The organism is Arthrobacter sp. B2I5 (genome assembly GCF_030816735.1).
Taxonomy (GTDB): domain Bacteria; phylum Actinomycetota; class Actinomycetes; order Actinomycetales; family Micrococcaceae; genus Arthrobacter.
The window spans coordinates 1,982,731-2,098,073 of sequence record NZ_JAUSYF010000001.1 but is presented as its reverse complement, the minus strand read 5'-3'; the positions used below and the strand labels follow the sequence as shown (position 1 = coordinate 2,098,073).

At 65.5% G+C, this 115,343-nt stretch carries 104 protein-coding genes, 1 tRNA gene and 3 pseudogenes (2 of these 108 only partly in view); 52 read left to right on the top strand and 56 right to left on the bottom strand.

Going from position 1 to position 115,343, the window contains the following annotated elements; translation table 11 throughout:
* Together QFZ60_RS10025 and QFZ60_RS10020 are read left to right on the top strand one after the other, a co-directional pair.
* Positions 1-747: the 3' portion of an alpha-E domain-containing protein gene (locus QFZ60_RS10025; RefSeq protein WP_142031231.1), read on the top strand. 180 nt of this gene lie to the left of the window's left edge; 747 of the gene's 927 nt are visible here — the last part of the coding sequence; the start codon falls outside the window, past its left edge; the stop codon is at positions 745-747.
* Entirely contained in the window at positions 744-1,595 is an 852-nt protein-coding gene (locus QFZ60_RS10020) for a transglutaminase family protein (RefSeq protein ID WP_142031232.1), read from the top strand. Before QFZ60_RS10025 ends, QFZ60_RS10020 begins: the two co-directional genes overlap by 4 nt.
* Before the next feature lie 50 nt (positions 1,596-1,645).
* On the opposite strand, the gene QFZ60_RS10015 is transcribed toward QFZ60_RS10020, so the two are convergent.
* From QFZ60_RS10015 to glgC, 3 genes are all read right to left on the bottom strand, one after another.
* Positions 1,646-2,113 (bottom strand): pyridoxamine 5'-phosphate oxidase family protein, encoded by a 468-nt coding sequence (locus QFZ60_RS10015; protein ID WP_307090183.1) that lies wholly within the window; start codon positions 2,111-2,113, stop codon positions 1,646-1,648.
* An 18-nt stretch (positions 2,114-2,131) separates the two neighbouring features.
* Positions 2,132-3,583: an SDR family NAD(P)-dependent oxidoreductase gene (locus QFZ60_RS10010; RefSeq protein ID WP_307090181.1), complete on the bottom strand. Its 1,452-nt coding sequence runs from the start codon at positions 3,581-3,583 to the stop codon at positions 2,132-2,134.
* 88 nt (positions 3,584-3,671) lie between these two features.
* Positions 3,672-5,081, bottom strand: a complete 1,410-nt coding sequence (gene glgC, locus QFZ60_RS10005) for a glucose-1-phosphate adenylyltransferase (protein WP_307090179.1) — start codon at positions 5,079-5,081, stop codon at positions 3,672-3,674.
* A gap of 102 nt (positions 5,082-5,183) precedes the next feature.
* Here glgC and glgA point away from each other — a divergent pair, with 102 nt between their 5' ends.
* The gene (glgA, locus tag QFZ60_RS10000; protein ID WP_307090177.1) at positions 5,184-6,389 is read left to right on the top strand and encodes a glycogen synthase; all 1,206 of its coding nucleotides are present in this window, start codon (positions 5,184-5,186) and stop codon (positions 6,387-6,389) included.
* Positions 6,390-6,471: 82 nt separating this feature from the next.
* On the opposite strand, the gene QFZ60_RS09995 is transcribed toward glgA, so the two are convergent.
* Entirely contained in the window at positions 6,472-8,583 is a 2,112-nt protein-coding gene (locus QFZ60_RS09995) for an acyl-CoA dehydrogenase (RefSeq protein WP_307090175.1), read from the bottom strand.
* A gap of 1 nt (position 8,584) precedes the next feature.
* Positions 8,585-9,280 carry a TetR/AcrR family transcriptional regulator gene (locus QFZ60_RS09990; RefSeq protein ID WP_307093281.1) on the bottom strand — a complete coding sequence of 232 codons (696 nt, stop codon included), beginning with the start codon at positions 9,278-9,280 and terminating at the stop codon, positions 8,585-8,587.
* Positions 9,281-9,374: 94 nt separating this feature from the next.
* Here QFZ60_RS09990 and QFZ60_RS09985 point away from each other — a divergent pair, with 94 nt between their 5' ends.
* From QFZ60_RS09985 to QFZ60_RS09975, 3 genes and pseudogenes are all read left to right on the top strand, one after another.
* A complete protein-coding gene (locus tag QFZ60_RS09985) occupies positions 9,375-10,730 on the top strand; it encodes an acetyl-CoA C-acetyltransferase (protein WP_307090173.1) in 1,356 nt (451 codons plus the stop codon).
* Positions 10,731-10,739: 9 nt separating this feature from the next.
* Positions 10,740-12,081, top strand: a pseudogene (locus tag QFZ60_RS09980) (3-oxoacyl-ACP reductase).
* The gene (locus tag QFZ60_RS09975) at positions 12,078-12,989 is read left to right on the top strand and encodes a MaoC/PaaZ C-terminal domain-containing protein (RefSeq protein ID WP_307090171.1); all 912 of its coding nucleotides are present in this window, start codon (positions 12,078-12,080) and stop codon (positions 12,987-12,989) included. Before QFZ60_RS09980 ends, QFZ60_RS09975 begins: the two are co-directional and overlap by 4 nt.
* A 24-nt stretch (positions 12,990-13,013) precedes the next feature.
* On the opposite strand, the gene QFZ60_RS09970 is transcribed toward QFZ60_RS09975, so the two are convergent.
* The 5 genes from QFZ60_RS09970 to QFZ60_RS09950 form a co-directional block, all read right to left on the bottom strand.
* Positions 13,014-14,066 carry an aromatic acid exporter family protein gene (locus QFZ60_RS09970; RefSeq protein ID WP_307090170.1) on the bottom strand — a complete coding sequence of 351 codons (1,053 nt, stop codon included), beginning with the start codon at positions 14,064-14,066 and terminating at the stop codon, positions 13,014-13,016.
* Between the two features lie 93 nt (positions 14,067-14,159).
* Positions 14,160-15,269 (bottom strand): serine hydrolase domain-containing protein, encoded by a 1,110-nt coding sequence (locus QFZ60_RS09965; RefSeq protein ID WP_307090168.1) that lies wholly within the window; start codon positions 15,267-15,269, stop codon positions 14,160-14,162.
* 45 nt (positions 15,270-15,314) lie between these two features.
* Entirely contained in the window at positions 15,315-16,367 is a 1,053-nt protein-coding gene (locus QFZ60_RS09960) for a glutathione S-transferase family protein (protein ID WP_307090165.1), read from the bottom strand.
* A 20-nt stretch (positions 16,368-16,387) separates the two neighbouring features.
* Positions 16,388-17,137, bottom strand: coding sequence for a M50 family metallopeptidase (locus tag QFZ60_RS09955; RefSeq protein WP_307090163.1), 750 nt, complete (start codon positions 17,135-17,137; stop codon positions 16,388-16,390).
* Positions 17,138-17,307: 170 nt separating this feature from the next.
* Positions 17,308-17,610 carry a DUF4193 domain-containing protein gene (locus QFZ60_RS09950; protein ID WP_018761323.1) on the bottom strand — a complete coding sequence of 101 codons (303 nt, stop codon included), beginning with the start codon at positions 17,608-17,610 and terminating at the stop codon, positions 17,308-17,310.
* Positions 17,611-17,815: 205 nt separating this feature from the next.
* Between QFZ60_RS09950 and QFZ60_RS09945 the strand changes: the two genes are divergently transcribed.
* The 3 genes from QFZ60_RS09945 (at position 17,816) to QFZ60_RS09935 (ending at position 20,232) form a co-directional block, all read left to right on the top strand.
* Complete coding sequence (locus tag QFZ60_RS09945) at positions 17,816-18,958, top strand: glycosyltransferase family 9 protein (protein ID WP_307090161.1); 1,143 nt, start codon at positions 17,816-17,818, stop codon at positions 18,956-18,958.
* Positions 18,955-19,926, top strand: coding sequence for a glycosyltransferase family 9 protein (locus QFZ60_RS09940; protein WP_307090159.1), 972 nt, complete (start codon positions 18,955-18,957; stop codon positions 19,924-19,926). The genes QFZ60_RS09945 and QFZ60_RS09940 overlap by 4 nt, the downstream gene beginning before the upstream one ends.
* Before the next feature lie 75 nt (positions 19,927-20,001).
* The gene (locus tag QFZ60_RS09935) at positions 20,002-20,232 is read left to right on the top strand and encodes a hypothetical protein (RefSeq protein ID WP_307090157.1); all 231 of its coding nucleotides are present in this window, start codon (positions 20,002-20,004) and stop codon (positions 20,230-20,232) included.
* Between the two features lie 134 nt (positions 20,233-20,366).
* Here the strand turns inward: QFZ60_RS09935 and QFZ60_RS09930 are convergent, their stop codons facing one another.
* Entirely contained in the window at positions 20,367-21,392 is a 1,026-nt protein-coding gene (locus tag QFZ60_RS09930) for an NADPH:quinone reductase (protein ID WP_307090155.1), read from the bottom strand.
* A gap of 126 nt (positions 21,393-21,518) precedes the next feature.
* Positions 21,519-23,126, bottom strand: coding sequence for a phospholipase D-like domain-containing protein (locus QFZ60_RS09925; RefSeq protein WP_307090153.1), 1,608 nt, complete (start codon positions 23,124-23,126; stop codon positions 21,519-21,521).
* A gap of 269 nt (positions 23,127-23,395) precedes the next feature.
* Between QFZ60_RS09925 and QFZ60_RS09920 the strand changes: the two genes are divergently transcribed.
* A complete protein-coding gene (locus QFZ60_RS09920) occupies positions 23,396-23,857 on the top strand; it encodes a GatB/YqeY domain-containing protein (RefSeq protein ID WP_307090151.1) in 462 nt (153 codons plus the stop codon).
* Between the two features lie 489 nt (positions 23,858-24,346).
* Positions 24,347-25,627 carry an alpha/beta fold hydrolase gene (locus QFZ60_RS09915; RefSeq protein ID WP_307090149.1) on the top strand — a complete coding sequence of 427 codons (1,281 nt, stop codon included), beginning with the start codon at positions 24,347-24,349 and terminating at the stop codon, positions 25,625-25,627.
* Between the two features lie 104 nt (positions 25,628-25,731).
* On the opposite strand, the gene QFZ60_RS09910 is transcribed toward QFZ60_RS09915, so the two are convergent.
* The 4 genes from QFZ60_RS09910 to QFZ60_RS09895 all read right to left on the bottom strand — a co-directional run bounded on the left by QFZ60_RS09910 (position 25,732) and on the right by QFZ60_RS09895 (position 30,670).
* Positions 25,732-26,130, bottom strand: a complete 399-nt coding sequence (locus QFZ60_RS09910; RefSeq protein WP_307090147.1) for a cupin domain-containing protein — start codon at positions 26,128-26,130, stop codon at positions 25,732-25,734.
* Positions 26,131-26,150: 20 nt separating this feature from the next.
* Positions 26,151-26,498, bottom strand: a complete 348-nt coding sequence (locus QFZ60_RS09905) for a cytoplasmic protein (RefSeq protein WP_307090145.1) — start codon at positions 26,496-26,498, stop codon at positions 26,151-26,153.
* 727 nt (positions 26,499-27,225) lie between these two features.
* The gene (locus tag QFZ60_RS09900; RefSeq protein ID WP_307090144.1) at positions 27,226-28,260 is read right to left on the bottom strand and encodes an AAA family ATPase; all 1,035 of its coding nucleotides are present in this window, start codon (positions 28,258-28,260) and stop codon (positions 27,226-27,228) included.
* 70 nt (positions 28,261-28,330) lie between these two features.
* Positions 28,331-30,670: a hypothetical protein gene (locus tag QFZ60_RS09895; RefSeq protein ID WP_307090142.1), complete on the bottom strand. Its 2,340-nt coding sequence runs from the start codon at positions 30,668-30,670 to the stop codon at positions 28,331-28,333.
* Positions 30,671-31,035: 365 nt separating this feature from the next.
* Between QFZ60_RS09895 and QFZ60_RS09890 the strand changes: the two are divergent.
* Positions 31,036-31,762: pseudogene (locus QFZ60_RS09890) on the top strand (PspA/IM30 family protein).
* A gap of 210 nt (positions 31,763-31,972) precedes the next feature.
* Here the strand turns inward: QFZ60_RS09890 and QFZ60_RS09885 are convergent.
* Entirely contained in the window at positions 31,973-32,149 is a 177-nt protein-coding gene (locus QFZ60_RS09885) for a hypothetical protein (RefSeq protein ID WP_307090140.1), read from the bottom strand.
* Positions 32,150-32,376: 227 nt separating this feature from the next.
* Positions 32,377-32,459 (bottom strand) — tRNA-Leu (locus QFZ60_RS09880).
* A gap of 169 nt (positions 32,460-32,628) precedes the next feature.
* Between QFZ60_RS09880 and QFZ60_RS09875 the strand changes: the two genes are divergently transcribed.
* Both QFZ60_RS09875 and QFZ60_RS09870 read left to right on the top strand, forming a co-directional pair.
* A complete protein-coding gene (locus QFZ60_RS09875) occupies positions 32,629-33,933 on the top strand; it encodes a M20/M25/M40 family metallo-hydrolase (RefSeq protein WP_307090138.1) in 1,305 nt (434 codons plus the stop codon).
* 11 nt (positions 33,934-33,944) lie between these two features.
* Positions 33,945-35,105 (top strand): acyl-CoA dehydrogenase family protein, encoded by a 1,161-nt coding sequence (locus tag QFZ60_RS09870; protein ID WP_307090136.1) that lies wholly within the window; start codon positions 33,945-33,947, stop codon positions 35,103-35,105.
* A 47-nt stretch (positions 35,106-35,152) separates the two neighbouring features.
* On the opposite strand, the gene QFZ60_RS09865 is transcribed toward QFZ60_RS09870, so the two are convergent.
* Positions 35,153-35,386 carry a DUF5703 family protein gene (locus QFZ60_RS09865; RefSeq protein ID WP_018771130.1) on the bottom strand — a complete coding sequence of 78 codons (234 nt, stop codon included), beginning with the start codon at positions 35,384-35,386 and terminating at the stop codon, positions 35,153-35,155.
* A 40-nt stretch (positions 35,387-35,426) separates the two neighbouring features.
* On the opposite strand from QFZ60_RS09865, the gene QFZ60_RS09860 reads away from it, so the two are divergent.
* Positions 35,427-35,693, top strand: a complete 267-nt coding sequence (locus QFZ60_RS09860) for a hypothetical protein (RefSeq protein ID WP_018771129.1) — start codon at positions 35,427-35,429, stop codon at positions 35,691-35,693.
* Between the two features lie 22 nt (positions 35,694-35,715).
* Here QFZ60_RS09860 and QFZ60_RS09855 read toward each other — a convergent pair whose 3' ends face one another.
* Entirely contained in the window at positions 35,716-36,648 is a 933-nt protein-coding gene (locus QFZ60_RS09855; protein WP_307090135.1) for an aldo/keto reductase, read from the bottom strand.
* A 51-nt stretch (positions 36,649-36,699) separates the two neighbouring features.
* Here QFZ60_RS09855 and QFZ60_RS09850 point away from each other — a divergent pair, with 51 nt between their 5' ends.
* Complete coding sequence (locus tag QFZ60_RS09850; RefSeq protein WP_307090133.1) at positions 36,700-37,533, top strand: undecaprenyl-diphosphate phosphatase; 834 nt, start codon at positions 36,700-36,702, stop codon at positions 37,531-37,533.
* Positions 37,534-37,548: 15 nt separating this feature from the next.
* On the top strand, positions 37,549-38,826 hold the full coding sequence (gene mshC / locus QFZ60_RS09845; protein ID WP_307090132.1) for a cysteine--1-D-myo-inosityl 2-amino-2-deoxy-alpha-D-glucopyranoside ligase: 1,278 nt from the start codon (positions 37,549-37,551) through the stop codon (positions 38,824-38,826).
* Positions 38,827-38,927: 101 nt separating this feature from the next.
* Here mshC and QFZ60_RS09840 read toward each other — a convergent pair whose 3' ends face one another.
* A complete protein-coding gene (locus QFZ60_RS09840) occupies positions 38,928-39,833 on the bottom strand; it encodes a PAC2 family protein (protein WP_056333897.1) in 906 nt (301 codons plus the stop codon).
* Positions 39,834-40,032: 199 nt separating this feature from the next.
* On the opposite strand from QFZ60_RS09840, the gene QFZ60_RS09835 reads away from it, so the two are divergent.
* From QFZ60_RS09835 to QFZ60_RS09750, 18 genes are all read left to right on the top strand, one after another.
* On the top strand, positions 40,033-40,716 hold the full coding sequence (locus QFZ60_RS09835; protein WP_235008968.1) for an HAD family hydrolase: 684 nt from the start codon (positions 40,033-40,035) through the stop codon (positions 40,714-40,716).
* The gene (locus QFZ60_RS09830; RefSeq protein ID WP_307090127.1) at positions 40,709-41,908 is read left to right on the top strand and encodes a site-2 protease family protein; all 1,200 of its coding nucleotides are present in this window, start codon (positions 40,709-40,711) and stop codon (positions 41,906-41,908) included. The genes QFZ60_RS09835 and QFZ60_RS09830 overlap by 8 nt, the downstream gene beginning before the upstream one ends.
* A 94-nt stretch (positions 41,909-42,002) precedes the next feature.
* A complete protein-coding gene (locus QFZ60_RS09825) occupies positions 42,003-43,067 on the top strand; it encodes a tRNA (adenine-N1)-methyltransferase (RefSeq protein WP_142121845.1) in 1,065 nt (354 codons plus the stop codon).
* Positions 43,068-43,150: 83 nt separating this feature from the next.
* Entirely contained in the window at positions 43,151-44,902 is a 1,752-nt protein-coding gene (gene arc, locus QFZ60_RS09820) for a proteasome ATPase (RefSeq protein WP_307090125.1), read from the top strand.
* Positions 44,899-46,572 carry a depupylase/deamidase Dop gene (gene dop, locus QFZ60_RS09815; RefSeq protein ID WP_307090123.1) on the top strand — a complete coding sequence of 558 codons (1,674 nt, stop codon included), beginning with the start codon at positions 44,899-44,901 and terminating at the stop codon, positions 46,570-46,572. Before arc ends, dop begins: the two co-directional genes overlap by 4 nt.
* A gap of 84 nt (positions 46,573-46,656) precedes the next feature.
* Positions 46,657-46,860 carry a ubiquitin-like protein Pup gene (locus QFZ60_RS09810; protein ID WP_018761343.1) on the top strand — a complete coding sequence of 68 codons (204 nt, stop codon included), beginning with the start codon at positions 46,657-46,659 and terminating at the stop codon, positions 46,858-46,860.
* Between the two features lie 80 nt (positions 46,861-46,940).
* A complete protein-coding gene (gene prcB, locus QFZ60_RS09805) occupies positions 46,941-47,762 on the top strand; it encodes a proteasome subunit beta (protein ID WP_307090120.1) in 822 nt (273 codons plus the stop codon).
* Position 47,763: 1 nt separating this feature from the next.
* Complete coding sequence (gene prcA / locus QFZ60_RS09800) at positions 47,764-48,474, top strand: proteasome subunit alpha (protein ID WP_307090118.1); 711 nt, start codon at positions 47,764-47,766, stop codon at positions 48,472-48,474.
* A gap of 9 nt (positions 48,475-48,483) precedes the next feature.
* On the top strand, positions 48,484-49,848 hold the full coding sequence (gene pafA, locus QFZ60_RS09795; RefSeq protein WP_307090116.1) for a Pup--protein ligase: 1,365 nt from the start codon (positions 48,484-48,486) through the stop codon (positions 49,846-49,848).
* Positions 49,849-49,963: 115 nt separating this feature from the next.
* On the top strand, positions 49,964-50,932 hold the full coding sequence (locus QFZ60_RS09790) for an FKBP-type peptidyl-prolyl cis-trans isomerase (protein ID WP_142121858.1): 969 nt from the start codon (positions 49,964-49,966) through the stop codon (positions 50,930-50,932).
* Positions 50,933-50,994: 62 nt separating this feature from the next.
* Complete coding sequence (locus tag QFZ60_RS09785) at positions 50,995-51,390, top strand: FKBP-type peptidyl-prolyl cis-trans isomerase (protein WP_142121860.1); 396 nt, start codon at positions 50,995-50,997, stop codon at positions 51,388-51,390.
* A gap of 104 nt (positions 51,391-51,494) precedes the next feature.
* A complete protein-coding gene (locus QFZ60_RS09780; RefSeq protein ID WP_307090114.1) occupies positions 51,495-53,480 on the top strand; it encodes a YafY family protein in 1,986 nt (661 codons plus the stop codon).
* A 10-nt stretch (positions 53,481-53,490) separates the two neighbouring features.
* A complete protein-coding gene (locus QFZ60_RS09775) occupies positions 53,491-53,838 on the top strand; it encodes a hypothetical protein (protein WP_307090112.1) in 348 nt (115 codons plus the stop codon).
* Positions 53,839-53,870: 32 nt separating this feature from the next.
* The gene (tatA, locus tag QFZ60_RS09770) at positions 53,871-54,143 is read left to right on the top strand and encodes a Sec-independent protein translocase subunit TatA (RefSeq protein ID WP_056333928.1); all 273 of its coding nucleotides are present in this window, start codon (positions 53,871-53,873) and stop codon (positions 54,141-54,143) included.
* Between the two features lie 48 nt (positions 54,144-54,191).
* Positions 54,192-54,986, top strand: coding sequence for a twin-arginine translocase subunit TatC (tatC, locus tag QFZ60_RS09765; protein WP_307090110.1), 795 nt, complete (start codon positions 54,192-54,194; stop codon positions 54,984-54,986).
* 20 nt (positions 54,987-55,006) lie between these two features.
* Positions 55,007-57,931: an RNA helicase gene (locus QFZ60_RS09760; RefSeq protein ID WP_307090108.1), complete on the top strand. Its 2,925-nt coding sequence runs from the start codon at positions 55,007-55,009 to the stop codon at positions 57,929-57,931.
* A 57-nt stretch (positions 57,932-57,988) separates the two neighbouring features.
* A complete protein-coding gene (locus QFZ60_RS09755; protein ID WP_307090107.1) occupies positions 57,989-59,656 on the top strand; it encodes an amidohydrolase in 1,668 nt (555 codons plus the stop codon).
* Between the two features lie 96 nt (positions 59,657-59,752).
* Positions 59,753-60,496, top strand: coding sequence for a polyprenol monophosphomannose synthase (locus QFZ60_RS09750; protein WP_142121872.1), 744 nt, complete (start codon positions 59,753-59,755; stop codon positions 60,494-60,496).
* Positions 60,497-60,590: 94 nt separating this feature from the next.
* Here QFZ60_RS09750 and QFZ60_RS09745 read toward each other — a convergent pair whose 3' ends face one another.
* The 5 genes from QFZ60_RS09745 to QFZ60_RS09725 form a co-directional block, all read right to left on the bottom strand.
* Positions 60,591-60,938, bottom strand: coding sequence for an RNA polymerase-binding protein RbpA (locus QFZ60_RS09745; RefSeq protein WP_026266052.1), 348 nt, complete (start codon positions 60,936-60,938; stop codon positions 60,591-60,593).
* A gap of 245 nt (positions 60,939-61,183) precedes the next feature.
* Positions 61,184-62,131: an SPFH domain-containing protein gene (locus tag QFZ60_RS09740; protein ID WP_307090105.1), complete on the bottom strand. Its 948-nt coding sequence runs from the start codon at positions 62,129-62,131 to the stop codon at positions 61,184-61,186.
* 22 nt (positions 62,132-62,153) lie between these two features.
* Complete coding sequence (locus QFZ60_RS09735; protein WP_307090103.1) at positions 62,154-62,627, bottom strand: NfeD family protein; 474 nt, start codon at positions 62,625-62,627, stop codon at positions 62,154-62,156.
* A 128-nt stretch (positions 62,628-62,755) separates the two neighbouring features.
* On the bottom strand, positions 62,756-63,637 hold the full coding sequence (locus QFZ60_RS09730) for a putative RNA methyltransferase (RefSeq protein ID WP_307090101.1): 882 nt from the start codon (positions 63,635-63,637) through the stop codon (positions 62,756-62,758).
* A 69-nt stretch (positions 63,638-63,706) separates the two neighbouring features.
* Positions 63,707-64,387 carry a peptide deformylase gene (locus QFZ60_RS09725; protein WP_307090100.1) on the bottom strand — a complete coding sequence of 227 codons (681 nt, stop codon included), beginning with the start codon at positions 64,385-64,387 and terminating at the stop codon, positions 63,707-63,709.
* Positions 64,388-64,440: 53 nt separating this feature from the next.
* Here QFZ60_RS09725 and QFZ60_RS09720 point away from each other — a divergent pair, with 53 nt between their 5' ends.
* Positions 64,441-64,854, top strand: coding sequence for a nuclear transport factor 2 family protein (locus QFZ60_RS09720; protein ID WP_307090098.1), 414 nt, complete (start codon positions 64,441-64,443; stop codon positions 64,852-64,854).
* On the opposite strand, the gene QFZ60_RS09715 is transcribed toward QFZ60_RS09720, so the two are convergent.
* From QFZ60_RS09715 to QFZ60_RS09700, 4 genes are all read right to left on the bottom strand, one after another.
* Positions 64,845-66,041, bottom strand: a complete 1,197-nt coding sequence (locus QFZ60_RS09715) for an NAD(P)/FAD-dependent oxidoreductase (RefSeq protein ID WP_307090097.1) — start codon at positions 66,039-66,041, stop codon at positions 64,845-64,847. The genes QFZ60_RS09720 and QFZ60_RS09715 overlap by 10 nt on opposite strands.
* A 1-nt stretch (position 66,042) precedes the next feature.
* Positions 66,043-66,738 carry a class I SAM-dependent methyltransferase gene (locus tag QFZ60_RS09710; protein WP_307090095.1) on the bottom strand — a complete coding sequence of 232 codons (696 nt, stop codon included), beginning with the start codon at positions 66,736-66,738 and terminating at the stop codon, positions 66,043-66,045.
* Positions 66,739-66,753: 15 nt separating this feature from the next.
* Complete coding sequence (locus QFZ60_RS09705; RefSeq protein WP_307090093.1) at positions 66,754-67,977, bottom strand: type III polyketide synthase; 1,224 nt, start codon at positions 67,975-67,977, stop codon at positions 66,754-66,756.
* A 196-nt stretch (positions 67,978-68,173) separates the two neighbouring features.
* A complete protein-coding gene (locus QFZ60_RS09700; RefSeq protein ID WP_307090091.1) occupies positions 68,174-68,323 on the bottom strand; it encodes a hypothetical protein in 150 nt (49 codons plus the stop codon).
* Between the two features lie 606 nt (positions 68,324-68,929).
* Between QFZ60_RS09700 and QFZ60_RS09695 the strand changes: the two genes are divergently transcribed.
* Both QFZ60_RS09695 and QFZ60_RS09690 read left to right on the top strand, forming a co-directional pair.
* A complete protein-coding gene (locus tag QFZ60_RS09695; protein ID WP_307090089.1) occupies positions 68,930-69,331 on the top strand; it encodes a DUF3054 domain-containing protein in 402 nt (133 codons plus the stop codon).
* A gap of 117 nt (positions 69,332-69,448) precedes the next feature.
* Positions 69,449-69,730, top strand: a complete 282-nt coding sequence (locus QFZ60_RS09690; RefSeq protein WP_307090087.1) for an Lrp/AsnC family transcriptional regulator — start codon at positions 69,449-69,451, stop codon at positions 69,728-69,730.
* Between the two features lie 14 nt (positions 69,731-69,744).
* On the opposite strand, the gene trpD is transcribed toward QFZ60_RS09690, so the two are convergent.
* Entirely contained in the window at positions 69,745-70,800 is a 1,056-nt protein-coding gene (gene trpD, locus QFZ60_RS09685; protein ID WP_307090085.1) for an anthranilate phosphoribosyltransferase, read from the bottom strand.
* Positions 70,801-70,912: 112 nt separating this feature from the next.
* On the opposite strand from trpD, the gene QFZ60_RS09680 reads away from it, so the two are divergent.
* From QFZ60_RS09680 to QFZ60_RS09665, 4 genes are all read left to right on the top strand, one after another.
* Entirely contained in the window at positions 70,913-71,587 is a 675-nt protein-coding gene (locus QFZ60_RS09680; RefSeq protein WP_268815565.1) for a heme-copper oxidase subunit III, read from the top strand.
* 86 nt (positions 71,588-71,673) lie between these two features.
* A complete protein-coding gene (locus tag QFZ60_RS09675) occupies positions 71,674-72,462 on the top strand; it encodes a cytochrome c (RefSeq protein ID WP_142121898.1) in 789 nt (262 codons plus the stop codon).
* Positions 72,463-72,562: 100 nt separating this feature from the next.
* On the top strand, positions 72,563-73,633 hold the full coding sequence (locus QFZ60_RS09670; RefSeq protein WP_142031292.1) for a ubiquinol-cytochrome c reductase iron-sulfur subunit: 1,071 nt from the start codon (positions 72,563-72,565) through the stop codon (positions 73,631-73,633).
* A complete protein-coding gene (locus QFZ60_RS09665) occupies positions 73,611-75,281 on the top strand; it encodes a ubiquinol-cytochrome c reductase cytochrome b subunit (protein ID WP_307090082.1) in 1,671 nt (556 codons plus the stop codon). Before QFZ60_RS09670 ends, QFZ60_RS09665 begins: the two co-directional genes overlap by 23 nt.
* A gap of 139 nt (positions 75,282-75,420) precedes the next feature.
* Here the strand turns inward: QFZ60_RS09665 and QFZ60_RS09660 are convergent, their stop codons facing one another.
* On the bottom strand, positions 75,421-76,191 hold the full coding sequence (locus QFZ60_RS09660; RefSeq protein WP_307090080.1) for a GntR family transcriptional regulator: 771 nt from the start codon (positions 76,189-76,191) through the stop codon (positions 75,421-75,423).
* A 157-nt stretch (positions 76,192-76,348) separates the two neighbouring features.
* Here QFZ60_RS09660 and QFZ60_RS09655 point away from each other — a divergent pair, with 157 nt between their 5' ends.
* Positions 76,349-76,642, top strand: a complete 294-nt coding sequence (locus tag QFZ60_RS09655) for an HPr family phosphocarrier protein (protein ID WP_307090078.1) — start codon at positions 76,349-76,351, stop codon at positions 76,640-76,642.
* A gap of 76 nt (positions 76,643-76,718) precedes the next feature.
* Here QFZ60_RS09655 and QFZ60_RS09650 read toward each other — a convergent pair whose 3' ends face one another.
* The 5 genes from QFZ60_RS09650 to QFZ60_RS09630 all read right to left on the bottom strand — a co-directional run bounded on the left by QFZ60_RS09650 (position 76,719) and on the right by QFZ60_RS09630 (position 81,941).
* Positions 76,719-77,120 carry a cytochrome c oxidase subunit 4 gene (locus QFZ60_RS09650; RefSeq protein WP_142031296.1) on the bottom strand — a complete coding sequence of 134 codons (402 nt, stop codon included), beginning with the start codon at positions 77,118-77,120 and terminating at the stop codon, positions 76,719-76,721.
* Positions 77,117-78,844 carry a cytochrome c oxidase subunit I gene (gene ctaD, locus QFZ60_RS09645; RefSeq protein ID WP_142121909.1) on the bottom strand — a complete coding sequence of 576 codons (1,728 nt, stop codon included), beginning with the start codon at positions 78,842-78,844 and terminating at the stop codon, positions 77,117-77,119. The genes QFZ60_RS09650 and ctaD overlap by 4 nt, the downstream gene beginning before the upstream one ends.
* A gap of 10 nt (positions 78,845-78,854) precedes the next feature.
* Complete coding sequence (coxB, locus tag QFZ60_RS09640; protein WP_142031298.1) at positions 78,855-79,727, bottom strand: cytochrome c oxidase subunit II; 873 nt, start codon at positions 79,725-79,727, stop codon at positions 78,855-78,857.
* A gap of 185 nt (positions 79,728-79,912) precedes the next feature.
* A complete protein-coding gene (locus tag QFZ60_RS09635; RefSeq protein ID WP_056336786.1) occupies positions 79,913-80,302 on the bottom strand; it encodes an iron-sulfur cluster assembly accessory protein in 390 nt (129 codons plus the stop codon).
* A gap of 184 nt (positions 80,303-80,486) precedes the next feature.
* Positions 80,487-81,941 carry a dipeptidase gene (locus tag QFZ60_RS09630; RefSeq protein WP_307090073.1) on the bottom strand — a complete coding sequence of 485 codons (1,455 nt, stop codon included), beginning with the start codon at positions 81,939-81,941 and terminating at the stop codon, positions 80,487-80,489.
* 92 nt (positions 81,942-82,033) lie between these two features.
* Between QFZ60_RS09630 and QFZ60_RS09625 the strand changes: the two genes are divergently transcribed.
* On the top strand, positions 82,034-82,636 hold the full coding sequence (locus QFZ60_RS09625) for a DUF3043 domain-containing protein (protein WP_307090071.1): 603 nt from the start codon (positions 82,034-82,036) through the stop codon (positions 82,634-82,636).
* A 70-nt stretch (positions 82,637-82,706) separates the two neighbouring features.
* Here QFZ60_RS09625 and QFZ60_RS09620 read toward each other — a convergent pair whose 3' ends face one another.
* Entirely contained in the window at positions 82,707-83,777 is a 1,071-nt protein-coding gene (locus tag QFZ60_RS09620; protein ID WP_307090069.1) for a quinone-dependent dihydroorotate dehydrogenase, read from the bottom strand.
* 93 nt (positions 83,778-83,870) lie between these two features.
* Between QFZ60_RS09620 and QFZ60_RS09615 the strand changes: the two genes are divergently transcribed.
* Complete coding sequence (locus tag QFZ60_RS09615) at positions 83,871-84,830, top strand: alpha/beta hydrolase (protein WP_307090067.1); 960 nt, start codon at positions 83,871-83,873, stop codon at positions 84,828-84,830.
* Here the strand turns inward: QFZ60_RS09615 and QFZ60_RS09610 are convergent.
* The 3 genes from QFZ60_RS09610 to leuA all read right to left on the bottom strand — a co-directional run bounded on the left by QFZ60_RS09610 (position 84,821) and on the right by leuA (position 88,251).
* Entirely contained in the window at positions 84,821-85,672 is an 852-nt protein-coding gene (locus tag QFZ60_RS09610) for an isoprenyl transferase (RefSeq protein ID WP_307090065.1), read from the bottom strand. The genes QFZ60_RS09615 and QFZ60_RS09610 overlap by 10 nt on opposite strands.
* Positions 85,673-85,674: 2 nt before the next feature.
* Positions 85,675-86,427, bottom strand: coding sequence for a DNA repair protein RecO (gene recO / locus QFZ60_RS09605; RefSeq protein WP_307090062.1), 753 nt, complete (start codon positions 86,425-86,427; stop codon positions 85,675-85,677).
* Positions 86,428-86,511: 84 nt separating this feature from the next.
* Positions 86,512-88,251: a 2-isopropylmalate synthase gene (gene leuA, locus QFZ60_RS09600; RefSeq protein ID WP_142121925.1), complete on the bottom strand. Its 1,740-nt coding sequence runs from the start codon at positions 88,249-88,251 to the stop codon at positions 86,512-86,514.
* A gap of 254 nt (positions 88,252-88,505) precedes the next feature.
* On the opposite strand from leuA, the gene QFZ60_RS09595 reads away from it, so the two are divergent.
* On the top strand, positions 88,506-90,458 hold the full coding sequence (locus QFZ60_RS09595; RefSeq protein ID WP_307090059.1) for a M13 family metallopeptidase: 1,953 nt from the start codon (positions 88,506-88,508) through the stop codon (positions 90,456-90,458).
* An 81-nt stretch (positions 90,459-90,539) separates the two neighbouring features.
* Here QFZ60_RS09595 and QFZ60_RS09590 read toward each other — a convergent pair whose 3' ends face one another.
* The 5 genes from QFZ60_RS09590 to QFZ60_RS09570 form a co-directional block, all read right to left on the bottom strand.
* Positions 90,540-92,126 carry an LCP family protein gene (locus QFZ60_RS09590; protein WP_307090057.1) on the bottom strand — a complete coding sequence of 529 codons (1,587 nt, stop codon included), beginning with the start codon at positions 92,124-92,126 and terminating at the stop codon, positions 90,540-90,542.
* Between the two features lie 97 nt (positions 92,127-92,223).
* Positions 92,224-93,183, bottom strand: coding sequence for a GTPase Era (gene era / locus QFZ60_RS09585; RefSeq protein WP_142121930.1), 960 nt, complete (start codon positions 93,181-93,183; stop codon positions 92,224-92,226).
* Positions 93,167-94,498: a hemolysin family protein gene (locus tag QFZ60_RS09580; protein WP_142121932.1), complete on the bottom strand. Its 1,332-nt coding sequence runs from the start codon at positions 94,496-94,498 to the stop codon at positions 93,167-93,169. The genes era and QFZ60_RS09580 overlap by 17 nt, the downstream gene beginning before the upstream one ends.
* Positions 94,495-94,968 carry an rRNA maturation RNase YbeY gene (ybeY, locus tag QFZ60_RS09575; RefSeq protein WP_142121934.1) on the bottom strand — a complete coding sequence of 158 codons (474 nt, stop codon included), beginning with the start codon at positions 94,966-94,968 and terminating at the stop codon, positions 94,495-94,497. Before ybeY ends, QFZ60_RS09580 begins: the two co-directional genes overlap by 4 nt.
* Positions 94,965-96,053 carry a PhoH family protein gene (locus QFZ60_RS09570; RefSeq protein WP_307090053.1) on the bottom strand — a complete coding sequence of 363 codons (1,089 nt, stop codon included), beginning with the start codon at positions 96,051-96,053 and terminating at the stop codon, positions 94,965-94,967. The genes ybeY and QFZ60_RS09570 overlap by 4 nt, the downstream gene beginning before the upstream one ends.
* 420 nt (positions 96,054-96,473) lie before the next feature.
* Here QFZ60_RS09570 and QFZ60_RS09565 point away from each other — a divergent pair, with 420 nt between their 5' ends.
* Positions 96,474-97,391, top strand: a complete 918-nt coding sequence (locus QFZ60_RS09565; protein WP_307090052.1) for a GerMN domain-containing protein — start codon at positions 96,474-96,476, stop codon at positions 97,389-97,391.
* On the opposite strand, the gene QFZ60_RS09560 is transcribed toward QFZ60_RS09565, so the two are convergent.
* The 3 genes from QFZ60_RS09560 to hrcA form a co-directional block, all read right to left on the bottom strand.
* Positions 97,378-98,157, bottom strand: coding sequence for a 16S rRNA (uracil(1498)-N(3))-methyltransferase (locus tag QFZ60_RS09560; protein ID WP_307090050.1), 780 nt, complete (start codon positions 98,155-98,157; stop codon positions 97,378-97,380). The genes QFZ60_RS09565 and QFZ60_RS09560 overlap by 14 nt on opposite strands.
* Before the next feature lie 2 nt (positions 98,158-98,159).
* The gene (dnaJ, locus tag QFZ60_RS09555) at positions 98,160-99,287 is read right to left on the bottom strand and encodes a molecular chaperone DnaJ (protein ID WP_056336740.1); all 1,128 of its coding nucleotides are present in this window, start codon (positions 99,285-99,287) and stop codon (positions 98,160-98,162) included.
* A gap of 88 nt (positions 99,288-99,375) precedes the next feature.
* Complete coding sequence (gene hrcA, locus QFZ60_RS09550; protein ID WP_142121943.1) at positions 99,376-100,389, bottom strand: heat-inducible transcriptional repressor HrcA; 1,014 nt, start codon at positions 100,387-100,389, stop codon at positions 99,376-99,378.
* A 173-nt stretch (positions 100,390-100,562) separates the two neighbouring features.
* Between hrcA and QFZ60_RS09545 the strand changes: the two genes are divergently transcribed.
* Together QFZ60_RS09545 and QFZ60_RS09540 are read left to right on the top strand one after the other, a co-directional pair.
* Positions 100,563-101,414 (top strand): DUF3097 family protein, encoded by an 852-nt coding sequence (locus QFZ60_RS09545; RefSeq protein ID WP_307090046.1) that lies wholly within the window; start codon positions 100,563-100,565, stop codon positions 101,412-101,414.
* Positions 101,415-101,566: 152 nt separating this feature from the next.
* Positions 101,567-101,977, top strand: a complete 411-nt coding sequence (locus QFZ60_RS09540) for a DUF4870 domain-containing protein (protein WP_056336732.1) — start codon at positions 101,567-101,569, stop codon at positions 101,975-101,977.
* A gap of 129 nt (positions 101,978-102,106) precedes the next feature.
* Here QFZ60_RS09540 and hemW read toward each other — a convergent pair whose 3' ends face one another.
* Together hemW and lepA are read right to left on the bottom strand one after the other, a co-directional pair.
* Complete coding sequence (hemW, locus tag QFZ60_RS09535) at positions 102,107-103,336, bottom strand: radical SAM family heme chaperone HemW (RefSeq protein ID WP_307090045.1); 1,230 nt, start codon at positions 103,334-103,336, stop codon at positions 102,107-102,109.
* 25 nt (positions 103,337-103,361) lie between these two features.
* Positions 103,362-105,219, bottom strand: a pseudogene (gene lepA, locus QFZ60_RS09530) (translation elongation factor 4).
* Positions 105,220-105,392: 173 nt separating this feature from the next.
* Between lepA and QFZ60_RS09525 the strand changes: the two are divergent.
* On the top strand, positions 105,393-105,941 hold the full coding sequence (locus QFZ60_RS09525; RefSeq protein WP_307090043.1) for a type II toxin-antitoxin system PemK/MazF family toxin: 549 nt from the start codon (positions 105,393-105,395) through the stop codon (positions 105,939-105,941).
* A 169-nt stretch (positions 105,942-106,110) separates the two neighbouring features.
* Positions 106,111-106,371, top strand: coding sequence for a 30S ribosomal protein S20 (gene rpsT, locus QFZ60_RS09520; protein WP_043454339.1), 261 nt, complete (start codon positions 106,111-106,113; stop codon positions 106,369-106,371).
* An 88-nt stretch (positions 106,372-106,459) separates the two neighbouring features.
* Here rpsT and holA read toward each other — a convergent pair whose 3' ends face one another.
* The 5 genes from holA to leuS form a co-directional block, all read right to left on the bottom strand.
* On the bottom strand, positions 106,460-107,476 hold the full coding sequence (gene holA, locus QFZ60_RS09515) for a DNA polymerase III subunit delta (RefSeq protein ID WP_307090040.1): 1,017 nt from the start codon (positions 107,474-107,476) through the stop codon (positions 106,460-106,462).
* Positions 107,410-109,245 carry a ComEC/Rec2 family competence protein gene (locus QFZ60_RS09510; protein WP_307090038.1) on the bottom strand — a complete coding sequence of 612 codons (1,836 nt, stop codon included), beginning with the start codon at positions 109,243-109,245 and terminating at the stop codon, positions 107,410-107,412. Before QFZ60_RS09510 ends, holA begins: the two co-directional genes overlap by 67 nt.
* Before the next feature lie 293 nt (positions 109,246-109,538).
* On the bottom strand, positions 109,539-110,414 hold the full coding sequence (locus QFZ60_RS09505; RefSeq protein ID WP_307090037.1) for a helix-hairpin-helix domain-containing protein: 876 nt from the start codon (positions 110,412-110,414) through the stop codon (positions 109,539-109,541).
* 93 nt (positions 110,415-110,507) lie between these two features.
* A complete protein-coding gene (locus QFZ60_RS09500) occupies positions 110,508-111,509 on the bottom strand; it encodes a DegV family protein (RefSeq protein WP_307090035.1) in 1,002 nt (333 codons plus the stop codon).
* Positions 111,510-111,595: 86 nt separating this feature from the next.
* Positions 111,596-114,121, bottom strand: coding sequence for a leucine--tRNA ligase (gene leuS, locus QFZ60_RS09495; protein ID WP_307090033.1), 2,526 nt, complete (start codon positions 114,119-114,121; stop codon positions 111,596-111,598).
* 288 nt (positions 114,122-114,409) lie between these two features.
* Between leuS and QFZ60_RS09490 the strand changes: the two genes are divergently transcribed.
* Positions 114,410-115,343 carry the 5' portion of an FAD-dependent oxidoreductase gene (locus QFZ60_RS09490; protein WP_307090032.1) on the top strand. 605 nt of this gene lie beyond the right edge of the window, so the window shows 934 of its 1,539 coding nt (coding positions 1-934); it begins with the start codon at positions 114,410-114,412; its stop codon lies off the right edge, out of view.

Sequence of the window (115,343 nt, the reverse complement as noted above, 5' to 3'; positions counted from 1 at the left end):
TTCGGCCTGCCCGAACTGCTCCATGCCCTGGCTTATGACAAGACCAGCGCCACGTCCATCGCCGGCTCACTGGGCGCAGCCCGTGAGAATGCCCGCCGGGCCCGGGAAACCGTGTCTTCGGGCCTCTGGGAGAGCCTGAACACCACCTACTACGGCCTGAGCCAGCACCGCAAGGACGTGGTGGGCACCTACCGCTTCTGCAACTGGACCCTGGAACGCACTGCCATGGTCAGCGGCCTTGCCGACACCACGGTGAGCCACGACGAAAGCTGGCTCTTCCTGGTCCTGGGCCGTTCCCTGGAACGCGCGGACATGACTGCCCGGATGCTCTCCACCCGCGACGTGCTCTCCGCCGGCATGTCCTGGGTGAACATGCTGCGCTGCGCCGGTGCCTACGAGTCCTTCCTGCGCACCCGCCGCGCCGCGTTCGGTGACCAGCACGCCGCCGAATTCCTGCTGCTGGACCGGCTCTTTCCGCGCTCCATCGTCTACGCGCTGCGGGACGCGGACGAGTGCCTGGCAAAGCTGGACCCGTCCGCGCAGCGGGTGGGTTTCATCAACGATGCCCGCCGCATCGTGGGGCAGGCAAGGACCTTCCTTGAGTTCCACCGGACGGACGACCTCATGTCCGAGCTGCCCGAGCACATGGAACGGGTCCAGAAGGCAGTGTCCCAGGCCTCGGACGCCATTTCCCGTAAGTACTTCAATCAGGCGGACGAACTGGCCTGGGTGGGAGAAGTGTCATGACCCGGTTGAGCATCGTCCACAGGACGGCCTACAAGTACAACAAGCGCGTCACCCTGTCCTACAACGAGGCCCGGATGACGCCGCTGACGGATTCGCAGCAGGTGGTGCTGGAGTCCGTGGTGAAGGTGTCCCCGTCCCAGGCGGCGGTGAGCACCTACCGCGACTACTGGGGGACCAGGGTCACGGCCTTTGATATGCAGATGCCGCACGAGAACCTTGAGGTGGTCTCAAACATCACGGTGGAGGTGCACCGGGCCGGGAAGATTCCGGCGGAAGCGGACATCGTGGGCTGGGACGTCCTGGCCGCACCGGAAACGCTGGACACGTTCAGTGACTGGCTGCCGCAGTCCCGGTTGAGCGGGCCGGGTGACGAAGTGCTGGGCATCATCCCGGACGTCGTCGCGGGGAAGAACCCGCACGAAGCTGCCATGGCCGTGTTTGCCTGGATGCGGGGGGAGATGACGTACATGTCCGGCTCCACCGCTGTCACCACCAACGCGGAGGAGGCCTGGGGCCAGCGCCAGGGGGTGTGCCAGGACCTGGCTCACCTGGCCATCGGGGCGCTGCGCAGCTGCGGCATTCCGGCCCGCTACGTCTCCGGCTACCTGCACCCGCGGTCCAGCGCCGGAATCGGCGAGACCGTGGCGGGACAGTCGCATGCCTGGTTGGAATGGTGGGACGGTGACTGGCGCAGCTGGGACCCCACCAACCACAAACCCGCCGGCGACTTCCACGTCACGGTGGCACGCGGAAGGGATTACCGGGACGTGCCCCCGCTCAAGGGCATCCTGTCCGGCGGCGGCGGGTCCGCCCTGAACGTCAGCGTGGAGATCACCCAGCTCGCGTAAGGCGCCAAGTTCCCCGGCCGTAGCGGCCGGGGAACTTGATGCCGCCGGCTTTATTCCGGGGCCGTCCTGGCGGCGCTGCTGATCTGGGTCCACCACGTCATGGGATCGGTGACCTGGAAGCGGCGGCCGGTGACCGAATCCGGGGTGATGCGGACGAAGGCATCCTTCCGCCCCGACTGCCAGGGGAAGAGGTACAGGCGGGAGGTTTCGAGCACATCCTCAGCGCTCTTGACCAGGGCCGCAGTGCCCTTGATTACCACGCTCCAGGCCAGGCCCGATTCTGGGTCCACACCATCCGCCTCCACGGCCACGGGGGCATCACCGGACGCTGCCGACAGCTTGGTTCCCTGGCTGGTCCGGAAGACCAGCGTGCCGCTGTCCACCGTGTAGTTGACCGGGAAGATGTCCGGGCGCCCATCCACCAGCACCGCCAGCCTGCCCACGGACACGGTCCGCAGCAGGGCCCAGCATTCATGGTGTTCGAGGTTTTGGACTTGGGTGGATGACTCGTTGCTCATGCCGTGAGCATACGCCTTTCACCAGGGGCTGGGCTTGTAATCCTTCAGGAAGACGCCGTACTGGTCCTCGCCGTTCTCGCCCATGACGATGGGGTCGTAAACCCGTGCGGCGCCGTCCACCAGGTCAAGGGGCGCGTGGAAGCCTTCCTCCATGAGCCGGACCTTGGTGAAGTGGGGGCGTTCGTCCGTGATCCAGCCGGTATCGACGGCGGTCATCAGGATGCCGTCAGTGTCCAGCATTTCCTGGGCGCTGGTGCGGGTCATCATGTTCAGCGCGGCCTTGGCCATATTCGTGTGCGGATGTCCCGGCCCCTTGTAGGCCCGGGAGAACTGGCCTTCCATAGCGGAGACGTTCACGATGTACTTCCGCCGCGCGGTGGATCGCTTCATGGCTCCGCGCAGCCGGCTGACCAGCAGGAAGGGCGCAGTGACGTTGCAGAGCTGAACCTCGAGCATTTCGAGCGGATCCACTTCGTCCACCACCTGGGTCCAGCTGTTGATCGCGGCAAGATCGGGCACCAGGCCGCCGGCGTCGATCGCGGTCCCGGAGGCGATCCGCTCCAGCGAGGCGGACCCGGTGGACAACGCCAGTGATGTGATGGCGTCGCCGGCCAGGACGGGGTGTTCGGTGACGCTGCCGGCAATCGCCAGCGGGTGCTTGTCATGGGCATGGCCGAAGGTCAGCAGTTCCGGGCCGCCGTTTGCCTGCTCCAGTGCCGCGGGGAGCGGTTCGTCCTCGGCGTCCACCAGCGGCTTGTAGGCGTTGCCGGAGCGGCGCACGGTCTGGGCGGCGTTGTTGATGATGATGTCCAGCGGACCCGCCTCGTTGAGGGAGTCGGTCAGGGCCATGACCTGGGCCGGGTCCCGCAGGTCGATGCCCACGATCCGGAGCCGGTGCAGCCATTCGCCGCTGTCTTCCATGGCGGCGAAGCGGCGGGCTGCGTCCTTGGGGAAGCGGGTGGTGATGGTGGTGTGCGCCCCGTCGCGCAGCAGCCGGAGGGCGATGTACATCCCGATTTTTGCGCGGCCGCCGGTCAGCAGCGCCCGCCGGCCGGTCAGATCGGTCCGGGCGTCTCGCTTGCTGTGGCTGAAGGAAGCGCATTCCGGGCAGAGCTGGTGGTAGAAGGCGTCCACCTGGGTGTAGTGCTGCTTGCAGATGTAGCAGGGGCGGGACCGGATGAGGTGGCCCGCGATCTTGCCGGTGGCGGACGGTGCCAGCTTGTTGCCGCGGGTCTCGTCGTCGATCCGGTCCGGCGCGGCGGTGGCCGTTTGGGCAATGACGGCGCGGTCGGCGTCGGCAATGGAATCCCGCTTGCTGACCCTGCGGTGGCGCTTGACCGCCTTGAACATCTTTCCGGTGGCGCGGCGCACCGAGATGTAGTCCGGGTGCTCCTCGTCGTACGCGTGGATGGTGTTCAGGACCTTGAGGCAGGCCTGGATGTCCTCAGGGGTCAGATCGGGGGAGCTCATTGGGAAAATTTTACAGCGTACGCCGCGGGCCGGGACACCATCGGTGGTGTCCCGGCCCGCAAGCGCTGCAGAGAAGTCGGAGTCCGGGTCAGGAAACCCGGGCGCCGGGCGCCGCCTCCGCGGCTGCGGCCGCGTGAGTGCTGGCCACCTTGTCCGCAGCCTCGCGCATATCGGGGTATTGGTCAGCGGCGGCCTTCACGGCACTGGGGAGCTGGCTCAGGTGCCTGGCAGCGAGCTGGCGTTCCTCATCGCCCGGTTCCGGGACTTCCTGGCCTTTGGACAGGACCGTGATGCCGGACTCGGTGACCTTGAAGCCGCGTGCCCGGTCAAGGTCCGCGTCCAGCCCGATGGCGGCACCGGCAGGGACCTTGACGTTCTTGTCCAGGATGGCGCGGTTGATCACTGCCCCTGCCCCCACCTGCACCTTGTCCATCAGGACCGAGTCGATGACCCGGCCGCTGCTGGCCACGTAGACGTCGTTGGAGAGCACCGAGCCTTCCACGATGCCGCCGGAGATCACCACACCGTTGGCAACGATGGAGTCCAGGGCGGTACCCACGGTGTTGTTCTGGCCCCTGACAAACTTGGCCGGCGGGGAAATGCTCTGCCGGGTGTAGATGGGCCATTCGGAGTTGTAGAGGTTGAACACGGGCAGCGGGGAGATGAGGTCCATGTGGGCGTCGTAGAAGGAGTCGATGGTGCCAACGTCGCGCCAGTAGGTCCGGTCGCGTTCGGTGGAGCCGGGGATGTCGTTGAGCGTGAAGTCGTAGACACCCGCCTCGCCCTGGTTCACGAAGTACGGAATGATGTCCCCGCCCATGTCGTGCTTGGTGTCCAGGCGCTCGGCATCGACATGCAGCGCGGCCACCAGGGCGTCGGCGTCGAACACGTAGTTGCCCATGGAGGCCAGGAACTGGGAAGGATCTGCGGCAAGCCCGGGGGTGCTGGCGGGCTTTTCCACGAAGGCGGCGATCTTCTGGGGGTCGTTCTGGTCCACTTCGATGACGCCGAACTGGTCGGCCATGTGAAGGGGCTGCCGTACGGCCGCGACGGTTGCCTTGGCTCCGCTGTTCACGTGTTGGGCCACCATCTGGGCGAAGTCCATCCGGTACACGTGGTCCGCTCCGACCACCACCACGATGTCCGGGTTGGCGTCGTGGATGAGGTTCAGGGACTGGTAGATGGCGTTGGCGCTGCCCAGGAACCAGCTCTTGCCCACGCGCTGCTGCGCAGGAACGGAAGCAATGTAGTTGCCCAGCTGGGTGGACATCCGCCAGGTCTCGGAGATGTGCCGGTCGAGGCTGTGCGACTTGTACTGGGTGAGCACCACGATCTGGAGGTAGCGGGAATTGACCAGGTTGGACAACGCGAAGTCAATAAGGCGGTAGCTGCCGGCGAAGGGCACGGCGGGCTTGGCCCGGTCTGCCGTCAGTGGCATCAGCCTGTTTCCCTCGCCACCTGCGAGGACAATGGCCAGGACTTTTTTCGTTAACGGCATGATGGTCGCTCCTGTACGCCTTCGTAACTCCCCAAGACAGTCCGGTAGGCCCGGACTCCTTCACACTAGAACAGTTATGCGTGAAGGACTACCTTGGGTCTTGTGCGAATAGACATTGTGACTAAAGAGTTCCCGCCCGAGATCTACGGTGGCGCCGGGGTGCATGTCGCCGAATTGAGCAGGGTGCTTAGCAAGCACGTTGACCTGCAGGTTCGTGCGTTTGGCGCTCCCCGCGACGCCGATTACCATGGCGCGGCGGTGACGTCGTACCAGGTCCCGGAGGACCTCGGCGGGGCGAACGCGGCGGTGCAGACCCTGGGCGTGGACCTGCGCATTGTGCCGGACGTCGAAGGCGCGGACCTGGTCCATTCGCACACCTGGTACGCCAACATGGCGGGGCATCTTGCCTCCCTGCTGCACGGAATTCCGCATGTTCTCAGCGCCCACAGCCTCGAGCCGCTGCGGCCTTGGAAGGCTGAGCAGCTGGGCGGCGGCTACGCCCTCTCTTCCTGGGTGGAAAAGACTGCCTATGAAGCGGCAGCGGCCATCATCGCCGTGTCCGAGGGCATGCGCCAGGACATCCTGCGCAGCTACCCCAACGTGGATCCGGCAAAGGTCCGAGTGGTCCACAACGGCATCGACGTGGAGCTGTGGCAGCGTGATGAAAACGACGACGCCGTCCGTGCCCTGGGCATCGACCCCGCCAAGCCAAGCGTCGTCTTTGTGGGAAGAAACACAAGGCAGAAGGGCGTCCCCTACCTTCTGCGGGCGGCCGCGAAACTTCCGGCCGACGTCCAGTTGGTCCTGTGCCTGGGCGCAGCGGACACCCCGGAACTGGCAGCCGAAACCGCTGCCCTCATCGAGGACCTGCAGAAGCAGCGCACGGGCGTTGTCCTGATCGAACGGATGCTGCCGCGCCACGAGCTGATCCAGGTGCTCAGCCATGCCACGGCCTTCGCCTGCCCCTCCATCTACGAGCCGCTGGGCATCGTCAACCTCGAAGCCATGGCCTGCGGCGCTGCTGTGGTAGCCAGCGCCACGGGCGGCATCCCCGAGGTGGTTGAGCACGGCAGGACCGGACTGCTGGTGGACCTGGAACAGGTCACCGACGGCACCGGCACGCCCCTGGACCCTGAAAAGTTCGTCAAGGAGTTCGCTGCGGCCCTCACGGAGGTGGTGTCCGATCCCGAGCGGGCCCGCGCCATGGGGCAGGCCGGCCGGGAGCGGGCCGAGAAGCACTTCTCCTGGGAGTCGATTACGGAAACCACCCTCGAGGTGTACCGCTCGGTGCTGCCGGCACAGAGCTGACCCACCTGAAGCGTTAACGACGACGGCGCCGCCCACCTTGCAAGGTGGGCGGCGCCGTCGTCGTAGCTGGGGTTGGGGACGCCTACTTCCGGTTCCCGGCCGTCCGCGCCAGCAGGACCTTTTCGTCCACGGGCGACTGTCCGCTGGCCCGCTCGCTCCGGAAGTGTGCGCGGGCTTCGTCCTGGCGCGTCCTCTCGGCGCCCGTGGCGATGGCTGCCCGCACGTGGTCCTCGCCGTAGCCGAAGGCGTCCACCAGGTCCAGGGCATGCGGCCGGATCCGCTCCAGCAGCCGGTTGATGTACCCGCCCACCGTGCGGGCCCGCTGCATGGAGAGCCGGCCGTTCATGAGGTACCAGGACAGGTTCTTTTCGATCAGCGACAGGCCAAAGAGGTCCCGGAGCCAGGTCAGGACCTTCCTGGTCCCGGGATCGTCCACCTGCCGCAGGGCTTTCGTGAACGCCTCCCACTGCAGCAGTTCGGCATGCGCCTGGGCGGCGTCGATGAGTTCGTTCTGGTGCCGGTTGAACAGAGCGGCGCCCTTGTCCTGCGGCAGCCGCTTGCTGCCCTTCAGGGCGGCCCCGGCCTCGGCCACCATGGTCTGCACCCTGTCAGTCAGGAGGGCGCGCTGGCCTTCCTCGTCCCGCAGCGCGATCGCAGCTTTCTGGACGGACCCGGTGTCGGCCACGAACTGGGCCACCTGGCGCAGCCCGGTGCGGTGGACGGCTGCGCCCGCTGCCTGGTTCACCACGTAGCGGGCCAGCACGCCAAAGTCCACGCTGCGGAATTCCTTGGCGTAATCAGCCAGCAGGCGCTTGGCCACCAGCTGGAGCAGCACCGTGTTGTCGCCCTCGAAGGTGGCATACACATCGAGGTCGGCGCGCAGCGACGCGAACCGGTTTTCGATCAGGAAGCCGGCGCCGCCGCAGGCTTCCCGGCATTCCTGCAGGGTGTCCAGGGCGTGCCAGGTGCTCAGGGGCTTCAGTGCCGCGGCCAGGGTTTCTAGGTCCTGGCGGTCCGCGTCCGTGTCGTGGGTGCCGGAGAAGACATCGTCGAACTTCTGCAGCAGCTGCTCGTGCGCAAAGCCGGCCGCGTAAGTGGTGGCAAGCCGGGTGAACAGGCGCCGCTGGTGCCGCTGGTAGTCCAGCAGGACCTCTTCCTCCGTGTGCGAGGAGGCGTTGAACTGGCGGCGTTCCGTGGCGTACTGGATGGCCGCTTTCAGTGCCACCTTGGAAGCTGCGACGGCGGCTCCGTCCAGCGACACCCGGCCCTGGACCAGCGTTCCCAGCATGGTGAAGAAGCGCCGGCCGGGGCTGGCGATGGGCGAGGTGTAGGTTCCGTCGGCGTCGACGTTGCCGTACCGGTTCAGGAGGTGTGTCCGTGGAATGCGGACATTGGTGAAGTGCAGCCGGCCGTTGTCGATGCCGTTCAGGCCGCCCTTGATGCCGTCGTCCTCCCCGCCGATTCCGGGCGGGAATTCCTTGGTGGCCGGGTCCCGCAGGTCGACGTAGAAGGCGTGCACCCCGTGGTTGACGCCGCGGGTGACCAGCTGGGCGAAGACAACAGCGCCCAGGCCGTCGATGGCGGCGTTGCCGATGTAGTCCTTCCAGGCCGCCCGGAACGGGGTGTGGATGATGAACTCTTCGGTGGCGGGGTCATAGGTTGCGGTGGTGGCAATGCTTGCCACGTCCGAGCCATGGCCGGTTTCGGTCATGGCGAAGCAGCCCGGAATTTCCAGGTTCATGATTCCGGGCAGCCACTTGGTGTGGTGTTCTGCGGTGCCCAGGTGCATCACCGCGGATCCAAAGAGACCCCACTGGACGCCCGCCTTGATCTGCAGCGAAGGGTCAGCCACCACCAGTTCCTCGAACCCGGCGATGTTTCCGCCGTGGTCGTCGGCGCCGCCCAGCTCTGCCGGAAAGGCGCGGTGGACAGCTTCATGGTCCACGAGGTATTTCAGCTGGCCGAACACCCGGGTGCGGTGCTCTGTATGCGTCAGTCCCTCGATCTTGTGCAGTTCCGGCCTGGCTGCCAGCTCCCTTGCCTGGCGTCGCACGTCGGCCCATTTGCCCAGGAGCTGCCGCCCCAATGCCTCGACGTCGACGGCGGGGGCAGGGCTGTTGCCCGTGGGTGTGGCTGCGGGGGTTGCCTCGGGGCGAAGTCCCTTGCGGGCAGGGCGGTCCACTACGTCAGTCATGTCACAGTCCTTCTTTGGCGGATAACTTTGTGGTCGATGGTGCGGGAGTGAGTTCCGGGGCTATGCCTACGCATAGCCACGCCGTGATCTGGCGGGCCATGGTCTCCTGGGTTGGCTTGGCGGGGGAGTCCGGGGTGCTGAGCCATTGCTCGCCGGCGTTCCGCACCAGGCCGATTGCCGCCTTGGGCCAGTAGCCGATGACGGTTTCCCCGACGTCGCCCAGGTGCGACCGCATGGGGGTGGCGATCATGTCGGCGATGGCGTCAAAGAAGTGCCCCAGAGGGCCGCCCGGGGCGGCCGGATGTGGCGGGCTGGAAGGGTCCGCAGGGGCATAGCTGGTGACGAACGCATAGACGTTGGGGCTGGTGTCCGCCATTTGCAGATAGGCCGACACCATGGCCAACAGACCTTCCCGGGGAGTGACGGCACTTTGGGCTGCTTCCTGGATTCGGTGCTGCATTTGGCTGAGGACAACTTCGCCCACGGCCTGCTGCAGCCCTGCCTTGTCCCCGAAATACCGGTAGAAGACTGATTTCGAGGTACCGGCAGCCGTTGCAATGTCCTCCATGGAGGCATCACTGCCCAGTGCGTGCACCGCACGGCGGGCCTGCTTAATCAGTTCGCGGCGCCGCTCCTCCCGGTGGCTCTGCCAGCGGGAGGACCGTCCGTCAGGGGCTGCGGAAGTCGGAGGCTCCATGGCCGCGGAGAGAGTTGTGTCCGGGAAGTTCACGATACCCAGCGTATCAGGTACGCTGGGTATCGGTAACCACTTGTGACCAGAGGAGCCATCCATGTCCATAGACGGACAGTCAACCCCCGCACCAGAGGGATCACCCCGGGCCGAGGCCCCCACAACCCGCAGGGCAGTGATCGTCGGAGCGAACCGGATTCCGTTCGCCCGCGCCGGCGGTGCTTACGCAAAATCGTCCAACCAGGACATGCTGACTGCCGCCCTGGACGGCCTGATCGCGCGCTTCGGCCTCCAGGATGAACGGATCGGCCAGGTGGCGGCCGGTGCCGTCCTCAAGCACTCCAGGGATTTCAATCTCACCCGTGAAGCCGTCCTGGGCTCGGCGCTTTCCGCCGAGACCCCTGTCTACGACCTTCAGCAGGCCTGCGCCACAGGCCTCGAAACCGTGGTTGGCCTGTCCAACAAGATCAAGCTCGGGCAGATCGATTCGGCCATTGCCGGCGGAGTGGATTCAGCCTCCGACGCCCCGGTGGTGGTCAGTGAGGGACTGCGCGAGGTGGTCCTGGACCTTCACCGGGCCAAGACACTTCCCCAGCGGCTGCAGGTCCTTGGCCGGCTGCGGCCCAAAGACCTGGCCCCCCTGGCGCCCGGCACGGCCGAGCCACGTACCGGCTTGAGCATGGGCGAGCACCAGGCCCTCACCACAGCGCAATGGAAGATCCCGCGGGAAGCACAGGACGAACTGGCCCTGAACAGCCACCACAACCTTGCGGCCGCCTACGAGTCCGGCTTCTTCGATGACCTCATGACCCCCTACCGCGGACTGACGCGGGACGGCAACCTTCGGGCCGACACGTCCCTTGAGAAGCTCGCGTCCCTGAAGCCGGTGTTTGGCCGGAACCTTGGGGCGGATGCAACCATGACGGCAGGAAACTCAACACCACTCACCGACGGTGCCTCCACCGTGCTGCTGGCATCCGATGAATGGGCAGATGCCCGCGACCTGCCCAAACTGGCGGCAGTGGTGGACGCCGAAGCTGCGGCGGTGGACTTCGTCCACGGCAAGGACGGGCTGCTGATGGCCCCCGTGTTCGCCGTTCCCAGGCTCCTGGCTCGCCAAAACCTTACCTTGGCGGACTTCGACTACTTCGAAATCCACGAAGCATTCGCCGCTACCGTCCTCAGTACCCTGGCCGCATGGGAGGACGAAGACTTCGGCCGTACACGCCTCGGCCTGGACGGTGCTTTTGGCAGCATTGACCGCTCGCGCCTCAACGTCAACGGGTCCTCGCTCGCAGCAGGCCACCCGTTTGCGGCGACCGGTGGCCGCATCGTTGGCACCCTCGCCAAGATGCTCCACGCCAAGGCGGCTTCCACCGGACGTCCTGCCCGCGGCCTGGTGTCCGTCTGCGCAGCCGGCGGCCAGGGCGTCGTCGCGATCCTGGAATCTCTGTAGGGGGACGGAATGGCTGATACATACGCCCAACTGGTCAACAGCGGCCCGGGCCGCAACCTCGCAAGGAAACTCGGCCTGCCACAGCCCGCTGTCCTGCGCCGCTACGAACCCGGCCAGCCCCTGGTCACGGGGCCTGTCATTGTCCTGGGTGACACTGCCGGCGCAGACAAACTTGCCGCTGAGCTGCTGGCATGGGACCTGGACGTCAGGAGGCATGCCGTTCCTGCCGAAAAGCTGGGCGCCATCATCCTGGTCCTCGATGAGCTTACGCACCCGGCGGACCTGGAAAAGCCCGTCCTGGCGGCAGCGGGATCCCTCCGGGACTTGAAGGCCGGCGGCCGGATCATAACCTTGTCCCGGCCCGCGGCGGAAGCGTCTGCGCCCGAAGCTGCAGCAGCACGGCAGGGAGTGGATGGTTTCCTGCGGTCCCTGGCCAAGGAACTGCGGGCGGGAGCAACGGGCAACGGCGTGCTCCTTGCTGATGGCACCGCCTCCACCAGCCCCAGCGCGCTGGGCGCCATCAGATTCTTCCTCTCAGCCCGTTCGGCGTTCGTGGACGGACAGTTCCTGACGGTCTCAACCGAAGACGGCGCGCTGCCCGCGGACGCGGAGCGGCCACTTGCAGGAAAAGTGGCCGTAGTAACCGGCGCAGCCCGCGGCATCGGTGCCCAGATTGCCCGGACGCTGCACCGCGATGGCGCCACGCTGGTCCTGGTGGACATTCCGGCAGCGGGGGACCAACTGGCAGCAGTGGCAAACGAGGTACGGGGCACTGCACTGCAGCTGGACATCACCGGTGCCGGCGCGGGCCGGCGGATCATAGACCACGCCGTGCAGCGGCACGGACCGGCTGGACATCGTGGTGCACAATGCCGGGGTCACACGGGACAAACTGCTGGCCAACATGGACCAGGCACGATGGAACCAGGTCATCAACATCAACATCGCCGCCCAGCTTCGGATCAACGAGGCACTGCTGGCCTCCGAGCACTTCCACACTTCGCCGCGTATCGTTTCTGTTGCCTCCACCAGCGGTATCGCCGGGAACCGGGGGCAAACAAATTATGCAGCGTCCAAGGGGGGAGTCATGGGCATGGTCCGGGCCAGTGCCCCGCTGCTCGCATCCCGCGGCGGCACCATCAATGCCGTGGCCCCCGGATTCATCGAAACCGACATGACCGCCCGGATTCCCTTTGCCGTCCGGGAGGTGGCGCGCCGGCTGAATTCGCTGCAGCAGGGCGGCCTGCCCTCCGATGTCGCCGAGAGCATCGCATTCCTCGCAAGCGATGCTGCAGGCGGAATCAACGGGGAGGTGCTGCGGGTGTGCGGGCAAAACCTGGTGGGGGCATGACCCTTGCACAGCCGGTCATCCTGGCCGAGATGCCGTCGTTGTCCAAGCTCTATGTCAACGCCGCCGCCCAGGCAGCAAGGCGCAGGCTCCTGGGAACCCAGGATTCCGCCGTCCTTCCGGCCGAGACCCATGAGGTCAGGGGAGTGAGGGTGGGGGTCGAAAACCTTACCGCCTACCAGCACCTCATCGGTGAGACGGCCAGTGACGTCCTGCCGGCCGGTTTCATCCACGCCATCGCATTCCCGCTGGCCATGAGCGTCCTGAACCGCGATGACTTCCCACTGCCTCTGCTGGGCATGATCCACCTGCACAACAGCGTTGAGCAACGGTCGCCACTGGTCTTCACGGATGTCCTGGACATGACCGCCCGGGTGGAAAACCTCCAAGGCCACCGTTCCGGGACGCAGGTGGACGTCGTGGCGGAAGTGCGCCGCACGGGTTCGCCGGAAGTCTATTGGCGGGGTGTCTCCACCTACCTCGCCAAGGGGGTATTCCTGCCAGGGATCGACAAACCCGGCGCCGTTCCATCCAGGACCGACTTCCGGCCCCCGGACCCGACGGCGCTGTGGCACCTCGGCGTCGATACGGGGCGTGCCTACGCCGCAGTGTCAGGGGATTTCAATCCGATCCACCTGAGTGTGCTCTCGGCCAAGGCCCTGGGCATGCGGCGGTCGATAGCTCATGGGATGTACCTGGCCTCGCGTGCGCTCGCAGATGTTGGGCCTGCCCGTGGCGACTCATTCACGTGGGACGTGGAGTTCGAGGCTCCCGTCTTCCTGCCCTCCCGGGTTGCCTTGGAAATTGCCACCGACCACAGCGGTTCGGGGTCCTGGAAGCACTCCCGGTTCGTCGCGTGGAGCCCCCGCTCCGGGCGACGCCATTTCAGCGGGACCGTTGCCGCGCTTTAGCCGGCCCGCTTCCCGGCGCCGGACCTAGTCCTGCGGGCGAACGGCCCGCAGGATGCGGTGGAGGCTGAGGAGGACCGATTCGGAGGCCGGGACGGTCCCCTCAGCCGATTCCCTGCCCGCGGCGGTTGCCATGCAGGCTTCCACCGCCTCTTTCGCGGCATCGAACCGCTGTTTCTGGGTCTGTTCGTCAGCCTCGCTGTAAGAGGCCAGGAGCTCTCCGGTTGCCGTGATGGCAGCGGCAAGCGGTTCACTGTCCTGCAGCGGGATTTCGTACGGGACGTCGCTTTCCCAGATCACGTCGGAGAGCACGTCCGTCATGTCCTGGATGTGGAAGGTCACCCGTTCGAGTTCGCGCAGGTCGCGGTAGTCCTTGTCAACGTCCCTGGGGTGCAGCTTCCGCCTTGGGTTCGCGCGGCGGCTGGCGTCGGCCTCCTTGACCAGGTGCCGCACCGAGCTTGCGGCCGAGGCCAGCTCGTCCGACCGCCGCGACCAGTCCTCGTGTTTGGGCGGCCATTCCTCGGTTATTGCCGTCCCCATGTCGGTCAGCTGCCGCCCAAGGGCAATGCGGAGTTCGTTCAGGCTTGAAGCCGCTGCATCAAAGTGAAGTGGCGGGAAGATGAGGAAGTTTACGGCGATGCCCACGGCCACGCCGGCACCCATCTGGACCAGGTATCCGAACGAGAAATCGTCCGCGTTACTGCCGCCTACCAGCAGGACCAGCAGGGCCGCCGTCGGAATCCAATCGCTGCCCGAACCGATACCCGGTAAGCCGCCCAGCAGCACGCCGATCCCCATGAAGAGTGCCACCGTCAACGGGGAGGGCTCGGCAATGCTGACCAGGATGAAGGCGAGGCCGATTCCCATCGCCAGCCCCGCGAGCGCCTGCGCCCCCTGCCGCACCGAACCGGCAACGTTGTGGTACATGGCCACCAGGGCGCCCAGCGGCGCGTAGTACGCGTAATGCGAGGCCGCACCCGGCATGAGGGGCGCAATGGCGAACGCCAGGCCCGCTGCAAGTGCGGCCTTGGCAGCCAACTGCAGCCGCTGCGCCGCAAGGGCAGCGGAAAGCCCGGCCACCGATTGTTTGAGAAGTTGGGTCCCCCGAGCCCACCGTGCATCCGGTCGTGCCTGAGTATTGCCCATCCGGACCACAGTAGGGCCGGAGGCCCGTCAGGACAAACCGGCTGCGGAACGCCGCACTTCCGCTGCCAGGCGGTGCGCCCTTCCCGCCGTGCGGCCTTCCTCCTGGCGGCGCGGGATGTAACCGAAGCCCAGCCCGTAGGCGGGGTCCGCAAAACCGAGCGCCGCGTTGGCGCCCTCGTGGCCGAAAGCCCGGTGGCTGCCAAAATTCCGCGAAGGGTGGGGCTTCATGAAGACGACGGCAAAGGCGTTGTCCAGGCCGGACGAGCGGTCCAGGCCCCACACCTGTTCCCGGGTCATGGCCTCCACCGTCCGGGTTGCCAGGAACGGCTGCCTGCCGTCGACACCTGTGGTCGCGGCGGCGTAGAGCCGGGCCAGTCCCTCCGCTGAGCCCACCCCGCCGGCGGCGGACATTCCGGCGGCCCGGACGCCGGGGATGTTCGGCAGCTCCATGATGGTGCTGACGGGCGCATTGCTGTTGAGGCCTTCGAGGCTGAGCGGGTCAATCCAAACCTGGCCGGGATCTTCTTCATAGAGCACGTCCCGGTATCGGGGCTCCAGGTCCTCGGGGAGCCCCAGGAAAAAGTCCACTTCCTGTGGCTTCCGGATCCTGCGGTCGTACATATCCTGAAGTGACTCGCCTGTAACACGGCGGCACAGCTCCTCCATCAGGATTCCAATCGTCAGGGCGTGGTAGCCGAACTGCCGGCCGGGCTCCCAGGCGGGAGCGGCAGCGGCAAGGCGGGCTGCGGCCGCGGGCGTGGTGAACTCGTCCAGCCTGAATCCACCTTCGACTCCGATAAGCCCCGCCTGGTGCGACAACGCTTCCCTGACCAGCAGCCTGTCCTTCCCTTGGGGCGCGAATTCGGGCCAGTAGTGGGCCACTGCCTTGTCCAGGTCAAGGACGCCATCCTGGACAAGCAGGGCGACGACCATCGCGGCAACACCCTTGGAGCAGGAATAGGCCCCGGTCAGGGTCTCCGCACCCATGTCCGGGCCACCTGTCAGGCGGACCACCGGAACCCCGTGCTGGTAGGCGGCAAGCTGCGCGCTGTAGCGGGGGTCCTCAGCAAGGAACGACTCAAACAGGGCAAGGACGTTTTCGTAGCCGGCGGCCGCGAAGCCAAGAGATGTCTGCATGACCTCCAGTGTAAGAGGAAAGCGGTTTCCTGGTTCGGGATTGGCTTAACGCAGAGCTCCGTGTCCCGGCGCGACTTCCTCGCCCGGGCGCACCGGCCCCGGCGGCGTGCCGTCGCCGAACGGGCGGCCGCCCAGGGACTCCCTGCCATGGTCCTCCAGCCATCCACCGAGGTCCGGGCCGGCAGGAACAATACCAGTGGGATTGATGTCCTCGTGCACGATGTAGTAGTGCTGCTTGATCTGTACAAAATCGATGGTGTCCCCGAAACCCGGCGTCTGGAACAGGTCCCGTGCATAGCCCCACAGGTTGGGCATCTCACTCAGTTTCTGCCGGTTGCACTTGAAGTGGCCGTGGTACACGGGATCGAACCTGGCGAGGGTGGTGAACAGGCGCACATCCGCTTCTGTGATGGTGTCGCCCACCAGGTAGCGTTGCCGCGACAGGCGGTCCTCAAGCCAGTCCAGTGCGGTCCACAAGCGGTCGTATGCCCTGTCATACGCTTCCTGTGAACCGGCAAAACCACAACGGTAGACCCCATTGTTGACCTCGGTAAAGACGCGCTTGTTGACCTGGTCGATTTCGTCCCGAAGATGTTCCGGGTAGAGCTGCGGAGCACCTGCCCGATGGAAATCAGTCCACTCCGTGGAGAAGTCCAGTGTGATCTGCGGGAAGTTATTGGTCACAACTTCACCAGTATGGACATCCACGATGGCAGGCACGGTAATTCCCCGGGGATATCCCGGGAAACGCCTGAAATAAGCCTCTTGAAGGCGCTCTATGCCAAGGACCGGATCAACTCCGCCGGGATCCAGGTCGAACGTCCAGGACCGCGCGTCATGCGTGGGGCCGGGCTGGCCCAGGGAGATCGCTCCTTCCAGCCCCAGGAGCCTGCGGACAATGACCGTCCGGTTTGCCCATGGGCAGGCGCGGGCGGCGATGAGGCGGTAACGCCCCGCCTCCACCGGCCACCCCGGCTCCCCGTTGCTGCCGGGAGAGGCGTCCCTGGTGATCCGGTCCTCAATGTAATTGGTGTCCCGGGTGAACTCGGCACCGCCGGTCACATAGGCTCCACGGGTACTGTGCGTTTCCTGGCTCATGCCACAAGCCTATGCGCCACCTACCGGTTCCAGGCGCCTTCCAGCAGGATTACCGAGACGGGCTGCCAGGCCACCAGCCAGGACCCCGCCACCAGGAGGGTGAACAGGGCAATCCACACCCCGGAGGGAACAGACGTGGCCCGGTACAGCAGGTAGGCGTCGGAGGTTCCAAGACTTCCACGACGCCGGACATGGACCTGCGTGAGTTTGAGCAGGTCGCGGACAGCAGCCACCAGGAGTGCAAGACCGAAGATGACGGCCACGTGGCCCACGACTGACGCCGGCGCAAGGATTGTGAGCACGGCCGCGGCGGCAATGGCGGCGGCAGTGATGAGGAAACCGGCGAGGTTGCGCAGGAAGACGAGCGATGCGGCCAGGACCAGCGCGCTGACGGCCATGGCTGCGGGACCCCACCCGTGGAGCCCCCACCAGACAAAAGCGGCGCCGACCATTGCGGGTACAGGGTATCCCCAGAAGCAGGACCAGGCTGCGGCAACCCGGCTCCTGCTGTAGGAGGTGGTGGTGCCGGAATGGTCCAGCCGGAGGCGGATTCCGGACAGCCGCTGCCCGGACGTCACGGCCGCGAACGCATGGCCCAGTTCATGGGTGGCGGTGGCCAGGAGCCCGAAGTAGCGCCAGGTGCCGCGCGGTATGGAAAGCGCGACGGCGGCAGCCAGGGACAACAGCATTTCCACCCATGTGATGTTGGGTACGTCTGCCCGCGTGAACGCCGCAGTGAAGGCGTTCCACAAGCTGCCTGGGCTGTCCAACGTTGCCTCCTTCGCTGCCGGTCGGCGTCGTAATTGTCTTCTCCAACGCTACGCACCCCAGCTGGGCGCTGGCTTACAGGCGTCGGCTTAAAGCCGAAAGGCACGCCTTGTGCGGCGTGCCTTTCGGCTTTGGTCGGGTCGTTGGGATTACCGCCCCGGGAAGGTACTGATTAGCCTTCGCACTCGGTGCAGTAGCTGTGGCCGTCTTTTTGACGGGCAATCTGCGACCGGTGGCGGACCAGGAAGCAGGAATAGCAGGTGAACTCATCCTCAGCCTGCGGGATGACCTGGACTACGAGCTCCTCAGCGACAAATTCGCCGCCAGGGACGCCGGCGCCGTCCAGTCCGTCAGCCTCATCCAACTCCTGCACAACACTGCGGGCGTCGGGAGCATTTGCTGACTGGAGCTGCTCGAGTGAGTTGTCCTGCGATTCCTTGACGTCGGAACGCAGTTCATCGTAATCGGTTGCCACTTTGGGTGCTTCTCTTTTCTTTGATTGGCTGTCGGGTATGAAACGTACAGCATAGGGCGGGTATTCCCCAACAGGGAGGGTAGATCTGCCGCCTATTGGGTAAAGGTTCAAAAGGAGAAGCCGCAGGTTTTGTATGCGCACTGCGGCTGCATGGGCAGTGGTGGGACCGTGTGCCGGTTCCCCTGCATGACGGAAGGGGCAATGTGTGGAACAACTCACCGCAGAGTTCGGAGGTGCAGGACAAGTCGGTGTGGGCGTCGGTCCTGTGCTGGAGAAGTTCGTCGACGTGTCCAGGATTGTCGTCCTCCGTGGTGGGGGACTGGGCGACCTGATTTTCGCCATCCCGGCGATGGCCGCGTTGAAGGCGGCGTATCCCGGATCCACCATCACACTGCTGGGAACTCCTATCCACAAGGCGCTGCTGGGAGCCCTGAAGAGCCCAGTGGATGAGGTGGTGGTCCTGCCTTTCGCCGAAGGAGTCCGGCCCGGGGAAGAAGATACAGCTGAACTGGACCGCTTTTTTGCTGACATGCGCGGCCGCAGCTTCGACCTCGCTGTTCAGCTGCACGGCGGCGGCCGTTATTCAAATCCCTTCCTGCTGCGGCTGGGCGCCCGCCACACCGTAGGGACCCGGACTGCCGATGCGGCCAGCCTCGAGCGCACCATTCCCTACCTCTATTACCAGCACGAACCACTCAGGGCCTTGGAGGTAGCCGGATTCGCCGGTGCCTTCCCGGTCGATCTCGAAGCACGGCTGGCACCCGCTGCCGGGCTGGCAACCCATAAAGCCGGCGACGGCGTTGGCGACCGTCCTCTCGTGGTAATCCATCCCGGCGCCACTGACCCCCGCCGTCGTTGGCCCGCTGAAAAGTTCGCTGAACTTGCCGCAGCCTGCGCTGCCGATGGCTCGCAGGTGGTCATCATTGGGGACAGCAGCGAGCAGGATCTCGCGGAGGGGATCGCGGCCCGGGCGGGATCGGCGGCTGTTCATTCCGTGGCCGGCGCATTGGATATGGCAGGGCTTGTGGCGCTGCTGGCGGAATCGGACGTGGTGGTTGCCAACGACAGCGGTCCCCGGCACCTCGCCCAGGCGCTCGGTGTGCCGACGGTCGGCGTCTTTTGGGCCGGCAACGTGATCAACGCGGGGGCACTGGGCAGAAGCCTGCACCGCGTGCACGCTTCGTGGGTTACGGCGTGCCCCACGTGCGGCATTGACGTGACCCAGGTGGGCTGGACCGCACCCCGGTGCGTCCATGACGACTCTGTAGTGGCTGGGATCGGTGTGCAGGAGGTCTACGAGGATGTCCTCAGCCTCGCTGCCACGGTTTTCGCAAAGCAGGACGCATGAGCGGCCCGATGACGGCGGGACCAGCGAGCGATCGGCTTCCCGCTGACGGTAAACCGGAGCTCCTGGTCCTGCGGGCCTTGAAGCTGGGCGACCTGCTGGTGGCCGTACCCGCGCTGAAAGGCATCCGGCGGGCGTTTCCCGAACACCGGCTGCGCTACGCAGCGCAGGGGTGGCTGTCGGAAGCCCTGGGGCTGGTGGGCGGATACGAACTGTTCCCCACGCACGGCCTGGACGAGCCATTGGCGATGGAACCGGGACTGGTGGATGTGGCCGTGAACCTGCACGGCAGCGGCCCGGAGAGCCAGGGGCGGATTGAGGCACTGAAGGCCAGGCAGACCGTTGGCCACCGCAGTGCCCACCGGGACGGCCCGCCGTGGAGGCCGGAACTGCACGAGCGCGAACGCTGGGTGAGGCTCCTGGAATGGCATAACATCGAAGCCGACCCGCTGGACGTAGGGCTGAACACGCCCCACGTCCCCAGCCCCGTCCCCGGCGCAACAGTCCTTCACGTCGGGGCTGCCTACGGCAGCAGGCTCTGGCCGGCGGAACGCTTTGCGGCGGTGGCAGCGGCCCTCGCAGAAGCCGGGCATCAGGTGGTGTTCACCGGCGGGACCTCGGAAAGGAATCGCGCCGAGGAAGTGTGCCGGCTCGCAGGACTCCCGGGCACCACCATGCTGGCCGGTGTGCTGGGTCTCGGAGAGTTCGCGGCGACGATCGCCGCTGCACGCCTGGTGGTCTCTGCCGACACCGGCGCCGCACACCTGGCTTCCGCCTACGGGACTCCTTCCGTCGTGCTTTTTGGGCCGGCCCCACCCGAAATTTGGGGGCCGCCCCCGGGGCCCCACGTTGTCCTGACCCGCGCGGAACTGCGGCGCGGGGACACGTTCGCAACCCAGCCGGATCCTGCCCTGCTTGCCGTCCAGGTTCCCGACGTCATGGCTGCCGTCAGGGAGCTGGGACTGCTGTAGACCCTGCGGGTTTGCGCTCCAATAATGCGGGTTTGCAGGGGGTGGCTTTGGGCCCGAGGGCCTAAAATTGGATGCATGAGCACTGAGCTGGTAATTGCTTTGGTGTTGGGTTCGGCGTTCTTATGGGTCACCATAACGCTGACCATCCTCTCTGCCATTGACCGGCCCGAAAGGAAAGCGCGCCGGCAGGAACGGCGCGAACTCCGCATGGAGAATCGGCGAACTGACTACCGTCCGGTTGCCGCAGGTTCCCATCCCCAGGCAGGGACCCGGCATCCGCGCGGCCGCAGGCTGCACCTGCATTGACGACGGCGGGACCCGCCCGGGTGCATCGGCGTGGAGCACCCGGGCGGGAAAGCATGTTCAGCCCGGCGCCCGCCGTCGTCCGCCTTGCGCTCTGTGGGCCTGGCCGCCGGTCAGTTGGCCGGGGCCTGTCCTGTTCAGGGTGCCGCTGCCACGTCGATAAGCACCTTTCCGACCGTTCCCTGCTCCACTGTATCGTGGGCTGAGGCTGTCTCCGCGAGGGCAAAGCGCTTCAGGGGCAGCCCGTGTTCTTCGCCTACCCGGAGCGCGCCTGCGGCGAGGGCCTCGGCAACGCCGGCCACCGCATTCTGTTTCTGCTCGTCCGTGACGGTGTAGGTGAGGATGAATTGATAGCGCACATTCCTGGTCATGCTTTCGCGGATGGGGACCGTGAGCGATTCGCCGGGGTTGGCGGCGTAAATCGAGATGGTCCCGCCGGGCTTGAGCACGTGCAGGTCGGCGTCGATGTTCGCCGGTGCGTTGACGTCCACGATGATGTCCACTCCGCCGGGGGCTGCCTCATGGACGGCCTGGACGACGTCGGCCTGCCGATAGTTGATAACCGTGGCGGCGCCGGCGCGGAGGGCTAGTTCCGCTTTCCGTTCTCCGCTGACGGTTGTGATGACGGCAGCACCGGCCCACCGTGCCAGCTGTATGGCTGCGTGGCCGACGGCGCCTGCACCGCCGGTGACCAGCACGGTCCGGCCTGCCAGGGCGCCGGGGGAAAGCCTGGCCGGTCCATCCTCGCTCGACGTCAGCGCCCGGTGCGCTGTCAGTGCGGGAATCCCGAGCGAAGCGCCGGTGTCAAAGGATTCGGCGTCGGGGAGCGCCACCGCTTTGTGGGCGGGCACCACGACGAATTCCTGTGCGGTTCCATCATTGCTGCCCCAGGCCACATCCCACAGCCATACGCGGTCGCCCACGCCGAATCCTGTCACTCCCGGACCCAGCTGGTCGATGACACCGGCTCCGTCCTGGTTCGGAACCCTGGCGGCATCCAGTTTGCTGCTTCCACTTCCGGCCCGTGACTTCCAGTCGGTGGGGTTAACTCCGGATACCACCAGCCGGACCCGGACCTCACCCGGACCTGCGTCCGTCACAGGCTTGTCCAGGAACTGCAGCACCGATGATGGACCGGTTTCCTCGTACACAATTGCCTTCACGTCTTCTCCCACGTCCGGATGCACTGCTTTACCGCTCAAACCTACCGAATCTCCGCTGCCCGGGGAGCCGGGAAGGGGCAGGGGAAACGCCCAGGCGGAACCGGGCAGGCGGCCGCCAGGCAGTCCCTAGAAGCGGGGCGTGCCGCGGAGCCGGCGGGGCCGGCCGTCAGGGTCCACGAGGAACCGGTAGATGGGATCGGCCCACAGGCGCTGGAGTGGAGGGACGGGTTCAGTGACATGGTGGCGCACCTGCCCTGCCGGGCGGGGCGTACGGCGGCCGCCGCGGTGCCACTGGTCCAGCGCATCCGCCGTGTCCTTCCACAGCTGCAGTGGTGCCCCGTTTCCGTGGAGCCGTGGATCGTCCTGCTCAAGGCCCAGGTGTTCCGCCCAGAGCTCGAGCCTCAGGTCCTTTGCGAGCGGCTGGTGTGGCAGGGAACCGGATTCCGTGGGTGTCATGCTGTCGGCGGAGGTGTCGATTACTGCGCAGGTAAGCTCGCTGTCGGTGGTCCAGGACCGCCGGTTGAAATTGTCTGATCCGCAGGTGAACCAGGTGTCGTCGATGATGCAGATCTTGGCGTGGACGTAGACCGGCACCCCCTGGCTGTTCTCAAGGTCGAATATCCCTACCCTGTCAGGCGCGGCCCGGCGGAGCATGCTGATGGCGCGCAGTTGCCCAAGCCGCTTGGGCGGTCCACTCAGCGGGCCATCGGTGTCCGGGTACCTGGGCACCACAATGATCACGTTCAGCCCGGGGTTGCGTTCCAGGGCGGTTGCGATTCCCCCCGCCACCTCTGTGGACCACAGATATTGATCTTCGACGTAGATGAGCGAACGGGCCTGGGCGAACGCCTTCGCATAAGCACGCGCTATGCTCCGTTCGCCGTGTGGTGCGAAGGGGAACGGCGGGTGCTTTACACCGTAGGTGCGCAGCAGTTGCACGGCGTGCGGACCTGCCGGAGGTGGGGGAGGAGCGGACTCTGGAAGAGGTTTTGGATGCCTGGGCATACGGGCCAGGCGCTGCAGCAGCATCCGGTAGGGGGTCCGCCGGTCCAGCGGGTGGGGATCATTCCACCGCTCGGCGAAAACCGCCAGCACATCTGCAACCACCGGGCCGCGCAGTTCAAGGGCGGCATCGTGCCACGGGGGCCTCTGCCCGTAACGGGAATCCATCTTCACCGCCTGGGGGTCTCCCGGATGGCCGGCGTTGTCGCGGCGGCTGTGCGAAAGGTCCAGTCCACCCACAAACGCCACGTCGAGGGAGGGGTCGTTACGACGGCGGATGACCACCAGTTTTTGGTGATGGGAGCCGAAGAGACGCACACGCTGGTCCAGGAGCGCCTCGCCGCCGGAGTCGTTGATCTGCCGGCTGAGAAGTTCATTGGAGCGGCCGCTGATAGGGGCGGACACCCGTTCACCATGGGATCTCCAAACGAGGCCCCGTACTTCCACGCCAGAACGCGCAAGCCCTGCGAGCAACCCGCCAATGGTCGTGCCACCTGCCTCCAGCTGCTCGTCGGCATCGCCGCGCCAGTCCGTGAACCACACCCGGTCTCCCGCCTGCAGCACCGACAGCTCTTCATGCAGCCTGGAAAAGTAGGCTGCTCCGTGTATCAGGGGACGCACCAGGTTGCCTTCCGACCAGGAGCCGGATTCCGTACCGGCAGCCTGGACATCCGATGCAGCGTTTCCCCGCTCAGCCCGGCTCAGAAACCATTTGCCGACCGTGCTGTCCACTTGGCGCTCCTTCCGGGGCCCGGGGGACAGGCCGCTGCGTTTCCAAACTAGCCTACGGCCGGGCATGAACCTGCCCCTTCTGGTGGACGGCACCAAAAACGTTCAAAGCAGCAACGCCAACCGGGGCGTCGGGAATAGGCTTATGCAGGATCGTCCCACGTGCGGGCACTGTGGCCGCTCCGGCTCCCGCAAAGTGGGGCCGGTGGTATTGGACTGCCGGCCACGGCATCCCTATAGCTCCCATCCCAACGAAAGAATGAGTCAGACCCATGTCACTGAAGGAAAAGCTGAAGGGCGATGTCATCGTCCACATGAAGGCGGGCAACAAGGTTGGCCTGACAACTGTGCGCAACGTCCTGGGCGAAATCGAGACGCGGGAGAAATCCGGCAAGACCCCCGTGGAGCTCGATGACCTGCAGATCACCGCCCTCCTGCAGAAGGAAGCGGCCAAACGCCGTGACACCGCCGCCACCTATTCTTCGGCCGGCCACGACGACCGGGCCCAGGCCGAGATCGCCGAAGCCGAGATCATCGAGGCCTACCTCCCTAAAGCCCTGACCCGGGCGGAAGCTGAACACATCGTTGATGAGGTCATCGCCGGCCTGAAAGCGGAGGGCACGGAACTGACGATGCGCTCCATGGGCGCGGTGATGAAATCCGTTACCCCGAAAATTGGCGGCCGCTTCGACGGCAAGGCCATCAGCGAGATTGTGAAGGCCCGCCTGGCGTGATCCTGAAGACCGGGCCCACACCGGGACATGGGATATGGGCCGGCGGCGATTGGGGGGCGGCATCCGGTCTCAGAGATGCCTTGGCCGCCGGCCCTGTCCCTATGTGTAAGGCCCTGCCCCAGCAGCAGGATCTTGTTCTCAACGGTAAGGCCCGTTCCTAAACGGCAGCCCACGTTCGCCGCAAGTTTCGCTCAAGACCGGGCCCGGCAGCCCTCTTGGATTCGACGTCCCGGGCACGGATCGGAATCCCAACGGAAAGCAGGGTCAAACCCTGGAATCCGGGCCTATAGTCAAAGGGACGGCACGCGCCATTTGTGGGGGGATTGACTGTACTCGCGCCGAGCCGCTTTACAACGAATCGAGCCCACCGTGGCCGCTACCCCCAGAACGCCCCTTCCCGGCCCCCGTCCCCTGCACAGTGGTCGAAAACACCCATCCGGCCAGAGTCCCGTAGCAAGATGGCGCATTGGCTGGGTTGTGGCCGGAACAATGGCAGCAGGACTCTTCATTGCAGTGCTCCTGGCCGCTGCCCCTTTCATCCGGGCGCGTGAGAGCGAAGTCACGGGCGCCGTGCTGTGCGGCTTTGCGGTGGGATGGGGCCTGTTGGCCCTTCTGTCAGTCCGGTTCACTGACCAGCCGCAGCGATGGGCTGTGGCACCTGCACTCTTCATGGGGGTGTCCGGTTTACTGTTGGCGTGGTTCGGCGCCCCCGTGGATGTCGTGTTCAGCTGGGTGTGGCCGCCCGCCCTGCTGGCTTTGGTGATCTGGATGTTTTTCCGTTCACGCCGGCAACTGCATAGCCGGAGCAGGCGATGGGTGCTGTACCCGGTCATCGCGGTGCTGGCGCTTGCCTCGGTAGGTGGCGCCTACCAGACCCTGGGCGCCGCGGCAGACGCGAGAGACTTCCCAATGCCCGGCCAGCTGGTGGACGTCGGCGGCTACAGCCTGCACCTCAACTGCACTGGGACGGGAAGCCCCACCGTGGTGCTCCAGCCCGGAGCCGGTGAGATGTCGTCCAACCATGCCTTGCTTTCAGCTGCAGTCTCCGGCCGGACAAGGGTGTGTGTCTACGATCGGGCCGGCAGGGGCTGGAGCGGGCCCGCCGACACGGTCCAGGACGCCGCACAGATAGCTGCCGACCTCCATAACCTGCTGCACAGCGGCAAGGTTCCGGGACCTTACGTGCTGGCTGGTCATTCCTTTGGCGGTCTCTATGTGCAGACCTTCGCCGCCAACTACCCCGACGAGGTCGCGGGCATGGTGCTTATCGACTCTACGGACCGCGCACCGGCGCCAGTGCCCCGGCCGGTTGCAGCCCGTGGCGGATACGACCTCCTTAGCCGGGTCACGGCCTTCATCTCAATACTGGGCCGGGTTGGTGCGCTGCGTTTGTATGCCCCTTTCGAGGACGTCAACAGCCTCCCGCCACAGCAACGGGACGAAGTCCGCGCCAACATTGCTGACCCAGGCAACATGCGCAGCACTCTTGACGAGTACGTTCAAGCGAACACCTCAATGGAAGAAGCCGCATCACTGCAGGACTTTGCGGGCAAGCCCCTTGTCGTCCTGACAGCGGGCGTCGGCAATGACGCCAGGCACGAGGCTTCGCAGAACGGCCTGGCCTCGCTGTCCACCAACAGCCTTCACAAAACCATCGATTTTGCGTCCCATGAAGCACTCGTCGTCGAACCGGACGCCGCGGCAGTCACCGCCCAGGCAATCCTGGACGTCGTCAGTTCGGTGAGGACTGCTGCGCCCCTGGCTAAGTGATGCGGGGGGCCTTACCAGCGTGAGGGCTACGGCCGGCCACTGTACTGATCACAGTGACCGGCCGAGGTCCCGCATTAGTTGGTAGACCCACCCTGCGCAGCCTGCTACTGCGTCGTCCGCTCGTGGAAGGGCGTGGATTCGTCCGGATCGCTGTCAGTATTTTGGTAATAGCGGACTTCGAACATTTTGGCGCCGGTTGCCGAGACCCAGGGGCCATGCTTCATCCCCGGCGGGCGGGTAGCCCAGTCACCCGTGTTGAAAGTGCGGTTCAAACGCTGGTCGACGAATGAACCTTCGAAGATGAATACCTCTTCCCAAAAGTCATGGACCAGGACACCGTTTGGTGACGTATCCGTTCCCGGCTCAAACTTCAGGATGCGGGTGACACAGCCGGTCCTGTCATCACGCGCCAAGACCGCTTCGGAAAGCCCTTCAATGTGCGGTGTGCAGGGCGTGAACTCCACCGATGACGTCGGAGTGAACTCAAATTCGGGTTTTGCCACTTCGCCTCCAAGTTCGTCGATCAGGAGATGGTTGGTCCCAGTTGTTCCGCCGCGTTACCCGGTGAGGGCGGGGGTTCCTTGAGCTCAATAAAGAATGTGTGGGTATCGCTTGCTCCAATGTTTTCTCCGGAATGCTGCTGTGCCGGAAGCCAACGCGCGACTCCTGCAGGCAGTTCCACCTCGACGGAGTTCCCATTGGACGAGATCCGGCGGCGGAAGGAACTAAGCGTCACCATCACGCTGTCAGGGTGGCTGTGCTCTGTCGTCGAGTGCCCAGGAGAGTCAAGATACTCAAGTACGCGCACGCGTTCGTTTTCAAAAGCGACCCGGTAATTCTCCGGATTCGTCTGGACAGGATCCTTCGCCATGAACGGAATATACGCCTGTGGCAGCCTTCGGAACCAGAGACTTGGGGTCAACGCGTTCCATCGGCGTCTTCAAAGGTGACGCCCTTGGAATCGATGGCTACCGCGCTGGTTGTCGGGCTGCCTTTGTGCCCCGTCGGGAGAAGGCGTTCAGCCGCGGACTCTCCTGATCCTCATCCTGTGTCGCCTGGGGACCTGGGTGGGACTGGTTATGGGGCGGGGGCGCCGCCAGGGCTTGTGGGGCCGATAACTGATGGGGTGAGGAGGCGATGGCGCTGAAGCCACCCGTGAGGACCCTTTCCTCCGGCGCCGCATCTCCAGGAGAACGAGTATGGTCAAGCCGATCCATGCGAAAGCGGCAACGAATATCAAAGCCACCGCCTGAACCGTACTCATGACCCGGCTGCCTGCGCGGAGCCGTGACAGTGCCCACAGAGGCTCCTCCAACGCCCATCAGCGTTGCCCGTGCAGCATGCAACGGGAGCCGTCAGGTGAGGTAATGGAGGGAAAATCCAGGGAGCGTGTTTCGGCAGGATACCCGTCAACGGAAGGTCAGGCGCTGGGCGATGGTCAGCATGGGTGGACATGGCGGTGGCTTTCCGCGACGGTTCGGCTGACTTCATAGCCCAATGAGTCAAGTTTCCGCTCGTGGGGGCGGTGTGGCAATAGCAGGCAGCGTCGGCCATGCCGCAGTCCTGTGGGAACGAAAAGGGTGCGTGGGAAACTGTAGTCAGACGAGCCAGCGCCACCAGCGCGGTTGTTCGGGTTCCGGCGTCGGTTCCGGTTCCGGCTCCTCGCCCAAAGCCAGCGCGGCTTCGACGATGTCGTCCGCGGTGAGTGTCATGACGGCCTCGCGATCGAGCGCATCGAGGCTTTGTTCGTCGTCGAGCGACAGCCGCAGCGCCTGGCGGTTGAGGGCCTGTTCAAACAGTGTACGGGCGAAGCGGGCGTTGCCGGAGTCCTCACCCGCGTGGAGCCCGGTGAAGATGCGGCGGAGCATCTGGTCAGCGCCCGGCTCCAGCCTGTACTCGTGCTGGGCGAGCATCTGGTGGAAGATCGTCTGGAGGGCGTCGACGGAATAGTCGGGGAACGTGATCTCACGGGCGAAGCGGGAGCGCAGGCCGGGGTTCGAGAGCAGGAAGGACTCCATCAGCCGGGGGTACCCGGCTACGATCACCACCAGGCGGTGGCGGTGATCCTCCATCCGCTTGAGCAGGACTTCGATCGCCTCGGGGCCGAAGTCCATCCGGCCGTCCTCCGGTGCCAGCGCATAGGCCTCGTCGATAAACAGGACGCCGTCCAGCGCTCGCCGGATCACCCGGTCTGTTTTGATGGCGGTCGCGCCGACGTATTGCCCCACCAGGCCCGAACGGTCGACCTCAACCAGGTGGCCTTTTTGCAACAGTCCCACGGCGCGGTACATCTCGGCCAGGAGCCGCGCCACGGTGGTCTTGCCCGTGCCAGGGTTTCCCAGGAACACCAGATGCTGTGAAGTGGCCACCTCCGGCAGGCCGTGCGCCTTACGGCGGGCCTGGACCTGGAGCAGTGCGACGAGGCCCCGGACCTGTTCCTTCACGGTTTCCAGCCCCACCAGCGCGTCGAGCTCTGCCTGCACCTCGGACAGCGGCCGTGCCGGCCCGGGCCTCACACCGATGAGATCGCCGACCAGGTCGTCCACACGCTCTGAACCGGGCAGCTTGAGCTGATCGGCCAGATGGCCGATTGTTTCGCGCAGGTCGTCGAGCGGGTGGCGGCTGGGTGCCATGCATCCACTGTAGTACTCGACTCCCGACCGGAGTGGGGTTTGCCCCAGCTTTACCAGCCGCTCCGGACGGTTAGAAGCTGCGGTATTCGATCCGGGCCGGGCCATCGGTGGGAATGATGATCCGCCCGCCCTGGAAGTCCTGGGCGGTGCTGCCGTCGGCCGTGACGTAATTGTCGGTCGTCGGGTAGCTGAGCCTGCCCCACTCGAAGCCGGTCCCGGCCCAGGCGTCGCGGGTCTTGCCGGTCGAGAGCCGAATGCCGGTAGCCGGACTGGAGATCAGTGCCCCTTTCTCGAAGTTGACATATGCGCCGCCGTCCTTCAGCCCGGTCACCTTGTTGGTCCCGGGGAACCCCAGGGCCGGCAGACCGCCGACTGCGTCGAACTTGGAACTGTAGTCCGAGGGCATCGAGTACGCTCCGAGGCGTAGGGACCAGAAGATCGTCCCGCCCTGATAGCTCTGCTTGACGCCGCCGTCGACGGGAATCTCATCGCTGATGGGATAGCCGAGGTAGCCGTTCTCGAAACCTGCCTGTGCCCATGCACCACGGGTGTCGCCGACGGACACATGGGCGCCGCTGGCAGGGGACCAGAGGATGGAGCCGCGCTGGAAGTTCTGGTACAGCCCACCATTCTTGATGGCCATTTGCGGGCTGACGGCTGCCCCAAGGGACCGGCCCATCTCTTCGTGCTTGGCGAAGATGTCCCCGGTAACGGCGTAGGTCCCGACATTCGGCAGGTGATGGATGACACCGCCCTGGTAGTTCTGGGCGGCGCCGCCGGAGATGGCGTACTCGTCCGTGGTCGGATAGCCGAGGGGTCCGTGCTCAAAGCCCTGGCCGGCCCAGACGTTACGGATGGAACCAATGGACAGGACCGGACCCACGCCAGGTGTCAGCAGGATCGCGCCGCCCTGGTAGTTCTGGAACGCGCCGCCGTCTCTGAGGCCGGTGACGACGTCACTGACCGGGTAGCCAAGGCTGCCCCACTCGAAACCGGTAGAGGCCCACTTATCCCGGATTGGACCGGAGCTGATTGCGGCTCCTGATGCCGGCGAGAACAGGATGGCGCCGCCCTGGAAACCCTGCCATGAACCGCCGTCCCTGATGCCCCGGACCTCGTCGGTGGTCGGGTAGCCCAGCGGGCCGTTTTCAGCGCCCTGCGCCCGCCATTTGCCGTTGATGCCGGCGGTAATGGCATGAGTCCCGCTAGTGGGCGAGGCGAAGATGCCGCCACTCTGGTATGCCTGGTAAGAGCCGCCATCCTTCAGGCCAGTAATCACGTCGCTGATGGGGTAGCCAAGTGCACCGTTCTCGAACCCCGTTTCGGCCCACTTATCCCGGATCGGGCCAAAGGCCGAGATGCGGGCACCGCTGGCGGTGGAGTGCATGATGACACCTCCCTGGTAGACCTGGTAGACGCCATCGCCCCTGAGACCACCCACCTCGTCGGTGACCGGGTAGCCCAGCGGTCCGCTTTCGAATCCGAGCGATGCCCACTTGTTCCGGGTGGCGCCCCAGGAGAAGTGCGCGCCGGATCCCGAAGACCAGACAATGGCCCCGCCCTGGTAGTTCTGGAACGTTCCGCCGTCCTTCAGGCCGCCGGTCTCGTTGGAGGAAGGGCTCCCGAGTTGGCCTGCGGGTCCACCGCCCTGCTGGTACTTCTCCGCGATGGCTCCGAAAGGGTTGGAGGAGTACGGCGTGAAGATGTCATCGACCGAACCCATGATGATCCGGTCTCCGGGCCGGTTGCTGCGCAGGAACCTGTTGACCACATCCAGTGTTGTGGAGAGGCAACCGGCGGAGGTGGTCCGGCCGGCGTGCAGGAAGATCGCATAGGAGGCACCCTGCACGGTGTTCATGTCGGGCTGGCGGTTGTAGTTGATTACCGCTGCCTGCTCGTAGTAGCCCTGGTTCATGTAGGTGTAGAGGTTCTCGTCAGAGGACCCGCCGCTGCCCTCGAAGTACTGGTTGTAGGTGGGGCCATGTTCCCCGCCCCAGCGGGAAATGACGTTGACCGTGTGGTACGCCAGAGCTGTCCCGGGGTTGGACCGGCCAAGGGCCTCCGTCACACTGTACGAGCCGGTCGGGGACTTGAAGGTGTCCTCCCAGGTCAGTCCCGGTGGGGCGAAGCCCTTGAGGCCGGCGTAGCCCCAGTCCTGCCATTCCTGCACATAGCTGTTGCCGGATCGGACGCAGCCGGTGATGGTGACAACGTTGGAGTCACGGCTTGTGGCGGTGGCGAAGGTGACGCGGTTGGCGCCGAAGCTGTTGTACTTGACCTGGCCCGCTGAAAGCCGCTGGCAGGGGTTGTTCACCTGAGATGCCGCCTGAGCACTTCCGGCTCCAAGAGTGGCACTGCCCACGACGGCGATCACCGCCAGCGCGAGTGATAGTGGTTTGGTCTTGTGCACAATTCCTTCTTCCCCTTGGGCGCAGCGGGGCGCCCTCTTAATGAGCGGTGAGCGCAGAAGGCCTATAAACCCGTGCTGACATGGGGAAATACTGTTTCTGGCGCGGCTGTCCCTAGGCTACCTGTCCTGCTGCACTTCTCACGCCACCATGTACGCGCGGGGGCGGGTGATAAGTGGGGCTGCGGTTGCCGCGCACATGAAGCCCCTGACCATCCAGCACGGATCTCGCTTGCATTCTGAAGGGTCCGGCACTCACCCGGCCGGCCTTTCCGCTGCCCAGCGGAACCAGGGGCGGCTCCGAGGTGCTGGCATCCGTCGATGCCGTAGACATAAAATTCGAAATCATCACCGATAGAAAGATCCCTGTGAAGCAGAGTATTTTCGCCCGCGTTGCCCAGCTGGCCAAAGCCAATCTGAACTCCCTCCTGGACTCCGCCGAAGACCCGCAGAAGATGCTGGACCAGATGGTCCGGGACTACTCGGAGAACATCCGCGAAGCCGAGTCCGCGATCGCACAGACCATCGGCAACCTCCGGATGGCCGAGGAAGACCACGCCCGCGCCGTGAGCGATGCCAACACCTGGGGCAGCAAGGCGATCGCTGCCTCCCGCAAGGCCGACGAGTTCCGGGCCGCCGGGAACAGCGTGGACGCTGACAAGTTCGACGCCCTGGCCAAGGTTGCCATTGGCCGGCAGATGACCGCGGAATCCACCGCGAAGGCCCAGGAACCGAACCTGGCCGCGCAGAACCAGGTAGTCGACAAGCTCAAGCAGGGCCTGGACCAGATGCGGGGCAAGCTCAGGGAGCTGACCGCGAAGCGGAACGAACTGGTCAGCCGTTCACGCGTGGCCGCAGCCCAGTCCCAGGTCCACGATGCGCTCAAGTCCCTGGACACCGGAGACCCGGCCCTCGGCGATTAGCCGGTACGAGGAGAAGATCCGCCGGCAGGAGGCCACGGTCCGCGGGCAGCAGGAAATCGCCGCCTCATCCCTGGAAGCCCAGTTCGCGTCCCTGGAAGACCTCGGCGAGCAGACCGAAGTGGAAGCACGGCTCGCCGCCCTCAAGTCCATCGACCGGAAAGCCATCGACTAGAAGGCGGCTCTCAGGCCACTGAGTGGACGCGGCATGCGAGGCAGCGGCCGGGTAGGGCCTCTTGGGCTGCATCGCCGAGACGTCGGTGACGGGTTATTCGTCGAGGAGTACACAGGCTCCATTCCTTGCTGGAAGGCTTGGTGAACGCGTCTACGTGGGCCCAGCGGCGATGGCCGCTCCCACGACATTCCGCAGGCATCCGGCACCCAGCTAGGTCTGGGGCACCCTGTCATCGGAGTTCCGGGTCTCCGCGCTCTGGACATGGCTCCTGGGCTCGGCCGGCGGCCGGCTCCGGGCTTTGACCAAGGCAATCAGTAAGGTCAGGATGGTGCCCATCCAGGCAATTGCGGCCAGGAACACCAGGCTGATTGCCGCTAAGGGGTGCATGCCGAAAGCCTAGGACTTAAAGAGTGCGAATCCCGGATGCAACTCCGCAGCCTCGCGGCCGGAATTTTCGCAACCCAGGCGTCCGAAGCTGGGATGAAAGCATCAGGGAACGAAAAAAGTGCGCCCCGTTCGCTGAGCGCACCCTTCTCGATTCCCATAGGAAGCCAGCGTGGTTGGAGATACGAGAAAGCCCCGGAAAATCAGTGATTTTCCGGGGCTTCCGTTTGTGCGCGGAGGGGGACTTGAACCCCCACCCCCTTTCGAGGACTAGCACCTCAAGCTAGCGCGTCTGCCATTCCGCCACCCGCGCAGGTGGTATTTCGGGAAGCCGTCCCGCCTTTCAGCGTTTCGCGCCTCTCCGAAGCAGCGAGAAAAACTCTAACATGACTTTCCGGGAACAACGAATCGAGGCAAGTAGGTAGGCTGAGGACAGCGATTCAGCTCGTGCCAACCAGTCATTCCCTACCAAGGAGCCTCCAATGCCTAACGTCCTGCCCGAGGATGAAGTTGTCCGGATTTGCCAGGAACTCATCCGGATCGACACCTCCAACTACGGCGACGGGTCAGGGCCGGGGGAGCGCGCCGCGGCAGAGTATGCCGCAGGACTGATCGAGGAAGTGGGGCTGGACGCGGAGATCTTCGAATCCGCCCCTGGCAGGGCCAACGTTGTGACCAGGATGGCAGGGGAGGACCCCTCCGCCAGTGCCCTGGTGGTCCACGGCCACCTTGACGTCGTTCCGGCCCTGCGCGACCAGTGGTCTGTGGACCCCTTTGGCGCGGAACTGAAGGATGGCCTCATCTGGGGCCGCGGCGCCGTCGACATGAAGGACATGGACGCCATGATCCTTTCAGTCCTGCGGAACTTCGCGCGGGAAGGCAGGAAGCCCAAGCGGGACATCATCTTTGCGTTCTTCGCTGACGAGGAGGCCGGCGGCGTCTACGGCGCGCGCTATGCCGTGGACAACCGACCGGAACTTTTCGAGGGCGCCACCGAGGCCATCTCCGAGGTGGGCGGATTCTCCGCAACGATCGGCGGGCAGCGGACCTACCTGCTGCAGACGGCGGAGAAGGGCATTTCGTGGCTCCGGCTCATTGCCCACGGACGGGCAGGCCACGGCTCGCAGATCAACACCGACAACGCCGTGACCCGCCTGGCAGCCGCCGTCACGCGTATCGGCGAATACAAGTGGCCCATCGAGCTCACTCCCACCACCCGGCAGTTCCTTGACGGAGTGACCGAACTCACCGGTGTCGAGTTCGACGCCGACAATCCTGACCTCCTGCTCAACCAGCTTGGCACCGTGGCCAGGTTCGTCGGGGCCACCTTGCAGAACACCACGAACCCCACGCTTCTCAAGGGCGGCTACAAGCACAACGTCATCCCCGAGTCTGCCGAAGCCCTGGTTGATTGCCGCACCCTGCCCGGCCAGGAACAGCAGGTGCTCGAAATCGTGCGCGAACTCGCCGGCAACGGGGTGGACGTCAGCTACGTCCACAACGATGTCTCCCTCGAGGTCCCGTTCGCGGGCAACCTGGTGGACTCGATGATCGACGCCCTGCACAAAGAGGACCCCGGCGCGAAAGTACTGCCCTACACGCTTTCGGGCGGCACGGACAACAAGTCGCTCAGCCGGCTGGGCATCACCGGCTACGGCTTCGCGCCCCTGATGCTCCCGGACGAGCTGGACTTCACGGGCATGTTCCATGGCGTGGACGAGCGTGTGCCGGCGGATTCCCTCAAGTTCGGCGCCCGGGTGCTGAACACCCTGCTGACCAACTACTAAGGGGAGCTGCCGTGACTCCAGAGGACCTGCTGCCGGATGAGCTCCTGGAGCGCATCCGGGGCCGCGCCGCAGGGTACGACCAAGACAACGCCTTTTTCCACGAGGACCTGCGGGAGCTTGCGGAGGCAGGGTACCTGAGGCTCTTCGTGCAGGCGTCCGACGGCGGCGCGGGCCTTGGGCTCGAAGCGGCGGCGCAGTGCCAGCGCAGGCTGGCAACGGCCGCACCGGCCACGGCACTGGCCGTCAACATGCACCTGGTGTGGACCGGCGTCGCGCACGTCCTGGCAGCCCGCGGGGACCACTCCCTGGCCTTCGTCCTCAAGGAAGCCGCGCAGGGCGAAATATTCGCGTTCGGCAACTCGGAGGCTGGCAACGATTCCGTCCTCTTCGATTCACGGACGGTGGCCACACCGGATCCGGACGGCAGCTACTCGTTCACCGGGACCAAGATCTTCACCAGCCTCTCGCCGGCCTGGACCCGGCTGGGAATTTTCGGGAAGGATGCTGCGGCCCGTGACGGGGCCGGGGAACTCATTCACGGGTTCATCAGCCGCGAAACGCCCGGCCACCGGACCCTGGACGACTGGGACACCCTGGGCATGCGGGCAAGCCAGTCCGCCACAACGGTCCTTGACGATGTGACTGTTCCACCGGACCGGATCTTCCGCAAGCTGCCCGTCGGTCCCAACGCCGACCCGCTGATCTTCGCGATCTTCGCATGCTTCGAAAGCCTCCTGGCCGCCGTCTACACGGGGGTGGGTGAACGCGCACTGGCCGTGGGCGTGGAGACCGTCAAGCGCCGCACGTCGTTCAAGAACGGCGGACGCAGCTACGCGCAGGACCCCGACATCCGCTGGAAGGTGGCGGACGCCGCCATGGCCATGGACAACCTGTACCCGCAGCTCCGGTCCGTCACGGCCGACGTCGACGCCCTGGCCGACCACGGGGCGCAATGGTTCCCCAAACTGGTGGGGCTGAAAGTGAATGCCACCGAAACGGCGCGGCGCGTGGTGGACCTCGCCATCCGCGTCAGCGGGGGATCGAGCTACTTCAGGGGTTCCGAGCTGGAGCGGCTCTACCGGGACGTGCTGGCCGGAATGTTCCATCCCTCCGACGACGAGTCCGCCCACAACACCGTGGCCAACGCCTGGCTGGGCCCGCTGGAAAACTAGACGGCCCTGGACTGCCATTCCTGAACGGTTCGCTGGACTGTCATTCCCTAGACGGTCCGCTGGACCTGCATTACCCGGCGCCGGAGCCAAAAGCGCCTGCCGCCGCCCACGTAGAGCTTGCTGCGTTCCAATTCCCACTTGCCGTATTCGGAGTGTTCCACCAGGCGCCGGCGTGCCTCGGGCAGGGAATCATCAGGGCTGACGGTCAGTACGAGGTACTCGTACTGCCGCAGATAATCCCGCTCCCGCTGGACCGAGCTGGTGAGAAATTGTTCCTTCATTTGCTCTCCATTTTCGTCCTTTTCCGGCTAACGTGAAGTCATGAGCATCGATCCGCGTGTCGCGCTTTCGTCCCTGACCACCGCTTTGGAAGAACACCTTATAGCAGCATCTAACCGGCGCGGGGACGGTGACCCCTCTGTGGAGGCAGCTTTCTTCGCCGTTGCCGATGCCTTCGAAGTTTACGAGGACGCGCTCTACGAGGCCTACAACGAGGTCACCCCGTTGCAGGTCTTTGACGACGAGGACGAAGAGGACGAAGAAGCCGACGTGGACGAGGACGAGGACCTGGAAATCGTCGAGGAATAGCAGCGCCGGGGGAACGTGGCCCTTAGAAGGCGGAAACGTCCTCAAGGGCCCGTGCGATCTGCGGCGGCAGCGGAGCGGGCTGGACGTCGAGGATCTCCTTCAACTGCACAGGTGTGCGGGCACCGACAATGGCGGTGGCAACTCCCTGCTGCGACAGCAGCCATGACAGCGAGACGTCCTGGGGGCTCCTGCCCAGACCGTTGGCAGCCATGCACACAGCATCCACGATGCGTGACGGCTTCTCCTCAAGGTAAGGCTCCACATAGGCCGCTTCGCTGGCCGACGCCCCGCGTGATCCGCCGGGAATCCCACCCCGGTACTTCCCGGTAAGGACACCGCGGCCCAGCGGAGCCCATGCCATCAGGCCAAGCCCGGCGTCGTCGGCGGCCGGGATCAGTTCCGCCTCCGCCGTCCGTTCAAGGAACGAATACTCGGCCTGGACGGCCACCAGCGGCACACTGCTGATGGCTGCGGCCTTGGCCGTCTGCCAGCCGCTGAAATTCGAGATGCCGGCGTACCGCGCCCGGCCGGTGCGTACGGCAAATTCCAGCGCAGCCAGCGTTTCATCGAGGGGAACATTGCCGTCCCACGCCTCGGCAAACCAGAGGTCCACATAATCGGTGCCCAGCCTGGCCAGGCTCGCGTCAAGTCCGGTGAGCATCGCATTGCGTGACGTGTCCACTGCACGGCGCCCGTCCGGCGTCGTCATCCCCGCTTTGGTGGAGATGGAAATCTCCGTGCGGGACACCACATCACCCAGCAGCGAGCCAAGGATCGCCTCCGAGCCGCCGCCGGCGTAGGAGGCCGAGGTATCCACGTGCCGGCCGCCCGCGTCAAGGAAGGTGCGCAGCAGCTCGGACGCGTCCTGTTCGTCAGTTTCCCCGCCCCAGGACCGGGTACCCAGGGATAGGGCTGAGACTCGCAATCCACTCCTGCCGACGTAACGCTGCTGCATAGCAGCAAGCTTACGGGCAGATGCCCTGCTGCCATGCCGTAGGGTCTTAGCGTGAACTGGTTTGAAGCGGCCCTGCTGGGCCTAGTGCAGGGACTGACCGAATTTCTACCTATTTCATCGAGCGCACACCTGCGGATCGTGGGGGAGTTCCTCCCCAACGCTGAGGACCCGGGCGCGGCCTTCACAGCCATCACCCAGCTCGGCACCGAGACCGCCGTCCTGATCTTCTTCTGGCGCGACATCGTCCGCATCGTCAAGGCCTGGGCGGGGTCCCTCAGGGGCAGGGTGCCGCGGCACGATCCTGATGCCCGCATGGGCTGGCTGGTGATCCTGGGCAGCCTGCCCATCATCGTGCTGGGCCTGCTCTTCCAGGACCAGATCGAATCCGTACTCCGCAGCATGTGGATCGTGGCCACCATGCTGATCGTTTTTGGACTCTTCCTCGCCGTGGCCGACGCCGTGGGCGCCCAGAAGCGGGACCTTACCCACCTGACCTACAAGCACGGCATCCTCTACGGACTGGCGCAGGCCCTGGCCCTGATCCCCGGCGTCTCCCGCTCCGGCGGCACCATCACGGCCGGCCTGCTGATGGGCTACACCCGAGAAGCCGCGGCGCGGTACTCATTCCTGCTCGCCATCCCCGCGGTCTTCGGCAGCGGTCTTTACCAGCTGTACAAAGTGGTGACCAAGGAAGGCATTTCCGGCCCGTTCGGCCTGCCGGAAACTGCCCTCGCCACCGTGATCGCGCTGGTGGTGGGCTACGTCATCATCGGCTGGTTCCTTAAGTTCGTGTCCACCCGCAGCTACCGGCTCTTTGTCTGGTACCGGATCTTCCTGGGGCTGGCCCTGTACCTCCTGCTCGGTTTCGGCGTCATCAGCGCCTAGGACTAGGCTTGGCATGTGAAATCCTGGACTTCCCGCCCCATTCCTGCCCTGCCCGGAAACATGCCCGCCCTGCGGCTGTTCGACACTGCGGCAGGCCGCGAAGTGGCGCTGGAACGGGAAGCCAGGCCATCCATGTACGTCTGCGGCATCACGCCTTACGACGCAACCCACATGGGCCACGCCGCCAGTTATGTTGCCTTTGACCTGCTGAACCGCGCCTGGCGCGACGCCGGCAGCGAGGTCTCCTACGTCCAGAACGTGACGGATGTTGATGATCCCCTGCTGGAACGGGCCACAGCCACCGGCGTGGACTGGCGGGACCTCGCCGCCGAACAGGTGGAGCTCTTCCAGACAGACATGGAGGCGCTGAATGTCCTGGCGCCGGACCACTATGTGGGCGCGGTGGAGTCCATCGGCCTGATTGTGCCCGAGGTGGAAAAGCTGGTCAGCCTGGGCCTGGCCTACCAGGTTGCCGGCACCAACGGGGAACCCGACGGAGATGTCTATTACGACGTCGAAGCGGCCGGCAAGCAGTCAACGTCGCCGGACGCCTGGGCCCTGGGATGTATTTCGCACCTGAGTGAAAGCGCCATGCTGGAGCTTTTCGCTGAGCGTGGCGGGGACCCCGGCCGTGCCGGGAAGCGGCAGGCCCTTGATCCGCTGCTGTGGCGGGTGGAACGGCAGGGGGAGCCGAGCTGGCCCGGTGGGAGCCTGGGCGCGGGCCGGCCCGGCTGGCATATCGAGTGCACCGTCATCGCGCAAAAGTATCTGCCGTCGCCCTTCACGGTGCAGGGTGGCGGCTCGGACCTGATCTTCCCGCACCACGAGATGGGCGCCGGCCATGCCTACTCCCTCGCGGGGGTTCCACTTGCCCGGCACTACGCGCATGCGGGGATGGTAGGGCTCGACGGGGAGAAGATGAGCAAATCCAAGGGCAACCTGGTGCTGGTCTCCAGGCTCCGCGCCGCCGGTGAAGACCCTGCAGCCATCCGGCTTGCAATCCTTGCCCACCACTACCGGTCCGACTGGTCCTGGACGGACGAAGGCTTCACCGCTGCCAAGGCAGACCTGGCAGCCTGGCGGAAGGCGCTCGACCACGCTCCGGAGGGTTCAGCCCAGGCGCTGCTGGCTGAAATGCGCGAGGCACTGGCAGCGGACCTTAACGCGCCGGCAGCGGTTGCCGCTGTCTCGCGCTGGGCACGGTCCGCCAACGACGGCGGTGCTGCCGCCAGCCCCACCGACCGCACCCTTGTTAAGGACGCGGTGGACGCGCTCCTGGGCATCCGGCTCTAAGGCCTCGGCTCGCGGCAACAAAGGGACTTGCGGCCAACAGAAGAGGGCTGGGCCAGGATTTCTCCGAGCCCAGCCCCCTTCCTGTAGCTGTCTGTTTCACCTCAGGGCCGGTCCTGGCCCCGACGCTTCAGGTAGCGCTCAAACTCGCGGGCAATGGACTCGCCGCTGGCCTCGGGCAGGTCGGCGGTGTCCTTGGCTTCCTCCAGTTGGCGGACGTAGGCGGCAATTTCCGGGTCCTCGGTGGCCAGTTCGTCCACGCCACGCTCCCAGGCGTCCGCTTCCTCCGCCAGCTCCTGGGTGTCCAGCGGCACCTGCAGGAGCTCCTCGATGCGGTGCAGGAGGGCGAGCTGTGCCTTGGGCGAGGGCGCCTGTGCCACATAGTGCGGCACCGCCGCCCACAGCGATACGGTTGGGATTCCGGCCAGCAGCGCCACCTCGGACAGGACTCCCACGATGCCCACGGGGCCTTCATACTGTGACGCTTCCAGGTTCATGCGTTCCCGAAGCTGGGCATCATCGGATGACGTGCTCACCGGGATAGGGCGGCTGTGGGGGACATCGGCCAGCAGCGCCCCCACGAGCACCACGTAGTCCACGTTCAAAGCCTCTGCATGAACCAGCAGCTCAGCGGTGTAGGCGCGCCATTTGTAGGACGGCTCGGTGCCCTGCACGAAGATGACGTCCACATTGGAGTTGGGCGCGCTGGCCTTATAGATACGGGTGGAGGGCCACTTGATCTTGCGTTCTCCGGCGGCGTTCCTGCGGACGGTGGGCCGCGTGAACTGGAAGTCGTAATACTCATCGGCATCGATCGATGCCACCTTCTTGCCGCCCCACAACTTGTTCAGGTACCGCAGGGAGTCGCTGGCCGCTTCTCCGGCGTCATTCCACCCCTCAAAGGCAGCAAGCATTACGGTTACGCGCTGTCCGTCAGCCACCGGCTGCAGGAACCGTTCCCGCTCGGGTCCGGCACCTTGTTCGGCGGTGTCTCCCTCGAAGCTATTCATTTCTTCACCCTACGTCCAAGGTGGACACTCGCGCATGGAATGAAGCGCCGCAAATCGCCGGCAAACGGCGCAAAGGGCACCAGGCCAGCTGCATATTCGCCAAGGGCGTAGCCCACAGGCTCCGCCCAGCCCCGCCCCGTAGACTGGCTGCATGCGAAATCCTGCCGCCGGTTCCCCGCTCAAAGCCGTCCTATGGGACATGGACGGGACCATCGTGGACACCGAGCCATACTGGATTGCCGCTGAGCATGCCTTGGTGGAAGCCCACGGCGGCACCTGGAGCCACCATCAGGCAATGCAGCTGGTGGGCCAGTCACTGACGTTCTCCGCGGGCCTGCTCCAGCAGGCCGGCGTCGAGCTCGAAGTCCGCGAGATCATCGATTCCCTGACGGCCCAGGTCATCAGCAGCGTCCAGCAGGAGGTGCCATGGCGCCCGGGCGCGCGTGAACTCCTCGAGGAGCTGCACCTGGCCGGCGTGCGCTGCGCCCTGGTCACCATGTCCGAGGGGCCGCTGGCCCGCGAGGTGGTTGCCAGCCTTCCCCGCCCCTACTTCGAAGTCCTTGTCACCGGCGACACCGTCACCCGGGGCAAACCGCACCCCGAGGCGTACCTGACCGCCGTCGAGCTGTTGCAGGAAGCCGATCCTGACCTCGGCATCCACCACTGCGTTGCCCTTGAGGATTCCGTCCCCGGCGTTGCCGCGGCCGTCGCCTCCGGTGTCACCACCGTGGCTGTGCCGCACATCGTTCCATTGCCGGATGACGGCAGTTACGCACTCTGGGACTCCCTGTCCGGCCGCGGCCTGGTGGAGCTCGAAGCCCTGCTGTTGGAGGCGGAGGCAACGCGGCCCGCCGCCACGGCCGCCGGTGACTCCCGTGGCTGAACCTGACACTCAACGGGGTACGGAACCCGGCACCCCGGCCAGCACAGGACGGCGTGAAGGCATCCCGCTGGGACGCATCGCCGGCGTTCCGGTTGTGCTTGCCTACTCGTGGTTCGTGATCGCAGCCTTCACCGTCATCGCCTACGGGCCAGTCCTGGCGCGGAACAACCCCATGCTCGGCATGAGCGCCTACGTTGTGGCGTTCGCCTACGCCGTCCTGCTCCTGATTTCCGTGCTGGTGCACGAACTCGCCCACGCCCTCACCGCCAAAATCTACGGATGGCCCACCCAAAAGATCGTCCTCAATCTCTGGGGCGGGCACACTCAGTTCGAAAGCTTCACTGCTTCCCCCGGCCGGTCCGTGCTGGTGGCGCTGGCTGGACCAGCAGCGAATTTCGTCCTCGCCGGCGGGGCCTGGCTGCTGCTGGGCACCAACAGCCTGGGAAGTGTCGCCGAGATCCTGACCAACATATTCATGTGGGCCAACTTCCTGATCGCCGTCTTCAACATCCTGCCGGGCCTGCCGCTGGACGGTGGCCGGCTGGTCGAGTCCGTCGTCTGGAAGGCCACCGGCAGCCAGGCGAAGGGAACGGTAGCTGCCGGCTGGGGCGGGCGCATCATCGTCCTGGCCATCGCCTACTGGTTCCTCCTTCGCCCGTACCTCGCCGGCGACGAGCCCGACTTCAGCCTCCTCATGATCACCGTCCTGGTGGGCGGATTCCTGTGGATGGGTGCCTCCGCCTCCATCCAGCAGGGCACGCTGCGGGGACGGCTCCCGCTGGTCAGCGCAGCGGGATTGTCGACGCCGGCCGTGGGCATACCTTCCACGGGCACCGTCCGCGACGCCCTCCGCCTGGCCGCCGCCGGAACAAAGTCCGTGGTGGTATGCGGACCGGACGGCCGCCCGCAGGGGGTGGTGGACCCTGGCGCGCTGGCCTCGGTGCCCGGATCAGCCGCGGACTCAACCCCGGTCACCGCCATTTCGTTTCCCCTGTCTGCCGGCGCCTACGTTCCCGAATGGTCCAAGGGACAGGAGCTGATCCAGTTTCTTTCGCAGCTTGAGGGGCGGCACTATGCAGTGGTGGACCACAACGGCGCAGTCACCGGACTGCTGACCCAGGACGTCGTCCTCGCGGCCATCACCGGAAAGAGACAGCGCAACGATAAGCACCCGCAGGGGCAGAACCGGTAGAGTTACCTGCCGGTCGTGCATTGCCGCCGTAAAAGCCCCGTATCCCTTGGGACTTTGGCCGCGGCACAAAAGGTTTACAGGAGCGAGGAACATCATGAGCAGCGAAACTGCGGTCAACGACGCCACGGGAGCAGCGCAAGCCGGTGCTCCCGCCAGCGGCTCGCAGCCGGTAGGAGCTGCCCGTCGCCGCGGCCCCTTCCGCGAAGGCGAGCGTGTCCAGCTCACCGACGAACGCGGCCGCATGAATACCATCACGCTTGAACGTGGTGGCGCCTTCCACACCCACCGTGGCTTCCTGAACCACGACGAGATCATCGGCAAGGTGGACGGCTCTGTTGTGGTGAACAACGTTGGCCAGCAGTACCAGACCCTCCGCCCGTTGCTCTCCGACTTCGTGCTGTCCATGCCCCGCGGTGCCGCCGTCGTGTATCCCAAGGATGCAGGCCAGATCGTCACCATGGCGGATATCTTCCCCGGCGCACGCGTGGTGGAGGCCGGCGTCGGCTCCGGCGCCCTGTCCATCTCCCTGCTCCGCGCCGTGGGCGACAACGGCTACCTGCACTCCTTCGAGCGGCGCGAAGAGTTCGCCGACATCGCCCGGGGCAATGTGGAGACTATCTTCGGCGGTCCGCATCCTGCCTGGCAGATTTCCCTCGGCGACTTCCAGGAGGAAGTGGTCAAGGCTGAAGAGCCCGGCTCTGTGGACCGCGTGGTGCTGGACATGCTGGCACCCTGGGAATGCCTCGACGCCGTCGCCACCGTCCTTGCCCCCGGCGGCGTTTGGATCAACTACGTGGCAACCGTCACCCAGCTCTCCCGCACAGCGGAAGCCATCCGCGCCGACGGCCGCTTCACCGAACCCGACGCCTGGGAATCTCTGGTCCGCGGCTGGCATCTGGAGGGGCTGGCGGTCCGGCCGGACCACCGCATGGTGGCCCACACCGGGTTCCTGCTGGTCACCCGGCGCCTCGCCGACGGCGTCACCGGCATCTCGGTCAAGCGCCGGCCGTCCAAGACCGAGTTCAACGAAGAAGATGTCAATGCCTGGACTCCCGGCGCGGTAGGGGAGCGGGCCGTGTCTGACAAGAAGCTGCGGCGGGCAGCCCGGGATGCCATCGCGGGAACGAACGTGGTGGACACACCCGAGGTTACGAACTAGTCCACATTTCGGGAGTCTCCATCCCTACCCGGCATCTTGGGACTAATGTCTTTAAGAGAAGCGCAGGAAGGGGCTGATACATCATGGAGACACCAAACCAGGACTCCGGACGTACACCGGCAGAGCAGTCTGCCGCCAACGACCTCTCGGTTGCTGACCGCCAGGTCAACATACTTCGGGACAAGCTCAGGCACATCGACCGCCAGTTGGCAGCGGCAACGCAGAACAACACCAAGCTGGTCAGCATGCTTGAGACGGCCAAGGCGGAGATTCTCCGGCTCAAAAATGCCCTGGACCAGGAAGGGCAGCCGCCGTACAGCTTCGGCACCATCCTCCAGATCAATCCGAAGCGGCAGCCTGCCCCCGGCAACAGCGGCCAGGCTGCCACCGAGGAATCCGTGGATATCTTCAACGCCGGCCGGAAGATGCGGGTGGGTGTCAGCCCACTGGTCAATATCAACCAACTGGCGGTGGGCCAGGAGGTACTGCTCAACGAAGCCCTCCTGATCGTGGCAGGTCTTGGCTATGAGCGCGCCGGCGAGCTTGCCACCTTGAAGGAAATGCTGGGGCGTGACCGCGCCCTGGTGGTTGGCCGGGCCGACGAGGAACGGGTGGTCCGGCTTTCCGGTGCGCTCCAGGTCGAGAAGCTCAGGGTCGGCGACGCCCTCTCCGTGGACTCCCGGACAGGCTACGCCCTCGAGAAAGTGCCGCGCTCCGAGGTGGAGAACCTGGTGCTCGAGGAAGTCCCGGACATCACCTACGAGGACATCGGCGGCCTCGGCCCCCAGATCGAACAGATCCGGGACGCGGTGGAACTGCCGTTCCTGCACCCCGACCTCTACCGCGAGCACGGACTGAAGGCCCCCAAGGGCATCCTGCTGTACGGCCCTCCGGGCTGCGGCAAGACCCTTATCGCCAAGGCGGTTGCCAACTCCCTCGCCGCCCGCGCCGCCGAACGGTCCGGGAACGTGGACCTGAAGAGCTACTTCCTGAACATCAAGGGACCCGAACTCCTTGACAAGTACGTGGGCGAAACAGAGCGGCACATCCGCCTGATCTTCTCCCGCGCCCGGGAAAAGGCCTCGGACGGCAGCCCCGTCGTGGTGTTCTTCGACGAAATGGACTCCCTGTTCCGCACCCGCGGCACCGGAATCTCCTCCGACGTCGAAACCACCATCGTGCCCCAGCTCCTCAGTGAGATCGACGGCGTGGAACGCCTGGACAACGTCATTGTCATCGGTGCATCCAACCGTGAGGACATGATCGACCCCGCCATCCTCCGGCCCGGTCGGCTGGACGTCAAAGTCAAGATCCAGCGCCCCGACGCGGAAGCCGCTGCGGACATCTTCAACAAATACATCACGACGGACCTGCCGTTCCACGAGTCGGACCTCGCCGAGCACAACGGAGACATCCAGGCCACGGTTGACGCCATGGTCCAGCGCACGGTCGAAGCCATGTACTCCACGGACAAGTCCAACGAGTTCCTCGAGGTCACGTATGCCAACGGTGACACCGAGATGCTGTACTTCAAGGATTTCAACTCGGGCGCCGTAGTGCAGAACGTGGTGGACAGGGCCAAGAAGTACGCCATCAAGGACCTGCTGACCACACACCAGAAGGGGCTCCGGATCGAGCACCTGCTGCGTGCAGTGGTGGATGAATTCCGCGAACACGAGGACATGCCCAACACCACCAACCCCGACGACTGGGCACGCATCTCCGGCAAGAAGGGCGAACGGATCACCTATATCCGTACCATCGTCCAGGGCAAGGCCGGGCAGGAGCCGGGCAAGTCGATCGAGACGATGCCAACCACAGGGCAGTATCTATGACGGATGCGAAGGGACCTGCCGCCGGGGAAGCACTCCCCGCCGGCGGGGCCATGCGGGTGATGGGGGCGGAAACGGAGTACGGCATCCACGCTCCCTCCGCTCCCTCGGCCAATGCCACCATGATGAGCGCCCGTGTGGTGCAGGCCTACGCCCAAGTCACCAGGCAGCGGGCGGCCGGCGGGGCCGAAACCCGCTGGGACTACACCGATGAAGAGCCCCTGCACGATGCCCGGGGCTGGACCGTGGACCGTGGCGCTGCACATCCCAGCCAGCTGACCGACCAGCCACCGGTGCTTGATGCGGAGGCAGTGGCGCTGGCTTATGGCCGCGAGGAACTCGAGCTGGACGGCCAGGACGAGTCAGGGACTCTGCTGATGAACATGGTCCTTGGCAACGGAGCCCGGCTGTACGTCGACCACGCCCATCCCGAGTACTCAAGCCCTGAGGTCACCAACCCCCGTGACGCGGTGGCATGGGACGCTGCCGGCGACCTCGTGGGGCTGGCCGCCGTCCGCCGGCTGGCCGCGGACCCCGCCCTCCCGCCGGTCAACCTCTACAAGAACAACACCGATAACAAGTCCGTGTCCTACGGTTCCCACGAGAACTACCTCATGCCCCGCTCCGTCCCTTTCGGCGACATCGTCCGCGGGCTCACACCCTTCTTCGTCAGCCGGCAGGTGGTGTGCGGTGCCGGGCGGCTGGGGATAGGACAGGACAGCTCAACGCCCGGCTTTCAGGTCAGCCAGCGGGCCGACTTCTTCGAAGCCGAGGTGGGCCTGGAAACCACCATCCGCCGGCCCATCATCAACACCAGGGACGAACCCCATTCCACGGCCGATAAGTACCGGCGCCTCCACGTCATCATCGGTGACGCCAATCTCAGCCAGGTGTCCAACTACCTCAAGTTCGGTACGACGGCCATGGTCCTCAGCCTCATCGAGGCAGGGCTGGCTCCCAAAATCGAGGTCTACGAGCCCGTCGCGGCACTCAAAACGGTCAGCCACGATACCTCGCTCACTGCAAAACTGCGCTTGCTGGACGGACGGCGGGTCACAGCCCTGGACATCCAGTGGATGTACCACGAGGCCGCGGCCAAGCTGGCCCAGGACACCGGCGTGGGTGACGCCCTGGACGGTGACGGGCACACCCATGAGGTCCTGGAACGGTGGGCTTCGGTTCTCACCCAACTGGACAGTGACAGGGCTGCCGCCGCCACTTCCGTGGAATGGCTGGCGAAACTCACCCTGCTTGACGGCTACCGGCAGCGCGATGGACTGGAATGGAACGACGCCCGGCTTGGCCTGGTGGATCTCCAGTGGGCCGATATCAGGCCGGAGAAGGGCCTCTATTACCGGCTGCTGTCCAGGAACCGGATGCAGCGCGTCGTGGACGATGCCGCCATTGCCGCTGCGGTGACAGAGCCCCCCGCCGACACCCGGGCCTTCTTCCGTGGGAAATGCATCAGCAGCTTCGGCAAGGATGTGGTGGGCGCAAGCTGGGATTCGGTGATCTTCGATGTGCCGGGTTACGGACGGCTTCAGCGGGTGCCCACCAGGGAACCCCTGAGGGGAACCAAAGCCCTCACCGGAGCGTTGTTCGATCGCTACCGGGAAGCGGGACCGTTCCTCGGGGAACTGCTGGGACACAACAGCACTCCGCCTGCGGCATAAACCGCCCCGGAACGCCCGTCCCGTGGCAGGATGGGCATATCGGAGGATCCGCCGGATCCACCGGAGGAACAAGGAGGGAAACCAATGGCAGGCCAGGAGCAGCAGCAGCCGCAGTCACGTGACAGCCAGGTCGAGGACGACATCCCCGAGGCACCCCCGGCACCGCCCGAAGCACAGGCTTCGGCATCGACCGAAGGCGTGGACGACCTGCTCGACGAAATCGACGGCGTCCTGGAATCCAACGCTGAGGAGTTCGTCCGGGCATTCGTGCAAAAGGGCGGCCAGTAACCCGGACCCGGAAGGTGGCGGAAGCCGCGGACGGCCGGAATCTGTACCGACGTTGAAGTACCACGTTCAAGGAGTGATGAGTGCAGGAATCAACCGCCAACCAGGTAGCCGCCAACGCCACCTCGTCCTTTACGGAGCACCTGCAACGGGACCGGCCCGAGCTATTGCCCTTTAGCCGGTCCCTCCAGGGTGGCGCGTCCACGGCTGCCCCGGTGCAGGTTCCACACGCCACCACCATCGTTGCCATGAGTTATGGCGGCGGTGTCCTCATGGCGGGCGACAGGCGCGCCACGATGGGCAACATCATCGCCAGCAGGCACATCGAGAAGGTCTTTCCGGCAGACCACTTCTCTGTGCTTGGCATTGCCGGAACAGCCGGCATAGCAATTGACCTGACGCGACTCTTCCAGGTTGAACTTGAGCACTACGAAAAAATTGAAGGAACCCAACTCAGCCTCGAAGGCAAGGCCAACCGGCTGGGGGCCATGATCAGGGGCAACCTTCCGATGGCCCTTCAGGGCCTGGCCGTCGTGCCCCTGTTTGCAGGCTTCGACACCACCGCCGGTGTGGGCCGGCTGTTCTCCTACGACGTCACCGGGGGCAGGTACGAGGAACACGAACACCACACCGTAGGCTCGGGTTCGGTCTTCGCGCGCGGTGCCCTCAAGAAACTCTGGCGGCCCAACCTCACCGCTGCCGAGGCACTGTCCGTGGCCGTGGAGTCCCTGTATGACGCCGCCGACGACGATTCCGCCACCGGCGGCCCGGACACCGTCCGGCAATTGTGGCCAGTGGTCTATACGGTGGACAGGACAGGGGCCCACCGGGTGCCCGAGGCGGACCTCGCGGCTGCTTCGCGCGCCGTAATTGAGGCACGCACCATCGCCGGACGGGAGGCCTGACATGACGCAGCAGTTCTATGTCTCGCCCGAACAGCTGATGAAGGACCGTGCGGATTTCGCGCGGAAAGGCATCGGCCGTGGCCGCTCGGTTGTGGTCATCAGCTGCGCCGACGGCATCGCGCTCGTCGCCGAGAATCCTTCGCCGTCCCTGCACAAGATCGGCGAAATCTACGACAAGATCGCCTTTGCCGCAGTGGGCAAGTACAACGAATTTGAAAGCCTCCGCCAGGCGGGGGTCCGCTATGCAGACGTCCGGGGTTACTCCTACGACCGCGAGGATGTGACCGCCCGCGGCCTGGCGAGCGTCTACGCGCAAAGCCTGGGGGCTGTCTTTACCGCCGAGCAGAAACCCTTTGAGGTGGAACTGGCGGTCGCCGAAGTTGGCCCCACCCAGGCCGACGACCACCTGTACCGGCTGACCTTTGACGGCTCGATCGCCGATGAGCACAGTTTCGTCGTCATGGGCGGCCAGGCAGAAAAGGTGTCTTCAGCCATCGAGGCTGGTTGGCAGGCGTCCCTCGATTTCGCCGATGCTGTCCGGCTGGCTTTGAAGGGACTGGCGCCTGCCCAGGAGGGAGAACAGGCTGCGGCGCAGCTGCCGCCGGGCGCACTCGAAGTGGCAGTCCTGGACAGGCTTTCCGAAAGCTCCCGCGGATCCCGGCGTGCCTTCCGCAGGCTGAACGACGCGGACATCACAGCACTGCTGGCCTAGGAGGACGACATGGACAAGAGAATCTTCGGCATCGAGACCGAGTTCGGGATCTCTTACTCGAGCCCCGACTCAAGGCCACTTGCCCCGGAAGAGGTGGCCCGGTACCTCTTCCGCAAAGTGGTCAGCTGGGGGCGCTCGTCCAACGTGTTCCTTACCAATGGCTCGCGGCTGTACCTCGACGTCGGGTCCCACCCCGAATACGCCACCGCCGAATGCGATGACCTCGCACAGCTGATCGCCCACGACCGTGCGGGTGAGCTTATCCTGGATGACCTCGTGGATGAAGCCCAGGCCCGGCTGGCCGCCGAAGGCTTCAACGGCACGGTGTACCTCTTCAAGAACAACACCGACTCCGCCGGCAACTCGTACGGCAGCCACGAGAACTACCTCATTCCCCGCCGTGGGGAATTTTCCCGTCTGGCCGAAATCCTCATTCCGTTCCTGGTCACCCGCCAGCTCATCGCCGGCGCCGGAAAAATCCTGAAGACCCCGCACGGGGCCACCTATGCGTTCTCCCAGCGCGCCGACCACATCTGGGAGGGAGTCTCCTCCGCGACGACGCGCTCACGGCCCATTATCAACACCCGTGACGAGCCGCACGCGGACGCGGAGTTCTACCGCCGCCTGCACGTCATTGTGGGGGACTCGAACATGTCAGAGGCCACTGCCCTCATGAAGGTCGGCACCGTGGACCTGGTCCTGCGGATGATCGAAGCGGGCGTGATCATGCGCGACATGCGGATGGAAAACCCCATCCGCAGCATCCGGGAAATCTCTCACGACCTCAGTGGCCGGGCACTGGTCCGCCTTGCCAACGGACGCCAGCTCACGGCCCTGGAAATCCAGCAGGAGTACCTGACCAAGGTCACGGCCTTCGTCAAGGAGCACGGGGCGCACAACCCGCACGTACCGTTGATCCTCGATCTGTGGGAGCGGACACTGCATGCCATTGAATCCGGTGACACCAAGGGCATTGAGACCGAAATCGACTGGGCCATCAAGAAGAAGCTGATGGACAACTACCGTGAACGCCACGGCCTGGGCCTGGACGCACCCCGCATTGCCCAGCTGGATTTGACGTACCACGACATTTCCCGCAGCCGCGGACTGTTCTACCTGCTGCAGTCACGTGGGGCCGTGCGCCGGATTGTGGACGACACCGTCATCAAGGGAGCCGTGGACGCACCGCCGCAGACCACCCGCGCGAAGCTGCGCGGGGACTTTGTCCGCCGCGCACAGGAACTGGGCCGTGATTACACGGTGGACTGGGTGCATCTGAAACTGAATGACCGCGCCCACCAGACGATTCTGTGCAAGGATCCCTTCCGCAGCGTCGATGAGCGCGTCGATGCGCTCCTGGACTCTATGGGCTGACGTCCAGCTTCAGGGTCTATTCTGGATAAGGTCCTTTTAACGGGACCTCTCCACGACACGCTCCGCTGCAATGCGGAATGTCGTATCCACCCTGCCCCGACGAAAGTTTTCCTACGTGCGCCGACTACTAGCAATCCTCCTTCCCGGCCTGCTGCTCCTGACTGCCTGCGGAGGCAACGCTTCCCAGCCAGAGCCCAGCAGCCAGTCCGCCGGGGAGACTGCAAAGTTCGACTCCCTCAAGCTGACCGACAACGGGGACAAGAAGGCCCCTGGCGTGGACTTCGACAAGCCACTGACTGTGACCGAGCCAACCATCAAGGTGGTGTCCGAAGGCAGCGGCGACGCCGTGAAGGCGAACCAGATAGCCAAGATCTCCATCCTCGCGCTGAACGGCACGGACGGTTCCCAGCTTGAGGATACGTTCGCCAACGAGCCTGAGAGCCTTGAACTGAATGATGAGCTCAAGACCAGCAGCGCCGTCATCTACAACGCTTTCGTGGGCGCTAAGGTCGGATCCAGCCTGGCGCTGGCCGTCCCCGGCCAGCAGAGTGCAGCTTCGGCGAACCCCAGCCCGTCAGACGGCGCCAGCCCCAGCCCGAGCACCGCAGCAGACCCCACCCAGCTGCTGATCATCAAGGTTCTTTCCGCTTCCGATCCCACCCCGGTGCTGGACAAGCCCCAGGGCGAAACGGTAACGCCGCCCGCCGGGCTGCCGACGGTCACGGAAAAGGACGGCATCCCGGAAATCAACGTTGCGGGAGCCCCGGCCCCCACATCCCTCGTGTCGCAGGACCTGATCAAGGGCACGGGCGCCGCCGTCAAGGAGTCCGACACCCTGACCGTCAACTACGTGGGCGTCAACCTCGCCGACGGCACCAAGTTCGATTCCAGCTTCGACCGCGGCCAGCCCGCCACCTTCCCGCTGACCGGCGTCATCAAGGGCTGGACCCAGGGCCTCGCCGGTAAGACTGTAGGATCCCGGGTCCTGCTCGTCATCCCCAAGGACCTGGCCTACGGTGACGCCGGCCAGGGCCAGGCAAAGGGCGATCTGGTCTTCGTAGTGGACATCCTCGGGGTCAAGTAGCAAGACTTACAAGGACGCCGCGTCCCCCGCGGCACCCATCCAACCCACGCATAGGAGCAAGCATGTCTTTTGGACAGCGGGAATTTGACCGCCAGAAGCCCGAGATCGATTTCCCCGAGGGCGACGTCCCCACGGAACTCGTCATCACAGACCTCATCGAGGGTGACGGCCGGGAGGCCCAGGCAGGGGACACCGTCTCCACCCACTACGTCGGGGTTGCCTGGTCCACCGGCGAGGAATTCGACGCCTCCTGGGGCCGCGGCGCACCGCTGGACTTCCGCGTCGGCGTCGGGCAGGTCATCCAGGGCTGGGACCAGGGCCTGCTGGGCATGAAGGTCGGCGGCCGCCGCCGCCTCGAGATCCCCTCCGAGCTGGCGTACGGCTCGCGCGGTGCAGGTGGCGCTATTGCCCCCAACGAAGCACTGATCTTCGTCGTGGACCTCGTGGCGGTCCGCTGACCCGAACCAACCGGCTGAACCGGAAGCGCGGCAGTGCCGGAGGATATTCCTCCCGCACTGCCGCGCTTTCTGCTTTCCCCGGGGAGTTTAGTAACGTAACGAAGGTGTCCCCATCCCGCACCGAACGACTCCTCAACCTGCTGATCGCTTTGCTTAACACCCGCTACGGGCTGCACCGCAGCGAGCTGCGCGAAAAGGTTTACCGCGACACCTCCGGCAACGACGTCGCGTTCGGGCGGATGTTCGAGCGGGACAAGAATGACCTGCGGGCGATGGGCTTCGACGTCGAGACACTGACGGACCTGGGCTGGAGCGAGGACGACCCCGCCACCACCAGGTACCGGATCGGCAAGGAGTCCAACCGGCTCCCGGACGTCCAGCTGGGGCCCGAGGAATGGACCGTCCTCCTGCTGGCCTCCCAGCTGTGGGAGCGTGCGGCCCTGGGAACCGCCGCCCAAAGCGCCCTCCGCAAACTCCAGGCTTCCGGCAGGATGGCCGAGGTGGAACTCCCTGCCGGGGTCCAGCCACGGATCAAACCCGCCGGGCAGGCCTTTGATGACATCGTGGCCGCCATGCACGCCCGGCATCCCGTCACGTTCACCTATCTCGCCGGCACCACCGGCAAGGAAGAACAACGCACTGTGGAACCGTGGGGCCTGGGCAGCCGGTTCGGCCAGTGGTACCTCATGGGCTATGACCGGGCACGGAAAGCACCCCGGCATTTCCGGCTCTCGCGCTTCACCAGCGCCGTGGCCACCCTGGCAAGGGAGCAGTACACACCGCCCGTCGACTTCAACATCCGCGCTGAGCTTGACCGGCTGCCTGAACTGCCGCTGCGAACCGCCGTCGTGGACGTCAGGGAGGGGCACCTGCTGGCCCTGCGGCGCCGTGCCGTCCTGGGCGCCCCGGATCAGGTACCAGGGCAGCCCGTTGCGGGCTACGACCGGCTCTTCGTGGAGTATCGGGACCCGGAGGTACTTGCTGAAGAACTGGCTTCCTACGGGCCTGATGCCCTCGCAAGGGAACCGGCCGGGCTGGCCGCAGCCGTGCGAAGGCGGCTGCAGGCCGCAGCCGCCTTCAGCGCCGCGCCTGTTCCCGCCTACACCTTTGCCGACACCCGTCCCCGGGGCGCCCGCAAGGGGACCTCGGAGGACCAGCTCAAGCGCATGCTGCAGCTGGTGCCGTTCCTGGTCCATAACCAGGGCCTGCACATCCAGGACGTGGCAAGACACTTCGGTGTCACCCGGGAGGAGCTTGAGGCAGACCTGCGGATCCTCATCTGCTCGGGGCTGCCGGAGGGCTATCCTGACGATCTGCTCGATATCCAGTGGGAAAACGACCACGTCTTCATTACCCAGGACCTTGACCTGAAGAAGCCGGTGCGGTTCACGGTGGCGGAGGCCTGCGCGCTGCTGACGGGTCTTGAAACCCTCAACGGCCTGCCGGACCTTCCCGGCGACGGTGCCCTGGAGTCTGTCACGTTGAAGCTCCTGGCTGCCGCAGGGGAGGAAGGACTGCAGGCTGCCTCCATCGCCGGGCCGCAGGTTGCGCCGGCGGACGCCGCAACCCATGCCACGGTGCGCCAGGCCATCGAATCCCGCTCCCAGCTCCACCTGACCTACCTGTCACCCCAGCGCGACGCCGTGACCGAGCGCGACGTTGACCCAGTGCGGCTGTATTCCCTTGACAACACCTGGTACTTCGAAGCCTGGTGCCACCTGGTGGACGGGCTGCGGAACTTCCGCCTGGACCGGGTACAGGACGTGCGCCCCAACGGTGAGCCCGCCGCCCCGCATGACTCTCCTGAGGGCGGGGTCCCGGCCAAGCTGTTCACCGCGAACGACGACGACACCATGGTCACCGTCCAGCTCACCCGGCAGGGGAGGGGGCTGGCGGAGGACTACTACGCGGAGCGCACCGCGGAGTTGCCCGACGGCGGCCTGGTGGCCGAGATCAGGTTCGGCAACACGGCGTGGCTGCCGATGTTCGTGGCCCAGCATGGCGGTTCAGCGCGGATTTTGGCCCCGGCCGATCTCGCTTCCGCCGCGCGGGACTGGCTCGCGGCCTCGCTGGCCGGCTACGACCGATAGACTTCTCAGCATGCCTTGGTGGTCCTGGATTCTTATATGGGTGGCGCTGGTCGCAGTAGCCCTGCTGTTCTATGTCCTGCTGGGCATCCGACTTTTCCGCCAGTTCATGGCCACGGTGAAGGACCTCGGGGCCGCCGGCGAAAAGCTGGGACACCTGAACCCCATTGATCTGCCGGACGAACCTGCAGATCCGGCCGGGGCCCTGCCAGGCTCGGCCGTTTTTGCCTCACCCGCTGTGATGAGACATGATTACGAGGCATCCAAATGGGCCCGGCGTGAGGAACGCCGCGGCCGGCGAGTGCAGCGTAAAAAGGACCGGGGCCAGCCGCAGGCGCTCGGAGATCTCGACTTCACATAGAAGTAGGATGTACGTAGAGGAAAGGATTTCCCGTGGGAAGACTCTTTGATGGCCCCTGGCCCATCGTAATCATCATCGTTGTTGCTTTGCTGCTCTTCGCCGCCCCGAAGCTTCCGGCCATGGCCCGCAGCCTGGGACAGTCAATGCGGATCATCAAGTCCGAGGTCAAGGAAATGAAGAACGACGGCAAAGCCGACTCCACCGAGGCAAACGGCCCGGTGGAAGGCACCATCGTGAACCACCCCAAGGCGAAGCCCGGTGAGCCGACAGACGGCACTGACGTTCCGCCGTCGACCCGCGCCTGACCTCCCGTGGCACTGTCGCGGGCCCGTAAAGCCAATCCCGAAGGACGGATGTCGCTTTGGGAGCACCTCAACGAGCTGAAGAACCGGCTGATCAAGTCGGCCATCGGCGTCGTCATTGGCGGCATTGGGGGCTGGATACTTTACGATCCGCTGCTGAAGGCCCTGGCTGAACCGGTCAACCGCATCTCCAATGAGACCGGCGGCCTGGCGGCCATCAACTTCGGGACCATCGCGTCACCCTTCGACTTCAAGCTCCAGATGTCGCTCCTGATCGGGGCGGTCATTTCCAGCCCCATCTGGATCTACCAGCTCTGGGCCTTCATCACTCCTGGACTGACGTCCAAGGAACGCCGCTACACCCTCGGCTACATGGCGGCCGCCATCCCGCTGTTCCTGGCCGGAATCTGGGTGGGCTGGCTTGTGGTGCCGCAGGTGGTCCACGCGCTGACCCAGTTCACCCCGGAAGGCTCCTCCAGCGTCATCGATGCCCGGACCTACATCGAGTTCGTCACGCGGATGGTGCTCATGCTGGGCCTGGCCTTCCTGGTCCCCGTGGTGCTGGTGGGCGTGAACATGGCCGGCATCGTCTCCGGCCACACCATCCTTAAGGCCTGGCGCATCACCGTCTTCCTGGTCTTCGTCCTTGCCGCCATCGCGGCTCCGGGTGCGGACGCGATTTCGATGTTCATGTTGGCCGGACCGCTGCTGGCCCTGTTCTTCGCGGCCATCGGCATCTGCATTATGAACGACAAGCGCCGCGAACGCCGCCAGGCCCGGCAGGTTGAGGAAACCGAGGCCACTGCGGATGTCGCAACCCCAAGCAGCGAACTGAAGAAGCTCTAGCCTGCCGTTAGGCTTGGGGTATGTCCTCCACCACCGGACCCTTCTCCGCCGGCCCCATCGATCCTGAAGAAATGTCGCCGGCCGAGAGATACCGTGCCAGCGCTGAACGCCGGGCCGAGGCCGCCACCTACCTTGGGGCGTTCATCCGGACCCTGGACTTCGAGCTTGATGACTTTCAACGGCAGGCGTGCCGTTCCCTGCAGGAAGGCAAGGGTGTCCTGGTGGCGGCCCCCACCGGCGCCGGGAAGACCATCGTGGGGGAGTTCGCCATCTATCTCGCTCTGCAGCGGGGACTGAAGGCCTTCTACACCACGCCCATCAAGGCGCTCAGCAACCAGAAATTCAGCGAACTTACTGAAAAGTACGGTCCCGGGAATGTGGGGCTCCTGACCGGGGACACCAGCATCAATGGTGACGCGCAAGTGGTGGTCATGACCACCGAGGTCCTCCGGAACATGCTCTACGCGGATTCTGCCACGCTCGGCGATCTTGGCTACGTGGTCATGGACGAGGTCCACTACCTCGCCGACCGGTTCCGCGGGGCCGTGTGGGAGGAAGTCATCATCCACCTGCCCAGCGAGGTCCAGGTCGCGTCATTGAGTGCGACCGTTTCCAATGCCGAGGAATTCGGCGCCTGGCTGGACACCGTCCGCGGTGACACCGACATCATCGTTTCCGAGCACCGCCCGGTTCCGTTGTGGCAGCACGTCATGGTGGGCCGACGGATCATGGACCTGTTTGCCGGGGAGACCACTTTCGACGAAATCGCCCCGCCGGTTGAGGAAGACGAGCAGCAGCCGGCCGCGCCCGGCAAGTCCCGCGACGCCGGCAAGGGACGCGGTTTCGACGTCAACCCTGACCTGCTGACGGTGGCCCAGAGCGAGAGCCGTCAGAGCTTCCGCAGCAGGCCCGGGCCCGGGGGAAGGGGCCAGCGCGGCCGGCGCGGAAACGACCGCCCGGTCCGTGGTGCAGAGCCGACGGGGGTGCGCCCCGCCAGCCGGCCCCAGGTGATCGCCAGCCTGGACCGGATGGACCTGCTGCCGGCGATCACCTTCATCTTTTCCCGCGCCGGCTGTGAGGCAGCCGTCGCCCAGTGCGTTGCATCCGGGCTCTGGCTCACCACCGAGAAGGAGCAGCGGATCATTGCCCAGCGCGTCGACGAGGCGGGGCAGGACATCCCGCCGGACGACCTTGACGTCCTGGGCTTTTGGACCTGGCGGGACGGGCTGCTTCGGGGCTTCGCCGCCCACCACGCCGGAATGCTGCCCACCTTCAAGGAGGTGGTGGAGAAACTGTTCGCCGACGGCCTGGTCAAGGCTGTCTTCGCCACGGAAACCCTGGCCCTGGGTGTCAACATGCCTGCCCGCTCGGTGGTGCTCGAAAAGCTGGACAAGTTCAACGGCGAAGCCCATGTGGACATCACCGCCGGCGAATACACCCAGCTGACCGGACGTGCCGGACGGCGCGGCATCGACATTGAAGGCCACGCCGTGGTGCTGTGGCAGCCGGGCACGGACCCCACCGCAGTTGCCGGGCTGGCATCACGGCGCACCTACCCGTTGAACTCCAGTTTCCGGCCCACCTACAACATGAGCATCAACCTGCTGGCGCAGTTTGGCCGGTCAAGGGCACGGGAAATCCTGGAATCCTCCTTTGCCCAGTTCCAGGCGGACCGTTCGGTAGTGGGCCTGGCCCGCCAGGTGCGCAGTCGCGAGGAATCCCTCGCCGGCTATGCAAAATCCATGACCTGCCACTTGGGTGATTTCACGGAGTATGCCCGGCTGCGCAGGGAACTGTCCGACGCCGAGAACGCCACCTCCCGCACCAAGTCCCGCGTCCGGAAATCCCTTTGCGACGACTCCCTGGCGCGCCTCCTCCCCGGCGATGTGGTTGACGTCCCAGGCGGCCGCGCCCCGGGGCCCGCCGTCGTCCTCAGCTCAGACCACACCAGCCGCGAACCCCGCCCGGCCGTGCTGACGCTGGACAACCAATTGCGCAGGATCGGCGCTGACGACCTTGAAGGTCCCATCGCGCCGGTTACCAGGATCCGCATCCCCAAATCCTTCAACGCCAAGGTGCCCAAGTCGCGCCGGGGCCTCGCGTCCTCTGTCCGGAACGCCCTGCGGGAAAACAGACCGCCCGCCCCTGGCCAGAACCGCAACCATGACTTCGGCCGCGGCGCCGCCCTGCCCAACCAGGAAAAACGCATCACGGAGCTGCGCCGGGCCCTGAAGGCCCACCCTTGCCATGGGTGCAGCGAGCGGGAAGACCACGCGCGCTGGTCGGAGCGCTGGTGGAAACTCCGGCGCGAAACGGATGGCCTGGTCCGCCAGATCCAAGGCCGGACCAACACCATCGCCAAGACCTTCGACCGGGTCTGCGATGTACTGTCCGCTTACGGCTACCTGGAAGATGCCGGAGACGGCAGGCTTAACATCAGCCCGGACGGCCAGCGGCTCCGCAGGATCTATGGCGAGAAGGACCTGTTGATCTCCCAGTCGCTGCGGCTGGGCGCGTTCAACGACCTCGACGCCGCCGAAGTGGCTGCACTGGCCAGCGTGCTGGTCTACCAGGCCAAACGCGAGGACCGGGGCCTGCGGCCGCGCATGCCCAGCGTCTCGCTGGAGACCTCCGTGGACATTGTGGTCAAGGAATGGTCCGTCCTTGAGGACGTGGAAGAGGAGAACAAGCTTCCCCTGACCGGCGAACCTGAACTGGGACTGGTCTGGCCGCTGTATAAATGGGCCCGCGGCCGCCACCTGCAGGATGTCCTCAGCGGCACCGATCTTGCAGCCGGCGACTTTGTCCGCTGGGTGAAGCAGGTGGTGGACCTTCTGGACCAGCTTGCCAAAATCCCCGGCCTCGACCCGCGGCTGGCACGGCTGTGCGCCGAAGCGATCAACCTCATTCGCCGCGGTGTCGTGGCGTATTCATCCGTTCTCTAGCCCCGTTGTCCCCGCCGGCTGCTGCCGGTGCGCCCCCACCCAGGAGACTGCCCCGCCATGCCCCGCCCCGATGCCACGTCCCGCTCTGATGCCACCCCCCGTCCCGCGCCGGTGCTGTACCGCAATGGTTCGGTGTACACGGCAGCGGATCCCTTCGCGACTGCCATGCTGGTGGACGGTGACACCGTTGCCTGGGTTGGCTCAGAGCAGGCCGCATCCTCCATCGCGGACAGTTCCATGGAGATCATCGACCTGCGCGGCGCCTTGGTGGCACCGGGCTTCGTCGACTCCCACATCCACCTGACCGAAACCGGAATCGCGCTGGACTCGCTGCAGTTGGGGACGGCCACCTCGGCCCGGGCGCTGCTGGAGGCCGTCGCGGCGGCTGACGGGGAAGGTCCGGTACTCGGCCATGGCTGGGACGAGTCCACGTGGGCGGATCCTGCCCTGCCCAGTGCCGAGGAACTGGAGCGGGCCTCCGGAGGCCGGCCGGTCTACCTTTCCAGGGTGGACGTCCACTCGGCGCTGGTGTCGGCGTCGCTGGTCCAGTCCGCAGGGCTTCACGGCAAGGACGGGTACGACGGCGGCGCGCGGGTGATGCGGGCAGCCCACGACGCCGCCCGGCTGGCAACCCGGCAGATGCCGCAGGATGTGCTGAAGCGGCATCAGGCCCGCGCCCTGTCAGAGGCTGCGGCCAACGGCTATGTGGCCGTTGCCGAGATGGGTGCGCCGCACATCGGCGGCGCCGATGACGTGCGGCTTGCCGCAAGTTGGAATGGGGCCCGCCCGGGCGCCCAGTGCTTTCCGGAAGTACTGCCGTACTGGGGGGAGCTGGTCTCGTCAGCGGCGCAGGCTCGTTCCCTTGTGGGGCAGCTCGGTGGAAATATCCGGGGGCTGGCAGGGGACCTGACTATCGACGGTTCGATCGGGTCCAGGACGGCAGCCCTGCGCGGCGCCTACAGCGATGCCGGCCAGGAACGCGGCAGCCTGTACCTCAGCGTGGACCAGGCGGCAGCCCATCTTGCCGCCTGCTCCCTGGCAGGGATCCAGGGCGGGTTCCATGTCATTGGCGACGCCGGGCTGGACGCGGCGCTGGAGGCCCTGGACCTGGCGGCCAAGGAAGTGGGGGAGCAGCGGGTGCGGGCCGCGGGCCACCGCTTCGAGCATGTGGAGATGGCTGACGCCGCGGCTGTGGCCAAGCTGGCCCACTACTCCGTGACCGTCAGCGCCCAACCGTCCTTCGATGCAGCGTGGGGCGGAGCCGGTGGCCTGTATGAACGGAGGCTGGGAGAACGGAGCCGGTCAATGAACCCCTTCGCCGCTTTCTACTCCGCGGGAGTTCCTGTCTGCTTCGGCAGCGACAGCCCTGTCACGCCGCTCCGTCCCTGGTCCAGCGTGCGCGCCTGTGTGGAACACCACAACCCGGAGCAGCGCATTTCCGCACGGGCAGCCTTCCTGGGCCACACCCGTGCGGGTTGGAGGGCCGCGCGGTACACCAACCCCATGGCCGGACAGCTTGTTCCCGGGGCGCCGGCCAGCTTCGCCGTGTGGGAGGTGGAGGAGCTGATGGTCCAGGTGGCTGACGGCAGGGTGCAGTCATGGAGCACCGATCCGCGGGCCAGGACCCCGCTGCTGCCGGCACTGGACACGGGCTCCGATCCGGTATGCCTGCAAACCGTGAAGGACGGCACCGAACTCTTCGCCAGCCCGGCTCTGCGTTCCTGACGCAGCAGCCCTCCGCCCTATAATGGGTAGTTGCGCCCGCCGCCGGCACGGCCCGGCATCAGGTGCTCCGACCACTTCCACCAGGAAAGGCCCTTTGTGCGCGTCCTTACGATCATTCCCACCTACAACGAACTGGAATCGCTGCCCAAGACGCTCCAGCGCCTTCGGAAGGCCGTTCCGGCGTCGGACGTGCTGGTGGTTGATGACAACAGCCCCGACGGCACCGGCCAACTTGCCGACGGATTCGCCGCCGAGGACTCCCAGGTCCACGTCCTGCACCGCAAGGGCAAGGAAGGCCTGGGCGCCGCCTACATCGCCGGCTTCAAGTGGGGCCTGGACGCCGGCTACGACGTCCTGGTGGAGATGGACGCCGACGGCTCGCACCAGCCCGAACAGCTTCCCCAACTGCTCGAAGCCGTGGATCAGGGGGCAGACCTGGCCATGGGCTCGCGCTGGGTTCCCGGCGGCAGCGTGGTCAACTGGCCCCTGTACCGCCAGGCGATCTCCAGGGTCGGCAGCACCTACGCCCGGCTGATGCTGGGCCTGCGGATCAAGGACGTCACCGGCGGCTACCGGGCGTTCCGCAGGACCACGCTGGAGAAGCTCAACCTGGACCTGGTTGACTCGGTGGGCTACGGCTTCCAGGTGGACCTGGCGTGGCGCGTGGCCAAACTGGGGCTCCGCATTGAAGAACGCCCCATCACCTTCGTGGAGCGCGAGCTCGGCGCCTCGAAGATGAGCGGCAACATCGTGGTCGAGGCAATGGTCAACGTCACCAGGTGGGGACTGGCAGCCCGCTGGAACACCCTGACCGGCAAGCTGAAGAACAAGCAGGCGTAATCCTCCCTGCCGGCGCCAACGGCATCCGCGGAAACAAAAGAAGGGGGCGGCCCCGCACGAAAGTGCGGCGCCGCCCCCTTCTTTTGGACTGGCCTTATGCCGAGCGGCGCTCTCCGCGGCGTTCGCGCAGGATGGTCAGGCGGTCCTCGAGGATCTGTTCGAGTTCAGGAAGCGAGCGGCGTTCCAGCAGCATGTCCCAGTGGGTGCGGACTGCCTTGTCATTGCTGGTGTCCGGCTTTTCGCCGTCAACCAGGAGCGCTTCCTTTCCGGTCTTGGAGACCCACACCGGAGGAATTTCCGCCTCGGAGGAGAACGTGACGAAGACCTGCTCGCCATCTGCGCAACGGTATTCGACCCGCTGTCGCGGAGCCGGCTCAACTCCGGACTCGGTCTCCATGCTCTGCGCACCAAGGCGCATGCCCCGCAGGCTGCGATCGCTCATGATTTCTCCCTCTGGTCGGTTCGCGGATGAAATCTCCGCGTTGGCCCGCGGCAACATTGCACCGCCGGACTTCTGTGTGCACTGTGCTGCATCATAAGATTCAACGCATTGCGAAGCTTGGTTGTTCCAGCTGGTATTCTCCTGCCGGACAAATACCCAATTATACGGGCGTTATCCCGCCTGCACCAAAACAGGGAGGTCTCCGTGGGCGGACCACGGAAACCTCCCTGCGTTCTTTGGTTCCCCTAGGGCTGGGTACGCCCGCCCTGCACATCGTCGAAAAGCCCACCTGCAGCGGGGGTTTCCGCAGCGGCCCCGCCGAGGGCGTTGCCGATACCCTTCAGTGCTTCGCCAACTTCACTTGGGATGATCCACAGCTTGTTGGCGGAACCTTCGGCCAGTTTGGGCAGGGTCTGAAGGTACTGGTAGGCCAGGAGTTTCTGGTCCGGGTTGCCCTTGTGGATGGCGTCGAAGACCTTTTGGATTGCCTGCGACTCACCATCCGCACGGAGGATGGCTGCCTTGGCCTCGCCCTCGGCCTTGAGGATGGCGGCCTGCCGCTGGCCCTCGGCGGTGAGGATGGCTGACTGCTTTGTTCCTTCGGCGGTCAGGATCGCTGCGCGGCGGTCGCGTTCGGCGCGCATCTGCTTCTCCATGGAATCCTGAATGGAGTGGGGCGGATCGATGGCCTTCAGTTCCACCCGGGAGACGCGGATGCCCCAACGGCCCGTGGCCTCGTCGAGGACCCCGCGGAGCTGTCCGTTGATCTGGTCGCGGGAGGTGAGGGCTTCCTCCAGGTTCAGTCCACCCACCACGTTGCGGAGGGTGGTGGTGGTGAGCTGCTCCACGGCCTGGATGTAGTTGGCGATTTCGTAAGTGGCTGCCCGCGGGTCCGTGACCTGGAAGTAGACCACGGTGTCGATGGAGACCACCAGGTTGTCCTCGGTGATGACCGGCTGCGGCGGAAAAGACACCACCTGTTCACGCAGGTCCAGGAGCGGCAGCAGCCGGTCCACGAACGGGATGAGGATCGTCAGTCCGGGGTTGAGCGTCCGCTGGTACTTGCCAAGCCGTTCAACGACGCCGGCACGGGCCTGCGGAATGATCCGGACGGACCGGACCAAAACTATGATGACAAAGACGATCAGAACCACCAGCACGATGGCCAGTGCGGTTCCGCCTGCGTTTTCCATACAACTCCTTGTTCCCCAATTGTCAGGCTGTATCTGGGCCGGTGGCCGCCGGGGGCGGTACCGAAACCACTGCTGTTGCGCCATCGATGGCTGCCACTACCACCTTCTGGCCCGCGGGAAGGATCCCCGCGGCGGAGCGGGCGCTCCAAATATCGCCGCCGATTTTCACCAGGCCCCCGTCAGAGGTCACGGCCTCCATCACCAGGGCCGGCTCACCGATCAGCCGGTCCACGTTGGTCCGTTGATCGGCCGGGCCCTTCTTCAGGTGTGCAAGAGCCACCGGCCGGACAAAGGCCACCATGAGCAGGGACACCACGCAGAAGATCACCACCTGGAGCCAAGGTTCTGCACCGGCGAAGTCGGCGACCAGTGCGGCGAGCGATCCGCCGCCGAGCATGATGAAAAACAAGTCAAGGGTGATCATCTCGACCACTGCAAACGCCAGGAAAGCCGTGAGCCACAATGCCCACCAGTTTTCGCCAAGCCACTCGAACATCGTTGTTTCCCCCTTCGCCACGGGGGAGCCGCATGCGCGGGCCCGCCAGTAACTGTCCTTTCATCGTAGTCCGCGGACGTGCCCTGCGGGTCTGTTCACGCCGGCTGCGGGGGATAGTGGCCAAGTCGTTACGGGGCCCCGTTGCTCCTGGGTGTGAACACGAAGAGCCGGAACTTTGCGTCGGCTGTTACCGGCTCCCGGGAATGTTCGAGCCGGGCGGCGATTTGTCCCAGGTCCAGGTGGTGCCCGGCCGGTCCCATGAAGGCCAGGTCCGCGGCGGCGGTACGGGTCAGCTCCAGCGGGATGTCGACGTCGAGGGTGGCGTCAAGGTCGAAATGTTCAGCCATGGCCCCGGCCAGGCGCTCGTCCTTGCCCTCTTCGATACCAAGCATCCCGGTAACGGCGGCGATGTCAGCAAGGTGGCCGGTTCGCGGCGCCACCACCACAAGCACGCCCTGGGGGCGAAGGACCCGGGCAAATTCGGCGGGGTTCCTCGGGGCGAAGACCACCGTGACGGCGTCGACCGAATTCTCCGCAACCGGCAGCGGCCGCCAGATGTCCCAGACCAGGTTCACGGCCTCCGGATTGAGCCGTGCAGCCCGGCGAAGGGCAAACTTGGAAATGTCCAGGCCGATTGCGGATACCTGCCGCCCCCTGGCCGCTGCGGCGTCGAGGATCCGGCGCAGATAGTGTCCGGTCCCGGTCCCGGAGTCCAGTACCACTGCCCCTGCCTGCGGCAGGTGGGGCACGACGGCGTCGGCCACCGCCTGGGCCAAGCGAAGGTAGTGGCCGTCGCCCAGGAAGTTGAAGCGTGACCCCACCATCGCGGCACTGTCCGGCTCGAAGGGGCTGCCCTTGCCCACCAGGAGATTGAAATAGCCCTGCCGGGCGGCGTCGAAACTGTGGCCGTTTTGGCAAAGCAGGCGGGGCTGCCGGGCAGCCGTCGCCGCGAGGTGTTCCAGCGGATGTGAGCAGACAGGGCAGAGGAGGGGGAAATCCGCGGAAGGCATGGGAACCATTTTAGGGCGGCCGGACTTCCTGCCCCTGTCCGCTGTTACTGCCTCCGGGAACAGGGAAGGTCAGCCGGGCGATATGCCGGCCGGCCCGTCGTCGAACCCCAGCCCGTCCCTCGCCTTGTTGATGCCGGCTTCGGCCCAGTGCGCTGCATATTCGGCATTGCTGCTCAGGGAACGGAGCTGGGCGCGGTCCAGGTACAGGATGCCGTTGAGGTGGTCCGTCTCGTGCTGGACGATGCGTGCCTGCCACCCGGTGAACTCCCGCCGCCCGGCCGCGCCGTCGGGCGTCAGGTACTCCAGCAGTACGGCGTCGGGCCGGGCCACCACCGCCTGGAGCCCGTTGACGGAAAGGCAGCCCTCATAAAACGAGGCAACTCCGGACCCCAGCGGCGTGTACCGGGGGTTGAGGATGGCCAGGAACTCCAGTGGGCTCCGGTTCCGCAGCGCGGCGGCGTCCGGATCGACGTCGAACTGGTCTTCCACCACGGCGAGCTGCAGCGGGATGCCCAGTTGCGGGGCGGCCAGGCCCACCCCGGGGGCCTCATGCATGACCTGCCGCATGACCCCGATCAGGCGGGCCAATTCGTCTGCGGAGAGCTGGCCCTCGAACGCTGCGGCACGCTGGCGGAGCGCCGGGTGGCCGGCCTGGACGATGGGCGGAAGGGACCCGGCGGACAGGATGCGCTCAACAATTTCACGGATTTCGCCGGGGCCGGCGGTTGTTGGGGGAACAGTCTGGGTCATGGGGACAGCCTACTGGCGGATAGGTTCAGGACCCTTGAGCTAGGGTCTACTGCATGGCTGATGATTCTTTCCCGCCGGCACCCCCGCTGGAGCACGTCCTGGAATTCATCCGGGTCCTCGAGGCGGGCGGGGGAGCGGATGACATCCGGCCGTACCTGTCGGAATCATTCGTATTGACGGAGGCTCCGCACCTCCTGGCTCCTGAAGGTTCCACCCGGACACTGGCGGGAGTGCTCGCTGGCGCGGACCAGAGCCGCGAGGTGGTGAAGGACCAGCAGTTCATCATCCGGCGGACCACCTGCCAGGGCAGCCGGGTGGTGGTGGAAGCAGACTGGTCGGCCACGGTGCTGATGGATCTGCGGTACTGGGACCGCGGCGAAACCATGCGGGCCAGGACGTCCTCGGTGTTCGAGGTCCGCGACGGTGCCATCGTGAGCCAGGACAGTTACGACTGTTATTACCGGTAGCCCTGCAACTGCGGGTTCGTGCGCTGGTGCATGGTGAAGCGCCTGGCCGCCCACTGGTTCACCCCGGGGAGGGCAGCGGCAGCGCCGATCGCAGCAGTGCGGACCCGAAGGAGCGGCCGGGGCAGCGGCCTGCCCAGCATCATGTTGATTTCGGCCTGCCGGCGGGATGCGGCGGCAGCCCGGCGGCGGCTCTTCTCGAACTGCCGGAGCCTGGTCCCCGTGGATTCGCCGGCCAGCGCGGAACAGATCACAGGGACCAGCTCCGCGGCATCCAGCCAGCCCAGGTTCATGCCCTGCCCGCCAATGGGGCTGATCTCGTGGGCAGCGTCCCCCAGCAGCACAGTCCGTCCTGCCACCATCCGCCGGGCGATCGCCGCCCTTACGCTGAAAGCGCTCAGCATCGAGTTCGTGGCTGCATCAGGCAGGAAGCCGGTCCGGCTGTGCACCAGTTCCGCCAGCTCCCGGGGACCTGCTTCAGGCTGGGCCGGGCGGTCCAGCCGCACCACCCAGCGCCGCACCCGGCCGGGCAGTGGAAAGGACTCGACGATCCCTTCCGGTTCGAGGAACAGGACGGCCTTCTCCCCGTAGCCGCTGCCGTCGTCGAAATCCCCCATGAGGTAGTGGTCGGGATAGGACTTCCGGTCCACCGGCACGCCCAGGGCGCCGCGGAGCAGGGACCGGGCACCATCTGCCGCCACCAGCAAGGCGGCGGTGGCGGTACTGCCGTGGCCACTGCTCAGGATCGTGGCACCCGGGCTGGACTGGACCGTGACGGTGACCTTGTCGCCGTCGTCCCTGGCTCCGGTGACGTTGGCACCCCTGACCAGTGCCCCGGGGTCCAGGGCGCGGACGCGGTCCTCCAGGAGTTCCTCTGTCCTGAACTGCGGCAGGGCGAGGACAAAGGGATAGTGGTCCGATACGGCGTCGAACGCCATGGTTCCCACTGTTCTCCCGCCGCTGACCGCCATGCCCGTCCTGATGCGGATGCCTTCCTGGACCAGACCGGACGCAACCCGGATCCCGGCCAGTGCCTCCAACGCCGGAGGATGGATGCCGATGGCGCGGGTATGCCGGTTCCGTGACGTCCGCTGTTCAAGAACCTTTACCTTGACGCCTTCCTGCAGGAGCGCGGCAGCCAGGTACAGGCCCACGGGACCGCCCCCGGCGATCAGGACATCGGCGTCCACGTCAGCCCCGCCGGTACGTGAGGACCTGGTGGAAGGCCGACGAGCGCTTCACGGACCAGCCCGGGGGAGCGGCGGCCGCCAACTCGGCGGCCGTGTAGCTGCGCCGGATGGAAGTGAGGCCGTCCTCCCGGATGAAGGACCACCGGAACGGCAGCGCCGCCACGCTGAACAGGGCAAACGCGGCCGCGCTGCGGACCAGGTCGTTGTGCAGTACCTTCCCGGTTGCCAGGATTTCCGAGTCCGCCAGGAGTCTCCCGAGCTCCTCCGGTTCCAGATGGTGCAGCACGTGGTTGGAGATGACGGCGTCGAACCGGGCGCCTTCGCTGACCAGGTCGCTGCTGCGAGCGTTCCGGAATTCGACGCCGGCCATGGAGGGGCGCTGCCGGGCGAAACGGTCGGCGCGGGGATCGGGATCGATGCCCGTGATGTGCATCGCCTTGCCGTCCCGCGCGGCCCACCGGGCCAGCATCACTGCCAGGTCGCCTCCGCCGGATCCGATGTCCAGCACCGTCAACGGGTGTTGAGCAGGCGTGATCATGGGTCGAAGCTCCTTGGCATACAGCTTCCGCCAGCCGGACAGCACTCTGTTGATGACACCAAACTGCCGGTACGTGTTGTCCAGGAGGCGGGCATCACAGTCCGGCCGGTCCATCTGCTCGATCTCAGTGGTGGCGCGTTGGCGCAGCAAAATTCCCATTCGACGGAGCCCGCGTCAGGCGACGGGCGCTTCGGCGGCCGTCCGGCTTTGGAACATCCTCAGGTCAGCCTCTGCCGCATTGTCCTCCTGGCCGCCTGCTGCCTGCCGGAGCTTGGTGAACAGGCCGGTTTCCACCGTCAGGCCAGGGCCAAAGGCCATGGAACAGATGCGCTCGTCCCCGGCAGGTGCCTCCTGGAGGGGTTGTTCCAGGATGTGCTTGAGGACGAAAAGGACGGTGGCGCTGCTCATGTTGCCGTAAGTGCGCAGGATCTCCCGTGCCGGGACCAACTGGACATCGCTGAGGCCAAGCCTCGACTGCACCTTGTCCAGGATGCTGCGGCCGCCGGGATGGATGGCCCAGTGGGGGATTGCCGTGTAAGGGAGCGCCGCCAGTTCCGGTTCCGTTTCGAGCAGGGGCTCCAGGGCGCCGACAATGTGGTCGTCGATGATGTGGGGAACGTAGTTTCCAAGAACCATCTCGAAGCCGTTGTCGCCGATGTTCCATGCCATGGAATCCTCACCGACCGGCGTCAGGACGGTCTCGAAGTGGTCCAGTTTCATCAGTGCCGTTTCTTCCGCGCCTTGACGGGCAGTCACGACGGCGGCGGCGGCACCATCGGCGAACAGTGCCGAACCCATGATGGTGTCCGGGTCGTTGGAGGTGCGGACGTGGAGGGAGCACAGTTCGGCGCAGACAACCAGGACGACGGCGTTGGGGTCAGCCTCGCAAAACAGTTTCGCCGCACGGAGCGCGGGAAAGGCCGCGTAGCAGCCCATGAAGCCCAGGTGGTAGCGCTGGACTGCCGGGCTAAGGCCAAGTTCGCGGACCAGTTTGTAGTCGGGGCCAGGATTGAAGAAGCCGGTGCAGGAAACTGTCACCAGGTGAGTTATGTCAAGTAAATCGAGTTCCGGGGCTGCCTGCAGGGCAGCGCGGGCGGCCTCTACGAACAGTTTGGTGGCCTCGCTGGCGAAGATATCGTTGCGCACTTTGGTGCTGGGGTTCAGCAGCAGCCCGGTTTCCGGGTCGTAGAACTGCGGGTTTTCTGAGCGGGACGCGTTTGTGAGTTCCTGCACGGCGGTGAACCTTGTCTCGATGGCTGCACCATCAAAACAGGTATTGACCAGCCGTGAACCCAAACGGGACAGGCCTGGCTGGGCCGCAAAAACATCACGGGCTTCGGACTGGATCAGCTTTGTCCCCGGAACTGCAGTTTCAAGTGAGCGCACATAGACCGTCATTGATTCATTCTTGACGGGCGCCAGAATAATGACAATGGGTTTGGGGCTTTGACCAGCGCTTTTGCCGGGGCTTTGCAGAGTCACAAGGCGGCTGGTTGAGACCCCAATCCCGTCCTGCCCTAAAGCGCCGATAATCTACATTATGTCAAGTAACTCTTGAGAGGACCCCGGCTGCGGCTACCCCACCAGCCTCCGGTTAGTGATGCCGCTGCATCGAAGCCCCCACCACGGCACCGACGCCAAGTCCCAGCGCAAGGCCCCAAAACGGCGTATGGAACAGTGCCAGCCCCAGGCTGATCCCCAAGGCAGCACCGAGCAGGCTGCAAATCCACAAGGCCTTATTCACTGTGCCTCCCATAGGGCCGGGCTGACCCCACCTTCCTGATGAGACCCTACTGCATACCTATTCTCTGGGGCCTGAAAATGGGGAGCCTGGCACGGCAAGTTGGGTAGCTCCCACCCATGCCGGCCGGCGCGGAGCGCCCTAACCTTTGGACATGGCAGCAGGCCAAACCCGGCCGGCTGCGGGCGTTCTATGGAGACGGATTCTACGGATCCCCTCCCAGGTTCATGAAGTCGGCGGCGCCCGGTTATCGTTATCTCTTCAGGAGGCTCCGTGCGCGAGTTTTTCTGCCATAATGTCTGCATCCATGCCGTCAATACTTGCTCTGAATGCCGTTCCGCGACCCGGGAGGAAGCGCTTCGTCAAGCTCCCGGCAAGCCAATTGTTCTGCTGAATCCCGCACAGGTGAAGGTCCGGTCTATCTGCGCCGCGGCCGTCGCTTACACGGTGACGGATGTACTTATTGAATGGGACGAAGACACCGGTTATCACCTCCGGTGGGAGGCAAGTTGGCTCGTGCGCCGAGCGCACGTGTCCCCCAGGCCCGCTCCCCCAGCCTTGAGCATCCCTGCGGCACTAAGTTAAGAATGGACGGCTAAGCTCGAAACCATGAGTTCTTTGAAAACGACGGTGGCGGCAACGGCGTCCGGAAAGACGGTACTGGCAGCGGCTGTGGCCGATGTCGTGCTGATTCTTGCCTTCGCCGCCATAGGCCGCGATGCGCACCACCGGGAGGAGCCGATCCTGGGTGTGCTGCTGACTGCCTGGCCCTTCCTCGCCGGTGCCGCCGCCGGGTGGGTCGCTTCCCGGGCCTGGCGCAGACCTTTATCTGTCCTCCATGCCGGGGTTCCCGTATGGCTTGGCAGCCTGGTCGTCGGCATGCTCCTGCGGGCGCTGACCGCCCAGACGGTAGTGCTTCCCTTCGTCATCGTGGCCACATTGGCCCTGGCCATGTTCCTTGTGGGGTACCGGCTCCTGCTGGCCGCCGCCGTCCGGCTCCGCAGCCGGTAACTCAGGGGCAGCCGGCACCAGGTGGCTGCCGGGAAAGGAACCCCGGTGTAATAGGCTGGCAGGAGAGACAAACCTGCCGTGCCTTGCTGCGGCGGAACTGATTGAAGGGGTACAAACGTGGTTACCGCATTTGTTCTGATCAAGACTGACGCCGCCCGCATTCCCGAGACCGCGGAGGAAGTCTCCGCCATCGAAGGCATCAGTGAGGTCTACTCCGTCACCGGGGAATGGGATCTGATTGCGGTAGCGCGGGTACACCGGCACGAGGACCTGGCGGACGTCATCGCCGACCGCCTCTCCAAAGTTCCTGCCGTGGTCCACACCACCACCCATATCGCCTTCCGCGCGTACTCACAGCACGACCTGGACGCTGCCTTTTCCCTGGGGTTCGAGCAGTAACGCGGCGCCCGGCCTTAGGCGCGGGACAGGGAAACCCAACGGTCCAGGACGGCGGCAGCAGCGCCCGAGTCGATTGATTGCGCCGCCCGCGCGAAAGCCCTTTGCATCCGCGCCAGGAACGGTCCGTCGGCTTCACGGTCAAACGCCACCAGACCGGCCGCTGCATTGACCAGGACCGCGTCGCGGGCAGGGCCCTCTTTGCCGGCCAGCACGTCGCGGACTACGCCTGCGTTCGCCGCTGCATCACCGCCGCGAAGCTGTTCGACCGTGGCCAGGCTGATGCCAAGGTCCTGCGGGGAGAACAGCAACTCATTAACGGCGCCATCGCGGATCTCCCAAACGGTGGAAGGACCAGTGGTGGTCAATTCATCCAGGCCGTCATTGCCACGGAAGACCAGTCCCCTGCTCCCCCGCCGCGCCAGGACTCCTGCAACGAGCGGCGCCATCCGCGCATTGGCGACGCCCACAGCAGAAGCCTGCACGTTGGCAGGGTTGGTGAGCGGACCCAGGAAATTGAATGCCGTGGGTATGGCAAGTTCGCGGCGGGGCACGGCAGTGTGGCGGAATGACGGGTGGAACACCTGGGCAAAACAGAAGGTGATGCCCGCCTGCTCGGCGTTACGGGCCACCTGCCCGATGGACAGGTCAAGACGGACTCCCAGCGCTTCGAGCACGTCCGCGGACCCGGACGACGACGACGCGGCCCGGTTGCCGTGCTTCACCACCTTGGCACCGGCGCCGGCAGCGACAAGGGCGGCCATGGTGGAGATGTTGACAGTGTTAAGTTGGTCACCTCCGGTGCCAACGATGTCCAGTTTCTCACCGGAAATTTCCACTGGATTGGCATGGGCAAGCATTGCTTCGACCAGGCCGGAAAGCTCATCCACGGTTTCACCCTTGGCGCTGAGCGCCACCAGGAATCCCGCGATCTGGGCGGGCGTGGCTTCGCCGGACATGATCGTGTCCATGGCCCAGGACGTGTTCTCCGCCGTGAGGTCATTGCCATTAATCAGTGCCGAAATCAGCCGGGGCCAGGTGTTGCCGGACGCTGCAGTTGCCTGTGAAGTCACCTGCTGATGCTATCGAGCGATGGCGGGCACTGACCAATGTGAACGCCGGCGGGAACTTTTCCAGGCAATTTCGCGTCTTTGTAGAAAAAGTCCTCCGAAAAGGCGGTTTGCGTTGGGCAGCACGGACTTTTACAGACATAATGTCTATGTGACATCTGCGACCCATGCCCCCAGTACCCCGGCGCACCCCACGCTGAACCGCCCCAACATGGTTTCTGTCGGAACCGTTGTGTGGCTGTCCAGCGAGTTGATGTTCTTCGCCGGTCTTTTCGCCATGTACTTCACGCTCCGCTCCACGAGTGGTGAAATGTGGGCTGAAGAGACAGCCAAGCTCAACTTCCCCTTTGCGCTCGTCAACACGATCGTCCTTGTGGCCAGTTCCTTTACTTGCCAGATGGGCGTCTTCGCCGCTGAGCGCCTGCAGCCCCGGCGTACCGGAGGTGCCCTTCAGTTCGCCCGTTGGGGAATGAATGAATGGTTCACCCTGACCTTCATCATGGGTGCGTTCTTCGTTGCCGGCCAGACCACCGAATACGCGATGCTGGTTTCCGAGCACGTCTCGCTCTCCTCCAACGCTTACGGCTCTGCCTTCTACATGACCACCGGCTTCCACGGCCTCCACGTCATCGGCGGCCTGATCGCCTTCCTGCTCATCATGGGCCGGTCCTTCGCGGCGAAGAAGTTCGGACACTTCGAAGCAACGTCCGCGATCGTCACCTCTTACTACTGGCACTTCGTTGACGTCGTGTGGATCGGCCTCTTCCTGGTCATCTACGTACTCAAGTAGCCAGCTTTGATTCTTTTTCTACAAGAGGCAGAATTTCAGGTAGCGGCTCCCGGAGCCGGCGCAGGATCGAATAAAGGAAGCACCACGTGAAGGCACTCTCACAAAAGCGGCGTCACCCACTTGCAGCAATAGCGCTGCTTCTGATGGGGCTCCTCATCACTGGTGGGCTGTACGCCGTGGCAACCACCGTCAACGAGGCCAAAGCTTCCACCACCACTTTCAGTGCGAATGACGCGGAAGAGGGCGGCAAGCTCTTCGCGGCCAACTGCGCCACCTGCCACGGCATGGGTGCCAGTGGGTCCAAGGATGGCCCCTCGCTGGTGGGTGTCGGTGCCGCAGCTGTCGATTTCCAGGTGGGCACCGGCCGCATGCCGATGCAGATGAACGGACCCCAGGCCCTCAAGAAGCCGGTCCAGTTTAACGATGAACAGACCCACCAGCTTGCAGCCTACGTCGCTTCCCTTGGAGCCGGCCCGGCGATTCCTGAAGAGGACCTGACAAACGGTGGCGGCGACGCCGCTGCCGGTGGCGAACTCTTCCGCACCAACTGCGCCATGTGCCACAACGCCGCTGCTGCCGGTGGCGCACTGACCAGGGGCAAGTTTGCACCGGCGCTGGCAGACGTATCCGGCAAGCACATCTACGAAGCCATGGCCACGGGACCGCAGAACATGCCGGTGTTCAATGACGCCAACATCACCCCCGAGGGCAAGAAGGACATCATCACCTTCCTGAAGCAGATCGAAACCACCGGTTCTCCGGGCGGCGCCGATCTCGGCTCCCTCGGCCCCGTTGCTGAAGGCCTGTTCGTATGGGTTGCCGGCCTCGGCGTCATCATCGCCTTCACCATCTGGCTGACCTCCAGGACGTCCTGACTTTCCCTGGGGACACACACAACTTCTGCTGCCCAGTCAGCAGCTTGAAATTAGAAACTAACCCGGCACAGGCCGGGACGAGAGAAGGATGAGGCGAATTATGGGCAACCATAGTGACGGCAGTCCGAACCACTCGGGCACCGTAGCTACGGCTGGTCAGAATGAGGTGGAGAAGTTCCAGGATCCTGGAATTCCCCCGCATCGTTTGCGCCTGGCTGACACGGACCCGAAGGCCGCAAAGCGGGCAGAACGGCAGGTCGCCTTACTATTTGGCATTTCTGTTGTTGGAACCCTGATCTTCCTGGTGGCGTACTTCGCCATTGATCTGGGTGATGACTCCAGCATCGCCACCATCCGGCTCCAGAACGCCCTGCTCGGGGTAGGCACCGCCTTCGCCATGCTGGGTATCGGTACCGGCATCGTGCACTGGGCCAAGGCCCTGATGCCCGATCACGAAGTCTCCGAGGAACGCCACGCGATCCGCTACGAAGAAGACCGCCAGGCCGCTGTCCGCATCGTCGACGACATCGTGGAAGAGACCGGCATCAAGCGCCGCCCGCTGATCCGCAACACCCTGCTCGGTGCTGTGGCGCTTGCCCCGCTTCCCGCCGTCGCCATCTTCGGTGACCTCGGCCCGCGTCCTGACGACAAGCTCGCACACACCATGTGGGCTCCCCAGGACGGAAAGCGCAAGCGCCTGACCCGTGACCCTGACGGAACTCCCATCAAGGCCTCGGACGTCACCATCGGTTCTGCCTTCCACGTCATCCCGGAAGGCCTGAACGAACTCGAGGAAGGCAAGCTCAACGAAAAGGCAAAGGCAGTTGTGCTGCTCATGCGCCTTGATCCCGCATCGCTGAACCCGTCCGCGGGCCGCGAAGAGTGGGGCTACAACGGCATCGTCGCCTACTCGAAGATTTGCACCCACGTTGGCTGCCCCGTTGCTCTGTACGAGCAGCAGACGCACCACCTGCTGTGCCCGTGCCACCAGTCCACCTTTGACCTCACTCAAGAGTGCAAGGTGATCTTCGGCCCCGCCAGCCGCCCTCTCCCCCAGCTGCCCATCGCAGTTGATGACGAAGGCTACCTGGTCGCTACCAGCGACTTCCATGAACCCGTAGGACCAAGTTACTGGGAGCGTGATTCGCATGAGCGCAGCATCAACAGCTGAGCCGGCTTTCGTCGCCAAAACCAAGACAGGCCGGATCACCGACTTCGTCGACTCACGTGTCGGCGGTTCCGGGATCCTCCGCGAGTTCGGCCGCAAGGTCTTCCCGGACCACTGGTCGTTCATGTTCGGTGAAGTAGCACTGTACTCATTCGTCATCCTGCTTCTGTCGGGCACCTTCCTGACGTTCTTCTTTGATCCTTCAATGGCGGAGACACACTACGACGGCGGCTACGTCCCCCTTAAGGGCGTGGAGATGTCGGTGGCGTACAGCTCATCGCTGAACATCTCCTTCGACATCCGCGGCGGACTTTTCATGCGCCAGGTACACCACTGGGCAGCGCTGCTGTTCGTGGCGTCTATCGCGGTCCACATGCTGAGGGTGTTCTTCACCGGTGCATTCCGGCGCCCGCGTGAGATGAACTGGGTTGTGGGAAGTGTCCTGCTGATCCTGGCCATGGCTGCCGGCTTCACCGGCTACTCGCTCCCCGATGACCTGCTGTCCGGCAACGGCCTGCGCATCATCGACGGTGTCATCAAGTCCATCCCGGTCATCGGAACGTACATCTCGTTCTTCCTGTTCGGCGGGGAGTTCCCCGGCACCGCCATCATCAGCCGCCTCTACATGCTGCACATCCTGCTGGTGCCGGCGCTGATCCTGCTGATGATCGTGGTTCACCTGTTCATGGTCGTCGTCCACAAGCACACGCAGTACCCCGGGCCGGGCCGCAACGACAACAATGTCGTTGGCTACCCCCTTGGTCCTGTCTACGCTGCCAAGGCCGGTGGGTTCTTCTTCATCGTCTTCGGCGTGATTGCGTTGATGGCGGCATTCTTCACCATCAACCCGATCTGGAACTACGGTCCGTACGACCCCTCCCCCGTTTCCGCAGGCACCCAGCCTGACTGGTACATCGGCTTTGTTGACGGCGCCCTGCGATTGATGCCGGGAACCCTTGGCGACTGGCACGTGGAGCAGGTCTTCTTCGGCCACGTCTTTACGTTCAACGTCCTGCTGCCGGCCTTGGTACCGGCCGGCATCCTGTTCACCGTCATGTTCATGTACCCGTGGATCGAGCGCTGGGTGACCAAGGACGACCGGGAACACCACGTCCTGGACCGTCCAAGGAACGCCCCGACCCGTACCGCCATCGGTATGGCAGGCTTCGTCTGGTACTGCGTCATGTGGGCCGCTGCAGGTTCCGACCTCATCGCCACCCACTTCGGTGTGTCCCTGAACGATGTCACCTACTGGCTGCGCGCACTGTTCTTCATCGGACCGGTCATCGCCTTCGTGGTGACCAAGCGCGTCGCCCTGGCGCTGCAGCGCAAGGACCGTGAAATTGCCCTTCACGGCCGGGAAACGGGCCGCATCGTCCGTCTCCCCCACGGCGAATTCATCGAGGTCCACGCACCGCTGGACGAGTACAAGCGCTACAAGCTGGTTGGTTTTGAGTCACCTCAGGTCCTCCCGGCCGTACCCAACGAGCACGGTGTGGTCACCCGCAAGGAAAAGCGCCGCGCGTTCCTCTCACGCTGGTTCTTCGAAGACCGCGTGGCTCCCGCTACGCCTGCTGAGCTTGAGGCAGCACACGGCCACGGTCATGAGGCTGTTGAAGCGGCAGAAGGCAGCAGGAGCCTGACGCACTAGGCTTCACATCGCAGACAGGAAAGGCCCGATCCACATGGATCGGGCCTTTCCTGTTTTTGAACTCTTGCCTGGTCCATCCCGCCCAAGGGACCCGCCCGCGCTGCCGGCCAGTGGAGGCGCAGCCAGCGGACAGACCGGCTTAGTGGTTGCGCGCCCGCCTGGCTCCCGGCCGCTGCAGCGGCACCCACAGTTTGTACCGGTCCGCCCTGTAGTAGGACACCGAGTAGTCAACCATCGCCCTGGCCACAAACGCGTGCCGCTGGATCTTCAGCAACGGCGCCCCTACCTCGACGTTGAGCAGGCGGGCCGTGGAGGGCGATGCCGCGGTCGCCTCGATCATGTCCTCGCCCCACTCCATAACCAACCCGTACTGCTCGCTGAGGACGTTGTACAGCGACGTGGGCGGCTCGCCGTCAAGGAGGCCCGGGACTCGATGCGCCGGGATGAAGTTCTCGTCCACGCTCATGGGCTCCCCGTCGGCAAGGAGCAGCCGGCGGAAGCGGACCAGGGGCGTGCCCTCATCCAGCTGGAGCTCGCGGGCCAGAAAGGCGCTGGCGCCGATCTGTTCGAAACTGAGCACCTTCGCAGCCGGAACCATGCCGCGCCGCTGCATCTCTTCGCTGTAGGAGGTGAGCTTGACCTGCAGGTCGAGTTTTGGCCGGCGGACGAATGTCCCCAGGCCCACCACCCGTTCGATGACCTCCTCCCCCACCAGGGCATCAATTGCCTGCCGTACCGTCATTCGTGCCAGCCCGAAACGCTCCGCCAGGTCCCGTTCCGATGGCAGGGCAGAGCCCGGCGGACATGACTGTGCGATGTAGGCACGAAGGATTTCGCGAAGCTGGACGTAAATGGCCGTTCCGCTGGTGCGGTCAATTTCCCCCGTGATTGCGGCGGCGCCAGCTGCCATGATCGTTCTCCTGCCGTTGGGTGTACCCCAATTTTAGTTCGGTCTAGACCAGTTGCCAGACCGCTTGGCGTTTTCGCCCCAGAGCGGTTCGGACAGCTATATTTGGTCTGGAAATTTGCCAATGACGGAGGGGGCCGTCTTTTGAAAAGGAGTCCCTTTGCCAACAATGAAAGCCGTGGTGGCAGCGCCGGTGGGCCTGCATGCACGACCTGCCGCGGTATTCGTCCGGGCCGTCACCGACACGGGTCTCCCGGTCACCATCAGCAAGGCCGGCGCCGGCAAGGTGGATGCACGTTCACTGCTTCAGGTGATGACAGCCGACTTCCCACAGGGATGTGAAGTGGAGCTGTCCATCATGGAGCACGGGCTGGAAGGAGCCCTGGGGCGCAAGAAGGCTGAGGAGGCCCTCCGGCAGCTTCGGGAACTCCTGGAGTCGCAGGGCGCCGCTTAGAAGGCCTGGGACGGCATACAACGACGTCGGGCCCCACCAATCTGGTAGGGCCCGACGTCGTTATTCTTTTGCTTGCCTAGTGTGCGTGGTCGCCGCGGCTGTACTCGTACACCCAGCCCACGAGGGCCACGAGGGCGAGGCCGCCTGCGATGAAGATGATCCAGGCACCTACTGCCAGGCCCAGGAAGCCGGTGGCGCAGGCGATGCCCAGAACCAGCGGCCACCAGCTCCAGGGGCTGAAGTGCCCCTGTTCGCCGGCGCCTTCGTGGATTTCTGCGTCACTGCGGTCCTCGGGACGGAGGCCCACGCGTTTGCCGGTGAAACCGAGGTAGGCCCCGATCATTCCGGCGAGGCCGCCGACGAGCAGGATGCCCAGGATGCCCACCCACTCACCCCAGTTGGTCAGGAAACCGTAGACCAGAGCGACGGGGACGAAGAAGAAGACTCCAGAGCCAAAGATCCAGGATTCGATTTTCACTGTGCGGTGTCCTTCTGGTCGGCGTTGCCGAGAACCGATGCTGCGGGTGCCGGCGACTCAACGGTGTGGACCTGGCGCAGTTCCGGGTGGTGCAGGTCCAGGGCGGGACGCTCCGAACGGATCCGGGGCAGGGACGTGAAGTTGTGGCGCGGCGGCGGGCAGGACGTGGCCCACTCGAGCGAAGCACCAAAGCCCCACGGATCATCAACCTGGACCTTCTCAGCATTGCGCCAGGTGATGTAGACGTTCCAGAAGAACGGGATCAGGGACGCACCGAGGACGAATGAGGCCACGGTGGAGAACTGGTTCATCCAGGTGAAGTTGTCCTCCACCAGGTAGTCGGCGTAACGGCGGGGCATGCCCTCGACGCCGAGCCAGTGCTGGATCAGGAAGGTGCCGTGGAAGCCAAGGAACAGAAGCCAGAAGTGGATCTTGCCCAGGCGTTCATTGAGCATCTTGCCGGTCCACTTGGGCCACCAGAAGTAGAACCCGGCGAACATGGCGAACACCACGGTGCCGAACACCACGTAGTGGAAGTGGGCCACCACGAAGTAGGAGTCCGAGACGTGGAAGTCCAGCGGCGGGGAGGCCAGGATGATGCCGGTGAGGCCGCCGAAGAGGAAGGTGATCATGAAGCCGATGCTCCAGAGCATGGGCGTCTCGAAGGTCAGCGAGCCGCGCCACATGGTGCCGATCCAGTTGAAGAACTTCACGCCGGTGGGCACCGCGATGAGCATGGTCATGAACGAGAAGAACGGCAGCAGGACAGCGCCCGTGACGTACATGTGGTGGGCCCACACCGTCACCGAGAGGGCCGCAATGGCGATGGTGGCGTACACGAGGCCCTTGTAGCCGAAGATCGGTTTGCGGCTGAAGACCGGGAAGATCTCCGACACGATGCCGAAGAACGGCAGCGCAATGATGTACACCTCGGGGTGGCCGAAGAACCAGAACAGGTGCTGCCAGAGGACGGCGCCGCCGTTCTCCGGATCGAAGATGTGCGCACCGAACTTCCGGTCCGCGCCGAGCGCGAACAGGGCTGCAGCCAGCGGCGGGAACGCCATCAGCACCAGGATGGCGGTGATCAGGGTGTTCCAGGTAAAGATCGGCATCCGCCACATGGTCATGCCCGGAGCACGCATGCAGATGATGGTGGTGATGAAGTTGACCGCACCGAGGATGGTGCCGAAGCCGGACAACGCCAGGCCGAAGACCCACAGGTCACCGCCGATGCCGGGGGTGAAGGTGGTATTGGACAGCGGCGCGTAGGCGAACCAGCCGAACGAGGCAGCACCCTGCGGGGTGATGAACCCGGACACCGCAATGGTGGAGCCGAACAGGAAGAACCAGAACGCCAGCGCGTTCAGGCGGGGGAACGCCACGTCAGGGGCGCCGATCTGCAGCGGCATGATGACGTTGGCGAACCCGGCGAACAGCGGGGTGGCGAACATCAGCAGCATGACGGTGCCGTGCATGGTGAACAGCTGGTTGTACTGTTCCTTGGTCTGCAGGATCTGCATGCCTGGTTCGAACAGCTCGGCGCGGATCAGCAGGGCCATCACGCCGCCCAGGCAGAAGAACACGAAGGACGCGATCAGGTACATATACCCGATGGTCTTGTGGTCGGTGGAGGTGATCCAGTTGACGACGATGCGCCCCTTGGATTTGGGTACCACGGGAGCCGACAGGACTCCCGTGGGTGCGGATTGGGTGTACGTAGCCACGTCGCTCCCCTTACTTATTTTCGTTCAGGTTCGGGTTGCGGTCGTACTCCACGCCGAGCAGGCCGGTGTTGCCTTCAGCCTTGAGCTGGTCCATGTGGGCCTGGAATTCGGATTCCGACACCACCTTGACGCGGAACAGCATTTCGGAGTGGTACTCGCCGCAGAGTTCGGCACACTTGCCGTCGTAGGTGCCCTCTTTAGTGGGGGTGAACCGGATGTAGTTGGTCTTGCCGGGAATCATGTCGCGCTTCTGCAGGAAGGCGGGAACCCAGAAGGAGTGGATGACATCGCGGGCGTTGAGCTCGAGGTCAACAGACTTGTTGACCGGCAGGTACAGGGTGGGGAGCTGTTCCTTGTCGATGGTGTTGCCGGTGAGGTGGGCCTGGACCCCGGCCTCGTGCACGTCTTCCTGGATCACGTCGCCGGACTTGTAGTTAAAGTCCCACGCCCACTGCTTGCCGCGGACGTCCACTACGACGTCGGCCGGCTGCGATCGGTCATCGATCGCCTGCTGGTCGCGGTCGGTGAAGTAGAAGAACACCAGGACCATGAAGATCGGGATGGTGAGGTAGAAGACTTCCAGCGGAAGGTTGAAGCTGGTCTGGCGGGGGAAGCCAACCGTGCCCTTGCGGCGGCGGTAGGCGATCAGGCACCAGATGATCAGACCCCACGTAATGGTGCCCACCACGAGCGCAGCAATCCATGAGTTGACCCAGAGGTCCATGATGCGGTCGGTGTTGCTGGTGGTGCCACGTTCAGTGGGCATCCACCCCTTCTCTACCTCTGGCGAACATCCGGTCAAAACCAACGCGCCGGCAATAGCCAAGCTTGAGATCGTGGTGATCGTTTTGCGTCGGCTGCCGGTTCGGTTCTGCGAACTCACAGACGGCCCTTCCTACTTGTTGCTGTTGTCCGGGCAGCCATCGGCGCTCCGGGCACAAAAAAGTTTTACTACTCGGTGTAGAGCTTACCGCTCCCCCGGGCGTTTCGCCCACATGTCGGCGCCGAGCCCCCGTGCCGTTTTGGACGGCAGGAAGCCCGGCGCGGACATCAGGCGAAATAACCGGCTTAGTGGAATGAATCGCCGCAGGCGCAGGACCCGCCGGCGTTCGGATTGTCGATGGTGAAGCCCTGCTTCGAGATGGTGTCTTCGAAGTCGATGCTGGCGCCGCTCAGGTACGGCACGCTCATCTTGTCGACGACAACCTCGACGCCGTCGTAGTCGCGGACAGCGTCACCATCAAGGAGCCGTTCGTCGAAGTAGAGCTGGTAAATCAGCCCCGAGCATCCGCCGGGCTGCACAGCCACGCGCAGGCGCAGGTCGGTGCGGCCTTCCTGCTCCAGGAGGCTGCGGACCTTGCCTGCAGCGACGTCGGTCAGGTTGACCTCGTGAACGGGCAGTTCGTCGCTGGCCACGCTGGTGGCGGCGGTGCTGTTTTCGTTGGTTGCGGTACTCATTGGCCTACCTTCTTAGGACGGTCTGGCGGCGTCGCCGTAACGGCGCCTGCCCCTACAAATACGGTATGGGCTATAGCTACATGCTACGCGCGGCAGTCCTGTAGCTCTAACTCCTGGCGTAACCGTCAAAGCACGCCGGTTGTTCCCTGGCATTCCGCTGCGCGGACTTCCCCATGCAGGACCCCTACCCGCCGGCCGTAAGGCCTTCACTGTTCAGCCGCGTGAGCATGAGGGCCTCGGCCAGGATGGCATTGCGGAAGTCACCGATGTGCAGGGATTCGTTGGCGCTGTGCGCCCGCGAATCGGGGTCCTCCACGCCGGTCACCAGGATCTGCGCACCTGGGTACACGTCCGTCAGGTCGGCAATGAAGGGAATGGAACCGCCGATCCCCGTTTCAACGGCAGGAACTCCCCACGCCTCGCCCAGGGCCCACATGGCAACCGTTGCCGCCGTGGAGGAGGTGTCGGTCCGGAAGGGGTTCCCTGCCTCCCCTGGCGTGAAGAGGACCTTTGCGCCGAATGGGGCGTTGGCCTCCACGTGCCGGCCGACCGCTTCCATGGCCTCGGCGGGGACCTGCCCCGGGGCCAGCCGCAGACTGAACTTTGCCCGCGCGCGCGGGATGAGGGTGTTGGAGGCGACGTCCACGGCGGGTGCGTCGAAGCCGATGATCGACAAGGCCGGCTTGGTCCACAACCGGGATGCGATACTTCCCGTTCCTGCCAGCCGGACGCCGTCGAGCACGGAGGCATCCGCGCGGTAATCCGCCTCCGGCATGTCGACCGTTACCGTGTCGCTGGCCACCAGGCCCTCGATCGCCACATTGCCGTCGGCATCGTGGAGGGTGGCAATCAGGCGGGACAAGAGGGTGGGTGCATCCAGGACCGGGCCCCCGTACATCCCGGAATGCACCGCATGGTCAAGGACCTGCACCTCAATCGTTCCGTCCACCAGCCCGCGCAGGCTTGTAGTCAGGGCAGGCACGCCGACTTTCCAGTTGCTGGAATCGGCCACCACAATAACGTCCGCCCGCAGGAGCTCGCGGTTGACCTCCAGGAATGTCCGGAACGTGGGCGACCCCGCTTCTTCCTCCCCTTCGATGAAGAAGGTGATTCCCAGTCCCAGTGAGTCGGCAAGGACTTCCGAAAGAGCCGTGTAGGCGGCAACGTGGGCCATGATGCCGGCTTTGTCGTCAGCGGCGCCGCGCCCGTAGAGGCGTCCGTCTTTTTCGACGGCGGCAAAGGGCTCCGTTTCCCACAGCGCCTCGTCGCCCACGGGCTGGACGTCATGGTGCGCATACAGGAGGACGGTGGGTTGTCCTTCAGCGGCAGGACGGCGGGCGACGACGGCCGGGCCGCCGGGCGTACCGTCAGCCTTGTTGACGGACAGCACCTGCACTTCTTCGATCCCGGCGTTCCGGAGGAGCTCCGCGACGGCCTGGGCGCTGCGCTCCAGGGGCGTGCGGTCGAAGCTGGGCCATGCGATGCCCGGGATGGCGACGAGTTCTTTGAGCCGTGCCAGTGTCTGGTCGAAGGAACGGTCTACTGCCGAACGGAGATCTTCCGTCCTGCCGGTAACCTCAGGAGCCGGTCCTGTTGTGCCGGTGGTGCTGTGCGGGGTGGCCGCGGGTGATGAAGTCATGGCCAAAACATTACCCCCGTCACATTCCGCTGCCCGTCAGGGCAGACGCGGAAGCAGGCATCGCTCCGGCTGCTGCAAGGTATTCTGTTCAGGTGTTCGGACGTAGAAAAGAAGCGCCCACGGCGCAGGAAACAATAGACCAGCAGGCAGCGGAAGCGGCAGCGCGGCAGAACAGTGCGGTGGGCAAGGGTGCGCCTACCCCCACCCGGAAGGCCCAGGAAGCTGCCCGCAAGCGCCCGCTGGTGCCTGAGGACCGCAAGGCATCCAAGGCTGCCGAGCGCCAGGCCGTCCAGGAACAGCGGTTGAAGATGCGGCGTGCCCTGGACACCGGCGACGAGAAATTCCTGCCCCTGCGCGATAAGGGCCCGCAGAAGCGGTTTGCCCGCGACTTTGTGGATGCCCGCTTCAACCTTGGCGAGTACCTGATGTTCGGTGCCCTAGTCTTCGTGCTGGTTTCCCTGGTGGTTCCGGCCTCCAGCGACATGATGATCTATGTCCTGGGAGCTTTCTGGGTCATGTTCCTGGCAGTCTTCGTCGACGTCTTCATCCTCTCCCGCAAGCTCCGCAAGCGCCTGGCGGAGAAGTTCGGTGAGGTGGAGCGGGGCACGGTTTGGTACGGCTCCATGCGCTCCCTGCAGTTCCGGAAACTGCGGCTGCCCAAGCCCCAGGTCCAGCGCGGACAGTACCCTGCCTGAACCTGGCACCAACTTTAAGCAGGCAAGCCCCGACGGTACACCGCCGGGGCTTGCCTGCTTAACAGGGTTTTCAGGGGCGGCGGTTCTTTGCCAACTGCTTGTTGATCCGCGCGGCCCAGAACGGTCCTTCATAGAGGAACGCGGTATACCCCTGCACCAGGGTGGCACCGGCGTCGAGCCTTGCCTGGACGTCCCGGGCCGACTCCACGCCGCCAACCGAGACCAGGGTCAGGGCGCCGCCGGTGGCGCTCCTGAGCCTCTTCAGCACCTCAAGGGAACGCTCTTTCAGCGGAGCGCCGGAGAGCCCGCCGGCCCCGCATTTCGCCACGTCTTCCGCCGGCGAGGACAGCCCCGAACGGGCAATGGTGGTGTTGGTGGCGATGATGCCGTCAAGTTTCAGGTCCAGGGCAAGGCGCGCGACGTCGTCGACATCCTCATCACTGAGGTCAGGGGCAATCTTGACCAGCAGGGGCACGTGCCGGCCCGCTGCCCGGTCGGCTTCCTGTCCCACGGCAGTCAAGAGCGGCCGGAGCGTCTCAACGTCCTGGAGCAGCCGGAGCCCCGGCGTATTGGGTGAGCTGACGTTCACCACCAAATAATCGGCTGCCGGTGCCAGGCTGCGGGCGCTGACCAGGTAGTCGTCAACGGCATCGGCCAGCTCCACCACCTTGGTTTTGCCGATGTTGACCCCGATGACAGGCCTGACGGCCGGGTACCGGCGCTGAAGCGCGGCCCGCGCTGCCTTGAGCCGGGGCGCAACGGCCGATGCGCCGTCGTTGTTGAATCCCATCCGGTTGATGACGGCACGGTCCTGGACCAAGCGGAACAGCCGCGGCTTTTCGTTGCCGGGCTGGGCCTGCCCGGTGATGGTGCCCACTTCAATGTGCCCGAAGCCAAGCTCGGTGAGGGCCTCGATGCCGTGCCCTTCCTTGTCGAATCCGGCAGCAAGCCCGAACGGCGACGGAAAGGTGACGCCGAAGGCGGTGGTCTGGAGCGACGGCGCCGGCGCCGTCAGTTTCCGCAGGACCTTCCCCGCGCCGGAAGCATGCGCGAGCCTGATCCCTTTGAATCCGATCTTGTGGGCGCGCTCGGCGTCCATCCATGAAAAGGCCAGCCTGAAGAAAGTGGGATAAACGCGCATGCCTCCAGTTTCCCGTCTCATGGCGCGCCTTACCAAAACGAAGAAGGCCGCACCGGAACGGCATGTGCCCCCGTGCCGGTTTAGCATGAGCACATGCAGTGGCAGCAGGACATCCTGGGCGGCGACTTCGAGTCGCACTCCTTCGCGGCCGCGGGGCCTGACGGGGTTGACCGGACGGCAACCCTGGTGCGGCTCCGGCCATCCCCGGGCAGGGACGCTGCCGGCGGCGGCCGGCGGGCCGTTCTCTTCCTGCACGGCTGGAGCGATTACTTCTTCAACGTTGACCTGGCGCTGTTCTGGGCGTCGGCGGGCTACGACTTCTACGCGCTGGACATGCACAACCATGGACGGAGCCTGCGGCCGGAATCGCCGGGCGGCTATGTGGCCGACCTGGCCGCCTATGATGCTGAAATCGAAGAAGCGTTCCGCATTATCCGGGAGGCCGGCGCCCCGGGGCCCCTGGCCCTGATGGGCCATTCCACCGGCGGGCTGGTGGCGGCACTGTGGACCACCCGCCATCCGGAAGCGGTTTCGCTGCTGGTCCTCAACAGTCCGTGGCTGGAAATGCACGGCAGTTCGCTGGTGCGGCGGGCCGCATCCAGCATGGTGCGCCCGGTGGCCCGTTTCCGCCCCCAGGCAGTCCTCCGGCTGCCGGAGCGCGGCCATTATTGGCGGACCATCAGCAGTGCGGCCGACGGCGAGTGGCCGCTTGATGAGCGCTACCGCCCCCGCATGGCCTTTCCGGTACGCGCCGGATGGCTGAAGGCGGTCCTCGCCGGGCAGGCCAAGGTGGCCCGTGGCCTGGAGATTGAGGCGCCGGTTCTGGTCCTGCTCTCCAAGGGCAGCGCGAACGGGCTCCTCTGGTCAGAGGAAATGCGGCGCACCGACGCGGTCCTGGACGTCAACACCATCAGCGCCCGGGCACTGACCCTGGGCCGCACGGTCACCGTGGAACGGATCGACGGGGCCCTGCACGACGTCTTCCTCTCACCCCAACCCATCCGGGCCGATGCCTACCGGCGGCTCGGCCGCTGGTTGCGGGCCTACGGATGAGGCTGAGGCGCCTGGGCGGCTGCCGGAGCAGCGGCGGCATCCACGGCGCCACCGTACCGGCGGTCCCGCCTGGCATATTCCTCGACGGCGGCCCAAAGGGTCCGCCTGTCTACGTCCGGCCACAGCGTGTCCATAAAAACGAACTCCGCGTAGGCCGACTGCCATAGCAGGAAGTTGGACAGCCGCTGCTCCCCTGAGCTGCGGAGGAAAAGGTCCACATCAGGCAGGTCCGGTTCGTCAAGGTACTTCTGTATGGTCCGCTCGGTAATGGCGCCGGGCTTCAACTTGCCGGCGGCCACGTCGGCCGCAATCGCGGAGACCGCATCCGTGATCTCGGCCCGGCCGCCGTAATTAACACACATGGTCAAATTACAGGTGGTGTTGGCCGCCGTGAACTCTTCGGCTTCCTCCAGCTCCCGAATGACCGAACCCCACAAGCGCGGCCGGCGCCCGGCCCAGCGCACCCGGACTCCCCACTCGTCCAGTTGGTTCCGCTGCCTTCGCAGCACATCCTTGTTAAATCCCATCAGGAAGCGGACTTCCTCAGGCGACCGGCGCCAGTTCTCGGTGGAGAACGCATAGACGCTGACGTACTCGATACCCAGTTCGATGGCGCCGGCCATGACGTCGAGCAGGGCGGGCTCCCCCGCCTTGTGCCCCTCAATCCTCGGCAGGCCCCGCTGGTTGGCCCACCGGCCGTTGCCGTCCATGACGATGGCCACGTGCCGCGGAATGAATTCAGCCGGAATGGATGGCGCCACCGCACCGGACGGATGCGGGTACGGCGCCAGCACGGGATGCGTGCGCCGTCGCGGTGCATTGTTCTTTTTTCCCAGGGCCACTGTCAGCTACGCTCCACATGTTTGAGGGATTTCAGTACTCGTTCCAGATGCCATTGCAAGTACGCGGCCACCAGGCCCGCTGCTTCCTTGCGGTGCTGGGGCAAGGACGCGTCCGCCGTCGACCAGTCCCCGGTCAGCAGCGCTGCCAGCAGCGTAACGGTCTCCGGGGCAGGGGCGGGCGAACCGGGTGGGCGGCACTGGGCACAGACAATGCCGCCAAGGGGCGCCGAGAACGCCGTGTGCGGGCCCGGCAGGCCGCAGCGGGAGCAATCGGTGAAACTGGGCGCCCACCCGCCCGTGGCAAGGGCGCGCAGAAGATAGGAATCCAGGATGAGGCCCGCGGCATGTTCATCACGGCTCAGTGCGGCGAGGGCCCCCACCAGCAGGTTGTACTGCGCAGTGCCGGCCTCGCCATCGACGTCCGTGAGTTTCTCCGCCGTCTCGGTCATGGCGGCGGCAACCGTGTACCTGCCGTAGTCCGCGGCGATGCTGCCACCGTATGCACCCTTTGCGACGGCCTGCGTGACGATGTCCAGGGTCCGGCCGGACACCAACTGGAGGTCGGCCACCATGAAGGGCTCGAGCCGGGCACCGAAACGGCTGCTGGTGCGGCGGACCCCCTTGGCCACGGCCCGGACCTGCCCGTGGTGTTTTGTCAGGAGGGTGATGATGCGGTCCGCCTCGCCCAGCTTGTGGGTACGAAGCACTACGGCGTCGTCCCGGTACGCCCGGGAGGCGAAAGACTGTTGGACCACGCTCTATCTTCCCATCCTGCCCGGCAGTGCGCTGCCAGGCGGCGGTGGTGCTGCCGGTTGCACCGGCGGCACCACCGGCAGGTATCAGGCCTGGGCGTCCCGGATGGCGCGGTTGACTGCGGAGATCACGGCCTTGAGGGACGACATGCTGGTGTTGGCGTCGATGCCCACGCCCCACAGCACCCGCTCCCCCACTGCGCATTCAACGTAGGCCGCTGCCATGGCGTTGCCGCCTTCGGACAGGGCGTGCTCGCTGTAGTCCAGGACGCGGACGTCCACGCCGTCCTCATGCAGGATATTCAGCAGGGCCGCGATGGGACCGTTGCCGGTGCCCGTCCGGCTGACCTGGGCGCCATCGATGGTGAGCGACGCGTGGAGCGTCATGCCGCCGTCGTCATCCGTTTCAGTCTTGACCCCGCCCAGGGAGTAGCGCCCCCACTGCCCGTCAGACTTGCCCGAGGGCAGGTATTCGTCCTGGAAGATCTGCCAGAGCTGCGCTCCGCTGACTTCCCCGCCTACAGTGTCGGTGCGGCGCTGGATGACGCCCGAGAATTCGATCTGGGCGCGGCGCGGCAGGTCAAGGCTGTGCTCGTTCTTCAGCAGGTAGGCCACGCCGCCCTTGCCGGACTGGGAGTTGACCCGGATCACGGCCTCGTAGCTGCGGCCCAGGTCCTTGGGGTCGACGGGGAGGTACGGAACCTGCCAGGTGAAGTCGTCCACGGGCTTGCCGGCCGCGGCGGCGTCGCGCTCCAGCGCCTCGAAGCCCTTCTTGATGGCATCCTGGTGGGAGCCCGAGAAGGCGGTGAACACCAGGTCGCCGCCGTACGGCGAACGTTCCGGGACCGGCAGCTGGTTGCAGTATTCAACGGTGCGGCGGACGTCGTCGATGTTGGAGAAGTCGATCATGGGGTCAATGCCCTGGACGAACAGGTTCAGGCCCAAGGTCACCAGGTCCACGTTGCCGGTGCGTTCACCGTTGCCGAAGAGGCAGCCCTCAATCCGGTCCGCGCCGGCCATGTAGCCCAGCTCCGCCGCGGCCACGCCCGTTCCCCGGTCATTGTGGGGGTGCAGGGAGAGGATGATGCCTTCGCGCGGGTGCAGGTGCCGGCTCATCCATTCAATGGAATCGGCGTAGACGTTGGGGGTGGCCATTTCCACCGTGGCGGGCAGGTTGATGATGACCTGGCGGTCGGCGGAAGCCTCAAATACATCGGCGACCGCATTGCAGACCCGGACCGCGTACTCGAGCTCGGTGCCTGTGAAGGACTCCGGGGAGTACTCGTAGGTCACGTGCGTGTCGGCGAGGGTTTCCTCGTACTTCCTGCACAGCCGGGCACCCTGGAGGGCGATGTCCAGGATGCCGTCCTCGTCCTGGTTGAAGACCACGCGCCGCTGCAGCACGGACGTGGAGTTGTAGAGGTGCACGATGGCCTGCTTGGCACCCACCAGGGACTCGTAGGTCCGTTCGATCAGGTGTTCCCGGGCCTGTGTCAGGACCTGGATGGTGACGTCGTCCGGGATGTGGTTGCCTTCGATGAGCTGGCGGACGAAGTCGAAGTCCGTCTGCGAAGCGGACGGGAAACCGACCTCGATCTCCTTGTAGCCCATGCGGACCAGCAGGTCGAACATCTTCATCTTGCGGGCCGGGCTCATGGGGTCGATCAGGGCCTGGTTGCCGTCGCGCAGGTCAACCGCGCACCAGCGCGGGGCCTTGGTGATGACCTTGTCAGGCCAGGTGCGGTCCGGCAGCTCGACCTTGATCTGGTCCTGAAAGGGCGTATACCGGTGGGCGGGCATTCCTGAGGGCTTTTGTGCGTTTCGCATGAATGTTCGTGGCCTTTTCTATCGATCTTCAGTGAAAGGGTGGCCGGGCAACACAAACTCCGCAGCGAGGGTGGGCCGTGCGCTAGATAGCGTCTGTGGCCTCGCCGCGGCAGCTAAGGAGAAGGAGTTCTGCACGCACTCTTTGAGGGTAACACGGGTGCGTAAGATGAAAGGGCACTACCGTCCGTGAAGTCCAGCATGCAGACGCCTCCGGTGTACAGCCGGACGCAGGCGTCCCAGCAAAAGGAGTTGCAGTGCCCATATCGGGGATCGATTTGTCCACCATTGATCACACAGTCCGGCCGCAGGATGACCTCTACCAGCACGTCAACGGCGCCTGGTTGAAAGCCACGGAGATTCCCGACGACCGGCCACTGGAGGGAACCTTTACCGCGCTTCGCGACGGATCCGAGATCGCAGTCCGGGACATCATCGAGGAAGCGGCGGCCAAAGGCTCCGGCGCCAGCGGGATCGAGCGGAAAATCGGCGGCCTCTACAACAGCTTCATGGACGAAGCGACGGTCGAAGGCAAGGGCATGGAGCCAATCCGCGGGCGGCTCGGCGACGTGTTCGCCACCGGCTCGGTATCGGAGCTCATCGCACTGGCGGGCCGGCTGTTCCGGGCGGACGTAGGCGGCCTCTTCTACATCTACCCCGCCCCCGATGCGGGAAACCCAGACCGGGTCCTGTTGTACACCGGGCAGGGCGGCCTGGGCCTTCCCGACGAGTCCTACTACCGGGAAGAGAAGTTTGCCCCCATCGTGTCGGCCTACACGGCGCACGTGGAGAAGATGTTCGAATTGGCAGGTGTAGCCGATCCCCATGGTGCAGCCGGGCGGGTTGTTGGACTGGAGACGAAGCTCGCGTCCCACCACTGGGACAACGTCACCCTCAGGGATCCACAGAAGACCTACAACCTTAAGACGGCGGATGAAGCCGCCAGCCTGTTCCCCCTCCTGCCCACGTGGTTCGAGGCTGCGGGAATCGACGGGGACAAGCGTACGGAAATCGTGGTGAGCACCCCTGACTTCTTCACGGGCGCAGCCCGGCTCCTGGACGAAGTTCCGGTGGCAACCTGGCAGGAGTGGCTGGCCCTGCGCGTCATCAGCGCCGCGGCGCCCTACCTGTCATCAGCGTTCGTGGATGCCAATTTTGCCTTCTACGGCACCACGATCAGCGGCACGCCCCGCAACAAGGACCGGTGGAAGCGCGGTGTGGCCGTCGTCGAATCCGCACTGGGTGAAGCCGTCGGCCAGATCTACGTGGCACGCCATTTCCCCGAATCCCACAAGGCACGGATGCAGACCCTGGTGGACAACCTCATTGAGGCCTACCGCCGCAGCATCAACGACGTGGGCTGGATGGGCGGGGACACCAAAGCCGAAGCCCTCCGGAAGCTGGAGGCCTTCCGGGCCAAGATCGGCTACCCGGACGAGTGGATCGATTATTCAGCCGTGGAGATCGATCCCGAGGATCTCCTGGGGAACGTCGAACGCGCACACAATGCCGACGTCGACCGGCACCTGGACGAGGTGGGCAAGCCGGTGGACCGGAACAAGTGGCTGATGACTCCACAGACGGTCAACGCGTACTACCACCCGATGATGAACGAAATTGTCTTCCCTGCCGCCATTTTGCAGCCCCCGTTCTTTACCGCCGACGCCGACGATGCCGTCAACTACGGCGGCATCGGTGCCGTGATTGGCCACGAGATTGGCCACGGCTTTGATGACCAGGGCTCACAGTTCGACGGCGGCGGGACCCTCCGGAACTGGTGGACGGACCAGGACCGCCAGGCCTTTGAGGCGTTGACGGCGCGGCTCGTGGCCCAGTTCGAGGCGCTCTCCCCCACCGCCGCCCCCGGACACCATGTCAATGGCCGGCTGACGCTTGGCGAGAACATCGGCGACCTGGCAGGCCTGACCATCGCCTACAAGGCCTACCGGATCAGCCTGGACGGCAAGGAACCGGAGGTCCTGGACGGGCTGACCGGTGAGCAGCGCTTCTTTGCTTCCTGGGCGGCAGGCTGGCGGCAGGTCATCCGCCAGGAAGAGGCCATCCGGCGCCTTGCCACCGATCCCCACTCCCCCAACGAGTTCCGCACCAATGCCATCGCCCGGAACCTGGACCCCTTCCACGAAGCGTTCGAGGTTACCGCAGAGGACGGCATGTGGATGCCGCCGGCCGAGCGGGTCAGCATCTGGTAACACCACAACAGAAATGGGGCCCCGCCTTTGCCGGCGGGGCCCCGTTTGCGTTGCCTGCGGTTGCAGCAGCCCTAAACGCTACTAGCGAACGATCAGTTCGGGGTTGGCCTGCTGGCAGACCTTGTCCCCGGCGGTCTGGTTGACAATGTCCTGGGGCAAGGCGGCCGCAGGACTGCCACCTGCTTCGTAGGCAGTGCCGGAAGGGAAGTCGCTGCCAACATATACCTGCACGCCCGACACAGCGGGAGCCGGAATCATGAGGGTGGCAGGAATTCCCAGCAACGCGGCGACATCGGCTGCCACGTCCTCGAAGCCATTGCCGTAATACACCGCTGTCTTGGTCACGGGCTGCGCAAGGAACTGGCCTGTCTGGGTGAAGCCGCCTGCCACCAACGCCTGCACGATTTCCTGGGACCGGCCGTTCACGCCGCTTCCGTTGGCAACGGTTACAGGCTGGATGGCCTTGTTGTAGGGCGGCACCGGCGGGGCTGTTTCGGTGGGGGCGGGAGAGGGTGTTGCCGTCTCCGTGGGCGACGGCGTGGTGGGGGCCGTGGGGTCGGTCAGGTCCACATTCTTCCGCATTGCCGAAAACAGCTGTGCGCCCGCAGGCTCGGCGATGACCAACCGGTTGGGATCGATGGGCGCCGGCGTGGTGGGTACGGCCACGAACGCCACCTTGCCGATATCGATGTCCTTGAGGCGGTTGCCGATCGTCAGCAGCGTGGGGACCGAGGCCAGCCCGTCATCCACTGTCAGGTTCTGGGTGACGACGTCCGCGATCTTCAGCATCTTCGCGGGATCGGACAGCGTTCCATCGTCCTTGATCTTGCGGGTCAGCGATGAGAGGAAACCCTGCTGCGCCTTGATGCGGCCGAGGTCGCCGCCGTCGGCAAAAGCATGGCGGGTGCGGAGGAAGGCAAGCGCCATCTCACCCTGGACGGATGATGTTCCGGCGGGCAGGCGCAGCCGGGAATCAGGATCGTAGACGGCGTCGCTGATGCAGACTTCCACTCCACCCACCGCATTGGAGAGCTCCTTCACGGCGTTGAAGTCGGCCATCATGAAGTGGTCCACCTGCATGCCGGTGAGCTTGTTGACGGTGTCCACCGCACACCCGATGCCGGCCTCACTCATGGCCTCATTGATCATCACGCCGGTGCGTGCGGGGTAGTCCTTGCCGGTCTTCTTGTCCTTGCAATCGGGAAGGTCCACCAGCAGGTCACGGGGAAAGCTGATGACGTTGACGCGTTTGTTGTCCTCGGAGATGTCCATCAGCATCATCACATCGGACTTGCCGTAGCCGGTGGAATCATCGGCGGAGCCGTATCCGGAGTTCTTCCCGTCCCGAGTGTCCGAGCCAAGAATCAGGATCTGCAGTCTGCCCGTGGCATCGTTCCCCGGAGACTCCGTGCTCTCGCCGCCGGCATTCAGCGGCGCCTTGGAGATGTTGCTCTGGAGCCGGAAGAACCAGAACCCGGCAAAGACGATCCCGGCCACGAGGACCAGCGCCACCACGCCTGTCACGGCTTTCAGCCAGAGCGGCATTCCGCGCAGCGGACCAAGGTGCCGCGCGGCACCCACATCATGGCTGTCCGCGTGGCGGGACAGCGGTCCCGGTCCGGCTGACAGGTCAGCCTCGTTGTCGCGTCTGTCGCGGCCTCGACCCACGTGGTGAACCTTCCTCTAAATACGAAATCCGGTCCATTTTAGTGGTCCAGTCTGGAAATCTTGCCTGCCGCGCTCCTGTGAACGTTCTTTTCGTGGGTCAGAAGCCCAGTTTGACCAGCTGTTTCGGGTCGCGTTGCCAGTCCTTGGCCACCTTGACGTGGAGGTCCAGGTAGATGCGCGTGCCCAGGAGTGCTTCGATGCCCTTGCGGGCGTTGGTCCCGACTTCACGCAACCGGCTGCCGCCTTTGCCGATGATGATGGCCTTCTGGGACGGCCGCTCGACGTAGAGGTTGACGCGGACATCCAGCAGGGGGCTGTCGTCCGGCCGGTCCTCCCGGGGGACGATTTCCTCCACCACCACGGCCAGGGAGTGCGGAAGCTCGTCCCGGACGCCCTCAAGGGCTGCTTCCCGGATCAGTTCCGCCACCATGACTGCCTCGGGCTCATCCGTCAATTCGCCGTCCGGGTACAGGGGAGGCGACGGCGGCATGTGGCTGATCAGCACGTCGGCAACAGTTTCCACCTGGAAGCCATCCGTGGCGGACACCGGAACAATGTCCTTCCAGCCGTCCTCCCCCAGCACCTCACGCCCCAGTGCCGCCACGGCGAGGAGCTGTTCCGTCAGCGCCTGCTTGTCCACGAGGTCAGCCTTGGTGACAATGGCGATCACCGGTTTGCGGCCGACGGCGGCAAGCTGCGCGGCGATGAACTTGTCGCCGGGGCCGATCTTCTCATTGGCCGGCAGGCAAAAACCGATGGCATCCACCTCCGCCAGGGTATCCGCGACGAGGTCATTCAGGCGCTTGCCGAGCAGGGTGCGGGGACGGTGCAGGCCCGGCGTGTCCACCAGGATCAGCTGGGCGTCCTCCCGGTGGACGATGCCGCGGATGGTGTGCCGTGTGGTCTGCGGTTTGGCGGAGGTGATGGCCACCTTCCTGCCCACCAGCGCGTTGGTCAGGGTGGACTTGCCCGCGTTGGGCCTGCCGACAAGGACTGAGAACCCGGCGCGGAATCCGCCGAAGTCGTCCGGAGCCGCAGCCTTACTTTTCTTGCTCACGTGGAACTCCCTGCTGGGTTGCTTCGGCCTCTTCCAGGAGGCCTTCAAGGTCAGTCTCTACTCTTGGTACCGGTGCCGCAATGATATGGCTGACCCGGTTCCGCCGGCCTTCAAGCCGGTCCGCGCGCAGCGATACGCCCTGCACTTCCACGCTGCTGCCGACAATGGGGACGCGGCCAAGAGCCTTGGCCAGGAGGCCGCCTACGGTGTCCACCTCGTCGTCGTCGATTTCCAGGTTGAAGAGTTCACCGAGATCATCGATGCCCATACGGGCACTGACCCGGTAGGACCCGTCCCCCAGCGCAACAGCTTCCGCGCTCTCGGTGTCGTACTCGTCCACGATCTCGCCGACAATTTCCTCGATCAGGTCCTCGAGGGTTACCAGCCCGGCGGTGCCGCCGTATTCGTCGATCACGATGGCCACGTGGGTGGACTCCTTCTGCAGTTCGCGCAGGAGGTCGCTGACGGGTTTGGACTCCGGCACGTAGCGCACCTCGCGGGCCAGCGACTCCACCAGCGGTGGTTCCTGGTCCGTGCCCAGCTGGTGGATGACCGCGGCAACATCCTTGAGGTAGATGATCCCGATGATGTGGTCCGTGTTTTCGTTGATGACCGGGATCCGCGAGTATCCGGAGCGCAGGAACAGGGACATCGCCTGGTGCAGGCTGGAGCCGGCGTCGATGCTGACAATGTCCGTCCTGGGAACCATGACGGCCCGCACCAGGGTGTCGCCGAAGTCGAAGACGGACTGGATCATCTCCGCTTCAGTGTCCTCGATCATGTCGGATTCGCTGGCCCGGTCCACGAGTTCGCGGAACTCCTGCTCACTGAAGAACGCGTCATCACCGCCGGGAGCCCCGGGGGCCGCCGAACTTCCCAAGGCCACAAGCCAGCCCGGAACCGGCCCCAGCACACTGGTGAGGAACCGGACCATCGGGGCGGTGAAGCGGACCACGGCAGTGGAGTGCAGCCTGCCGAGCTGGCGGGGTGAAACACCCACGATCACGAACCCCAGGAGGGCCATGATGCCGGTGGCCACGAGGCCGGCGAGCCAGACGTTGTCCAGCAGGCTGGCGATCAGGACGGCCACAGCCACCGCGGAAGCCATTTCGAACCAGACACGCCAGAAGCGCAGCGCCCTGGTGTGGGCGACCGGCTCGGCCAGGATCCGCCGCATGGCGGTCCCGCGGCTCTTGTGCAGCGCTTCTTCGGCGTCGTGCCGGGGAAGGAAACTGAAGGCGGCTTCGGCCGCCGTCAGCAGGGCCGCGACGGCAAGGAAGACCAATGCCACCGCGACCAGGAGCAGTTGCGTCACTGGGTGGTCTCGGCAGGTGCTTCTTTGCCGGTGAAGCCGGACAGTAGTTCCCGCTGGAGCCCGAACATCTCGGCCTTTTCCTCCGGTTCGGCATGGTCGTATCCGAGCAGGTGCAGGATGCCGTGCGTGGTCAGCAGCAGCATCTCGTCCTGCAGGGAGTGGCCGGCGTTCCGGGCCTGGACCTTCGCCACCTGCGGGCAGATGGCGATATCGCCGAGCATGCCCTGGGGCGTGGGCCGGTCGGGCGTCCCAGGAGTCAGTTCGTCCATGGGTACCGAGAGCACGTCCGTGGCGCCCGGTTCATCCATCAGTTCAATGTGCAGCTTCTCCATGGCCGGCTCGTCCACCAGGAGGATGGACAGTTCGGCCTGCGGATGGATGTAGAGCTGCTCAAAAATGTACCGCGACAGGGCCACGAGCCCGGACTCTTCCACCTGGACGCCGGACTCGTTGTTCACCTCGATACTCACGCGTGTTCCCCCCGTTTTTCCCGGCTGGCTGAATGCTTGACCCGGTTCCGCTGGGTTTCATCCCAGATGCTGTAAGCGTTGACAATGTCCCCGACAAGACGGTGCCGAACCACGTCGGCGGCGTCCAGGACAGAGAAGCTCACGCCCTCGATGCCTTGCAGGATTTCCTCGACGATCCGCAGCCCGGAACGCGTCCCAAACGGCAGGTCCACCTGGGTGACGTCACCGGTAACCACCATCCTGGATCCGAAACCGAGCCGGGTGAGGAACATCTTCATTTGTTCCGGCGTGGTGTTCTGCGCCTCGTCGAGGATGATGAAGGCGTCGTTAAGGGTCCGGCCGCGCATGTAGGCCAGGGGCGCCACTTCGATGGTGCCGGCTGCCATCAGGCGCGGGATGGACTCGGGGTCCATCATGTCGTGCAGGGCGTCGTACAGCGGCCGGAGGTAGGGATCGATCTTGTCGCTCAGCGTGCCGGGGAGGAAGCCAAGCCGCTCCCCCGCTTCCACGGCGGGTCGGGTAAGGATGATCCGGCTGACCTCTTTTTGCTGCAGCGCCTGGACGGCTTTGGCCATGGCCAGGTAGGTCTTGCCGGTGCCGGCGGGGCCGATGCCGAAGATCACCGTGTTGGCGTCAATGGCGTCAACGTAGTTCTTCTGGTTCAGCGTCTTGGGCCGGATGGTCCTGCCGCGGCTGGAGAGAATGTCATGGGTGAGCACGTCCACAGGATTCTGCAGCGACTGGGTGCGCAGGAGGGACACCAGCTGCTGCAGCACCGCAGGCGTGATGACTGTGCCGCGGGCCACCAGGCCGCGGACTTCCTGGAGGAGCCGCATGATGCGGGGCACATCGCCTGAAGGGCCGCTGATGGACAGTTCGTTGCCGCGGGCATGGAAGTTGACGTCCGGGAACTGCTCTTCGATGAACCTCAGGGCCTCATCATGGCTGCCAAGTGATTGAACCATCTGGTCGGAGTTCTCAAAGAGGACCACTTCCGTCCGGGTGCCGGGCAGGGAGTGCGGGAATTCCCCCGGACTGCCGTCGCCCGTGTTGAGCCGGCGCTTACCATTTGCTGATTCAGTCATGGTGCTGGCCCGCAGGCCTGTGGTCCCCTCGAAGATCGACATCACTTGTTTGCTTTGGCTGATGCCGGCGCCCGTTGCCCGGTGCTCCTTGCCCCAGCGATCCCTCCATCTTACGCCAGCACCGGACCAGGCCGGATATCCGGCCGCAGTGGAACCTCGAACATGGAACATGGGCAAGGAGCCTCACGGGGGCTCCGGGGGCGGCCTTAGGTATCAACTTCATATCGGCCTCATATCGTTCCCGTTGCAGTTGCCGTGGAGAAGGCAAAGAGCGCCGGAGCGGCTGCGCCATTGTGTAATGCTGGAAATCCAGCATCTGCTGGAACACCAGGCCGCCAGGGGGATCGGCCCGCCACGCCAGGAAAGGACAAGGGCAGGACAGTGCCGGAAACCTCTGCGCCCGAAAGGGCTGGACGACCCATGGGCCGCCTGCGCCCCGCCGTCCTGGCAGGAGTCCTGGTTCTGGTTCCGGTCCTGGCGGCATGCACGGCCGAGGGCGGTCCCACCCCCACCGGCACCATCGCCTCGGTCCCGGCCACGGGCGGCACCATGCCGGATACGCTTTCCACCAGCGCCCCGCTGGAAACCACGCAGTCCTCCAACAAGGCCCCGGTCTATTGGATCGGCCGCAGCGGCGGGAACATCTTCCTTTACCGCGAATTCCGCGATGTCCCGGAGCAGGAGAACCCTGTCACCCGCGCCCTCCGGGCCATGATGTCGGAGAAGCCGCTGGACCCTGACTTCTTCACGCCCTGGCAGAACCCGGACAAACTGGCCACCTCGATTTCGGGCAAGGACGTCATCACGGTGGATGTTTCCGCCGACGCTTTCAACAGCAATCTTGACGCGGACATGGCTGCCCGCGCCATCCAGCAACTGATCTACACGGCAACCGCCGCGGCCGCCAGTTCGGGCCTGATCGACACGGGCCAGCAGATCCGGGTCCGGATCCTTGTGGACGGCCACACCGACTACGTGGCGTTTGGCAGCGTCCAGCTGGGCGCGCTGATGACCCGCGCCGCCGGCCTGGTGGCCCCGGTCTGGATCATTGACCCGCAGGAGAGCGCCGACGTTGCGGGGGGCAGCGTCAAGATCACTGGCCGCAGCACGTCCCCGGGGGCCAAGCTCCGCTGGCAGATCCTGCAGTCACCGGATGGAGGCAGCAAGGCACCTTTCCTCACCGGAGAAACCACGGCGGGGGCGGAACAGGGGCAGGCCGGGGTCTTCACGCTGGCCCTGAACCTTCCGCCCGGCGACTACGTGCTGCGGGTGGCCCAGGCCGGTTCCGGCGGGGAACCGGACCGGAACGAGGACACCAGGTCCTTTAGGGTCCGGTAGCCGTCCAGCGGCCAAGGACGTCACTGGCAAGCACGACGGCGGCGGGCCCGGCGGTGGAGGACCGCAGGACATGGTGCCCCAAGAGGGCGGTCACGGCGCCTTTATCGCAGAGTTTGGTTACTTCGCGCGGGCTGATGCCGCCCTCCGGGCCGACGATCAGCAGAATTTCACGGGGTCCCGCGCCAGCACTCGACTGCCATCCCTCCAAGACCGTGCGCAGCGGCCGTACGGCGTCTTCGTGCAGGATGACGGCAAGGTCCGCCGCTTCCACGGCAGCCGAAAGCCCTGCAGTGTCGACGGCAGGCCGCACCTCGGGAATCCAGGCACGTCTGGCTTGTTTGGCGGCCGCGGATACGGTGGACTCCCATTTGGCGTGCGCCCGGGCGGCACGGTCACCCTTCCAGCGGACGATGGAACGTTCGGACTGCCAGGGTACGACCGCGTCGATGCCCAGTTCGGTGGCCGTCTCGATGGCCAGTTCGTCGCGGTCGCCCTTGGCCAGGGCCTGTACCAGCACCAGCCGGATGTCCGGCCTGTCTTCCACGGTAAGGGTCCCGCACTCCACCTCGAGGCCGGAGGGGGCGGCAGAGACGACTTTCCCGGTCATCCGGGTGCCGGCGCCGTCAACAATGTCCACCGCTTCGCCTGGGGACAGCCGTTTGACGGTGACGGCATGGCGCGCCTCCGTCCCTTCGAGGACGAAGAGTTGACCGGCAGCCATGCCGTCCAGCGAACCGGCGGCTGTGAAGAAGACGGGGTTGCTCACCGCTACAGGTTACCGAGCCGGTCCCGGAGCTTGGCGAACATGCCGCCGCTGGCGGCAAGCTTGCCCTCGGTGATCTGTTCGCCACGGAGCTTGGCCAGCTGGCGCAGCAGGTCCTCCTGTGCGGGGTCGAGCCTGGCCGGAGTGTCCACCTGGAGGTGGACCTTCAGGTCGCCGCGGCCGTATCCCCTGAGGTGTGTGACACCGAGGCCGCGCAGGGTGATGATCTCCCCCGACTGGGTTCCTGGCTTGACGTCGATCTCCTGGGTGCCGTCAAAGGTTTCCAGGCTGACGTCCGTGCCCAGGGCAGCCGCCGTCATGGGGATGTGCAGGGTGGCGTGCAGGTCGTCGCCTTCCCGCACGTAGGTGGCATCGTTGTTGACGCGGATCTCCACGTAGAGGTCACCGGCCGGACCGCCCGCGGGGCCGGCTTCGCCCTGTCCGGAGAGCTGGATCCGGGTTCCGGTGGCCACGCCGGCGGGAACCTTGATGGTCAGTGAGCGGCGGCTGCGGATACGGCCCTGGCCGCTGCACTCGTTGCAGGGGTCCTTGATGACCGTGCCGAAACCTTCACAGGTGCCGCAGGGGGCGGCCGTCATGACCTGGCCGAGGATGGAGCGGACGGCCCGCTGGACCTGGCCGCTGCCGCCGCAGATGTCGCAGCGTTCGGGATGGGTGCCGGGGCGGCAGCAGGACCCGTCGCAGGTGGGGCAGACCACGGCGGTGTCCACTTCGAGTTTCTTGTTGACGCCGAACACGGCATCGCGGAGGTCGATCCGAACGCTGATGAGGGCGTCCTGGCCGCGCCGGACACGTGAGGCCGGACCGGACGTGCCGCCGGCGCCGAAGAAGGTGTCGAAGATGTCCTGGAACGCGAACCCCTGGCCTGCATAGCCTGCTCCGCCGAAGCCGTTGTCGGTGCCGTTCTCGTTTCCCGTGGTGTCATAGATCCGGCGCTTCTGGGGATCCGAAAGCACCTCGTAGGCGTGGGTTACGGCCTTGAACCGCTCTGACGCGTCTGCGCCGGGGTTTACGTCAGGGTGAAGGGTGCGGGCCAGCTTGCGGTAGGCCTTTTTGATTTCTTCGCCCGTAGCTTCGGGTGAGACTCCAAGGACGTCATAGTGGCTGCTCAAAATACGTATCTCTTCCTTGTTGTACTGCAATTCAATGGGGCGGCCCGGCTCTTGCTTTCCGGCCGGAGCAGGCTCCGGCGGCTAAGAGTCAGGGCCCCAAAATCCTGGAAAGGTAGCGCGCCACTGCCCTGACGGCGGCCATGGTGGTGGGATAGTCCATCCGGGTGGGCCCGAGGATCCCTACTTTCGCGGCACTGTCCGGACCGTAACCGGTGGCAACGACGGAAGCTTCGGCAAGGCCGTCGTACGGGTTCTCCCTTCCGATGCTGACAGCGACGCCGCGGTGGTCCTGGGCCATTTCGCTCAACAGCCGCAGCATCACCACCTGCTCCTCAAGCGCCTCAAGCACAGGGCCGATGCTGAGGGGGAAGTCCACGTTGGATCTGGCAAGGTTGGCGGTGCCTGCCATGACCATCCGCTCTTCCCGGCTGTTTTGCGCCAGGCCCTCCAGCCCGAGCGCCAGTGCGTGTGCCGCCTGCCGCTGCTGGTGCGGGGCTGCGGCCACGACGGCGGGCAGCGCCTGGGCCAGTTGGCTCAGCGGTGTTCCCCCCAGCGCACCAAGGAACCGGGTACGCAGTTCAGCCAGCGCGTCGTCGCCGAGGTCCTGCCCGACGTCGATCACCCGCTGCTCCACCTTGCCGCTGTTGGCAATCAGGACCACAAGGACCTTGCGGGGGGCGAGCAGGACGAATTCGATATGGCGGACAAGTGCCCTGCTCAGGTGTGGATACTGCACCACGGCAACCTGGTTGGTCAGCTGGGACAGCAGCCTGACCGTACGCTCCAGCACGTCGTCGAGATCGTCCGCGCCTTCGAGCAGGGACTGGATGGCGCGGCGTTCAGCGGCGGAGAGCGGCTTGACAGCGGAGATCTGGTCGACGAAAAGCCGGTAGCCCTTGTCGGTGGGAATCCGGCCGGCGCTGGTGTGCGGGGCGGTGATCAGCCCCTCATCCTCCAGGGCAGCCATGTCGTTGCGGATGGTGGCGCTGGAAACACCAAGATGATGCCGCTCCACCAGGGCCTTTGACCCAACCGGCTCGCGGGAGTGGACGTAGTCCTCCACGATGGCCCGCAGTACTTCCAGCTTGCGTGGCTCGCTCACTCTCCACCTCCATCCCATGGTTCGGGGCGCATGCCCCTCCCGATGCAACCCACTGTTAGCACTCGACATGCCCAAGTGCTAACAGTCTATTATGCCTCGGCCCGTTGTTAGCATTGGTACCGCTCCGGGCGAAATTCCGGGGCTGAGGACCTAGCGCTAGGCGGATCGAATCCATGGATTACCAGAACTGGGGCCCACGGGGCATATCGGCTCCCGCGCGGACGGAACTGCCCGAGGTTCCCGTGGAGCGCGGAATGGTGCTCGAGGAAGTGCAGTCCGGCTGGGTGGGTGCCGTGACCCGTGTGGAGAAATCCGGCGGGATGCATGTGGTGGCGCTGGAGGACAGGCGGGGAAAGTCCCGTTCGTTCCGTCTTGGGTTCGGTTTCCTCCTTGAAGGCCAGCCCATCCGGCTGATGCCGCCGACGCCACGGCCTGCCGCCGCCGGTCCGGCAGCGGGCAGGACGGCCTCGGGATCGGTACGGGTGGCCGGGCAGCGGGCCCAGGTAGCCAAAGCCAGCCGGATCTGGGTGGAAGGCAAGCACGACGCCGAACTGGTGGAAAAAGTCTGGGGAGACGACCTCCGGGTGGAAGGCATCGTCGTCGAGCCCCTGCACGGCATTGACGACCTCGCCGCAGCCGTGGCGGACTTCAGCCCCGGGCCCGGCCGGCGGCTCGGCGTCCTGGTGGACCACCTGGTTCCCGATTCCAAGGAGTCCCGCATCGCGGAAGCCGTCATGGCCTCCCCGGGTGCCGCCGGGAACGTCCTGATTGTTGGACACCCGTACGTGGACGTATGGCAGGCGATCCGGCCCGCTGTCCTTGGGATCGACAAATGGCCTGCCGTCCCCCGCGGGCAGGACTGGAAAACCGGGATCCTGAAGGCGTTCGGCTGGCCCCACGCGAGCAAGGAAGATATCGGCCTTGGGTGGCAGAAACTGCTGGGCGCCGTGCGCACGTATGCAGACCTCGAAGCATCCCTGCTGGGCAGGGTTGAAGAAGTGATCGATTTCCTGACCGTGCCCTGAAGGGCGGCGGGCCGCCCGCGACCCAGTATTCTTGGTAGTGCGGTTCCTTATTTGAGGCACCGCAGCATTTTTCCGGCACTGCACGCGTTTTCACGCTCTGCATGTGCCGGAATCCGTACCCAGCACCACTTGCACCTTCGAAGGAACAGACTGTGGCAGAAAACGCACGTGATCACAGGGATGGCCAGGGCCGTTCCGAGTACCATGGCGTCCCCGCCAATGCCCTGCCGCTTACGGCCAGCGAAGACCGCCAGTGGGCAACACTCGCGCACTTCGGCGGGATCCTGGGCTGCATCCCCTCGCTGCTGATCTATTTGATCTTCCGCGACCGCGGGCCGTTCACCGCCCAGGAGTCCAAGGAAGCGCTGAACTTCAGCCTGCCACCCACCATTGCCGCCGTGCTGGCCAACATCCTGGTGTTCATCCCGTACGTCGGGAACATCTTCGCGGTCATTGCCACACTGATCTGGGTGGCGCTCACGTGCTTCTCCGTCGCAGCCGGGATCCACGTCAACCGGGGCCAGCCGCACCGCTACCAGTACAACCTGCGCTGGATCAAGTAATCCCCGCCGGCACCCCAGCCTCGCTTCGCTTCGGCCAGGGAACCCTGCCGGCGTGGGCCCACCCACCGGCACCCTAGCCTCGCAAGCTCAGCCAGGGAACCCTACGGGCGTGGGCCCAGCCCTTTGGGGTCAGTCCGGCAGGACCCGGCGGACTACTGCGTCTGCCAGCAGCCTGCCCTTCAAGGTCAGGACCAGTCGGCCGTGGAAGGCAGCGGCAGGATCCACGAGGCCGTCGGCGATAAGCCCGGCCACCTCGTGCCGTCCCCCGGCGCTAAGCGTTGAGAGGTCCAGGCCGGACTGCAGGCGCGCTTCCAGCATGACCCGCTCCATGTTCCTGGTTTCCGCGTCCAGGGTTTCGCGGCCGGCGGCGGGCGAAAGGCCCTGGGACAGCCTGTTGGCATAGGCCGATGGGTGCTTGACGTTCCACCAGCGGACCCCGCCCACGTGGGAGTGCGCGCCGGGGCCGATTCCCCACCAGTCGTCACCGCGCCAGTAGGCCAGGTTGTGGCGGCAGGCCTGCTCCGGAGTCCGCGCCCAGTTGCTGACCTCGTACCAGCCAAGTCCGGCCTCGGTGATCAGCTGGTCGGCGAGCTCGTACTTGTCGGCGTGGTCGTCGTCGTCGATTCCCGGAACCTCGCCCCGGCGCATCTGCGCGGCCAGCTTGGTGCCCTCCTCGACGATCAGCGCGTACGCGCTGATGTGGTCGGGCCCGTAGGAGAGCGCGGTCTCCAGGGAGTGGCGCCAGTCGGCCAGCGACTCCCCCGGCGTCCCGTAGATCAGGTCCAGGCTGACAGCCAGTCCTGCCTCGCGCGCCCAGTGCACCACCTGCGGCACCCGGCTCGGGGTGTGGGTGCGGTCCAGGACCTTCAGGACGTGCGGGACGGCGGACTGCATGCCGAAGGAGACCCTGGTGAAACCGGCTTCCTTCAGGATGGCAAGGGATTCGGGTGTGACGGAATCCGGATTCGCCTCCGTAGTGACCTCGGCGCCGTCCTCAATGCCCCACTGGTCGATGGCAGCCCGAAGGATCATGGCCAAATCGTCCGCGGGCAGCAGCGTGGGTGTGCCGCCGCCAAAAAAGACGGTGCCCAGCTTCCGGGCAGGAACGCCCGACGCCGAGAGGACCTTCGCTGCCATCGCCACCTCTGCCGCTGCCGTGCCGGCATACGCATCCTGGGAGGCCCCGCCGCCGAGTTCCGTGGCGGTGTAGGTGTTGAAGTCGCAGTAGCCGCAGCGCACAGCGCAAAACGGGATGTGGACGTACAAGCCGAACGCCCGGTCCGCCGCACCCTCCGCTGCCTGGGGAGGCAGCAGACCGTCCGACGGTGCCGGGTCACCGAGGGGAAGAACGCTGGGCATCAGCGGGTCCCCCACTGCGCGGTGGTCACTTCTTCTTGGCCTTGTCCTTTGATTCGTCGGTGGTCAGGGCGGCGATGAACGCCTCCTGCGGCACCTCCACCGTCCCCACCATCTTCATGCGCTTCTTGCCTTCTTTTTGCTTCTCCAGCAGCTTGCGCTTCCGCGAGATGTCACCGCCGTAGCATTTCGCCAACACATCCTTGCGGATGGCACGGATGCTTTCGCGGGCGATGATCCTGGAGCCGATGGCTGCCTGGATGGGCACCTCGAACTGCTGCCGCGGGATGAGTTCGCGGAGCTTGCCGGTCATCATCACGCCGTAGGCGTACGCCTTGTCCCGGTGGGTGATGGCGCTGAAGGCATCCACCTGTTCGCCCTGGAGCATGATGTCGACCTTCACCAGATCGGCAACCTGCTCGCCGTCGGCTTTCCAGTCCAGGGAGCCGTAGCCCCGGGTCTTCGACTTCAGGATGTCGAAGAAGTCGAACACAATCTCAGCCAGCGGCAGGCGGTAACGGATTTCCACCCGGTCCTCCGAGAGGTAGTCCATGCCGCCCAGGACGCCACGGCGGGCCTGGCAGAGTTCCATGATGGCGCCGACGAATTCGCTGGGCGCCAGGATGGTGGCGGACACCATGGGTTCGCGGACCTCGGCAATCTTGCCGGAGGGGTACTCGCTGGGGTTGGTCACCCTTACAACCTTCTTGTCCTCAAGGGTTACCTCGTACTCCACGTTCGGCGCCGTGGAGATGAGGTCGAGGTTGTATTCGCGCTCCAGGCGTTCGCGGGTGATCTCAAGGTGCAGGAGGCCCAGGAAGCCCACGCGGAAGCCGAAGCCGAGCGCAGCGGAGGTCTCCGGTTCGTACACCAGCGCGGCGTCGTTGAGCATGAGCTTTTCGAGGGCGTCACGGAGCACAGGGTAATCGGCCCCGTCCAGCGGGTACAGGCCGGAGAACACCATGGGCTTGGCATCGGCGTAACCGGGGAGCGACTGGGCTGCCGGCTTGGCCAGGTTGGTGACGGTGTCGCCCACCTTGGACTGCCGGACGTCCTTCACGCCGGTGATGAGGTAGCCCACTTCACCGACGCCCAGGCCCTTGGAGGGTGTGGGTTCCGGCGAGCTCACGCCGATTTCCAGCAGCTCGTGGGAGGCCCTGGTGGACATCATCTGGATGCGCTCGCGGGGGTGGAGCATGCCGTCCATGACGCGGACATAGGTCACCACGCCGCGGTAGGTGTCGTAGACCGAGTCGAAGATCATGGCACGGGCCGGCGCATCGGGGTCGCCCTTCGGCGCAGGCAGGTCGCGGACAATCTTGTCCAGGAGGGCTTCCACGCCCACGCCGGTCTTACCGGAGACGCGCAGGACGTCCTCCGGATCCCCGCCGATCAGGCTTGCCAGCTCGGCTGCGTACTTTTCGGGCTGAGCCGCAGGCAGGTCGATCTTGTTCAGCACCGGGATGATGGTGAGGTTGTTTTCCATGGCCAGGTACAGGTTTGCGAGCGTCTGGGCCTCGATGCCCTGCGCTGCGTCCACCAGCAGGATTGCGCCCTCGCAGGCCGCCAGGGACCTGGACACCTCGTAGGTGAAGTCAACGTGGCCGGGAGTGTCGATCATGTTCAGCGCATAGCTGACGCCGTCCACCTCCCACGGCATGCGGACAGCCTGGGACTTGATGGTGATGCCGCGTTCGCGCTCGATGTCCATCCGGTCCAGGTACTGGGCCTTCATGTCGCGGGGCCTGGACCACTCCGGTGGACTGCAGCATCCGGTCAGCCAGGGTGGACTTGCCGTGGTCAATATGCGCGATGATGCAAAAGTTCCGAATAATGGCCGGATCTGTCGCGGCGGGCACCGGTGCGGTGCGGGCCATGGGAGACACGCAGGGTCCTTACTGTTGGCATTTCTGCAGCCACCGGCAGGCACGCGAAAAGGCGCCAGCGGTCCAGCCGCACATCTTGAACATCCAGTGTCCCACGTCCCGGACCCCCGCACCGCATCCTGACCGGGCCGTACAGCGTATGTCGGCGGAGCCCCCGCCGATAGGCTTACGCGATGGCCATCGATCTCCGCTCCCTTGGAAACGCCGTCCGCCGCGGCCTGCGCATACTGCAGAAACGGCGCTCCACCCCGCCGCTACCCGGCCGGGACCAGAGTCTGCGTGGCGGGCGTCCCGCATCCGGCGGCGCTCCCGCAATTAGTGCCCGCTATCCGGGTGACTACCGCGGCCGTGCCGCCGTCCGCTACGCACCCCAACCGGACGGCGACCCGGATCCGGGCGAAGTGGTGTGGGCCTGGGTCCCCTACGAAGAGGACCATGGCAAGGGGAAGGACCGGCCCGTGCTCCTGGTGGGGCATAACGGCCCGTTCCTCCTGGGGCTGATGCTGACCAGCCGGGACAGGGTTCCCGCCGGCTCGGCGTCCACCGAGTACATTGACCTTGGTGCCGGGGGCTGGGACAAGCAGGGCAGGGCCAGTGAAGTGCGGCTGGACCGCATCCTGCAGATCCGCCCGGACAGCATCCGGCGGGAGGGCGCCGTGCTGGACAGGGCGCGGTTTGAAAAAGTGGCGTCGGGGCTGCGCCGGCGACACGGCTGGACCTGAGCGCTCCAAATGGCCAGTGCCGCCGCTGACCTGCTATTCTTTATTGCTGTGTGTCCGTGCAGGTCGACGGTCACTGATGGCTGGCCGCCATAGGTATCCCCACGCCGCTCAGTCAAGGCCAGCCTGAAAGCCCTCTAGACCATTTCCGCATTACAAAGAGAGTTCACACGTGGCGAATATCAAGTCCCAGAAGAAGCGCATCCTGACCAACGAGAAGGCACGCCTGCGCAACAACGCAGTCAAGTCTGAGCTGAAGACGGCCATCCGCGCCGTCAACACCGCCGTTGAGTCCGCTGACAAGGAAGCTGCTACTACTGCGCTCGTTACTGCCAGCCGTAAGCTGGACAAGGCTGTCAGCAAGGGTGTTCTGCACAAGAACAACGCAGCGAACCGCAAGTCGGCGATCTCCAAGAAGGTCAACGCACTCTAAGGTTTCCAGTTCCCACGAACTGATGGTGTGGCCGGTACCGGAAGGTACCGGCCACACGCTTTTAAGCCTGGACCTGCCTGCGCGTGTGCTATCTGCCCTGTACTGACATGGCGATGACGGTCACGGCGTGCTCGACGGCGTAGACGGGGTCCCGGGACAGGCCCTTGACCTGCGCGTCGGCCTCCGCCGTGGCCTGGATGGAGCGCACCAGGCCTTCGGGGGTCCAGCGCCGGACGTCCCGCTGTGCCTGCTCCACCAGCCAGGGCTGCATGCCCAGTTCGGCCGCGATCTGGGCGGACGACCCCGAGGCCCCGGCCACCCTCGCAACAGTCCTCAGCTTGGACGCGAGGGCTGCCACCAGGGGCACAGGGTCGGCACCGGTGGCAAGGGCATGGCGCAGGGTCGACAGGGCCACGGGTGCGTTCCCTGCCATTGCGGCGTCGGCAACCTTGAATGCTGTGGCCTCGATACGTCCGCCGTAGTACTTGTCCACAGTGTCAGTGGTGACAGTGCTCCCGGCGTCGGCGATCAGTTGCGAGCAGGCGGCGGCGAGTTCTGAGAGGTCCGCGCCGACGGCATTCACCAGCGCCTGGACGGCGTCCTGGTTGATGCGGCGTCCGGCCGCCTTGAACTCCGCCATGACGAACGCGACCTTGTCGGCGTCCTTCTTCAACGGCTGGCAGTCAACAACCGGCCAGCCGCCTTTCCTGACAGCATCAAGGAGCTTCTTGCCGCGCGCCCCGCCGGCGTGCCGAAGCACCACGACGGCGTCCTCTTCCGGGTGCTGCAGGTACGCCAGGGCATCGGCAAGGAAGGCGTCATTCATCCCTTCCACGGCTTCCACTTCAATCAGCTTGCTTTCACCGAACAGGGAAGGGCTCACCTGCATGGTCAGGGTGCCGGCCTCATACCCTGCGGCGTTGATGCGGCTCAGTTCGACGTCCGGCGCAGCCGCCCGGACCTGGGACCGGATCCTGTCCATGGCCCTGATTCCAAGGTAATCTTCCGGCCCGCTCACCAGTACGATGGCGGCCGGGGCTACGTCCCGCCAGGAGGCTGTGTTCGACGCCGGGGAGCGGCTTGCCCGCTTTTGCGCAACGGCCATCGAAGGTCCCTTCCGGAGGTGATATTGCAGTATCCCAGCCTGCCACGTCTGCGCCCGGGGTCCAAGCTGCGACGGCCGGGGAAGTGCTGCGGCCGCGGCTCCATCAGCCCGATCAACGCCACCGTGACGCCGTGCGCTTCCCGGATTCTCCGGAGAAACCTCAGCGGCCGCGCGACTGCCCATACAGCGGCAAGGGTCACGGCTGACAACAGCACCATGGACAGCAGCCCGGGCAGGCCCTCCGGCCAGGGAAGTGCGGAGCCAGGCAGCTGTGCCGCGAACCTGGCAATGGCGGCGACGCCGGCACAGAACATTCCGGCCATGGCTATCAGGACCGTCCCAGCCCACGGCAGCACGACCACCAGGGGCACCGCGGCCGTTCCCAGCAGGGTCACCGGAGCCACCAGGGGCGATGCGAGGACGTTCGCCACCAATGAGTAGGTTGCAAATTGCGGCTGCAGGAGGACGATGACGGGCCCGCATAACAGCTGTGCGGACAGCGGAACCGCGACCGCCGCCGCGGCCCATCGGGGCACCGCCACGGGGATCCAGCCGATGATCGGCCGGCCCAGCAGAATGATTCCCAGCGTGGCCAGCACCGACAGCAGGAAGCCAAAGCTGGTTCCCAGTGCAGGGTCGGTCAGCAGGAGCCCGATGACGGCCAGGCAAAGGAAGCTCAGTCCCCGCCCTGACCGTCCGCCGGCCAGGGAAGCCACGCCGATGGCACCCATGAGCGCCGCGCGCAGGACGCTCGCGTCCGGGCCCACCAGGACCACGAAGAGGGCCAGGCCGGAAAGGGCGGCGGCTGCGGCAGGAGCACGGGACAACCTGAACCGCCGGCACAGCAGCAGCAAAGACCCCAACACGAGGCTGCAGTTTGCCCCGCTGACCGCTGTCAGGTGAGTCATTCCCACAGCCTTCATGGCGTTGTCCAGTCCCTCGTCCAGCGCGCTGGTGTCACCGGTGACCATCCCGGGCAGGAGTCCGCGTGCATCGGGGTCCAGGAAAGCGGAGGCGGAAACAAAGCGTCCGCGAAGTTCCCTGGCTGATCCCCCCAATGCGGGGCCGCCCGTGGCCTTGAGGGGAGCCGTTGAAGCGGCCAGCGTTCCTGCCTCCTGCTCCCCTGGCTCCACGGGACGCAGCTTGCCCGATGCACGCAGTGTTTGCCCCGGCACCACCCCGCCCCATCCATGCCCTCCCATGACGGTGAGGCGCGCCCGTGTCCGCACCAGCACGCCGCCGGTAGCCAATTCCTGCGTCCACACCGGCACGGACCACCGTCCTGACGACCCGCCCGGGCCTGCCATGGCCCGCGGGTTTCCCGCCACCTCGACGACGACGACAGCTGATCTGCCGGCGTTGACCGCCTCGGCCAGTGGCCCGTCAAACCGTTGGCTGGAGGACGCAGCGGAGTGCGCTGCGGCGGCAGCGGCCAGCATCAGGGCGACGCCCAGCGCGGCGGGGAAGCTCCGTCCCCTGGCTTTGCGGCGCCAGGTCCCTTCCTCGCGGCCGACTGCGGGACAGAGCTTGCGAGCCCGTCCGCCTTTGGCTGCATGGACAAGGAGGAAGCCGCCCAGTGCCACCAGTGCGGAGCACAGGACAGCCAGCCCCACGGGCGGCAGCCAGAGCCCGGCCACTGATGCGCTCCATACCAACACTGCCGGAAGGGCGAGGCGGAGGTCTGTGCGGCGGCGTGGGCCCGCACGGCTGGAATCATTTTCTTCCCCGGCCTTGCCGTTGTTGGCCAGCCGCGTGCGGATATGGCCCACAGCACGCGCCCAGGACCCCCGGAGCGGGGGTTGCTCTTGCAGGCGCCTGCGCTGTTTTGGCCGCACCCCTGGTGTAGACGGGACTGCCCCCGGGGACAACGGAACAGGTGTTTCCGAACGCTCCGTTGCACCCGGGGGCGGCAGGGCCTGCGGATCCATTCCCGCACCCTGCACGGCAGACTCAATAAACCGGTTCCAGGGACTGGGCCGCGGACTTGTGCCGCTGGAGGCGGGGCCACCCCTCCCCTGCCCTGCACCCGTGCGGCGCGCGTCCGGCTTCGCTCCCATGGCGCTCAGACCGTCACCAGTGGCAGCAGGGCTTCAAGCATTTTGGGCCCGACTCCATCCACGGCATCCAGCTCTTCGACGCTCTGGAAGGAGCCATGTTCCTTCCGCCAGTCGACGATCCGCTGGGCCAGCACCGGCCCTACCTTTGGCAGTGTGTCCAGCATGGCAGCGTCCGCCGTGTTGAGGTTGACCTTACCGCCAACAGATCCAGTGCCGGAGGCCCCCGTTCCAGCTCCGTCCGTACCGTCCGGCCCTGCGGCGTCCGGTGCGGCGGACAGCGGCTCACCGTGTTGCGGAACGTAGATCTTCTGCCCGTCCTCCACGACGAGTGCAAGGTTAAGCCTGTTCACGTCTGCGTCCTGTGCCGCCCCGCCGGCGGCGGCGATGGCGTCGTCAACGCGGCTGCCCTGTTGGAGCCGGATGACACCGGGTTTGGCCACGGCGCCGGCAACATGAACCACTACGGCCGCGGCCGACGCAGCTCCGCCCTGCCCGCTTCCGGCCTCTGGTGAGGTTGCCGTCCCGCCCTGGGCGGCCCCACTGTCCCCATCAGCCAAGCCGGCACGGGGAGGCCCGCTGGAAGTGGCAGCGCTCAAGGGCAGGACCTGGGGAGCAGCCGCGCCGGCCTGCCACCAAAACCAGCCCGCTGCAGCCACGGCGAGGGCAGCAAGCAGCACGGCGACGCGGAGCCCCAGCCGCCACCGGAGCGAAGGCGGCCCGCTGGAACCGGTCCCGGAGCCTCTGCCGGCTTTCCTTCCGTCCGGGTCACCGGTTTCGCCCGTTTCGCCGGAGCCCCGGTACACAAAACCGTCGAGTCCCGGCCCGTCCTCCAGGAGCCCGGGAGCTGCCTCCCCCAGGGTTGCCCGGAGCCTGGCTCTCACATGGCGCGCCTGCTGACCTGCTGCTCCAGCATCCCGGCGTGACATAACTCCACCCTAGGAACACGGGCGGTTGCCCGGCAGCAGCCAAAGGCGCTATGTGGAAAGATGCGCTCCGGCCCCTGGCCCATCCGCCGTCCTGCCCACGATGACTGCAAGCACACCCAGCCCCGCATGGGCAGCCAGGACCGCCGGAAGGGAGCTGATCTGGGCCGGCGGACAGTCGGGAAGCGCCGCTTCCAGCCTCGCGGCCAGGCTCTCCGCCTCTTCCGGGTTACCGAAGTGATGCACGGCCAGGCGCACGGACCCGGCCGGACGCGCTGCCGCTTGGGCCACCACGATTTCCTCCAGGCGCGCCACTGCCCTGGCACCTGAACGCACCTTCTCCAGGGGGACGATCCTGCCGCCGTCGACCGCCAGGATGGGTTTGATGGCAAGCATGGTGCCCAGAAGCGAGGCCGCCGCGCCGATGCGCCCACCGCGCCGCAGCTGTTCCAGGCTGGGGACGTAGAAGAAAACCTTGGTCCGGGCTGCCTGTGCCACTGCAGCCTGGGCCACCCCGGCACAGTCGAAACCGGCCGCGGCTGCCTCCACTGCCGCCTGCACTGCCATCCCCTGCGCCATGCCGACGGTTCGGGTGTCCACTACTTCCACGGGAATCCCCACCCTGGCCGCAGCCAACCGGGCAGCATCCGCGGTGCCGGACAGTTCCCCCGAGATATGGACCGAAACCACCGCCTCGAATCCCCGGCGTTGGGCAGCGCGGTACGCCTGTTCAAATTGCCCTGGTGATGGCCTGGAGGTCTTGACCTGCGTTCCGGCGGCCAGCGCCACGGCGATGGTCTCCAGGATGTCGTCTTCGCCCTCGCCATAGATTTCCGGGCCCACCATGACGGGCATGGGCGTCACGGTCAGGATGCCGTCCTGCGGAAGGCTCCCGGCATAGTCCGCAGGCAGGGCAGCTGCGGAGTCGGTGACGACGGCGGTGCGCACCCCGGCGCGGGCGCCGTCATGTCTGATCCCCGGCCTGGCGCCGGGACGGAGGCCGGCCAGCCGTGAACGGACCCATGGCCAGGCGGCGGCATTACTGTCAGGCAAGGGGCCTCCTGGAGACAGTGTCCGGCTCAGTTGGCACCGGCCGCCGGAAAAGTTCCGACGGCCGGTGGGTGCTGCGGGTGCAGCAGTTATGCCGGAACGATGTTGACCAGCTTAGGGGCACGGACAATGACTGTCCTGATGCCCCGGCCGTCCAGGGCACGCTGGACGTTTTCCGAGGCCAGGGCCAGCTCGCGGAGCTGATCCTCGGAGACGTCCGGAGACACCTCCAGCCGGTCGCGGACCTTGCCCTGTACCTGCACCACGGCGGTGACCGTGTCCTGGACCAGGAGCGCGGGGTCGTGCGCGGGCCAGCCTGCGTTGGCTACCGATGCCGGGTGGCCCAGCAGGTTCCACATGTCCTCGGCAGTGTACGGCGCGAAGAGGCTGAGGATCACGGCAACAGCCTCCGCAGCTTCGCGGACTGCCGGGTCCGCTGCGCCCGCGCCGGAGTCGATCGCTTTGCGGGTGGCGTTAACCAGTTCCATCAGCTTTGCCACCACGACGTTGAACTTGTTGGAGTCCAGGAGCTCGGCGGCGTCGGCGATGGTGCGGTGCGTTACCGAACGCAGGGCACGGTCTCCGCTGGTGGCGTCCACCCCGGGCCCGCTGGTTACGTCCTGGGCCAGGCGCCAGGCGCGGGCCAGGAACTTGGCAGAGCCCGACGGGGAAACGTCAGCCCAGTCGACGTCGTCCTCCGGCGGGGAGGCGAAGACCATGGTCAGCCGGACCGCGTCCACGCCGAACTTGTCCAGCTGCTCACCGAGGTCGACACCGTTGCCCAGCGACTTGCTCATGGCCTTGCCGCCGTTGAGCACCTGGCCCTGGTTCAGGAGGGCACTGAACGGTTCGTCGGCGTCAATCATGCCCAGGTCGTGGATGACCTTGGTGAAGAAACGGGCGTACAGCAGGTGCAGGATGGCGTGCTCCACACCGCCGACGTACTGGCCCACCGGCATCCAGTCGTTGATCTTCGCCGGATCGAAGGGGCCCTCGGTGTAGTGCGGGGAGACGAACCGCAGGAAGTACCAGGAGGAGTCGACGAAGGTGTCCATGGTGTCGGTGTCCCGTTTGGCGGGGCCGTGGCAGGACGGGCATTCCACGTTGACCCATGCTTCGGCAGCCGCCAGGGGCGAGGTGCCCTTCGGTGCCAGGTCCTCGCCGCGCAGGTCTGCAGGCAGCGTGACCGGCAGCTGCTCGTCCGGTACCGGAACCTCGCCGCAGGACGGGCAGTGGATGATGGGGATCGGAGTGCCCCAGAACCGCTGCCGGCTCAGCAGCCAGTCGCGGAGCCGGAAGTTCACGAACTTCTCGCCGGTGCCCTGCCGCTCCAGCATGGCGATGGCGGCCCGGATGGCCTCGGCCTTGGGCAGGCCGTCGAGCTCACCGGAGTTGATCAGGGTTCCCTCCCCGGCGGTGGCCGTGCCGGTGACGGCGGGATCCTCCTCGCCGGTGTCCAGGACGGCGCGGACCGGCAGGCCGAAGGCGCGGGCGAAGTCCAGGTCACGCTGGTCGTGCGCGGGCACGGCCATGATGGCGCCGGTGCCGTAGTCCGCCAGGACATAGTCCGCAGCCCAGACCGGCAGCTTTTCCCCGTTCAGCGGGTTGATGGCGTAGCGGCCGGTGAAGACGCCGGTCTTTTCGCGCTCGGTGGACTGGCGTTCAATCTCCGAAAGCGCCTTGACCCGTTCGCGGTATTCGTCCAGGGCGGCCGCGTGCTCGTCCGTGACAAGGTCGACGGCGATCGGCGCGTCGGCGGCCACCACGAAGAAGGTTGCACCGTACAGGGTGTCCGGGCGGGTGGTGAAGACCGTGACGTCCTTGGCGGGCTTGCCGCCGTAGGCCTCGATCACGAAGTTGACGTGCGCGCCTTCGGAACGGCCGATCCAGTTCTTCTGCATGGCCAGCACGCGCTCCGGCCAGTGGCCGCGCAGTTCATCCATGTCGTCCAGCAGGCGGTCGGCGTAGTCGGTGATCTTGAAGTACCACTGGTTGAGCGACTTCTTGGTCACGGTGGTGCCGCAGCGCTCGCAGGCGCCATTGACAACCTGCTCGTTGGCCAGCACGGTCTGGTCCTTGGGGCACCAGTTGACCGGGGAGTTCTTCCGGTAGGCCAGGCCGCGCTCGTAGAAGCGTTTGAACAGCCACTGGGTCCAGCGGTAGTACTCGGGGTCCGAGGTGTGCAGGCGGCGCGACCAGTCAGCGGAAATGGCATACCGCTTGAAGGACGCGGCCTGGGTGTCGATGTTGGCGTAGGTCCACTCGCTGGGGTGGGCGTTGCGCTTGATGGCGGCGTTCTCCGCGGGCAGGCCAAAGGAGTCCCAGCCGATGGGGTGCAGGACGTCGTACCCCTTCTGGCGCAGGTAGCGGGCCACGACGTCACCCATGGCGAACGCTTCGGCGTGGCCCATGTGCAGGTCGCCGGACGGGTACGGGAACATGTCAAGCACGTAGCGGCGCTCCCGGGACCCGTCGTCCACCGGGGTGAAGACCTTGAGGTCTTCCCACACCTGGGGCCATTTGGCCTCCATGGCGGTGAAACTGTAGGTGCCCTCTTCAGGCTCCGCCGATACTGTTGTTGCTGTTCCGGTCTCTGTCTCCGGCTGAACGCCCACTGCTGCCCTCTTCTGTTCTGTTACGGCATCTGTGCTGCCATAACGGCCTGATCCTCCTGCTGCCGGTCCGGTGGAATGCCCCGGACACACAAAAGCCCCTCGCCAAGGGAGGGGCTGCCGCTCAGCTGTCCGATATTCGGAGCCGGCGGCTAACTAAGCAGAAGGATCGCACGCATGGATCTACTTTAGCGCACCGGCACGCCGCCCGCCGCAGCCAGGGGGCGTCCCCGTTGCATTACCCGGGGGAAGCGCGCATGATCATCCCACAATGCAGGGAGGCGGCACACGATGTCAGAGGCAAGCACCGCCGGCTTCGCGGAAGGGGTACCCCTCTCCTTGTGGCTGGCGACCGCCGGCGGCACCGACTTTCCCAAGCTGCACGGTACGGTCGAAGTAGACGTGGCAGTCATCGGGGGCGGCATTGCCGGCCTGACCGCAGCGCTGGCCCTGAAGCGCTCGGGACGCTCGGTGGCAGTCCTCGAGGCGGGCCGGATCGGCACCGGCGTCACAGGCCACACCACCGGCAAGGTGACCTCCCTGCACCGCCTGGCGTACACGGAGCTGGACCAAACCCACGGAAGGAGCGCGGCCCGAATCTACGGACTCGCCAACCAGGCCGCCGTGGAGCACGTCGCCGGGGTGGTGGCGGCGGAAGGCATCTCCTGTGGTTTCCTCCGGGTTGCCAACTACACCTTCGCCGCCGCCGGGGACGCCCTGCCGGCGGTCCGCGCGGAAGCCGGCCTCGCCGCCGGCCTCGGCCTTCCGGCTGCATTCACAGCCGAGGTGCCCCTCCCGTTCCCTGTGGCGGGCGCCGTCCGTTTTGACGGGCAGGCCCAGATCCACTCCGTGCAGTACCTCCAGGGGCTCGCCGCCCGGGTGGACGGGGAGGGCAGCTTCGTCTTTGAGGGGACCCGCGCGAACGACCTTCAGGAGGGAACCCGGGTGAGGATCGCTGCCGAAGGCGGCACGGTACTGGCGGCTGATGCCATCGTTGCAACCAATGTCCCCTTCGGAGACCATGGCCGGTTCGAAGCACTCTGCCCGCCGCACCGCTCCTATATCGTTGCCGCGCCACTGGACACCCCCGCCCTGGACGCCACCTTCATCAGCGCCGATGAGCCCATGCGCTCGTTGCTGACCGTCCACCTGAACGGGATGACCTATCTGTTGACCGGCGGCGAGGGCCACCCCGCCGCCGAACCGGTCGATCCGGCGTCGCGGC

Coding starts and splice junctions, on each gene's coding strand:
- QFZ60_RS10020 (WP_142031232.1), top strand. CDS start 744: ATGACCCGGTTGAGCATCGTCCACAGGACGGCCTACAAGTACAACAAG.
- QFZ60_RS10015 (WP_307090183.1), bottom strand. CDS start 2,113: ATGAGCAACGAGTCATCCACCCAAGTCCAAAACCTCGAACACCATGAA.
- QFZ60_RS10010 (WP_307090181.1), bottom strand. CDS start 3,583: ATGAGCTCCCCCGATCTGACCCCTGAGGACATCCAGGCCTGCCTCAAG.
- glgC (WP_307090179.1), bottom strand. CDS start 5,081: ATGCCGTTAACGAAAAAAGTCCTGGCCATTGTCCTCGCAGGTGGCGAG.
- QFZ60_RS09995 (WP_307090175.1), bottom strand. CDS start 8,583: ATGACTGACGTAGTGGACCGCCCTGCCCGCAAGGGACTTCGCCCCGAG.
- QFZ60_RS09990 (WP_307093281.1), bottom strand. CDS start 9,280: ATGGAGCCTCCGACTTCCGCAGCCCCTGACGGACGGTCCTCCCGCTGG.
- QFZ60_RS09985 (WP_307090173.1), top strand. CDS start 9,375: ATGTCCATAGACGGACAGTCAACCCCCGCACCAGAGGGATCACCCCGG.
- QFZ60_RS09975 (WP_307090171.1), top strand. CDS start 12,078: ATGACCCTTGCACAGCCGGTCATCCTGGCCGAGATGCCGTCGTTGTCC.
- QFZ60_RS09965 (WP_307090168.1), bottom strand. CDS start 15,269: ATGCAGACATCTCTTGGCTTCGCGGCCGCCGGCTACGAAAACGTCCTT.
- QFZ60_RS09960 (WP_307090165.1), bottom strand. CDS start 16,367: ATGAGCCAGGAAACGCACAGTACCCGTGGAGCCTATGTGACCGGCGGT.
- QFZ60_RS09940 (WP_307090159.1), top strand. CDS start 18,955: ATGAGCGGCCCGATGACGGCGGGACCAGCGAGCGATCGGCTTCCCGCT.
- QFZ60_RS09935 (WP_307090157.1), top strand. CDS start 20,002: ATGAGCACTGAGCTGGTAATTGCTTTGGTGTTGGGTTCGGCGTTCTTA.
- QFZ60_RS09920 (WP_307090151.1), top strand. CDS start 23,396: ATGTCACTGAAGGAAAAGCTGAAGGGCGATGTCATCGTCCACATGAAG.
- QFZ60_RS09915 (WP_307090149.1), top strand. CDS start 24,347: ATGGCAGCAGGACTCTTCATTGCAGTGCTCCTGGCCGCTGCCCCTTTC.
- QFZ60_RS09905 (WP_307090145.1), bottom strand. CDS start 26,498: ATGGCGAAGGATCCTGTCCAGACGAATCCGGAGAATTACCGGGTCGCT.
- QFZ60_RS09900 (WP_307090144.1), bottom strand. CDS start 28,260: ATGGCACCCAGCCGCCACCCGCTCGACGACCTGCGCGAAACAATCGGC.
- QFZ60_RS09885 (WP_307090140.1), bottom strand. CDS start 32,149: ATGCACCCCTTAGCGGCAATCAGCCTGGTGTTCCTGGCCGCAATTGCC.
- QFZ60_RS09875 (WP_307090138.1), top strand. CDS start 32,629: ATGCCTAACGTCCTGCCCGAGGATGAAGTTGTCCGGATTTGCCAGGAA.
- QFZ60_RS09865 (WP_018771130.1), bottom strand. CDS start 35,386: ATGAAGGAACAATTTCTCACCAGCTCGGTCCAGCGGGAGCGGGATTAT.
- QFZ60_RS09860 (WP_018771129.1), top strand. CDS start 35,427: ATGAGCATCGATCCGCGTGTCGCGCTTTCGTCCCTGACCACCGCTTTG.
- QFZ60_RS09855 (WP_307090135.1), bottom strand. CDS start 36,648: ATGCAGCAGCGTTACGTCGGCAGGAGTGGATTGCGAGTCTCAGCCCTA.
- QFZ60_RS09840 (WP_056333897.1), bottom strand. CDS start 39,833: ATGAATAGCTTCGAGGGAGACACCGCCGAACAAGGTGCCGGACCCGAG.
- QFZ60_RS09835 (WP_235008968.1), top strand. CDS start 40,033: ATGGACGGGACCATCGTGGACACCGAGCCATACTGGATTGCCGCTGAG.
- QFZ60_RS09825 (WP_142121845.1), top strand. CDS start 42,003: ATGAGCAGCGAAACTGCGGTCAACGACGCCACGGGAGCAGCGCAAGCC.
- arc (WP_307090125.1), top strand. CDS start 43,151: ATGGAGACACCAAACCAGGACTCCGGACGTACACCGGCAGAGCAGTCT.
- dop (WP_307090123.1), top strand. CDS start 44,899: ATGACGGATGCGAAGGGACCTGCCGCCGGGGAAGCACTCCCCGCCGGC.
- QFZ60_RS09810 (WP_018761343.1), top strand. CDS start 46,657: ATGGCAGGCCAGGAGCAGCAGCAGCCGCAGTCACGTGACAGCCAGGTC.
- prcA (WP_307090118.1), top strand. CDS start 47,764: ATGACGCAGCAGTTCTATGTCTCGCCCGAACAGCTGATGAAGGACCGT.
- pafA (WP_307090116.1), top strand. CDS start 48,484: ATGGACAAGAGAATCTTCGGCATCGAGACCGAGTTCGGGATCTCTTAC.
- QFZ60_RS09785 (WP_142121860.1), top strand. CDS start 50,995: ATGTCTTTTGGACAGCGGGAATTTGACCGCCAGAAGCCCGAGATCGAT.
- QFZ60_RS09775 (WP_307090112.1), top strand. CDS start 53,491: ATGCCTTGGTGGTCCTGGATTCTTATATGGGTGGCGCTGGTCGCAGTA.
- tatC (WP_307090110.1), top strand. CDS start 54,192: ATGTCGCTTTGGGAGCACCTCAACGAGCTGAAGAACCGGCTGATCAAG.
- QFZ60_RS09760 (WP_307090108.1), top strand. CDS start 55,007: ATGTCCTCCACCACCGGACCCTTCTCCGCCGGCCCCATCGATCCTGAA.
- QFZ60_RS09755 (WP_307090107.1), top strand. CDS start 57,989: ATGCCCCGCCCCGATGCCACGTCCCGCTCTGATGCCACCCCCCGTCCC.
- QFZ60_RS09745 (WP_026266052.1), bottom strand. CDS start 60,938: ATGAGCGATCGCAGCCTGCGGGGCATGCGCCTTGGTGCGCAGAGCATG.
- QFZ60_RS09740 (WP_307090105.1), bottom strand. CDS start 62,131: ATGGAAAACGCAGGCGGAACCGCACTGGCCATCGTGCTGGTGGTTCTG.
- QFZ60_RS09735 (WP_307090103.1), bottom strand. CDS start 62,627: ATGTTCGAGTGGCTTGGCGAAAACTGGTGGGCATTGTGGCTCACGGCT.
- QFZ60_RS09730 (WP_307090101.1), bottom strand. CDS start 63,637: ATGCCTTCCGCGGATTTCCCCCTCCTCTGCCCTGTCTGCTCACATCCG.
- QFZ60_RS09725 (WP_307090100.1), bottom strand. CDS start 64,387: ATGACCCAGACTGTTCCCCCAACAACCGCCGGCCCCGGCGAAATCCGT.
- QFZ60_RS09720 (WP_307090098.1), top strand. CDS start 64,441: ATGGCTGATGATTCTTTCCCGCCGGCACCCCCGCTGGAGCACGTCCTG.
- QFZ60_RS09710 (WP_307090095.1), bottom strand. CDS start 66,738: ATGGGAATTTTGCTGCGCCAACGCGCCACCACTGAGATCGAGCAGATG.
- QFZ60_RS09705 (WP_307090093.1), bottom strand. CDS start 67,977: ATGACGGTCTATGTGCGCTCACTTGAAACTGCAGTTCCGGGGACAAAG.
- QFZ60_RS09695 (WP_307090089.1), top strand. CDS start 68,930: ATGAGTTCTTTGAAAACGACGGTGGCGGCAACGGCGTCCGGAAAGACG.
- QFZ60_RS09670 (WP_142031292.1), top strand. CDS start 72,563: ATGGGCAACCATAGTGACGGCAGTCCGAACCACTCGGGCACCGTAGCT.
- QFZ60_RS09665 (WP_307090082.1), top strand. CDS start 73,611: ATGAGCGCAGCATCAACAGCTGAGCCGGCTTTCGTCGCCAAAACCAAG.
- QFZ60_RS09660 (WP_307090080.1), bottom strand. CDS start 76,191: ATGGCAGCTGGCGCCGCCGCAATCACGGGGGAAATTGACCGCACCAGC.
- QFZ60_RS09635 (WP_056336786.1), bottom strand. CDS start 80,302: ATGAGTACCGCAACCAACGAAAACAGCACCGCCGCCACCAGCGTGGCC.
- QFZ60_RS09630 (WP_307090073.1), bottom strand. CDS start 81,941: ATGACTTCATCACCCGCGGCCACCCCGCACAGCACCACCGGCACAACA.
- QFZ60_RS09620 (WP_307090069.1), bottom strand. CDS start 83,777: ATGCGCGTTTATCCCACTTTCTTCAGGCTGGCCTTTTCATGGATGGAC.
- QFZ60_RS09615 (WP_307090067.1), top strand. CDS start 83,871: ATGCAGTGGCAGCAGGACATCCTGGGCGGCGACTTCGAGTCGCACTCC.
- leuA (WP_142121925.1), bottom strand. CDS start 88,251: ATGCGAAACGCACAAAAGCCCTCAGGAATGCCCGCCCACCGGTATACG.
- QFZ60_RS09570 (WP_307090053.1), bottom strand. CDS start 96,053: ATGACTGAATCAGCAAATGGTAAGCGCCGGCTCAACACGGGCGACGGC.
- QFZ60_RS09565 (WP_307090052.1), top strand. CDS start 96,474: ATGGGCCGCCTGCGCCCCGCCGTCCTGGCAGGAGTCCTGGTTCTGGTT.
- QFZ60_RS09545 (WP_307090046.1), top strand. CDS start 100,563: ATGGATTACCAGAACTGGGGCCCACGGGGCATATCGGCTCCCGCGCGG.
- hemW (WP_307090045.1), bottom strand. CDS start 103,336: ATGCCCAGCGTTCTTCCCCTCGGTGACCCGGCACCGTCGGACGGTCTG.
- QFZ60_RS09525 (WP_307090043.1), top strand. CDS start 105,393: ATGGCCATCGATCTCCGCTCCCTTGGAAACGCCGTCCGCCGCGGCCTG.
- holA (WP_307090040.1), bottom strand. CDS start 107,476: ATGGCCGTTGCGCAAAAGCGGGCAAGCCGCTCCCCGGCGTCGAACACA.